The sequence below is a fragment of the Catenulispora sp. EB89 genome (genome assembly GCF_041261445.1).
Taxonomy (GTDB): domain Bacteria; phylum Actinomycetota; class Actinomycetes; order Streptomycetales; family Catenulisporaceae; genus Catenulispora.
Map to the genome: position 1 here is coordinate 173,015 of NZ_JBGCCU010000011.1, position 112,056 is coordinate 285,070.

The window sequence follows — 112,056 nt, forward strand, 5'->3', positions numbered from 1 at the left end:
AGGCCATCGCGTTCAAACTCGCCGACATGAAGACCTCCGTGGACGCCTCCCGCCTGCTGGTGTGGCGCGCGGCGTGGATGGCCCGCAACGGCAAGACCTTCGAATCGGCCGAAGGGTCCATGTCGAAGCTGTTCGCCTCCGAGACCTGCAAGAAAGTCACCGCCGAGGCCATCCAGATCCTCGGCGGCAACGGCTTCACCCGCGAGTACCCGGTGGAGCGGATGCACCGCGACTCGGCGATCTACACGATCTTCGAGGGGACGAGCGAGATCCAGCGGCTGGTGATCGCCCGGACGATATCGGGCGCGGCGATCCGGTAGCCGGACTGGCAGCGGATCCGGTATAGGTCCCGGCAGCGGTCCCGGCAGCCGATCCGCGGCCGGCGACCGCACACCGCCCCCATCTGGGCTCACTGAGCCAAAGGAGAGCGCTGCAAAGCCTCCGCGGCGGCCGTCGCCGACGGATCCAGATACACCGACGTCGTCCCGACATCGGAATGCCCCAGGATGTCCGCGACCGTCCCGACGTCGGCGCCGGCCTGCCGCAGCAGCACCGTGGCCGCGGTGTGCCGCAGACCGTGCGGCGTCACCGCGCGCCGCAGCTCCGCGGGCATCTGCTTCACCCGGCGCTCCACCATCCGCTGCACGTCCCGCGCCGTCATCCGGCGGCCGCGGATCGTCACCACCAGGGCGCGCGCCGCATCGGCGCGGTCGGCCTCGGGGTCGGAGGCCGGGGGAGCGGGGCGTTCGTGCTGCTGGTACTCCCCGAGCAGCGCCACCAGCGTCTGCGACAGCGGCACGTCGCGGCTGCGGCCGCCTTTGCCGCTGCGGATCCGCAGCACCGGCATCCCGGTCAGCTCGTGCTGCCGGACGTCGTCCAGGTTCGCCGCGCACAGCTCCGCCACCCGCGGCCCGGTCTCGGTCAGCAGCCGCAGGATCACCTCGTCGCGGAACGTCAGCCGCTGGTCGGCCCGCAGCTCCTTCGTCGAGGCCGCCAGCTGCGGCGTCTCCTGCAGCGCCTGCGCCTGCTCCACGGTCAGGCCCAGGCGCGCGCCGACGGCACGGGTGGGGACGCGCACGCGGGAGACGTTCGGCATCGGGTCGGCGCGGACGTAGCCCTGCTCGGCGGCCCAGCCGAACAGGCCGCGCACGGCCGCGGTCCAGCGGGCCCGGGCCTGCAGCCCGCGTCCCGGCGCCGGCTCGCCGCCGGGCCCGGCCTTGCGGCCGCGGGTGTAGCGGCGGTCGGGCGCGTTGGCGATGCGGACCAGGGCGTATTCGATGTCTTCGGCTTCGACGTCGTCGAGGGTCTTGTCCAGCCCCAGCAGCGTGGCGGCCTCGGTGAGGTCCCGGCAGTAGGCGTCGCGGGTCGCCGGGGACAGCGCCCCGGTGGCCACGCGCAGGTGCAGGGTGTCGCGGTAGCGGTGGACGGCTTCGGCGACGGAGATCGGGGTGAACGGTTTGGGGGCGGCCACTGAGCTATCGAATCAGATGCCGGGGACAGGAGTCCCGCGGCGGTCTGGAAGTCACCGGGGCGCGGGGATTTCGGCGGCGTATGAGCATGCTGCGATAACCGGATGAGTGTGCGGTGGGTCGGAGGTGTCCGGCTATTGGATCTGCATGCGCTGGGCCAGTTGGTCGGCGAGCTGGTCCAACTCCTCGGTGAACACCCCGGCGGCCCAGGTCACGTTCATCACGACCAGGCATTCGAACTCGCGCGGCCGGACGATGAACACGGCGTTCTTCAGGATGCCGAAGTCGGGGTCGTCGGCGTCTTTCGGGTCGGCCAGGACCTGGAACCGCAGCCGCGCGGCCGGGCCCAGCGGCAGCTCGCCGTAGACGACCTCCGGCGGGTCGGTGGCGCCGGCGATCGGGGAGGTGAACCAGTCCACGACGTCGGTCAGCTCCGGCAGGTGCGGCATCTGCGGGCCGGGGACGTAGTCGCGGACCTCGATCCGGCCGGACTCGCCGGTGCGCGGGTACGGCGCGAACGCGATGGCCACGGTCGCGCCGCGTTCGGCGGAGTCGGCGGTGGCTTGCACGAGGGTGTCGGCGAACGCGGCGATCTCCTCGGGGTAGGCCTCGCCGGCCATGCGGGAGTGCGCGACCGACTCGGCCCAGGCGCTCAGGTCGCCTTTCTCCCCGACTGGCAGGGCTATGCCGTCGTTGGGCAGCGGCAGGACGACGTGGCGTCCCGTCACGGTGGCGGTCATCGCACCCACCTCAGCGTCGAGGCGATGGATTCGAACAGGCCGTCGAGGGCTTCGGCGAGTTCGTACATCGGCGTGGAGAAGGACAGCAGCAGGTACGCCCCGGATCCGGGGACCTGGAACTGGACGTCCAGGTGCGCGATGGGCCGGTTGTTCCCGGCCTGCTGCGCCGGATCGGGCTCTTCACGCCATTTCCGCCGCAGGGCGGCGCCGGCGGGGAAGTCCGTCATCCGAACGTCCTCGCCTCCGGCGGCGTACGCGAGCGCGAGTTCGGTCAGCGGCGGCGGCTCGGTGGCGCCGCGCGGCGGGATGAACGTGACGACCAGGCTGGCCGGCAGCGGCATGTCGGCCAGCCGCATCAGCGACAGGTACAGCTCCAGGCCGCCGTTGGCCACGGCGCCGGCGGCCTGGGCACGCAGCGACTCACGCATCTGCTCTTTCAGGTGCGGGGCGTTGTCGACGCCGCGGAACGCCTTGTCGACGATGCGGCCGATGACCCGGTCCCAGGTGGCGGGGTCCAGGACGATCCGTTCCCAGCCCTCCGGCGTGGCGATGCGGTAGTCGCGTGGCGGCGGCGCCTCGGCGATCTCCTGCGCGGGTGTGGCGGCGTCCTGGCTCACGGGGGTGTCTCTTTTCCTTGTGCTCAGGGGAGTTTGCGGTCGCCCTGGTTGCGGCGCTGCTGGTCGCGGGCGGCTTTCTTCTGCTCCTTGGCCATCTCCGCGAGCTCGGCGAGCTTCTCGCGCTCGCTCTTGGTGGGATGGCTGTAGCGGGGCGCGTCGAACGCCGGGGTTTGCGGCCCCGGGACGCCGGGGTGGCGGTGCGCGGCCTGGGCCTTCTCCGGCTCGTCGTCGCGCGGTTCGCGTCCCAGCAGGTCGGTGTGGCAGGCCAGGACCGCCTCGACCAGGCCGGCACCGTGTTCGGTGCCGGCCAGCCGGTACAGCCCGTCGAATTTGAAGCCGGCCTTCTTCAGAGCCCGCTTCTGGAAGAACGACATGCCGTCGAGCACGCGCAGGACTTCTTCGGGCTGCAGTGGGGTGTCCATGGTCCGATCCTAGGAGTCAGCCGGCGCTCGCCGGGGTCTTCGGGGCCAGCGGGGCCCAGTTCCAGCCCTTGTCGGAGTCCAGGATGTTGTTGCTGTGGAACAGGTTGACGCCTATGAAGCCGGGTTCCCAGGGCTTGAAGTTCTCCGGGATCTGCATGTTGGTGAGTCCCAGGCCCAGGGGGAAGGTGGCGTTGGACCAGCCGGCCAGGCCGAATTTCCAGCCGGCGCCACTGGCCAGGTTCGGTCCCAGGCCGCTCATGCCGGGGAAGTGCCAGTCCAGGTTGCCGGCTTTGAGGTCCTTGAAGGCGTCGCCGACGTCCTTGAAGGGGCCGGTGCCCAGGCCTTCGCCGAAGTTCTTCAGGCCGATCTTGAAGATGGAGGTGGCGCCGTTCTTCAGCTGCAGGATGTCCTTGGCGCCCATGTCCAGGCCTTTGATGCCGTCCAGGGCTTCGGTGATGCCTTTGCCGCCGGCGCGGGCGGCGTTGAACAGCTCCAGACCGCGGGAGGCCTTGGCGGCGTTGCCGATGGCGCGGCCGGCGCCGCAGGAGAGCAGGCCGACGACGTCGATGGCGACGTCGAACCAGTTGCCTTTGCCGTCCAGGGCGGAGATGGTGTCGCAGACCAGCGCCACCGCCCCGGCCACCAAGGCGATCGCCCCCAGCACCTCGCCGACGATCGGCACCCACGACAGGCACAGCGCCAGGATCCCGGCGACCCCGGCGATGGCGCCGGCGATGTGGCCGATGTCGGCGACCAGGCCCGCCCAGTCGATGTCCCACCAGTGGTGGGTGGGGTTCTTCAGACCGTCGGTGTTGATGAAGTCGTTGATGGCGCCGGCGACGGCGCGGCCTTCGCTGTCGCGGATGTCGATGGCGTGCTGGATGTCGGCGCCGGCCTGGTTCAGCACGGCGTCGGCGGCGGCTTTGTCGTTGTGCGCCTTCTGCTCCGCCGGCGTCATGCCGTTCGCGCCGGGGGTGTTGACCGGGTCGGGGTTGACGTTGGGGGTCGGGGGAGCACCGGGGGTGGGGGAGGGCAGGGCGTTGGCCTGGGCGTTGGTGATCTGGCGCTGCGCGGACTGGGAGTCGGCGTCGGCGCTCTTGCCGCGGTTCAGGGCGTCCTGGGCCTTGACCTGCGCCAGTTCCAGGGTGGAGGCCCATTCGGTACCGGAGCGCCAGGACACCTCGTCGTGCGGGCCGGAGGGGCGCACGTTGCTGCCCAGGGCGTCGGCGGCTTCGTTGTAGCGGCCGAAGGCCTTCTGCAGCAGGTCGGCGGTCTGACCGACCTGGTCGGCGAAGGCACGGCCGGAGTCGGAGTCCCAGCCCTGGCCGTTGACCAGGTTGCGCAGGTTCGCAGCCTGCTGGTTGATGGCGTCGGCGGTGGCGCGGAACCGCTTGCCCAGGGCCGCGACCTGGTAGGGGTCACCGGGGACGAGGTCACCCTGGGTGACGACGGCGCCCTGCCAGTCAAAGCTGGTCCAGTCGCGGGACATTACTTCTTCGCCCCCTTGCCGGCCGCATCGGTGAGGACCTTGGCCAGGTCGCCGTCCAGTCCGTCCCAGTGCTCAGCGGCCTGCGTGGCGGTGGAGGCGAGCGTGTCCAGGCCCTTGGTGAGCTGGTCGCGCTTGGTGGACCAGTCCGAGGCGAAGTTGCTCAGGGCGCCGGCGACGTCACCGGATCCCATCTCGCCGGAGGCGGCGTTGGTGATGTCGGTGGAGTGGTTGAACTCGTCGCGCAGCCGGCCGAGCTGGCCCCCGATGTCGCGGAGTGTTCCGGTATTGATCTTTATGTGATCAGCCATGGTTGTGGCGTCCCTCCCGTGAAAAGCCCGTCAACCCGAGCGGCAGCGTAGCCAACGGGCGGCGGGGACGTCACGCCTTCGGGGGAAGACGGGAGGGCGGTGGGGGGTTTAGGGGCTGGTCGGTGTCTGATTGCTGAAGATCTGTGCCCAATTGGCTGGGGACCGGTCCCCGTTGTCTCCCGCCCGAATGCCAGGTGTGCATAGTGTGCTCATGGATCGCTTCGTGGGCCCGGCCCGCCTTGAGTGGTGGGCGAACGACTCGACGTGCCTCGGCGAGTACGACATCGACATCAGCGTCACGCTCGACGCAGCCGGCACCTGGCGGGCAACGGGTCGGCATGCCACCGCTCTCGACTCCGGCCAACTCGACGGCTGGGATTTTCTTGTGGGGATGGACCCCCACTTCGCTGTTGCTTTTCCCGGCGAGGATCGCGGCAGCCTTGTGGTCCGTGTCGACCAGGAGACGGATGGCACTCTGGTTCTCACGGAGGCATCGGGCTGGGACGGCTCTGTGAGCGTGACCTTCGATCTCTCGTAGTGGCCCGTCTCATCCAATTTTCGGCATGCAATGATGGCCGCGTGAAGTCGACCAGAAAGGGCCATGCCGCGTAGGCGGCCCAGTGTCCTCCGCGCCGAGCGGTGGCAATCGCCAAGAGGCGTGCCTGTCCGTCGGATCCGCGGTATCAGTGCGCAGACGCGAGTCGCCATCCGGCGTGTCGAGGCCGAGCGGGCGTGGCCCGACGCTGTTGCGATGGCGCTTGCTCGATATGAGTCGTGGCTTCGACAACCAGGTCGCTATCTCCGGAATCCTCCTGGGTTAGCGTGCCCGTGCTGTGATCCTCTTGAAGCTCGCGACGAGTTGGAGTTCGTCCTGTGCCGTCTTCCTCCTGGAGCGCGTGCAGATCTCATGCGGAGGCTGTCTCAAGCGGACCAGCAGTTCGAACGACGCACTCTGCCGGACCCGACAGTTCGGAGCGCCGAGCCCTGGCATCCTCCGGGAGCCTGGTGGCGCCAAAGGCTTCTTGAGCTGTGAATCAGGGACCGGTCCCCGCGCCTCGTGGGGCAGTGGCCAGCTTTACATAATGTACATTATCGGGCAATCGCGCGAGGGTGTTGAGAGGGGGTGTTGGAGGCCGTTCTGAGGTGCGATCTTCTTCACGCACGTTGCTTCCTGGAGAACTGGAGAAAACCGGCGAACTCCAGGAACTCGCTCTCTAGATCATCCGTGCGTCGCCGGGCCGGGCAATGGATCATCACGTGGATAGGTCGCGCCGTCATCACACGGCCCTGCGGGGTGACGCGGCTGGGTATCGGCTTCCGTCAGAGCCGTTCTGCGCGCGCCAGAATAGTCGTCGATCACGGCACGCCGCCCAGAACGCCTCCGACAACGCCACGAACCACCCCAAAGCCCTGTCGTGTAATGCTGATTACGCGTCCTGATGCACGGATTCGGCACCTACCGCTTGTAAATCAGGGAAACGCCGTCGCCGACCGGCAACATGACGACGTCGACGCGTTCGTCGCGGACCACCTTGTCGTTGAAGTCCTTCATCAGGCGTGTGGACTCCTCCTCCGGGTCGGCGTCGACGACGCGGCCGCTCCACAGGACGTTGTCCACGGCGATCACTCCCCCGCTGCGTAGCCGCGGCAGGAGTTCGCTGTAGTACGTCCAGTAGGACGGCTTGTCGGCGTCGATGAAGGCGAAGTCGATGTACTCCTCGTTCGGCAGGGTCTTGAGGGTTTCGGCGGCTGGGGCGATCCGCAGGTCGATGCGGTCCTCGACGCCGGCTTCTTTCCAGGCGGCGCGCCCGATGCTGGTCCACTCCTCGCTGACGTCGCAGCACAGCAGCCGGCCGCCGGGGGCGAGTCCGCGGGCGATGGCGATGGCGGAGAAGCCGGTGAACGTTCCGACTTCCACGGCGTGCCGGGCGTTGGTGAGCCGCACCAGGAGCGTGAGCAGTTGCGCTTCCTCGGCGCCGATCTGCATCCCGGACGGGGAGCCGAGCTCGGTGGTCCGGGCGACCAGCGCCTGCTGGACGGCGTCGAGCGCGGTGCTGTGGTTCACGACGTAGTCCTGGAGTGCGCTGTCCAGGCCGATCGAGCCTCGAGTCATGAAGGTGACGATACGCCGGTGATCGTCGCCGGGCGGCGCGGGAGGGCCGGGTGTGGGGCGTTCGGCGGACGGGGGCTGGTGGTGGGGGTACTCCCCCGGCGATGCTCGGTGGATGAGTGATTGCGTGTTCTGCGAGATCGTGGCCGGGCGCGTCCGGGCGTTCCGGGTGCTGGAGGACGAGTGCGCGGTGGCGTTCCTGGACATCAGGCCTGCGGCACCGGGGCACACGCTGGTGGTTCCGCGTGTGCACGCGCGCGATATCTGGGACATCTCGGATGATTCGCACGCCGGTGTCGCCTCCCTGACGCGTCGGGTGGCGCTGCTGTTGAAGGACGTGTTCGAACCCGACGGGGTGAACGTGCGGCTCAACTCGGGTGCGGCGGCGGGCCAGGACGTCTTCCACTTCCACGCGCACGTGATCCCCCGGCGGCACGACGACGGTCTGCGCCTGACCTGGAGCTCGCCGCTGGCTCCGGTCGCGGAGTTGGAGCAGGCGATGCGGCGGATCACCGAGCGGCGAGAGTAGGCGAGGCGGCGCGCGCCGGTGCTACCAGTTCCGCGAATGCGTCAGCTGCTCGTGGTCGGCGGCGGCGAAGCCGTAGGCGGCGGCGATGTTGTACACGTCCCCGCAGATCTCCTCGCGGGCGACGGTCTCGATCTCGCTGCCGGCGGCTTCGAATTCGGGTTCCAGGGCGTTGAACTCCTCCGTCGCGGCCTGGGTCAGCACGTACAGTGCGTCCAGGTCGGCGGGGCGGTCGGCTTCCAGGCGTTCGCACAGCCGGACCAGGACCGCTTTGCCTTTGTCGACGACGTGGTTCGGGAAGTAGTCGTCCTCGTAGAGTTCGGCCAGGAACTCGTAGTCGGCCATGGCGGGGTTGGTGATCGGCATCGTGGGCTCCGGTTCAGGGCGCGGCGAGTTGTTGTGAGGTGGCTGCGCTGATTCTGCATCCGGGCTCTGACAGGTCGGCGGGGGCGTGGGCGGGGGCGCCGCGGCGAGCCAGCCGTGGTCGATCACCTCAGACTCCTGCCGTGGCAGCCGTGGCTGTCGTGACCAGCGGTTCGGGGGCGGCGGCGGGTTCGGGGTGGGCGCGGACGGCGGGGATCGTCAGGACCGCGAGGTTGGCGCCGCCGACCAGGACGGCGGCGGTGGCCAGGGGCAGGGTCATGCCGGCGGCGGTGGCGATCGGGGCTGCGAGCGCCAGGCCCAGGGGGCGGGCGGCGAAGGAGATGAGGGTGTCGAAGGAGCCGACGCGCCCGAGGGCCTGGGGTGGGATGCGCTGCTGGATGGTGGTCTCCCACAGCGGGTCCAGGATGCCCAGGCCGAACATGCCGGCGGTGTAGGCGGCGAGCAGCAGCGGCAGGGGGGCGGTGACGGCGAGCGCCGCCAGCGGCAGTGCGTACGCCGACGCGCCGAGGGCGACGCCGATGAGGGGGCGTTTCAGGTGCAGCCGTCCGGCGGTCCAGACGCCGGCGAGCATGCCGGCGGTGCCCGATTGCAGGGTGATGACCCAGGCGGTGCCGCCGCCGAGGTGGTGGATGGCGATGACCGGTCCGAGGGTGAGCAGGACGCCGGCGGTCATGTTCCAGATGCCATGGCCCAGGACGTTGGCGATGAACCAGGGGTGGCGGCGGGTCTCGGTCCAGCCGGCGCGCAGGTCCTGCCAGAACGGCGTGCGCCGGGGGTGTTCGTCGGCGGATATGGAGGGGGGTGCGGTGGCGGTGGCAGCGCGGCCACGCTGTCGCGGGACGCCGAGCCCGCCAAGCCTGCCAAGGCTGCCGAGTCCGCCGAGCGTCAGCGCGGATCCGATGAACAGCCCCGCGGTCAGCAGCGAGGACCACCCGGCGCCGATCCCGAGCATCAGCGTCCCTGCGACGCCGGGCCCCGCGAACTGCGCCAACCCCTGCCACACCGACATCCGTGCGTTGAGCCGCTGCCGCTGCGCTCCGCTGAACGTCGCCGACACCAGTGTCCGCACCGCCGGTGTCCCGAACGCCACCGCGGCGCCGGTGACGGCGGCGAGCGCGGCGAGCACCGGCACGTCCACTCCCCCGGCCAGCAGTGTCGCGCCGATGCCGGCTTGGGCGGCGGCGCGCGTGAGGTCGGCGGCGAGGATGACGCGGCGGGCCGGGAAGCGGTCGGCGAACACGCCGGCGGCGGGCAGCAGGAGCAGCATGGGGACGAATTCGGCGGCCAGGATCACCCCGAGGTCGCCGGCGGCGCTGCCGGCGTGGACGACGGCCAGCGTGAGGGTGGTGGGGATCAGGGAGGTGGCCAGGGCGGCGGCGGTGCGGCCGAGCAGGAGTCTGCGGATGCCGACGGTGCCCGGTGGTTGGTTGTGAGTGCGGCGGGTTCGGCGAGGGGCGCTCATGGCCGCCACAGTATTTCGCCACCGAATGATTCGTCAACGAAATACTTCCTGCCGAACCTTCCGCTGGCTCACCGCCGTCGGGCGCCCCATACTGGCGTGATGGAGGACTCCGTCGACCGTCACCTGGCCCGCTGGCGCGGCAAGGCCCCCTACGACGAGACGGTCGAGGCGGTCATCACCCGGATCCAGAACCTCACCAAGCACGTCGCCACCAGCAAGCGCCGCATGCACGACGAAGTCGGCCTCCAAGACTTCGAGTACCAGACGCTGCACCGCCTCGCGGCCCGCGACGACCGCCGTGCCACCGCCGGGGAGCTGGCCTCCGAGCTGCTCCTGTCCCCCGCCGGCATGACCGGCCGCCTGGACGCCCTGGAGCAGGCCGGGCTCGTGCGCCGCATCCGCGGCACCGCCGACCGCCGCCGCGTCGACGTCGAGCTGACACCGGCCGGCCACGCCAAGTGGATGGCCGGGATGCAGCTGCAGGCCGTCGTCGAAAGCGACATCGTCAACGCCCTCGACGCCGACGAACGCGAGCTGGCCAGCGCTCTGCTGAAGAAGATGCTGCTGCGCGCCGAGGAGATCGCCGCCGGCCAGACAGCCCCCGGCGCTGGCACCGTCGGCACCGTCGGCACCGTCGGCACCCCCGCCGCTCCCGCAGCCGTCGCCTCCCCCGCCGCAGACGCGCAAGCATAAACAGCCGATAACGGGTTAACGGGAAGCAGAACCCCGACCCGCCCGGCGTCACAGGCCCCTGTTTCACCCGGCCCGACGGCGCGCGCCGAGGCGCCCTTCGACGCTGCCGCCTGCACCCCGAGGCGTGGCTGAACACCGGCGAAACCGCAGGATCACCGCGGCACGCGCGTCAGCGTCCCGGGATTTTCACCGAAACCCATCCGTTAGGGCAGATCCGCGCCATCCCCGCGCGCCATCCGCCACGGCGTCGCGGCCTGGTGCGCCGGCTTTGGTTCGCCTTACTTCAGAAGGGAGCCCTTACGGCACCGGCATGCGCGAGGACAAGGAGGACCCGGCGATGACGATCACCCCGGACCGCACCGCTGAGGAACAAGCCGACGACGCCCCCACCACAGCGGATGCCCCGCTGTCCCTCAGTACCGCCGCGGCCCGCAATCTGGCCACCACGACCAAGTCGCAGCCGCAGATGCGCGGCATCACCTCCCGCTGGCTGCTGCGGCGGCTGCCGTGGGAGGAGGTGTCCGGCGGCACGTACCGGGTGAACCGGCGGCTGAGCCTGTCGGTGGGGCGCGGCCGGGTGGCGTTCGTGCAGAGCGGCGCCGACGACATCCGCATCGTTCCGGAGACGCTGCGGGAGATCCCGGTGATGCGCGGCTTCGCCGACGACGGCCTGCTGGCCGAGCTGGCCGGGCTGTTCACGCCGCGGGACTTCCGCGCCGGCGACGTCATCGCCGAGGCCGGGCATCCCGTCGACGAGGTGTTCATCCTGGCGCACGGCCGGGTGGAGCGCAGCACCATCGGCGCCTACGGGGAGCAGACGCTGCTGGGTGTCCTCACCGACGGCGCGCACCTGGGAGACGAGGTGCTGCTGCAGGAGGATCCGCTGTGGAGCGCCACGGTGAAGGCCACGACCGGCGGCACGCTGATGGCGATGCAGCTGGCCGACTTCCGCCGGGTCCGCGACGGCAACGCCTACCTGCGCGAGCACATCGAGGAGTTCGTGACCCGCACCGGCCGCGCGGTGAACTCCAAGGGCGAGGCCGTCGTGGAGATCACCGCCGGGCACGAGGGCGAGGTCGAACTCGCCGGCACCTACGTGGACTACGAGCTGTCCCCGCGGGAGTACCAGCTCTCGCTGACGCAGACGATACTGCGGGTCCACTCCCGCGTCGCCGACCTCTACAACGACCCGATGGACCAGGTGAAGGAACAGCTGCGGCTGACCATCGAGGAGATCCGGGAGCGGCAGGAGTGGGAACTGCTGAACAACCGCGAGTTCGGGCTCCTGCACAACGCCGAGTACGACCAGCGGATCAGCACCTGGTCCGGGCCTCCGACGCCGGACGACATGGACGACCTGCTGGCGATGCGCCGCAGCACCAACATGTTCCTGGCACACCCCAAGGCGATCGCGGCGTTTGGCCGCGAATGCACCAAGCGGGGCCTGTACCCGGACCCGGTGATGGTCGACGGGCACGCGGTGCCGGCCTGGCGCGGCGTACCGATCTTCCCCTGCGGCAAGATCGGCGTGGAGAACGGGCACACGTCCTCGATCGTGGCGATGCGCCTGGGCGAGGCCCAGCAGGGCGTGGTGGGGCTGCGGCAGACCGGCATCCCGGACGAGTACGAGCCGGGACTGAACGTGCGGTTCATGGGGATCACCGACATGGCGATCATCCGGTACCTGGTCACGGCGTACTACTCGGTGGCGGTGCTGGTGCCGGACGCCATCGGGATCCTGGAGAACGTCGACGTCGCGACGCCGCGGAGCTGAAGGGGTGACGGGGACGATGGCAAGGATCGGCCTGGTGCCGGCCTCCGGGCTGGGCATGGCGGCGGCGCGGCTGTCGCAGACGGGGCGGCCGGCCCGGGTGACCGAGGCGCTGTACTGCCCGCCGGCGGTGCGCGACGACCCGGCCCTGGCCGCGACGGTGCAGCAGCACCTGGACGAGTGGGCCGCCGGGGTGGGACTGGCCCCGGGGCCGGCGGCCGGGCTCGGGCGGCTGGTGGTGCTGGCGCACCCGGACACGAACGACGTGGGTCGGCTGGCGGTGGCCGGGCGGCTGCTGGCGGTCGGGAGACTGCTGGCCGGCGGGGCGCTCGGGGGCCGGGATGAGGATCTGCTGCGGCGCGCGCCGACGGGAGCGGAGGACTCAGACTCCCCTTCGGGCTCCCCCGCTGCGGCGGCTGACGCTATGGCACAGGTCGTCACCGAGGTTTCGGCGGCTGCACTGGCCCAGGCCCTGGACGACGCCATCGCCGAGGTCTACGACGGCTGCGACATGCCGGATGCGGCACTGCCGTCCCGTCCCGATCCGGCGCGCGCCGGCGTCGCGGATCCGGCGTTGGTTTCGGCGCTGGCCGGGCTCAGCGCCCTGCCGTCCTCGCCGTACCAGGTGGACCGGGTCCGCAGCGAGTGCGAATCGTTGTCCGCCGCCTCCCCCGCCGCCGCCGCCTCCCCCGCCGCCGGCGGTGCGCCGCGGCCGCCGTGGGAGTACCTGTCGCTGGGCCACGTCAACGCCTACAGCCCGGCGCTGGCGGCGCTGGACGCGGTCGACGGGTTCGAGGTGTCGCCGGCGGCGGCCGCCGATCCGGAGCTGCGGCGCGCGCAGCGGCTGGCGGCGTTGGCGGCGGCGCTGCTGCACGACATCGCCGAGCCGTCGCCGACGGGCCTGACAGCCGCGATCGCCGACACCGACGGTCTGGGCCCGGGGGCGGCGAGCCGTCGTGCGGCCGAGGTCCACGACGAGGCGATGCGGGCGTTCATGCACCACGCCTCGCAGCTGGCCGCCGGCGCCGATCCTGCGACGCGCCGGTACCTGTCCGCGTTGTGGACGTGGCTCGGCGGGCACCGTACCTGGCACGCCGTGACCTGACGTCCTCACCCGGCCCCCGGGCCGTTCGTGGCTGCGTCGGCGCGCGCCGAGGCAGCAGCCGGCAGTCGGCCGATGCGGGCCGGTGCGGGGGCGATTCTTGAGCTTTCTGTCTGCTGTAGCTGTATCCGTCCCTGTCCCTACGACGTAGCTGACCTCGCAGTGCCTCTACGAAGGGTGGTTTCGCCATGGGTTCGCAGTCCGCTGTCACCAGCCGCTATCAGGAGTCTGTCGCCGACTATTGGGACCGGGAGAAGAACCCGGTGAACATCCGCTTAGGCGAGGTGGACGGCATCTACCACCACCACTACGGTATCGGGGATGTCGACTGGTCGGTGCTGCAGGCCCCGGCCGACGACCGCGAGGGGCGCATCATCGCCGAGATGCACCGGCTGGAGACGGCGCAGGCCGAGTTCCTGCTGGACCAGCTGGGGCCGGTCAGCGCCGAGCAGCGGCTGCTGGACGCCGGGTCGGGCCGGGGCGGGACGTCGCTGATGGCGTCGCTGCGGTTCGGGTGCCGGGTGGACGGGTTGTCGATCTCCGGCAAGCAGGTGGACTTCGCGAACAACCGCGCGGAGCAGATGGGCCTGGCCGGGAAGGTGAACTACCACCTGCGGAACATGCTGGACAACGGGTTCGACGACGGCACGTTCCAGGGGATCTGGAACAACGAGTCCACGATGTACGTCGATCTGGACACGCTGTTCGCCGAGCATGCGCGGTCGCTGGCGCCGGGCGGCCGGTACGTCACCATCACCGGCTGCTTCAACGACGCCTACGGGGCGCTGCCGTCGCGGTCGGTGAGCCAGATCAACGCGCACTACATCTGCGACATCCACCCGCGCTCGGGGTACTTCGCGGCGATGGTCGCCAACGGGCTGGTGCCGATCAGCGTGGTGGATCTGACGGCGGCGACGATCCCGTACTGGGAGCTGCGGCAGCAGTCGAACGTGACCACCGGGATCGAGGAGGCGTTCCTGACCGCGTACAAGGAGGGCAGCTTCCACTACCTGATGATCGCCGCCGACAAGGTCTGATCCCGTCTGATCCCGACTGGTCTGATCCGCCGATCCTCGAGCACGCGGGGAGTTACGCCATGACCCTGATCGCCGACACCGGGTTGGTTTCCGGCGGTGTGCTGCCGGGCCTGGCCGCGCTGGCCGGGCCGCCTCCGGCGCGGCCGCCGTGGGAGGCCGGGCTGCCCGGCGCCGGCGGTGTGCCCGGCGCCGAGGGCGTCTCGGAGCACTGGCACCGGGACGACGTGGACCCGGGGCCGGAGAGCCTGCTGCGTCCGCCGCAGCATCCCGAGCGGCTGGCGCCCGCGCCGATTCCGCTGCGGCCCTGGGGCGACGGCTCGCACTCCCCGCTGTACTGCCCGGCGACGGCCCGCATCGACGAGGCCCTGGCCACCGACGTCAACAACCGTCTGGTGGCCTGGGCCGAGCGGATCGGGCTGCACGCCGGGCACCTGGAGGAGTTCGCCAAGACCGGCTTCGGCCGGCTGATCACCCTGGCGCACCCGGAGTGCGACGACCCGGACCTGCTGCTGGTCTCCGCGCAGATGAACGCCGCCTGGTGGGCCTCCGACGACTACTACGCCGACGAGACCGACCTCGGCGCGGTGGCCGAAGCACTGCCGGGGCGCCTGGCACTGGTGTCCTCGGCCCTGGACCCGCCGCCGCCGGCCGGGGAGTTCAGCGCCCCGCTGCGCGAGGCGGTGGTGTCCGACCCGGTGCTGGTGTCGCTGCGCTCGGCGCTGGCACACGTCACCCGCCACGCCTCGGCGGCGCAGGTGATGCGGGTCCGGCACACCACGCACCAGATGTACGTGTCCTGGAACGCCTACAACGCCTGGCGGCACGCAGGCCTCACGCCGGAGGCGTGGCGGTACCTGGCCGCGCGCCAGCACGACAGCTTCTACACCTCGATGATCCTCATCGACGTCGTCGGCGGCTACGAACTGCCCGCCGAGCTGTTCGCCAACCCGCTGTTCCACCGCGCCCTGACCCAGGCCGGCACCGCCGCGGTACTGGTGAACGACCTGGCCTCGGCCGAACGCGAAGCCGGCGAGGACCCGGACTGCAACCTGGTACTGCTGCTGGCCGCCGAACGCGACATCTCCATCGCCGAGGCCACCGAAGAAGTGGTGGCGCTGCACAACGACATCGTCCGCGGCTTCGAGGCGAGCCGTGCGGCACTGGCGGCGCTGCCGTCGCCGGAGCTGCAGCGGTTCGTGCTCGGGGCGCGGGCTTGGCTGGGCGGGTGTCTGGAGTGGCACGACAGTTCTTCGCGGTACAAGTAGGCGGTACGAGCGACGAGCGATACGAGCGGTACAAGCGGTCTGTGAAGCCCGCCGGGAGGTTCGGGAACGAGGAGGACCCCACTGGCAGGGACGGTGTCCGGTCGGCGCGCGCCGACCGGACACCCCTGTTTTTTGCTGGGCCCAGAGTTGCCACCAGAGTCGCTATGCGGCGGGCCACTGGTCGATGACATACAGCCGGATCAGTGCGGCGTGCGACAGGGCGCTGCTGGTGTCGGTGACGTCGCCGTTGACCGTGTAGTCCAGCAGCACGACGTCGCCCTCGCCGGTCGCGGCGCGTAGTTCGTCGACGAGGTCGGCGACGTTGTGCTCCAGTACCCAACGGTAGGCGGGCAGGAAGATGCGGCGCCGCGCCTGCTCATACGGCAGCAGTTCCTCGCCGTCGAGGCCGCCGAGTCCGGCGCGGTGGCCCAGTACGGGCCCGTATTTGCGGACGGTCCGCTTCAGCCCGGTCATCGACACCACGTCCAGCTTCCGGGCGTCGACGTCGTGGTCCTGGAACACTTTCAGCGCCTGCCAGATCCCCTCCACCGACTGTGCGACGGTGCCGCCGCTGAGCGGCACCGGGATGTCGCCGTGCGGGTAGAACGGGCTCATCCGGACCCACGGCTGCGGCCCTTTCGACGTGACGTCGATGATGCGGGCGCCCGGGTGGGCCGTGGCCAGGGATGTGGCGGAGCGGCGGCGGCTGGCGACATGGATCGGCATGCGTCCCAGCCTCGCCGACGCCACTGACAGCCGCGGTCCCCCGCCGCTGTCTTGCCGCGCCCGCCCCTAAAGCTCCGCGGCCGGACCCGGCACGTACGGCTTGCGCCGCACCACCAGCAGCGCCACGTCGTCGTCCAGGCGCGCGCCGGCGTGGGCGGCCAGGCCGGTGAGGATCTGCCGGGTCAGCTCCGCCGGGCTCGTGGCGGGGCGTCCGGTGAGGAAGCCGGGCAGGTCGAAGAAGGTGCCGTTGCGGTCGCGGGCTTCGGTGGTGCCGTCGGTGTACAGCAGCAGGGTGTCGCCGGGGGCGAAGCGGGCCCATGCCGGTGCCGAGGCGCTGCCGGGCGGGGACGCCAGGTCGAACAGGCCCAGGGGCGGGCCGGGTTCGGCCGGGGCGAGGGCGGCGACGTGGCCGTCGCGCATCAGCAGCGGCGGCGGGTGGCCGCAGTTCACCACTTCCACGGTGGGCCGCTCGGGGTCCACCGACAGCAGGACGGCGGTGACGAACTCCTCGGTGCCGGCGGGGCGGCGGGCCAGCATGGCGTGCATGCGGTCGGCGACCCGGGACAGGTCCGGTTCGGTGTAGGCGGCTTCGCGGAACACGCCGAGCACGTCGGCGGCGGCTTCGACGGCGGGCAGGCCTTTGCCGCGGACGTCGCCGATGAGCAGCCGGTCGCCGAAGCGGGTGGACAGCGCCTCGTACAGGTCGCCGCCGATGCGGGCTTCGGCCGCCGCGGCGCGGTAGGCGACAGCGGTGCGGACCTGCGCCAGCTCCGGCGGCACTTCCCGCAGGACGACGTGCTGCGCGGTCTCGGCGACGCTGCGCACGTTCGCCAGCATCCGCGACTGCCGGCCGACCAGGCCCAGGCTGACGCAGCTGACCACGGTCACCGCGACGATCGCGCCGCACGCGGCGACCTCCACCTCCCCGGCGACGTGCAGCGAGTACCCGTACAACACCGCGGAGACGACGGTGGCGGTGACGGCGGCGGCGATGGTCTGCCACAGCGAGCGGGTCAGCAGCGCCGACAGCGCCGGGGCGACCGACAGCGTGGAGGAGAAGGTGACGTCTTTGGGGGTGGCGATGTCGGCCATGACGATGATGGCGATCAGCAGGTACGGCAGCAGCCGCTGCGGCCACGTGGAGTGCGAGGGGGTGACCGTCACCGGGATGGCGTCGGCGGCCGGGTCGCCGGGCAGGCTGCCCGGTGCCACGGCGATGTCACGCCGGGCAGGCGGGCGGCGGAGCCAAACCATCGTCACGTGTCCAAGGTGGGTCGGCGGCACGGCGTCGGGCGCGGGTGCCGCGGTGGGGTCGGCGGTCGGATTCGTCGGATCGGGTCAGGTCGGGGGCGCGGTTGGGGGTGCGGTCGGGAGCGGTGTCGGGAGTGGGGCAGGCGGTTCGGTCAGGGCCGCTGTCGGGGCTGCGGTCGGTGCGATCAGCGGATCACGGCCCGGGCCGGCGCGGCCTGCTGAGCTGCGCCGAACGCGCGACCCGGGCGGTCCGGGCGGCGCAGGCGGTCCGGGCTTCCCGGGCGGCCGTGCCGGTGTCATCCGGCGGCCTCACAGGTCGAGGTCCACCACCACCGGCGCGTGGTCCGAGGCTCCCTTGCCTTTGCGTTCCTCCCGGTCGACGAAGGAGTCGGTGACTTTCCCGACGAACGCCGGGTTGCCGAACACCAGGTCGATGCGCATGCCGTTGTTCTTCGGGAACGCCAGCTGCCGGTAGTCCCAGTACGTGTACGGCTTGTCGTACTTCAACGCCCGCGGCAGCACCTCGGCTAGGCCTTGGGCCTGCAGGTCGGCGAGCTTGGCGCGCTCGGCGGGGGTAACGTGCGTGGATTCGGTGAACAGCGACATGTCCCACACGTCGGCATCGGTCGGGGCGATGTTGAAGTCGCCCAGGACCGCGTAGGGCTGCTCGGCGCGCGCCGGTTCGGCCACGGCGGCGGTGAGGGAGTCCAGCCAGGCGAGTTTGTAGTCGAAATGCGGGTGGCCGAGCTCGCGGCCGTTGGGCACGTAGACGCTGGTGACGCGGACGCCGCCGCAGGTCGCGGTCAGGGCGCGCGGCTCCAGGCCGCCTTCGAACTCCGGCAGGCCCGGCCAGCCGCGCTGCACGTCGCTGATCTCGGCCTTCGACAGGATCGCCACGCCGTTCCAGCGGCCGGTGCCCCAGGTCGCGGCGTGGTAGCCGAGGTCGGCGACCTGCGCGGTGGGGAACGCCTCGTCGGTGCTTTTCAACTCCTGCAGACACAGCACGTCCGGTTTGGCCGTACCCAGCCAGCCGGTCAGACGGTCCACCCGAGCCGTCACCGAGTTCACGTTCCACGTCGCCACCCGCAGCACCATGCCGGACAGCTTATGGGTCACAGCCCGAACTTCGCGCTCCGCACTGCCGCGACGGCATGTTCGGGGCCGTCCATCTCCACCACCGAGTGCGCCTGCCGCCCCGACATGAACATCACCAGCTCGCCGGGCTCACCGGTGACGGTGACCACCGGCGCGCCCTTGTGCGCGACCGCGGTCTGCCCGTCGGGCCGGCGCAGCACCAGCCCGGCCGGCGCCCGCCGCCCGGACAGCCGCGCCATGCCGGCGGCGCGTTTCCACAGCACTTCGGTGAGGTCCGCCTCGATCCGGCGCGGCTCCCATCCGGGCTTGGCGCGGCGCACGTCTTCACAGTGCACGAAGAACTCCACGACGTTCGCGGCCTCGTCGACCGGCGCCAGCCCGAACAGCGAGCGCCGCGAAGGTCCTTCGGCGACCATCTGGAGCAGCTCGGTCCAGGGCCGCGCGGCGAACTCGGCCTGGACCCGGGCCAGGCGCGGCGCGAGAGCTTTGACCATGATGCCGCCGGCGGCGTCGACCCGCCGCTCCCGCACCACGACGTGCGCCGCCAGGTCCCGCGTGGTCCAGCCTTCGCACAGCGTGGGGGCCTCGGGGCCGGCTTCGGTGAGGGCTTGGGCGAGGTGGGCGCGTTCGGCGCGTGCGTGGGTTGCCATGAGGCCAGGGTAGGCGGCTTTGGCGCTTGGGCGGAGGGCTGCGGGCAGGCCGCACGGTGCCGGCCGGTGACGGGGGACCTGCAGTGTCGTGATCCGCTGTGGTAGAACGAATCAGAACTCGGACACAGGCGGGGGACGATCAGCCCGGCATCGCCACCGCCGCGCAGTGTGCCCGCTGGCTCGAGAAACACGCCGCGCCGGTACGGCATCAGATCGAACACCGCTGGGCCCTGGGCAACGGCTTCGTCACCCGCAGTAGCGTCGAATCCCCTGCCGAACTGGCCGAAGCCACCGCGGTGCTGCTTGCCGCCCCCGCCGCCCCCGCCACCAGCGAAACCGTCGCGCTGTTCGCGGCGCTCTACCACGCGGGCAAACTGCGGGCCAACCGTGCCTTCGACGCGCTGCGCATGTTCCTGGACGCCTCGCCGCTGTTGGAAGCCGCCGGCGCGCGTCGCGACGATCCGGCGGTGATCGCGCTGCGGTCGCTGGCGGCGTTCGGCAGCCGTGCCATGACCACTGATTACGCGATCCGGCTGCTGGATGTGGCGTGGAGCGCGCCGGAGCGGACTCGTGAAGTGGTGGACGTGTGTGTGCAGGGCATATCGGATGCCGTGCCGTTCGCGGGTCAGGGCGTGTTGTTGACCGAACGTGCGTCGGAGGCCGTCGCCGCCTATCAGGCCGAGCGTGATCACATTTTCCGCTATCGCCTGGCGTGCGGGCTTCATCTGTGTCATCGCCCCGACGAGGCGCTGGTCGCGATCGATGAGGCCCTGAGCCTGCTGCCGGCGATCGGTGGCCGGGTCAGTCACGAGCTGCTTCAGCAGCAGTACCTCACCAAACGCGAGGCCATCTTGGAAGGCCGGCTGCGTGCGCAGTGGTCGGCTGAGCAGCGAAGCCGGTGGGAGGATCAGGAGCGGGCCAACGCCGCGATCCAGAGCACGTTGCAGTCCTCGACGGTGCGGGCGGTGGAACTGGTCGCGATCTTCACCGCCGCCATCGCCTTCGCTGTCGGTTCGTTGCAGGTCACGCTCAACGGCAATCTCCATTTGCGGGACCGGATCTGGCTGGTCGTCGCGCTCGGTGTCGGTCTTGCGGTGTTCGCGCTGCTCACCATCGGCGGCACGTGGTTTCTCACGAGTCGGCCGTCTGGTTCGTCACACCGTGATCTCTCACGCCGTGCTCACGGCCCTGATGTCGGCCAGTAGCCGACGAGATTCCGCAAAGGGTGGCGCGGCTGTAGCGCTTTGGCGGGTATTACGATGCAAAATAGTTGCATGGGTACCAAGACCACTGTCGCATCCGTGTTCAGGCCCCTGTTGAGCGTCGTGTTCGCGGCGACGCCGCCGCCGGTGCGGTTCGAGTTCTGGGATGGCAGTTCGTTGGCTCCGCGCGATGGGCGCGTTGTCGGTTCTGTCGTCGTGCGGTCGAAGGACGCGCTGGGTCATCTGGTGTGGGCGCCGGGTGAGCTGGGGTTGGTGCGGGCTTTCGTGTCCGGGGAGTTGGATTTCACCGGGGACCTGTTCACGGTGTTGCGTTCGCTTCAGCAGTCGACGCCGCATGATGCGGCCCTGGGTGCGGAGGCCGCGGCCAAGGCGTTGAGTGTGGCGGCGCGGGTGGGTGCTTTGCGTCGGCGGCCGGAGCCGCCGGAGCAGGAGGCGCACCCGCACGGCCGGCTGCACAGCAAACGCCGTGACTCCGAGGCGATCACCCACCACTACGACGTCGGCAACGAGTTCTACGAGCTGGTGCTCGGGGAGTCGATGACGTACTCGTGCGCGCGGTTCGTCTCCCCTTCCGATGACGGCCGGCAGCCTCCGGACGCCTCGATGGCGCTGGTCGACGCCCAGGCCGCCAAGCACGACCTGATCTGCCGCAAGCTGGGCCTGGACCGGGGCCCGGGCATGCGGCTGCTGGATGTGGGCTGCGGCTGGGGTTCGATGGCGATCCACGCCGCCACGCACTACGACGCCCGCGTCGTGGGCATCACCATCAGCTCCGCGCAGGCCGATCTGGCGCGCAAGCGGGTCGCGGCGGCCGGGGTCAGCGACCAGGTGGAGATCCGGTTGCAGGACTACCGCGACCTGGGCGGCGAGCAGTTCGACGCCATCTCCTCCGTCGGCATGTTCGAGCACGTCGGCGGGGAGCGGACCGCGCAGTACTTCGACACGCTGCGCTCGCTGCTGGGCCCGGGCGGGCGGCTGCTGAACCACGCGATCTCCAGTCCCGGCGGTTCCCGGATCAGTGCCCGCAGCTTCATCGGCCGGTACGTGTTCCCCGACGGGGAGCTGCTGGACGTCGGCGTCACCGGCGCGGCGATGCAGCAGGCCGGGTTCGAGCTGCGGGATGTGGAGGCGCTGCGGGAGCACTACGCGCTGACGCTGCGGGCGTGGGTGGCGAACCTGCAGAGCGACTGGGATCGGGCGGTGGACCTGGTCGGTGTGGGGCGGGCCCGGGTGTGGCTGCTGTACATGACGGCCTCGGCGCTGGGTTTCGAGGACGGCGGCATCGGGATCCACCAGGTGCTCGGCGTGGTCCCGGACGACACCGGGGCGGCGCGGATGCCGGCGTCGCGGCGCGGCTGGATGTGAGCGGACGCCGCTGGCGGGTACCGGTGGGCACCGGTGGCTACAGTGGCGTGCCATGACGGAACCGACGGACACTGCGGCTACTGCGGACACGGATCTGGCGGGCATCGCCACAGGGATCATCGACGCGAACGTGTACGTGACCATCGCCTGCGTCGACGAACACGGCTCCCCGTGGGCGAGCCCGGTGTTCTACGCCACCGCCGACGCCGTCGACTTCTACTGGATGTCCTCGCCGCTCACCCGCCATTCGCGGGCGTTGGCCGTCCGGCCGGAGGTCAGCCTGCTGATCTTCGACTCGACGGCCGCGCCGCTGACCGGCGACGCCCTGGTCATGACCGCCGACGCGGCGCAGATCGCCGACGGCGACGAGGCCGCGCTGGCGCGCGCCTTGGCGGTCTTCCCCGGGCCTGCTGGGCGTGGCGGCCGGCCGGTGCGGGTGGAGCAGGTCAGCGGGGATTCGCCGTACCGGATGTATCGGGCCAGGGCGCGGGAGTGGTTCGTGCAGTGCCCGTGGGGCGACGGCGGGTGTGCGGCGCACGGGTTGACGTACGACCACCGGATCGCCGTGGACCTGGCCGCGTCGTGACGCCGTGATCGCAACGCCGCGGACCATGGTGCCGTGGACCGTAGCGCCGTGGACCGTAGCGCCGTGCGGAAACGTTTGAGGGAGCCCGCGCCCGCGTGGCTCCCTCAAACGTTCGTGCCCGGATCCTGCTTACTCGGCCGGCGGCGTGTCGCCGGGCTGGATGTGCGGGATCGGGTCGGTCGGCTCCACACCCATCTTGCCGGAGCGGAAGTCCAGCAGCGCCTGCCGGATCTCGTCCTCGGTGTTCATCACGAACGGGCCGTAGTGCACGACCGGCTCGCGGATCGGCTCGCCGCCCAGGGCGATCACGTCCATGGTCGGGTGGCGGGAGTCCTGCTGGGAGTCGGCGGCGATGACGACGGAGTCGCCGGGGCCGAACACGGCGGCCTGCGCGGAGTGCACGGGGCGGTTCTCGGCGCCGACGGTGCCGCGGCCGTTGAGGACGTACACCAGGGCGTTGAAGTCCTTGCGCCACGGCAGCTCCACGCGCGCGCCGGGGGTGATGGACAGGTGCGCCAGGGTGATCGGGGTGTGGGTGACGCCGGGGCCTTCGACGCCCTCGATGCCGCCGGCGATGACCCGGACCAGCGCGCCGCCGTCCGGGGAGGAGGCCAGGCCGACCTGGCCGCTGCGGATGTCCTGGTAGCGCGGCGGGGACCACTTCTTGGCCGCGGGCAGGTTCACCCACAGCTGGATGCCGTGGAACCAGCCGCCGGACTGCACCAGCTTCTCCGGCGGGGTCTCGATGTGCAGCAGGCCCGAGCCCGCGGTCATCCACTGGGTGTCGCCGTCGGTGATGACGCCGCCGCCGCCGTGGCTGTCCTGGTGGATGAACGTGCCGTCGATGATGTAGGTGACGGTCTCGAAGCCGCGGTGCGGATGCCACGGCGTGCCCTTCGGCTCCCCGGCGGCGTACTCCACCTCGCCCATCTGATCCATCATGATGAACGGGTCCAGGTACTCGGTGCGGATGCCGGCGAACGCCCGGTTCACCGGGAAGCCCTCGCCCTCGAAGCCGCTGGGGGCGGTGGCCACCGCCAGCACGGGACGGGGCACGGCGTCGATCGCGGGGGCGGCGATGCGGGGCAGCGCCAGCGGGTTCTCTACGGTCACAGCAGGCACGGCAGCCTCCAGGTGTTCGGTCGGGGCGGAGTCGCGGTCACTGGTCTCCAACGTAGTTGAAAGTTAAATATTCCAGCCACGGGGAGCGTGCGCCCTACCTGCGAAAGCCTAGTCCGGAGGGGGCGGATCGCATGTCGCTCGGGGGGCGGGGCGGAGAAGCCGGGCGCGAGAGCCAGACAAAGCGGAAACGTTGAAAAACAGGAATTCAGGACAGGAAATTGTCCATGTGAGCCCCCAGCCCCTTGGCTGAGGCCTCCCGCACCAGGTGAGTCGGGCGCCGGCCGCGAGGCGCGTGTGCGCTACCGGTCCGGCGCTCCGCTGCCGTGCACGGCCTGGATCGTGGCCTGGATCCCGGCCAGGATCAGATCCACGCCGGCGGCGAACTGCTCGCGGTCGTCGTGCTCGCGCAGCTGCGTCCTGGCCCGGTGCATCGACGGGTATCTGGCCGGATCCAGCTGGGCCCAGCGCTGCGCCACCGAGGCCAGGAACTGCTCGCGGTCCATGTTGCTGGCCGCCAGCGCCCGGGCGTTCGCCGCGTTCTGGCCCGCGACGCCCCAGATGTAGTTCATCAGCGCGCCCGCGCAGTCCGACAGCTTGTCCTCGGGCACGCCGAGCGCCTGCAGCTGCGTGCTGACGCACTCGTAGACGTCCAGCAGCGCCGGGCGCCACGGCTCGCGCGTGAGCTGCGCGCCGACCCAGGGATGGGCCTGGACCGCGTCGAACAGGCCGAGGGCGAGCGCGCGCAGGGTGTCCTGCGGCCCGGCGGCGGCGGCGGGGGTCGGGGCCGCGGCTGGGTCCAGGGCCGGGGCGGACACGGCGGCCACGACCGCGGCGATGACGTCGTCGGTGGCGGCGGCCAGCAGATCGTCCCGGTCGGCGACGTGGTGGTAGATCGCGCCGTACCCGGTGGACAGCCGCAGCGTCAGCGCGCGCAGCGTGAGTGCGTCCTCGCCGTCGGCGTCCAGGATCTCCGTCGCCGCCTGCACGATCACATCCCTGGTCAGCGCATCGGTACGGCGCGGGGCACGGCGGGTCCTGGTCGGCATGACCGCCATTCTGCCACCTTTGGATCGCCGCTCCAAACCTGTGCTAGCGTCGTGAACGTCTTCTTTGGAGCGCCAATCCAAACAGCGCTCCAAACGCCTTCGGAGGGAAACCCATGACCCCCGTCACCATCATCGGAGCCGGACTAGGCGGCCTCCTGCTCGCCCGCGTCCTCCACACCCACGGCATACCCGCCACCATCCACGAAGCCGACCCCACCCCCACCACACGCACCCAAGGCGGCCTCCTCGACATCCACCCCTGGAACGGCCAACCGGCGCTCGCCGCAGCCGGCCTGATCGAGGAGTTCCAGCGTCTCGTCCTCCCCGGCCGCGAGACCTACCGCGTCCTGGACCACCACGGCACCGTCCTGCTCGACCTCCCCGACCGCGGCACCGGCGAACGCCCCGAAGTCTCCCGCGCCGAACTGCGCCAGACACTCCTGCAATCACTGCCCGACCACACCGTCCACTGGGGACACAAAGCCGCCGCCGCCCGAACCCTGCCCGACGGACGCCACGAAGTACGGTTCACCGACGGCACCACCATCACCACCAGCCTGCTCATCGGCGCCGACGGAGCATGGTCACGCATCCGACCCCTGCTGTCCCCGGCCACCCCGCACTACGTCGGCTACACCTCGATCGAGTACTTCCTCCACGACGCCGACCACCGCCACCCCGCCACCGCCCAAGCCGTCGGCACCGGATCGATGTTCGCCCTCGCACCCGGCCAGGGACTGCTCGCGCACCGCGAACGCGCCGGCACCCTGCACGCGTACGTGCAGCTCAAAGTGCCCCAGGACTGGATGGCAGACAGCGACGCCGACACCGCCGATACCGCCGACCTTGCCGACCCGGCAGGTCCCGAAGCGATCACGGCGCGCGTCGCCGCCGCGTTCGACGGCTGGGCCCCGCAGCTCACCGCCCTGATCACCGACGCCGACACCCCGCCGGTCGTCCGACGCCTGCACGCCCTGCCCGCCGACCACCGCTGGACACGCGTCCCCGGCGTCACCCTCATCGGCGACGCCGCGCACCTGGCAGCCCCCAACGGCGAAGGCGCCAACACCGCCATGCAGGACGCCGCCGACCTCGGCCAGGCCATCGCCGAGCACCCCGACGACGTGGAAGCCGCGCTGGCCCAGTACGAACACGCCATGTTCGAACGCGCCGCCGCGCACGCCGCCGACGAAGACACCTACGAACTCATGCTCGGCGACGCCGCACCCCACAGCTGGATCGCGATGATGACCGGCGCCGAGGGATGACCAGGAATAGCCACGGATGACCTGTGCCACGTGTGGCCGAGGCCGGCCGGGCGCGTGAGCGTACGCTGCGGGAAAGTCGGGTGCATCAATGCACTGCCAGCCCCTAGCATGCGCAGGTGGATCTTTCCCAGCTGGGCGTGCCGACCGGCCCGATGACCCGCATCCACGGCGGGTTCGCCAACCGCATGTACCGCCTCGACACCGACCAGGGGTCGTTCGCGGTGAAGGAACTGAACCTCGTCGACCGCCGCTGGACGTACCACGTCGAGGACGTGTTCCGGTTCGAGCAGGCAGCCTTCGACGCCGGGATCCCCATGCCGGAGCCGATCGCGGCCAGCCACGACACGCTCGTTCACCGCTGGGTCGAAGGGGAAACCGTCCCGGAAGAACCGGTGTCGGCGGAGTTCGCCTTCGAGATCGGGGAGATCCTGGCACGCCTCCACACGCTCGACGTCGCATGGCCGCAGGGGCCGACCGAGGAACGGGAACCGACGTCCCACGACTGGGCCGAACTCGCCGCGCAGGCAATCGCGACCAGGCAGCCGTGGGCCGACGAACTCACGTCCCGCGTCGAGACGTTCCTGGCGATCGCCGACTTCGTCGAGACCTGCGAACGACCCGGTCCCGTCGTACTCACCCACAGGGACATCCAGCCATGGAACCTGCTCGCGCGGCACGGGCGGCCGGTGGTACTCGACTGGGAACTGGCCGGGATGCTCGACCTGTCCGGCGAGCTCGGCTCGACCGCACTGAGCCTGGCGAAAGGGCCCGGCTTCGACGCGATCAAGCCCGCTGTCTTCCGCGCGCTCCTCGACGGCTACGTCACGGGCGGCGGAACGCTGCCGCCGGCCGGTCCGAGCTGGTTCGCGTACATGATCGGCGGCTGGCTGGGACACACGCGGTGGAACATCCTGCGATGCCTCGCCGACGTCGAGGCCCGCACCGGCCCTGACCTCGCGCTGTCGCAGGAGTCTGCGCGCAACGGCGTGCGCGGCCTGCCCGACCTGTTCGGGCGGCTTGCGCAGCTTGAGGCACTGCTCCTGTGAGAGGTGATGAGGTGACGGGCATTCGACCGTTGACGCTGGCCTGGGTACAGCAGCATCTGCCGGACGGCGAACGGATCGTCGGATCCGACGTGCTGCACGGCGGCATCACCGCGCAGATGCGGAAGCTGACCATCGGCGCACGGGACGGGAGCACTCGTGAGCTGGTGCTGCGCTCGTACGTCGACCCGTTCTACGTCGAACACGCCGAGGACTCGCTGACCAGGGAGGCCAACGCTCTGACGGCGCTCGCCGCCAGCGGCGTGACAGCTCCCGGCCTGGTCGCCGTTGATCCGACCGCTGCGCACTGCGAGTATCCCTCGCTCCTGATGACCCATCTGTCGGGCCGGACGGTCCTCGACGATGACGGGGTGGAGGCGCGCGTGCCTCTGCTGGCGCGGCAGTTGGTGGCGATCCACGCGGTGCGGCCCGCCGAGCGGCCCCGGGCGTACGTGGCGCTGACGACCGCCGACACGGTCGTGACCCCGAAGGGTGCCGACGCGGCAGCATGGGCTGCGGCCATCGACGTGATCCGTGAGCCCGCGCCGGCTTATGAGGGGCGATTCCTGCACCGGGACTTCCAACCGGGCAACGTACTGTTCGACGTGGCGGCGGGCGCTGCCCGCATCACCGGCGTCGTCGACTGGGCCGGAACCTCCTGGGGCCCGGCAGACCTCGACGTCGCGCACTGCGCGGCCAACCTCGCGCTGCTGCACGGCCCCGACTGGGGCCTGCGATTCGCCGAAGCGTATGAGCAGGCTGGCGGGGCGCTCGCTGCGAGCAGGAGCGAACGGCTGTACTGGCTGGTACGGGACGCGCTGGCGCTTTCCGAAGAAGTGAGCGCGGTGTCGCAACCGTGGCGTGAGGCCGGCAGGACGGACCTGAGCCCACGAGCCGTCGAGGAGCGACTGAACACCTACGTCATCGCCCTGATCGACACATTGGGCTGACACAATCGGCATTCTACGGCCTCTTCCAGAGGCAGATATGGTCGGAATCATGGAATGGAAATACCAGACGGCCGAAAAACTCCTGACCGCGTTGCACGCCGGCGAAGTGACCTCCGTCGAACTGACCGAAGACGCAATCGCCCGCATCGAGCAGGACGACAAAACGATCAACGCAATCTGCGTACCCGACTTCGACCACGCACGCGCCGCCGCCCAAGACGCCGACCAGGCGCGCGCTCGCGGCGAAGACCGGCCGCTGCTCGGCATTCCAGTGACCGTCAAAGAGTCCTACAACATTGCCGGACTGCCCACGACATGGGGCATGCCGCAACACCGGAAATATATTCCAGCCGAGGACGCGGTACAGGTCTCGCGGCTCAAGGCTGCCGGCGCGGTGGTGCTCGGGAAGACCAACGTCCCGCTGGGGCTGCAAGATATCCAGACCTTCAACGACATTTACGGGACCACCAACAACCCGTGGGATCATCAGCGCACGTCCGGCGGATCCTCGGGCGGATCGGCCGCGGCGTTGGCGTCCGGATTCGGCGCCCTGTCCATCGGCTCCGACCTCGCCGGCTCGCTGCGCACCCCCGCGCACTTCTGCGGCGTCTACGCACACAAGCCGACCCTCGGGCTGGCGGCGAACCGCGGCATGATCCCGCCTCCCGCACCGGCACTACCGACCGAAACCGACCTCTCCGTCGTCGGGCCCATGGCACGCAGCGCCCGCGACCTCACCCTCCTGCTCGACGTCATGGCCGGACCGGATCCGCTGACGTTCGGCGTCGCGCACCACCTGGCGCTGTCGGCCGCACGGCACCAGGAGCTCGGCGACTTCCGCGTCCTGATCGTCGACGACCACCCGATCATCCCGACCGGCTCCGCGGTGCACGCCGGTCTGAACCGGGTGGCCGGCGCGCTCCTCGACGGCGGCGCTCGCGTCGAACGACACAGCCCACTACTGCCCGACCCGACCGAATCCGCAGTGCTCTACATGCAGCTGCTGTTCTCGGGCTCCGCCGCACGCCTCCCCGCCGAAAGATACGAGCAACTGCGAACCTTCGCCGCCGCACTGGACGCCGACGACCAGAGCCTCGACGCGACACGGCTGCGCGCGATGGCGTTCAGCCACCGCGACTGGATCGAGGCCAACAACCGTCGCGAACTGCACCGCCACCGCTGGCGGGAGCTGTTCGCCGAGTTCGACGCCGTGGTCTGCCCGATCACACCCACACCCGCGTTCCCCCACGACCACAACCCCGACGCGCTGGCACGCCGCGTCGACATCGACGGCGCGGAGTACCCGTATTTCGACCAGCTCGTCTGGGCCGGGACGGCCACCATGCCCGGCCTACCTGCAACTGCCATCCCGACGGGGCTGTCCGCCGAAGGGCTGCCGGTCGGAGTGCAGCTCATCGGCCCGATGTTCGAAGACCGGACACCGCTGCGGCTCGCTGAGCTGCTTGAGGAGAGGATCGGCGGCTTTCAAACGCCGCGGTAGGGCGGTCCCACCGGCCGGCCGCTACCGAACCAGCTACCGCACCACCTACCGAGGCAGCGCCGGCAAAGCCCCGACATACAACCAACCATCGAAGAACTCACTCAAATCCCGCCCCACCACCGACGAAACCACCTCCACGAACTCCGCCGTCGACACCGTCGAATGCCGGAACCGCGCCGTCCACTCCCGCAGCGCCCCGAAGAACGCCTCGTCGCCGACCGTCACCCGCAGCGCGTGCAACGTCAGCGCGCCGCGCTTGTACACCCGGTCGTCGAACAAGTCGGCGGGGCCCGGGTCGGCCAGCACCAGGTCCTGCGGCAGCCGCGCCAGACGGCCGTGCCACATCCGGGCGTGCTCCGCCGCCGAACGGCCGCCGGAGCCCTCCGACCACAGCCACTCCGCGTAGCAGGCGAAGCCCTCGTGCAGCCAGATGTCGCGCCAATCGCCCAACGTCAGGCTGTTCCCGAACCACTGGTGCGCCAGCTCGTGCGGGATCAGGCGCTCGCCGTCGCCATCGCCGTCGCCCTCCATGTGGTTGCTGCCGAACATCGACACGCCCTGGGCCTCCACCGGGATCTCCAGGCGGTCCTCCGTCACCACCACCGTGTACGCCCCGAACGGATACGGGCCGAACAGCCGGCCGAACAGCGCGATCATCGCGTCCTGCGCCGCCAACGCCTCCACCGCCGCCGCCATCCGCCGCGCCGGGGCCACCACCAGCAGCGGCACGCCGCCGGCCGTGCCCGGTAAGTCCGCGCGCTGATACTGGCCGATCTGCACCGTCGCCAGATACGTCGCCATCGGCACGTCCTGCACGAACGTCCACGTCGACGACGACCCGCTGTGCGCCACACCCGCCAGCCGGCCGTTCGCCACCACCCGGTACTGCGACGCCGTCGTCACCTGGATCCGGTACGTCGCCTTGTCATCCGGCCGGTCGTTGCACGGAAACCACGACGGGGCCCCCGTCGGCTGCGACGCCACCAACACCCCGTCCGCCAACTGCTCCCAGCCCAGCCCCCCGTACCGGGACGACGTCGGACGCGGCGCACCCCGGTACACCACCTCCACCACCACCTGCTCCCCGGCCGCCACCGGCGCCGGAAGCACCACCTTCAACTTCTCCTTGCGGTGCTCGAACCGCAGCCGCCGACCGTCCTGCAGTATGACCCGGTCCACCCGCAGCTCCGCGAAATCGAACACCAGCGACGACAGCGACGCCGTCGCCCACACCGTCACCACCGCCACCCCCGTCAACCGGTTCGACCCCACCCGGTAATCGAGCGTCAGCTCGTAGTGCTCGACCACGTAGCCTTCGTTGCCGCGCCGCGGGAAATACGGCGCCGCAGCCGCCGACCGCGCGCCAGCGTCGGCGCGTGCGCGCGCACCAGTACCCGCCGCCGCACCAGAACCAGAACCAGTACCAGCCACCAGATCCCCGCTCATGCCCGACCCGGCCACGGCGCGATCGGATTCCCCTGCCACCGCGTATGCGCCGGCACCGACTCACCCCGCATCACCAACGACGCCGGACCCACCGTCGCCTGCGCCCCGATCTCCGCCGCCGGCAGAATCACCCCCTGCGGACCCAACGTCGCCCCCGCGTCCAACCGCACCACATCCATACTCATCACCCGGTCATGGAACAGATGCGTCTGCACCACACAGCCCCGATTCACCGTCGAGGCATCGCCCAACACGATCAAATCCGCCTCCGGCAGCCAGTACGTCTCACACCACACGCCACGACCCACCCGCGACCCCATCGCCCGATGCCACACGTTCAACGGCGCCGTCCCCAACCACGTCTCCGCGAACCACGGAGCCGCCACCAACTCCACGAAGTTGTCCGCCAGCTCATTGCGCCACACGAACGAACTCCACAACGGCTGATCCGATACCCGGATCCGCCCGACCAAAGCCCACTTCGCCACCACCGCGATCACACCGGCCAACACCCCCGCGGCCAAAAACACCACACCGCCCAAAAGCACCGCCGCGGCGACACCCCAAGACCGCGCCACCTCCGTCACCACCGCCACCGACAACAACGCCACCCCGGCCGTCACCATCATCGGCACCAGACGACACAACTCGATCGCGGCGCGCGCGGCCATCAGACGGCGCGGCGGGTTGTACGTCAGCGAGTCGTCGACGTCCTGGCCCGGACGCCGCAACCGCTCCGGAGGCATCCCCAGATACGACTTGCCCCGCTTCGCCTTGTGCGGAGCCGCCGACAACACCCCGACCAGGCTCTCCTTCGGCAGCTTGCGGCCCGGCGCCACCATCCCGGAGTTGCCCACGAACACCCGCTTGCCGATCCGCGCGTGCCCCACGCGCAACCAGCCGCCGGCCATCTCGTACGGCGCGATCATCGTGTCGTCGGCCAGGAACGCGCCGTCGTTGACGGTCGTCATCGCCGGGACTGCCAACACCGTCGACATCTCCACGCCGCGCCCGACCCGCATCCCCAGCACCCGCAGCCACGACGGCGTCAGGATGCTCGCATACAGCGGATACAGCCACACCCGCGCCATCGCCATCAGCTGCAACGTCGCCCAGGTCTGCCACGCGCGACGGCTGTGCAGGGGATGGTCGCCGGCGCTCATGCCCACGCTCAGCGCCCGCACGCACGCCAACGTCAGCAGCGCGTAGCAGATCACGAACACCGGCGTCGCAGGCACCAGACCCACCAGCGCCCAGCCGAAGCCCTGCCACACCGTCGACGTGTCCTGCACGAACGCCGCCACGATCAGCAGCGCCGGAAGCGCCGCGATCAGCGGGAACAGCGCCAGCCCGACCGCCGTCGACCCGTACACCCAGGTCCACAGCCGCGAACGCCGCGCCACACCCGGAGGACGCTCAGCCTTGCGCAACCGCACCGCCGGCGACCCCGCCCACTCCTGACCGGCCGGCACCACACCGGCCACCGACGAACCCGGCGCGATCCGCGCCCGCTCACCGATCCGCGCACCCGGCAACAGCAACGACCGCGCACCCACCGAAGCGTTCGCGCCGATCCGCAGCTCACCCACGCGAACCCGGGCCCCGTCCACCCAGAAACCGGTCAGGTCGACCTCCGGCTCCACCGACGAGCCCTGATCCATCCGCAGCATGCCGGTCACCGGCGGCGGCGAATGCAGATCCACGTCCGGGCCAAGCCGGGCCCCCAACGCCCGCGCGTACAGCGTGTTCCACGGCCCGGTCACCGTCGTCAACACCCCGATACGCCACGCCAACTGCTCCGCCGCCCACAACCGCAGATGCACCGACCCGCCGCGCGGATAGTCACCCGGCCGCACGCCCCGCACCAGCAGCCGCACGCCTCCCGCCGCCAACGCGATTCGGCCGGGAGGAGAGACGAACAGCACGAACCCGGCCGCCACCAGCCACCACGACACGCGCGGCGCCCACGGCACGTCGACCAGATTCCCCAGCCCCGCCAACAACGTCAGCCAGCGCACCGCGCCCAGCGTCGCCAACGGCACCATCACCGCCACCTGCACCGCCTGCGCGCCGCGGCTCACCGGCGCCACCTCCGGCACCGACTCCGCGACCTCGCCGTCCACGGCTTCCGGAGCCAGCGCCATCAACCGGGCCGCCAGCTCGCCCAACGTCGGATTGTCGTACACGTCGCGGACCGTCACGGTCGGATACCGCGACCGCAGAATCGACACGAACCGCGCCGCCACCAGCGAACTGCCGCCCACATCGAAGAAATCGACCTCGGGGCGCACCGGGCGCTCACCGAGCAGCGTCGCCCAGCGTTCGGCGAGCCAGTCCTCGGCGACGGTCAGTTCTGCCGCCTCCACCGGCTCCTCGACGCCCGGCAACGGCCACGGCAGCGCGTTGCGATCCACCTTGCCCGACGTGCGCACCGGCAGATCGTCGACCACCGCGATCCGCGGCACCAGCGCCGCCGGCAGTTGCTCGGCCAGCGCGGCGCGCGCGGTCGCCGGGTCGAAGCCCGCGGCGTTGGGCACCACGTAGCCGACCAGGATCTCCGCGCCGCCGGCGGTCTTCTTCACCGCAGCCGCAGCACCGGCCACCCCGGGCAGCGCCTGCAACGCCGCGTCGACTTCGCCCAGCTCGATCCTGCGGCCGCCGAGCTTGACCTGCTCATCGGCGCGGCCCAGGAACACCAGGCCCTCCGGATCGGCGCGGACCAGGTCACCGCTGCGATAGGCGCGATCCCAGTCCATCGACTTGAGCGGCGCGTACTTCTCGGCGTCCTTCTCCGGGTCCAGATACCGCGCCAGGCCCACGCCGCCGATCACCAGCTGGCCCGAGCCGCCCATCGGCACCGGCTCCTCCAGCTCGTCGACGACCACCAGCTCCCAACCGTCCAGCGGCAGCCCGATGCGCACCGGGCTCTGCCCGGTCAGCTGCGCGGCGGTCGCCACCACCGTCGCCTCGGTCGGGCCGTAGGTGTTCCACACCTCCCGGCCCGCCACCGCCAAGCGCTCGGCCAGCTCCGGCGGGCACGCCTCGCCGCCGAAGATCAACAGCCTGACGTCGGACAGCGCCTCCACCGGCCACAGCGAGGCCAGCGTCGGGACCGTCGAGACCACGGTGATGCCGTTCTCCACCAGCCACGGACCCAGGTCCACACCGCTGCGCACCAGCGCCCGCGGCGCCGGGACCAGGCAGGCGCCGTTGCGCCAGGCCAGCCACATCTCCTCACAGGAGGCGTCGAAGGCCACGGAAAGGCCCGCCAGCACACGGTCCGAGGTGCCGATCGGCGCGCCGCGCAGGAACAGGCCGGCCTCGGCGTCGACGAACGCCGCCGCGTTGCGGTGGGTGACGGCGACGCCCTTGGGCTTGCCGGTCGAGCCGGAGGTGAAGATGATCCAGGCGTCGTTGGCGAGGGTGGGCGGGGCTGGCTGATGAGCTGGCTGGGCCAACTGGGCCGGCTGTGCTGCGGGCTGGGCTTCGGCCTCCGGTGTGTTCTCCGCGGAGACTTGGTTCTGCACGGAAACCTGGTTCTGCACGGTGATGCGCAGCCCCTCGCCGATCACCGCCCGGACCTCGGCCTCGCCGAAGACCAGGCGCGCACGCTCGTCCGGGTCGTCGGCGTCCACCGGGACGTACGCGGCCCCGGCCGTCAGGACACCGAGAATCCCGATGTAGAGATCGACGGTCCCGGAAGGAACCCGCACCCCCACCCGATCCCCGGCCCCCACGCCGGCCCGGCCCAGCCGCGCGGCCATCGCCGCCGCCTCCACGAGCAGAGCGGAGTAGTCCAGCGCCCGGCGACCGTCGTCCAACGCCGTGGCGTCAGGATGCGCACGCGCCGTGGCGTGCAGAATGTCAATGAGCGTACGGGGCGCTGGCGCCGACGCCGACGCGTCGTACACCGCGGGGGCGTCCTGACCGGACACCGGCTGATCCATTCGGGTTTCCTCGCGTCGGCGGGACGGCGCGCGTGGTTCGCGGGCCTGGCCGATGTCAGGATATCAACAGAGATGATCACGCGAATTCCAGCGGCGCCCCGGGAATGACAGTCGGTGGGCGGGCGAACTGTGGTGCCAGCACAGCGAACCGAAGCGTCGGCGGCATGGCGCGGGCGTGGTGTGGGGATGGCCGACAGGTGTCTGGCTGGCTCGGGGCCGAGGAGAGCATATCGGTGGGTGGGGGTGTTCTGGCGCCGCCGGCCACTCCCCCAAGATCACGAAGAGCCGTTCTTTTAGATGAGTGCCGCCGAAGGCGGCTCCTTGCAAGGTCGTGTGGGCGTGAAGGTGAGCTGGATATGAGGAGAGGATTGGGGCCCGTTATCTATCTACATACTCTTGACTTCGTTACCGATCTCGGACGCCGTGGTGGGCAGGTTCGAGCGAGGCTGCCGGAGCTCCAGGAGTTGTTCACGGCCGGTGCGGTGCCATTGACCGTCCTGCCGACCGATGTCGACGAGGGTCGCCGTGGACTGCTCCAGTTGCAGATCACCGTGCGGTCGGTCCTCGGGTCCCTGGTGCTGAACAGCGGCGGCCTGGTCGTGGACGGCGACTGGGTCCGGGTGTTCGCGGGCCGCTCGGGACGCGGGAGCGACGGCTTGCCGAGCTTGGCGGCGATCAATGCGTTCCCGGAGGTCTACGACCCTGCGTGGCGGTTGGGCGGGGTCTTCGCGTTGAACAGCTACGACCCGGCAGCCTCAGGCCGTCCCGGTGAAGCGGGACAGATGACGTACTTCGCTCCGGACACGCTGGAGTGGGAGACGATGGCGATGGGCCACTCGGCATGGGTGTCCTGGCTGTTGTCGGGTCGGCTGGAGACGTTCTACGAAGGGCTGCGCTGGCAGGGCTGGCGCGAGGAAGCCTCGGCGCTGTCCTTCTCCCAGGGAATCAACGTGTTCCCTCCGCTGTGGTCGAAGGAAGGGCGGGCCGACCTTGCGGCCGCGAGCCGTCGGGCCGTGCCGATGCGCGAGGTTCTCGGCGTGGCTGTCGATACCGCCAGGCAACTGGGCACGGCCGATCCCGGGTTCCTCGGGCAGGCATAGGTTCTCCGCACCTGACCTTGGATCGCTCGCGGACGCTTCGCGCACAGCCAGGACATCGGACCCCGGGAGTCGCCGCAGACCGGTTCTGGTTGCGGAGTCAAGCTCCCCCGACGCAGGCACCCGCGCACTGTCCCAGAGTCTTGGGGCCTGTTATCCCCATCAAAAAGCCCGGCCCCGCCGACCCCGAGCCGGCAGAACCGGGCACCACCTCAACGCGTCACGAACGCGCTAGAGCCGAGCCTCACAGCTCCGCCATCGCCGGAATCAACTCCCGCCCGATCAGCTCCAGCCGTTCCGTCTCCGACACGTTCGGCACCGACACGTGCACCTCGCTGACGCCCAGCGCCGCGAAGTCGCGTATCTGCTCCAGCAGGGCCGGGATGTTCTCGCCCTTGTCGCCGATGTTCAGGGGCATCATCACCGTCTTCTCGATGGCGTCGTAGTCCGTTCCCTCGGTCTCGCAGTGGCCGCGCAGTACCTGCAGCTTGTGCTCCAGCTCCGGGCTCGCGAACAGGTTGCAGGCCTGTGCGTACTTCGCGACCAGGCGCAGCGTCTTCTTCTCGCCGCCGCCGCCGATCAGGATCGGCGGGGTGCGCAGCGGCTGCGGGGAGTTCAGGGTGCGGCCCAGGTGGTAGTGCTTGCCTTCGTAGGGGCCTTCGTTGTCGCTCCACATCTGGAGGGTGATCTGCAGCGCCTCCTCCAGGCGCTCGAAGCGCTCGGCGGTGCTGGGGAAGAACAGTCCGAGGCCTGCCGCCTCCTCGCCGTTCCAGGCGGCGCCGATGCCGAGCCAGGCGCGGCCCTTCGACAGCACGTCCAGGGTCGTCACGGCCTTCGCCAGCAGCCCCGGGTCCCGGTACGTCACCGCCGTCACCCACGCCAGCAGCTGCACCTTCTCGGTGCGCGCCGCCAGGAAGCCCAAGGTCGTGTAGGCCTCCAGCATGTCCATCTCGACGGGGCCGATGGGCCCGATCTGGAACAGGTGGTCCATCACGCTCACGCGCGCGAACCCGACCTCTTCGGCCGTGACGGCCACCCGGGTCAGGTCGTCGGCCAGCGTGGCGGGGCCGCCGGGGTACGTGAAGTTGGGGATGTGCAGCCCGAGATCCATGGTCTAGCTCCTCGCGGGGGGACATGGGTATGTCAGAAGCGGACCGGCCGGCGGCAATCCCGTCGGCCGTCCTCCCCGAAAACTACTCCCGCCGCGCCCCAGATGTCAGTCTCCGACATCAACTCGCCACGGCACCGCCGGACGCTGTCAGGACCTTGGCACGTGCACCGGCCCCGGCGACTCGTGCTCGCCGCGAGGAGCACCGCCATCCCAGGGCAGCACCACCGCCCACCCGGCGATGACGAACCCGAGTACCAGCACCACGGCGAACAACGCCACCACGCCGCCGGAGTTGGCGTTGATCCCGGCGATGCCCAGCGCCAGCAGGTAGCCGCCGACGATCAGCGCGGTCAAGCCCCACTTGGTGTTCATACCTTTACGGTAGGCGTGCCCTCCGATCCCGCCACTCCCCCGGCCCGATCGGAGGTCCCGGTTCCCCCGCTCGCTCCCACTAGCAGGCCCGTTCACTCACGTGTTCGCCGGCACCTCCGTCCCGGCCCCGCGCCGCCGCACAGCGACCTGCTCGGCGCGCGCCGCCGGCAGCGTCGCCTCCTTCCGCCCCTCGACGACGAACCCGGCATCGGCGATCATCGCCAGGTCGTCCGAACCCGCCGCGCCCTCGCTGGTCAGGTAGTCGCCGAGGAAGATCGCGTTGGCCAGGTGCAGCGCGAGCGGCTGCATCGTGCGCAGGTGGATCTCCCGGCCGCCGGCCAGCCGCACCTCGACGTCCGGGAACACGAAGCGGAACAACGCCAGGATCCACAGGCACCGCGCCGGCGTGAGGTCCCACCGCCCGCCGAGGGGAGTGCCCTCGAACGGGATGAGGAAGTTGACCGGCACCGAGTCCGGATCCAGCTCCCGCAGCGCGAAGGCGACGGACACCACGTCCTCGTCGCTCTCCCCCATCCCGAAGATGGCGCCCGAGCACGGCGACAGCCCGGCGGCGGTGGCGTCCCGCAGCGTGCTGACGCGGTCGGCGAAGGTGTGCGTGGTGCAGATGTCCGCGTACTTCTCCTCGGCGGTGTTCAGGTTGTGGCTGTAGGCGTCGGCTCCGGCGGCGGCCAGCCGCGCGGCCTGACCGTCCTTGAGCAGCCCGAGGCAGACGCAGACCTCGACGTCGGGCGTGCCGTCCTTGATGGCGGCCACGGTGTCGGCCACTCGTTCGACATCGCGATCCGAGGGCCCGCGTCCGGAGGCGACCAGGCACACGCGCTTGGCCCCGGCGCCGACGGCCTTCGCGGCCAGCTCCGTCGCCTCATCGGTCTTGATCCAGGAGTACTTCAGGATCTCCGCCTCGCTGCCCAGCCGCTGCGAGCAGTAGAAACAGTCCTCCGGACACAGCCCGGACTTCATGTTGACCAGGTAGTTGAGCTTCACTCGGCGCCCGAAGAAGGCCCGCCGCACGCGCCCGGCGGCCACGACGACGTCCAGCAGGTCCTCATCGGAGCTGTCCAGAAGCGCCAGCGCCTGCTCGCGCGTCGGTGGCCGGCGCTCCAGGGCCGCCGCGACCAGGTCGGAGAGCAGGTCGGAGAGCGGCTCGGGAAGCAGGGTGTCGAGGGGAAGGTGCACACCAGAGGGGTCGGTCATGGTTCCCCATCGTGGCGTGGCGCCTGCGGGCCGGGTGATCGGTGGCTAACACAGGATCACGCGGTAGACGTTGTGGGGTTCCTTCTGGTGCGGCGGGCGCGCATGGCATGCTGCTCGAAATGAACACCTCTGATTCGAGCCACCTGATCGGTATACGGCTGGGCACGGCGCTGGCCGCCTGCCTCGCTGCGGTGACGCTGACAGCCGGGTGCAGCAGTTCGACGTCCTCCGGGGCCAAGAACGCCGCCGGTTCGGCGACGACCACGTCGGCGGCGTCAGCGGTCTCCCCCACGGCCTCCTCCTCGTCGGGCTCCGTGGACGGCGGCGCGAGCCCGTCGACGGCCGCTCCCGGCACCGCCTCCGGGTCGCCGAAGCCGACCTCCGTCGGGGCCGGCGGGCCGCGCGACTGTTCGACCGACATGCTGCACTTCTCGATCGACCCGGTCCGCGAGCCGATCAACCACGTGCTGATCTCGGCGACCAACACCGCCCAGGTCCCGTGCCACCTGAACAAGTACCCGCTGCTCAGCACCTTCCAGGCCGACAAGTCGACGATCGGCGTGGCCCAGATGGACAAGCCGGCCGCCGCGATCCTGCTGGCCCCGGGCGCCATCGCGTACGCGGGGGTGATGACCAACGCCGCGGACGGTTCGGGCACGAACCGCAAGACCATCCCGGCGCTGTTCCTGCAGTTGCAGCCCGGCGACGCCGGCGCCGGCGGGACCGGCCGGCCGGTGTCGGTGGCGATGCCGCCGAGCGCGCAGTACATCGACAGCTCCGCGTACGTCTCCTATTGGGAGAGCGACATGCAGAGCGCGCTCTACTAGCGGCCGGCGACCGCAGAGGACCCCTGAGGATCATCAGCGACCTCTCGACGGGCGGGCGCATCGGGCGCCTGTTACGGTCGGGAGGGTTGCGACGCCCGAGCCGCGAGGAGACCCGCCCGATGACCGACCTTTCCCCCGCCGACGCCGCCCAGCCGGTGGTCAGTCCCCTGACCTCGGCGGCGATGTTCCTGGTGCTGACCGTCGAGGACGGCGGCGAGGACGCGGTCCGGGAGGTCGTCCCGGATCTGAGCGCGTACGCGCGCGCCGTGGGCTTCGGGCATCCGGAGGCGGAGCTGGCGTGCGTCACCGGGTTCGGCTCGGCGGTGTGGGACCGGCTGTTCGGCGGGGCCCGGCCAGCCGAGCTGCATCCGTTCGTCGCGCTGGACGGCCCGCAGCACGAGGCGCCGTCCACGCCCGGCGACATCCTGCTGCACCTGCGGGGCCAGCACCTGGACGTCTGCTACGACTTCGCGGCGAACATCCTGACGCGCCTGGGCGGTGCGGTGAAGGTCGTGGACGAGGTGCACGGCTTCCGCTACTACGACCGGCGCGACCTGCTGGGCTTCGTCGACGGCACGGAGAACCCGGAGGGCTCGGAGGCTGTCGACGCGGCGCTGGTGGACGCCGAGCGGGATCCGGAGTTCGTCGGCGGCAGCTACGTGATCGTGCAGAAATACCTGCACGACATGTCCGCGTGGAACACGCTGTCGGACCAGGAGCAGGCGCTGGTGATCGGCCGCACGAAGGCCGGCAACGTGCAGCTGCCGGACGCGGCGCTGCCGAAGACCTCGCACGTGGCGCTCAACACGATCGTCGGCGCGGACGGCCGGGAGCAGGACATCCTGCGGGCGAACATGCCGTTCGGCTCGTTCCGGGAGGGCGAGGTCGGCACGTACTTCATCGGGTACTGCGCGACGCCGACCACCACCGAGCAGATGCTGCGGAACATGTTCCTCGGCGACGGCGAGGGCAACCGGGACCGGATCCTGGACTTCTCCACGGCAGTGACCGGCGGGCTGTTCTTCGTGCCGCCGACCTCGTTCCTGGACGACCCGCCGCCGGCCCCGGGCCAGGACGCGCCTGCCGCAGACGCCGCACCCGCCGAATCACCGCGCCCCACTGATTCATCCCGTCCCACCGCATCACCCCGTCCCGCAGATGGATCGCTGGGCATCGGAAGCCTTAGGAGCTGACTGACATGAACAACCTGCACCGCGACCTCGCCCCGGTCAGCGACGCCGCCTGGGAGCAGATCGAGGAGGAGGCGCGCCGCACGGTGCTGCGGTACCTGGCCTTCCGGCGCGTCGTGGACGTCTCGGGCCCGGACGGCCTGGAACTCGGCGCGGTCGGCAACGGCCACACCTCGGCGATCGTCGCCCCGCACGACGGCGTCCAGGCCCGGCTGCGCAGCGCCCAGCCGCTGGTGGAGGTGCGGATCCCGTTCGAGCTGGACCGTTCCGCCATCGACGACGTGGAGCGCGGCGCGCAGGACAGCGACTGGCAGCCGGTGAAGGACGCGGCGAAGATCGCGGCGTTCACCGAGGACCGTGCGATCGCCGACGGCTACGCGGCGGCCGGCATCACCGGGCTGCGGCCGTTCGCCAGCAACGCGGCGATGGCGCTGCCCGAGGACCCGGTCGACTTCCCGACGACCGTGGCGCGGATGGCCACGCAGCTGAAGCTGGCCGGCGTCGAAGGGCCCTACCACCTGGTGCTGGGCGCGGACGCCTACCAGGCGCTGTCGGACGCGGTGGACCACGGGTACCCGGTCGCCGAGCACGTGGCGCGGCTGATCGACGGCGAGGTGATCTGGGCGCCGGCGATCACCGGCGGCGTGCTGCTGTCCAGCCGCGGCGGGGACTACCGGCTGCAGCTGGGGCAGGATTTGTCGATCGGGTACGAGTCGCACACCGCGGAGAAGGTGCGGCTGTACTTCACGCAGTCGTTCACGTTCCTGCCCTACACGGCTGAGGCGGCGGTGCCGCTGAGCGCGAAGCTTGTGGAGGCCGCAGAGGGGAAGGCGGGCAAGGAGACGAAGCCCGCCAAGCGGCGGTAGGCGACTTGGCGGGCGCTGCTGCGGCACTGTTGCGGTGCTGCTATGGCACTGCTTCGGCGTCGGGCAGCGCTAGGCGGTCGCGGTGACGACCACGTAGCCCTTCGGCTCGCGCCAGATCCCATCCGGCAGGGCGCGGAATCTGGCGCGAGCCGCTTTGTCGAGGTCGTCGATGATGGTCCGGTGCAGGTCGGGGTCGTCCGGCACGCCTTGCAGCGTCAGGATCGAGGCCAGGTAGGCCACGACCGGCTCGGGGCCGGGCAGGAGCAGGGCGTTTTCGCGCCGCAGGACATGGACGGTGTCCGGGTCGAAGGCTTCGGCGACGAGGCCGGGGAGGTTGCCGCCGTGGACGTGCTCGTCGGGTGAGCGCGGCGGGGTGATGCCGTGGCCGGCCAGGATCTCGCGCAGCAGGGCCATGAAGTGCGGGTAGGGCTTCTCGCGGTTGACGACGGCGGCGAAGCGTCCGCCGTCCCGGAGGACGCGGCGGGCTTCGCGGATGGCTTCCACGGGCTCGTCGACGTGGTAGAGCATGTGACGGGCGGTGACGACGTCGAAGGCGGCGTCCGGGTAGGGCAGCTGCCGGGCGTCGCCACGAGCGGCGCGCACGCCGGGGATGCGCGCACAGGTGGCGACGGATTCGGCGGAGAAGTCGAGCGCGGCCAGCGGAGCGGTGTGTCCGGCGGCGGACAGCCGGGCCAGGAAGGTGCCGGTACCGGGGCCCACGTCGAGGAGGGTGTCCTCGGCGGTGATCGCCGCTGCGGTGAGGACGTCGGCTTCGACGTCGTGGGCTGCTTCGCTGTAGCGGCGGTGGGTCTGGATCCTGACGTCCAGGGGGCTCAGGTCGCGGTAGGCGCGGTCCACGGCTGTAGTCATGCGAGCCATTGTGGCGCCTGATGCGGCGGCGGGGCTTTCTCGGCGGCCGCGACCGCCGCCGAGAACGGCCCCGTGCGCCGCCGTCCGCGTCCGCTCAGGCGTGCACCCGCACCACGACCGAGACCGGCATGGAGCGCACCGGATCGGGCCGTACCCAGGAGCCGGAGTGCGGGGAGTCGATCACCAGGCCGTTGCCGACGTAGATGCCGACGTGGTGCTGCGTCGGGTAGAAGACCACGAGATCGCCCGGTTCTACCTTGCTCAACGGGATCTGCGTTCCGGCGCGCGCCTGGGCACGCACGGTGCGCGGGATCTTCACGCCGGCCACCGCCCAGACGTGCTGGGTGAAGCCGGAGCAGTCGAAGCCGCCGGCGCGGGTGGTGCCGCCCCAGCGGTAGGGGACGCCGAGGAGGGACAGCGCCTCGTGGACCGCGGCGGCCGCCTTCTTGTTCTTCGCCGGGGGCAGGTGGGCCAGCAGGGAGGAGTTGGAGTGCCGGTCCGGGGCCGGGCGGCGCGTGGCCGGGCGGGACTGCGCCGCGCTCTGATGCCGGGCGGGGGCCTTGGTCTTGGTCTTAGTCTTGGCCTTGGCGGCGCGGCGCGCGGGACGTGCCGGCTGCGAGTGCCGGGCCTCGGGCTGCGGCCCTGACGGATCAGCCTCCGCGGGGGCCGGTCGCACCGGAGCACCGGTGCCGTTCAGCGCGTCGGGCAGCGGCGCGGGATCCGGCGCCGAGGGCACATCGAGCGCCGCGGTCTGGACCGCGGGCCGCACCACGGTGCCCCCGAGGTGGTCGACAGCGGCAGCCAGCAGCGCGCTCGCGGCCAGCAGTGCGGAAACGCACCGTGCGGAGGCACGGTGCCCGGGTTTATGACATTGCATCCCGTTCACTTCCCTCGGTCTGGAGCAGGACAGATTCCTGCGATGATCCGAAGGTCGTCCTACCGTCGGGAATCAGGCTCCATGCCAGGTCACCCCCGGACGGCGCAGCGGTGAGCGGCGCGACCTGGCCGGGGCGCGGAAGGAAGGGTGACCAAAGTCGAGGGCTGTCAAACAGAACAAGGATACGAATCGGTGCTGTCGGCGCGGCTCCCGCTCGCCGACGAGCCGGCGCGCCCGCGCCACGCCGAAAATGCCGCGAGACGCACCGGAGCCCCGGCTCGCCCGCAACCGCGGCTCCCACGCCGGGAGGTGCCCCGACACGCAACAACGCCGCCCCGCCGCACGGCCCCGTGACCGTCGGAGAGGCGGCGTGTCTCGCTGCCCTGGTTCAGGCCGACCTTCCGGTCGGCCCGTCCCCCGCGCCTCGCCGACCGGCCCCGAGTCCGGCGGTGAGGCATCCCCCTGCGCTGCTGTCCTACTGCTTGCTGCCCTGCCGCCGACCAACTCGCCGGCCGCCGCGAGCCGAGCGGCCAGCCTTGTCACCGGCGGTAAGGCATCCCCCTGTCCTGCTCCCGTCCCGACCCGCCACGGACCGACCCCCCGGCCCCCGCCGGCCGAGCGGCCGGCCCCGCCTCGCCGACCGGCCCCGTGACCGACGGCGAGGCAGTCCCCCAGCCCCCACCCCCTCGCCGGCACCGGTGGCGTCGCCGCCGGCTCCGGCCCGACCGCCCCGCCGGCCCCCGCCGCGGGGCAGTCGCCCCTTCCGTCACGCCGGCCGGCCCCGTGACCGTCGGTGTGGCGGAAACTCGTGTGCTTGTTCGGATGCGGGGCCCCTCGCTCCCCGCGTCACCGAGTCATCGGTGCTCTCGGCGGATGCTCACGCCGGCTCGCAGCCGGCTGCTCTGGCCCAGTCCGAAGGTCCGGTAGGGCGCCTCGTTGTCGACGTCGTCGTCCTGGAAGTAGTCCGTGTTCACCATGGGCAATATCGGACCACGCAGCAGGCGGGACCCCTCCCCGGCGATCCGAAGTACGCTGCTGCTCGGGCTTCATTCACGCCCTGAGATCGCCACTGTCCGACCGAACAGCCGCCGCCGCCCAGCCATCCGGGCCGGGCCGCGCCGAGGAAATGGGCCACGATGCAGATACGGGACTTCATCCCGCAGGTCCTGCCGCAGAACCTGCCGAGCCTGGCCGGCGGGGTGCCGCCCGCGCCGGCCGGCACGATCTTCGTGAAGGCGGGCCCCAGCGGCTTCGCGGTCCCGCCGCGCAAGTTCACGCTGCACTTCGGGCGCGCCGAGCTCGACGTGCATGTGGTCATCGGCGGCGACGACGAGTTCGTCAGCCGCCTGGCCGGCGTCTTCACCTGCGACGGCGACGAGTGGTGGCTGCGCAACGAGGGCCGCCGGCCGATCCTGATGCCGGGTACCGAGCCGGTCCTGCGGCACCACGAGGTCTCCGTCGGCCCCGGCTACACCCCGCTGACCATCGAGACCCCGAACCGCCGCACCCACCTGCTGGAGGTGCACATCGTCGGCAACCCCAGCCAGCAGCACCGCGACGTCGGCCAGGCCCGCACCCTGACCTCCGACGTCACCGACCTGTCACCGGTCGAGCGCATGATGCTGATCGCCCTGGGCCAGCGCTACCTGCGCCGCGAGCCCTACCCGGCCCCGGTGACCTGGAAGCAGGCGGCCGACGACCTGAACGAGGCCCAGCCCAACCCGGTCCACCCCTGGACGGCCAAGGCCGTCGAGCGCCGCATCGCCGAACTGCGCGCCCGGTTGTCGACGGGCGCCGGGGCGATCCGCGGCGTCGTGAAGGAGCCCGGCATGGTCGAGCCGCTCGGCAACACGCTGAACGACAACCTGATCCGGGCCCTGCTGCGCAACGCGACGCTGGTGCCGGAGGACCTGTACGTGCTCGGCGAGAACGTCTGAGGGCGGACGGGGGCGCCACTCGGGCGAGAACGTCCAGGCGCCTCCACACTCCCCATGTCACTCACACGTGCGCGGCGTACCCGTCCGCCTTGAGCCCGTCCACGACCTGCTTCACCTCGTGCGCCCGGTCCCGGGGACACACCAGCAGCGCGTCCTCGGTGTCCACGACCACGACGTCGCGCAGCCCCACCACCGCGACCACCCGGCCGGTCGTGGACACCACCACCGAGTCCTCGACCCCGCGCAGCGTCGCGAACGCGTCGTCGGTCAGCACCACGTTCCCGTCGGCGTCGCCGTCCAGCGACTCCCCGAGCGAGTGGAAGTCCCCGATGTCGCTCCACGGGAAGTCGGCCGGGACGGTCACCACCTTCCCGGCCGCCGCGGCACCCTCCATCACCCCGTAGTCCACCGAGATCCGCTCCAGCCCGTCCCAGACGGCGCCGAAGACGGTCTCGTGGTCCGGCCCGTCCCAGGCCTCGATGATGGCGGCGACCCCCGCGTACAGCTGCGGACGCTGCCGCACCAGCTCCCCCAGGAAAGCTCGGGCTTGGAACACGAACATGCCCGCGTTCCACAGGTACTCGCCGGAAGCCAGATATGCCGCGGCGACATCCGCCGACGGCTTCTCCCGGAACTCCGCGATCCGATGCACCCCCGGCGAGATCTCCTCGGCGCGGTGCAGATACCCGAACCCGGTCTCCGGCCGCGTCGGCCGGATCCCGACGGTCACCAGCGCCCCGGTCCCCGCAGCGTCGGCGGCCAGCCGGATCAGCTCCTCGAACCGTTCCTGCCGTCCTATCAGATGGTCCGCGGAGTACACCGCCACCACCGCCGTCGGATCCCGGCGCGCGATCACCGCCGCCGCCAGCGCGATGGCCGCCAGCGAGTCCCGGGGCGCCGGCTCGACCAGGATGTTCTCCTCGGGCACCTGCGGCAGCTGGCGCGCCACGGCCGCGGCGTGCGCGACGCCGGTCACCACGTACACCTGGTTCGGATGCGACAGCGCGTCGACGCGGGCCGCCGTGGCCTGCAGCAGTGTTTGGTCGGTACCGCCGAGGCGGTGTAGAAACTTCGGGTTGGCGGCCCGCGACAGGGGCCACAAACGGGTTCCGCTACCACCGGCCAGGATCATCGAGTACACGCGGTGACACCTTCCTGGAGAGGGACGGACCGAGTCCTCACCCGGTCCTTTCCCTTATCTGCCGATCGCCGCACCCGACACGGCCCGCGCCACCGTCGGCGTGGCTGGATCAGGTTGCTGAGACCGCTCGGCCCGCCGCCGCGCGCGCCCGGTGTCTCAGCCCTCGAACGCGTACCGTCCGTCCGCGTCCCGTCGCAGCTCAGCGGTGCCGGTGACGGCGTCGACGTTCAGCGGCCCGTAGATGTGCGGGAACGGCGCGTCGGCCCCGGCACCGGGTCGTACCGCAGCGGCGCGGTCAGCTTCTCCGGGTCGATGACCAGCACCAGGAGGTCCTCGGCGTCGGCGTAGAAGGCGTTCGCCACGCCGGCGACCTGCGCGGCCGTGGAGGCGTGGATGAAGCCCTGCTCCTCGACCGTCTTGCCGCGGGTGGAGACGTGGTATTCCCCCGCCGCGACGGCGTCGGCCCAGTCGGTCCGGAAGGCGATGTGGTAGATCGTCATGCCCCAGTCTCGCCCGCGGACCCGGTCCCGTCACAAATCCCTCCTTCGCAGTCCCAGCATCGCCACACCGACCGCCGCCAGCGGCCACACGGCCAGCCACACCCAGGACTGCGCGACCGTCGGCGGTTGCAGTGGCCGGAAACCGTTGTCCGGCATCTGGCCGATCAGCGTGCCCCACGCGTGGTACGGCATCGCGTTGCTGACGTCGGCCTGGAACCCCCGGCCCTGGGTCCGCAGCAGGTTCGGCAGTCCCGCGAGGAACGCGACCGCCGCCAGACAGGCCCCGGCCGGGTGCCGGACCACCGCCCCGAACGCCAGCCCGATCACCGCCGCGACCGGCAGTGCGAACACCGCGGCCAGCAGGGTCCGGATCAGCGTCGGGGTCGGCAGCCCGGCGTGTACACCCGAACCCGACAGCTCGACGTACCCGATGCCGTAGGTCACGGCGGTGACCACCGCGCCGACGATGCCCGCCGCCACGACGAGCGCCGCCGCCTTCGCGGCCACGACCCGTTTTCGGTCCGGGACCGCGACGAGCGTGGCCCGGATCAGGCCGCTGCCGTACTCGCCGGTCATCGCCACGGCGCCGACGCAGGCCGCGCCGAGCATCAGCGCGCTCCACACGCCGGAGTTGAACTCGATGTTGGCGGGGTCGAAAGTGGCCTTGCCCAGCGGCGTCAGGAACACGTGCCCGGCCAGGAACACGGTGCTGGACGCGGCGACGAACAACGCGCCGAGCACCATGACGGCCGTGGAACGCAGCGACCACAGCTTGATCCACTCGGCGGCGGCCACGTCTCGCAGAAGCGCCCGGCGGAACCGGATGTCGGTGTGGATTTCGGTGACGGTGTTCATACGTCCCTCCGGTTCAGTACGACGGCGACGACTGCCGCCGAAACGAGCGGCCACAGTACGAAGGCGGCCAGGGCTCCGGTGAAGGTCTCGCCGCCGACGACCTTCCCGTGCCCGAGGAAGCCCAGGCGGGCCCAGGCGTAGCAGGGCAGCGCGTTGCCGACGTCGATCGCCCAACGCGTGGTCGGGCTCTTGAACAGCTGCGGCACCATGAGGAAGAACACGCACACCGCGACCATCGACGCCGCGACGTTGCGGATCAGCGTGCCGAACGCCATCCCGACCAGCGCGCACAGCGGCATCAGCACGACCGTCGAGACGAACAGCGCGGGCACGCCGGGATCGCTCGGGGCGAAGGAGAGGCGATGGCCGGCCAGGACCGCGCGGTCGAAGGCGTAGACCTCGGCGGTCACCGCCACTCCGAGCCCTGACATCACCGCCGTCAGCACCGCCACCTTGGCCGCGACCACGCGCAGCCGGTCGGGGACTGCGGTGAAGGTGGTGCGGATCAGGCCGCTGGCGTGCTCGGAGACCACGATCAGGGCGCCGAGCGCACCGGCCGCCACCATGATCGGGAGCCATTCGACGCCGGAGCCGAACAGGCCGCTGTCGGTGAAGCCGGTGCGCTGCGCCGGGGAGAAGGCCAGGTATCGGCGGTAGGTGTCGTGCGCGCCCTGCCAACCGCGGTAGCCGTACCAGGCGGTCAGGCCGAGCACCACCAGCGGTGTCGAGCGCAGCGACCAGAACTTGATCCACTCGGCGGCGACCAGGTCCCGCAGGCGCGCGGACCGAAGTGCCGTCGGTGTCGATGCCCTGGTCGGGGCCAACCCCGCGGCGTTCACCGCGCGCTCCCGGCCCGGTACTCGACGCTGGCCGAGGTCAGCGCCATGAACGCGTCCTCCAACGTGCCGGTGGAGCGCGCCGAGAACTCCGCCAGGGTCTCGTCGGCGATGAGCCGGCCGTTGCCGATCACCACCACGCGCTCGGCGGTGTGCTCCATCTCGCTCATCATGTGGCTGCTGACGAACACCGTCCGGCCCTCGGCCGCCAGCCCCCGGAACAGCCCGCGCACCCAGCGCACGCCCTCCGGGTCCAGGCCGTTCAACGGTTCGTCGAAGATCAGCACCGGGGGATCCCCGAGCAGCGCCGCCGCGATGCCCAGCCGCTGTTTCATGCCCAGGGAGAACCCGCCGACCCGGCGCCGCGCGGCCTTGGCCAGGCCCACCTCCTCCAGCACCTCCCCGACCCGTCGGGGCGGCAGGCCGTTGCTGCGGGCCAGGGCCCGCAGATGCGCCGAGGCGCTGCGGCCCTTGTGCACGTCGTCGGCCGACAGCAGGGCACCGACGTGCCGCAGCCCGGTGCCGAACTCGCGGAAGCGGCGGCCGGCGACCGTGGCCGTGCCGGAGGTCGGCGTGTTCAGGCCGAGCAGCAGGCGCAGCGTCGTGGTCTTGCCGGCGCCGTTCGGGCCCAGGAACCCGGTGACCACGCCGGGCCGCACGGTGAACGTCAGGTCCTCGACGGCTGTCACGCCGCCGAACCTCTTGGTGAGTTGGTTGACTTCGATCATGACCACTACGGTGCCGCTCTCCCCCGGCGCGCCGGATCGGGCTGGCGACCGGTCTTGGCGCCGGCGGACCGGCCGCGCGAACTAGTTCTGGCGACCGATGTGTCGCAGGGCCGGTGATCGCTAGCCTGGCCGGTGTGAACGCTCCTGTGTGGCTGGTGAACCGGCTCCGACGTCTGGCCCGGCGGCGCACGCCGACCGGGTGGTTCGACGCGTTCGCGGTGGGCGGGATGCTGCTGCTGGCCTGGCTGGTGTTCGACACGATGCCGGCCGGCCCGCATCCGCTGGTGGTCGGCCCCGGCACCGTGGACTTCCAGGGCGCGCAGCGGCTGGAGCTCGCCGTGGTGTCGGCCGCGCCGGTGGTGATGTGCCGGCGCCGTCCGGTGACCGCGCTGGCCGGGCTGCTGGTGGGGGCGGCGTGGCTGACGGCGCTCGGCGAGGGCAGCACGATGTCGCTGGTCGGGGCCGGCGCGCTGGTGTCGGTGGTGGCCGCCAGCCGGCCGCGGTGGATCGGGCTGGCCGCGACGATCACGACGTTCGCGGCCTGGACGGTGCTGGAGTTCGCCGCCACGCCCGGCGGCCCGACCCCGTACGGCCGGCTCAGCAACGCCGTCCTGCTGCTGGCCGTGGCGTTCATCGGCGGCGTGCTGATCCGCGAGCGGCGCGAGCACGGCCGGGCGCTGCGCGAGCAGGTCGCGGCCAGCGCGGTGACCGCCGAGCGGCTGCGGATAGCCCGCGAGCTGCACGACATGGTCGCGCACAGCATCGGGATCGTCGCGATCCAGGCCGGGGCGGCCAAGCGCTGCATCAGCACGCAGCCGGTGCTGGCCGCCGAGGCGCTGGAGGTCATCGAGACCACCAGCCGGGAGACCCTGACCGGGCTGCGGCACATGCTGGTCGCGCTGCGCAGGGCCGAGAACGACCGGGACAGCGGCGCGCCGATGCCGGGGCTGGACAGCCTGCCGGCGCTGGCCGACAACGCGGCCAGGGCCGGGGTCGCGGTACGGGTGCGGTTCGACGGCGAGCGCCGGGAGCTGCCGGCGGAGGTGGACCTGTCGGCGTACCGGATCGTGCAGGAGTCGGTGACGAACGTGGTGCGGCACGCGGACACGGGGCAGTGCTCGGTGGCGATCGCGTTCCGGCCTCGGGAGGTGGTGATAGAAGTGCTCGACGACGGTCGTGGCGGCCTCGCCGACGCCCCGCGCGCGGGCGGCGGGTTCGGGCTGGCCGGGATGCGGGAGCGGGTGTCGCTGTTGCACGGGTCTTTCGACGCCGGTCCGCGCCCCGAGGGCGGGTTCCGGGTGGCAGCGCGGATCCCGGCATGAGCGGCATGAACGGCATGAACGGCATAGGCAGCGCGAACGCGACGAGCGGCACGCCGCCGATCCGGGTCCTGCTGGCCGACGACCAGCCGCTGATCCGGGCCGGGCTGGTGATGGTGATCACCGACGCCCCGGACATCGAGGTGGCCGGGCAGGCCGGCACCGGCGCCGAGGCCCTGCGACAGGTCCACGACCTGCACCCGGACGTGGTGGTGATGGACATCCGGATGCCGGGGCTGGACGGGATCGAGGCCACCCGCCGGATCAAGGCCGAGGCACCGGCGACCAAGGTGCTGATGCTGACCACGTTCGACGACGACGAGAACGTGTACGGCTCGCTGCGGGCCGGGGCGAGCGGGTTCCTGCTCAAGGACATGGCGCTGGACGACATCCTGGCCGCGGTGCGCGTCGTCGCGGCCGGGGACGCGCTGATCGCGCCGAGCGTCACGCGCCGGCTCATCGCCGACTTCACCGATCAGGGCTCCGCCGCCGACCGGGCGCAGCGCGCCGAGCGGGACCAGCGGGACATCGCGGGCGGCGACGCACGGGGCAATGGCAACGGCAACGGCGGCGCACGCGGCAAGCTGGCGGGCGTCACAGAGCGCGAACACGAAGTCCTGACCCTGGTCGCGCGCGGCCTGGCCAACAGCGAGATCGCCGCCGAGCTGGTGATCAGCCTGGCCACGGCGAAGACCCACGTGGCGAACCTGCTGACCAAACTGGACGCCCGGGACCGGATCCAGCTGGTGATCCTCGCCTACGAGGCCGGGATCATGAGCTGAGTGTGGCCGGGGACAGAACTCTTAGGCGCCCTGCACAAACATGCCGCAACGGCTTGTCGCGCGAGCGGACACCTGAAAGCATTCCGCGCATGGAGATCAGTGAGTCACCGCTGGCCGAGGCCGGCCGGCGTTTCTTCAGCCCGGAGAACGCCAAGAAGTGGATCGAGCTGCTGCGCCCGGGCTTCCACCTGCGCGAGCAGAACGAGGGCGAGCCGCTGGTGGGCTACCTCGGCGGGGAGCCCCTGCTGCCGGCGGACGTGCCGTGGCCGGAGTGGGAGGGGCACGGGCCGCTGTCGTTCATCGCGGCGGTCGACTGCGGTGAGATCCCGGTGCAGGAGCTGGACATCCCCGTGCCGAGCGACGGGATGCTGTTGTTCTTCTACTTCAACGGCGTCGGCGACGACGCGGTGCAGTACCTGGACCCGGACACCATCACCGGCGGCACGCGCGTCGTCTACGTCCCCGAAGGCACCGAGAACGTGGCCCAGCGGCCCGCGCCGGAGGGCCTGGAGGCGTTCCCGCGCATCATGCTGACCGGGGAACTGATAGCGACCGCCCCGGACAACGAGAACGCGGCGCTGGTCGCGGCGTTCGGCGAGGCGGGCGACGACCCGGCCGCCGACGACGACTACACCGAGTACCCGACGGTCGGCGACGCCGACGGCGACGGCTTCTACGACGCCCTCACCTCGTTCCGCCGCGACCACTCCCCGCACCACCGGGTCGGCGGCTACGCCCTGCCCAAGGCCGGCTCGGTCACCAAGGAGGCCTCGCACGCCGTGGCCCCCGGCGACGACGACGCGGCCAAGGCGCAGCGCCGCGAGCTGCTCGACGAGCTGGTGATGCTTCTGCAGGTCGACAGCGACGGCCGCGCCGCGATGGAGTGGGGCGACACCGGGCGGCTGTACTGGCTCATCAGGCGCGAGGACCTGGCCGCCGGCGACTTCGCCAAGGCCACCTTCACCTGGCAAAGCGAGTAATGGCTGAAGGCGGACCTTCGCAGCCCCCGGAGTCCTCCCCGTCGGCCACCTCGGACGACTCGACAGACTCGCCTGCCTGGGCCGCGTGGGCCGCCTCCCAACTGCCGAGACTGATCGACCAGGCCTGCGGCGGTCCGTCACCGAGAACCTACGCTTCCTGATCACCGCGATCACCCAGGACCCGGCCGAACCGCTGGACCTGGCGGCGCCGTCCGAAACCGGACGGCGCCGCGCGCACCAAGGCGCACCGCTGCCGGAGGCACACCAGCGGCGCGCACGGCCACCGCGACTCCCTTCGGCGATGGCATCGTCAGTGGCGACCGACATCATGGGGCTCAGCTCCGACCCGGGTCGAGGGAGATCGGTAGAGAAAGCAGGGCGAAAGCAGTGGGTGCCAAGACCGAAATACTCGCCTTCGCAGAGGGCGACATCGTCGAGGCGCTGCGCCGGGGCGAGACCTCCGATCCGGTCGCCGCCGAAGGGCTCGTGCGGCGCCTTGCGCCGGGCTGGCAGGTCGAGCCCACCGGAGGCGAGGCTCTCGCCGAGGCGACCTATCCGCCGGCAGACACTGTCTATGTACTCAGCGTTCCCGGCCTGGACCTCATCTGCGTGCTGGACTTCCTGCGCTGTAACGGCCCTGCGTTGCCTGAGCGCGTCCTCGCTGAAGGCGCTGACCGCGCGATTGGAGCGAAGGAGCCCTCCTGCGCGCCATCGAAATCGATGGCGTGAACGGCGTCGTGGAGAACGTCGGGGAAGCGCTGCCGTTCGAAGCACCGTTCTGGACCGACCAACATCCGCACGAACCCGAGAAGCACATCGTCGATGCGGGACCGAGCCCTTTCCCCATGCCGTTCCACCCGCTCGGCTTCGCCATAGTTCGCCATAGAAGGCCGGCGCGCGGCCGATGACGCGATACGTTGGCCGTAGGTCTTTGCGGCTTCAACGTGACTGACCCCGACGCCCCGAGCCCGGCCGAACGGCAGGCTCAGCTGCGGGAGGCCAACGAAACCGGGCCAAGCGCTAGTCCCCCGCCTCCCGCACCAGCCGCTCGTGCAGCGCCGCCAGCGCGTCATAGACGCCCACCACGTCCGCTAGATCCCGTGCCTCCGGAATCGACGCCGCTGCCGCAACCTTGATCATGTCCGCCTGCTCCATCAGCACCGCGTACTGCTCCGCCCGCGGCGCCTGCGCCATGATCTCCTTCAGCGCCTGCAACTCGCGGATCATCACCGAGGGCATCCCCCGGCTGTTCTGCCGCACCTTCTCGAACCCGCGCCGCACCAGACGGTCGTACGAGGCCTGCGTCCGGATCAGCCGCACATGCCCCGCCCGGTCCCGGTGCACCACCTGGGGATGCCAGCGCAGCGCCACCTGACGCAGGCAGTCGCCGATCCAGTCGATGCAGCTCAGCGCCGTGAACGGGTCGTTCACCGCGGTCGACAGGGCCCGCACTGCGATCTCCACCAGCTGGTCGATCCCGAACGAGATGTCCTGCGACAGCGAGCGGTGCGGGCCGGACAGGTGCGCCATCCGCAGCGCCTCCTTGACGCGCGGGGCGGCCTCTGGCGGCGTGACCGTTGCCAGCAGCCGGCCCGCGACGATGAAGTGCCCCGGCCGGTACAGCAGGTGGATCACCGCGTCGGCCTCGGTCGCGATGCGGACCAGCTTGGAGTGCGAGACGTACTGCAGGTATCCGCTCTCCGAGGCCGTGACCACGCCGTGCTCGGCGTCCATCGCCGCCAGGATCTCCTGCGGGGAGGGCCCCAGCCGCGGGCCTCCTGGCGGCGGTGCGGCCTCCTCGTCGATGGCCTTCACCACGTCGGCGGCGATGGAGGCGATGACGTACGGCAGCTGGATCTGCACCGCGATGTGGTGGATGAAGTAGATCAGGACGCCGACGTCCAGCAGGGACAGCGCCAGCACGGTGCTGATCGAGGCGTGCGGGACGAAGTCGCCGTGTTTGCCCGGCCCGATCGAGATCAGCACCAGGATCGCGTAGGTGAACGTCCCGACGAACGTGCCCAGCGTCCACTGCGTGCCCCGGTCCCGCAGGAAGTTCCGCAGCATCCGCGGCCCGAGCTGGGTGGAGGCCAGCGTCAGCGCCACCAGGATCACCGAGAACACCACGCCGACCACGGTGATGTAGGCGGCGGCCAGCGCGGTCAGGATCTGCCGGGAGGCGTCGGCGGTCCCGCTGATCACCCACGACGGCAGCTTCACCGACCCGTTGTAGGCCGCCCGGTCCAGCAGGTAGCCGGCCCAGAACAGCAGCACCGCCGCCCCGACTTCCAGCGTCGGCACCCACCACAAGCTGGTGCGCAGCGCCTCCCGGCGCCAGCCGGGCCGCAGCTGGACGTGCGTCATGCTGGGGATGTCCCCGGGGCGCGGATCCGGACGCGCGCAATAGGCCGTCCGGGTGGCCGATCGCGCACCGGTTCCGGCATGCGACCGGCGCGCCGCAGGCCTAGGGTGGCGGACGATCCCGCATGCGCGCTGCCGACCGGTGGAAGGTGGTCACCGTGAACCCCTCCGAAGACGCCGACAAGCTGCCCGAACCGCCCCTGGAACCGTCGGTCGGCGCCACCCCGGACGCCCCGCCGAGCTCGCGCCCCTACCACCACCCCTCCGCCGGCTGGGGCGCGGCCAAGAGCGTCACGCACGTGCTCCTGGCGCAGGGCGAACTCCGCGAGGGCACCCGCGCCATCCTGAAGATGAACCACGAGAACGGCGGCTTCGACTGCCCCGGATGCGCCTGGCCGGACTCCCTCAAGGGCATCCACCTGGACATCTGCGAGAACGGCATCAAGCACGTCACCTGGGAGATGACCCGCAAGCGCGCCGGCCGCGAGTTCTTCGCCGCGCACACCGTCTCCGAGCTCGAACAGTGGACCGACTTCGCCCTCGAGGACCAGGGCCGCCTAACCGAGCCCATGGTCTACGACGCCGAGACCGACCACTATGTGCCGATCGGCTGGGAGGACGCCTTCGAGCTGATCGGCAGCACCCTGCGCGCCCTGGACGACCCGAACCAGGCCGCCTTCTACACCTCCGGCCGCCTCGGCAACGAGGCCACGTTCCTGTACCAGCTGCTGGCCCGCGAGCTGGGCACCAACAACCTCCCGGACTGCTCCAACATGTGCCACGAGGCCAGCGGCCGGGCCCTGACCGCGGCGCTCGGCACCGGCAAGGGCACCTGCGACCTCAAGGACTGGGAGAGCACCGACGCGCTGTTCGTCCTGGGCGTCAACGCCGCCTCCAACGCCCCGCGCATGCTGACCTCGCTGGCCGAGGCCTACCGCCGCGGCGCGCAGATCGTGCACATCAACCCGCTGGTCGAGGCGGCGGCGACGCGCACGATCGTGCCGCACGAGTTCGTGCAGATGGCGCTGAACAAGGCCACGAAGACCAGCACCCTGAACATCCAGCCGCGCATCGGCGGCGACATGGCCCTGATCCGGGGCATGGCCAAGGCCGTGCTGGAGTGGTCGGAGGCCGACCCGAAGGCGCTGGACGAGGAGTTCATCGCCCGGCACACGCAGGACTTCGAGGTGTACCGCACCCTGGTCCAGGACACCTCCTGGGACGAGATCGAGCGGCAGTCGGCGGTCAGCCGCCAGGACATCCGCAAGGCCGCGCAGGTGTACCGGACGGCCGACCGGAGCGTCATCAGCTGGTGCCTGGGCATCACGCAGCACGAACACGGCGTCGACACCATCCGCGAGATCGTCAACCTCCTGCTGCTGCGCGGCAACATCGGCCGCGAGGGCGCCGGGCCGTCGCCGGTGCGCGGACACAGCAACGTCCAGGGCAACCGCACCTGCGGCATCGACCACCGGCCCAAGCCGGAGTTCCTGGACCGGCTGGCGGAGGTGTGCCAGATCGACCCGCCCCGGGAGTTCGGCAAGGACACGGTCACCACGATCGAGGCCATGCACCGCGGCGAGGTGAAGGTGTTCTGCGGCATGGGAGGCAACTTCGCCCTCGCCGCCCCGGACACCCGCTACACCTACGACGCGCTGCGCGAGTGCGAGCTGACCTTCCACGTCAGCACCAAGCTGAACCGCAGCCACCTGGTGCACGGCCGGAAGGCGCTGATCCTGCCGTGCCTGGGCCGCACCGAGAAGGACCACCAGCGCGGCGGCGTGCAGCACCTTTCGGTCGAGGACTCGATGAGCATGGTGCACCTGTCGGTCGGGATGAAGAAGCCGGCGTCGCCGTACCTGCTGTCGGAGCCGGCGATCATCGCCGGGATCGCCAAGGCCGCGCTGCCGAGGACGAAGACGCCGTGGGAGTGGTACGTCGAGGACTACGACCGCATCCGCGACACCATGGCGAAGGTGCTGGACGGCTTCGAGGACTTCAACCGCCGCGTGCGGCTCCCGCTCGGCTTCCGGATCAAGCAGCCGGCGCGCGAGCTGGTGTTCCTGACACCGTCGGGCAAGGCCGAGTTCTCCGCCGCACCGCTGCCCGACGCGGTCCCGGCCCCCGGCACCCTTTCACTGGGCACGATGCGTTCACACGACCAGTGGAACACGACCATCTACAGCGACGACGACCGCTACCGCGGGATCAAGAACCTGCGGACGCTGGTGTTCATGAACAAGGACGACATGCGGGAGCGGGGCGTCGCGCAGTTCGAGCCGGTGGACATCACGGCGACGTCAAAGGACGGCTCGAAGCGCACGCTGCGCGGATTCCTGGCCGTCGAGTACGCGATTCCACGGGGGTGCGCGGCCGGGTACATGCCGGAGATGAACGTGCTGGTCGGCATCAAGGACTACAGCGCGCAGAGCGACCAGCCGCTGATGAAGAACCTGAAGGTGCGCATCGAGCGCTCGAGGCAGGAGGCCGCGGAGTCTTCGAACACGGTGACGGCGCGCGCGCCGGAGGCCACGGTCACGGCACAATAGGGAGGGTACGGCGACCAGGCTGTGAGGCTGGTCGCCGTACGCGTGCTGTACGACATCCCCCTGTGTGCCGAGGCCGACTGACATCAGACGTCGAGGAACGCCGCGATACGGGTGCTGAGGTCCTTGAGCGATTCGCCGGGGTCAACATGGAGGTGGACTGTCAACTCCCAGTCCGGTGACTGCTCAACCGGTTCTGGGAAGCGCAGGGTCCAGTCCAGTTGGATCGCCTTGCCGACATGACGTGCCCGGACTTCAAGGTCACCTCGTGACGAGGTCCAGACCCGTTCGCCGCTCCACCCCCGGAAGTCGTTGTCGAGCGTCTGGACGAAGGCGTCGAGCCCGTCGCCGTTGAGTGTCTCGATCCCCATCGACGCCGACAACCCGTGGGCATCGACTCGGACGCCGAAAACGACCAGAGCATCGTTGTGGGGACGGCGGCATTCGTGGAGCGTGACGACATCGCCGGCGCACCGGTGCGGGATCGCCACCTCGTCGAAGGTCTCAGTCTCACGGTTCACGGAGACATGGTCTCAAGCCCGCCGACTCCGGCTCGGCCTGGACCACCCGCGGCTGTGCGGCCGCGCCCGGACTGGGGGAGCTAACCTTGTCGGGGCCGGTGACCAGGGTTCCTCCAGCTGGGGAACCGCGGCCTATCGTAGGGGGGAAACAGAGGCATGCGCCCGTTTCTGCAGGCGCTACCGGCGCTGCTCGGCGTGTTGTTCGGCGCGGCGGCCACGTACCTCAGCACGACTGCGACGGAGCGCTCGCGGTGGCGGCGGGCGCAATCAGTGCGCTGGGACGAGCGGCGGATCGCCGCCTACACCGACTACGCGCATTCGTTGAAGCACCTCATCACCGTCATCGTGCGGATCGCGGCCTTCAACGGCGTGCACCCCGAGGATGATCCGCTCGATCCCGCCGAGGGGCTGCCGCTGCTGGCGGCGGCCGGGGAGGACCGGACGGTGAAGTGGGAGGCGGTCCTCATGCTCGGAGGCCCCGACGTGATCAAGGCGGCCCGGTCCTGGCATCAGATGGCCTCGGAGCTTCAAGCTCTCGCCCTCGGCCGGTCCTCCAGCATGACCTGGATCGAGACCATCGAGGCCACGAGCCAGGCCCGGCGTGGGTTCTACGAGGCCGTTCGGCGCGAGTTGGAGATACCGATCTCGGGACCCACCGATGTGTTCGAGTGGCAGATGACCAAGTACTTGGAGAGCACAACCACTCCCGCCCCGCCGCTCGCCGCCGACCCCGACTGAGGCCTCGGCCGATACCCGGGCTGAGCCCCGTCTGAGCCCGCCACCGACCCCGCTGACCACACGAATGGATTCGACCGCAGGTCATCGGCGTCCACCGGCGCGACAGTGGCCAGGTGGACATCTCCGAACTGACGCCCGAAACCCTGGTCACGCTGCGCGCCTCGCGTCCTTATCCGGCGGTCACCATGGTGATGCCGGTCGATCCGAAGGCGCCCTTCAGCGAGAAGGACCGCATCCTGCTGCGCGGGCTGTGCACCGAGGCGCAGCGGCAGCTGGCTGAGGACCAGGACGTCGAGCGGGATGTGCGGCTCGCGCTGCGGGATGGCAAGATCTCGCCGGATGCCATCGCCGAGCTCGTTGATCCCGGTGTGCCCGCCGGTGAGCTGGTCGTCTACCTCAGTGCGGCGGAGCCGACGCAGGTCTGGCAGGTGCCGACGGACGCCGAGGTGCGGCCGCGGGTGGAGTTCGCCGACCGGTACCTGACGCGGTATCTGGCCGCGGCCGAACAGCGGTCGTGGCCGTACCTGGTGCTGGTGCTGGACCAGGAGATGTGCCGGCTGTTCCGGGGCGCGGCCTCGCGGCTGCGGGAGGTGAAGGAGCACGGCTTTCCCGACGCGCCGGCGATCCCGTCGCCGGAGGACGCGGTGCCGGGGCCGATCCCGCGCGCGCAGCCGTACGAGGCGCACGAGGAGTACGTCAAGCAGTACTTGCGCACCGTCGACAAGAACCTCGGCCGGGCGCTGAAGGCGCACAACGGGCTGCCGCTGTTCGTCATCGGCGGCGACAAGATCCTCGCGGCCTTCCTGGAGCTCACCATCTACCGTGACCTGGTCGCCGGGACCCTGCCGCTGACCGGTATGGACAAGGAAACCCCGGCTGACCTGGCCAAGCGGATCGCGCCGACGATCGAGGCGTACCGCGGCGAGCAGGTCGAGCGCGCGGTGGGCGAGCTGGGCGACGCGCGGTCGCAGAACAAGTACGTCGGCGGCCCGGCGGAGGTCTGGACGGCCGTGGCCGACAAGCGCGTCTACCGCCTGCTGGTCGAGGAGGGCCTGCTGATCGCCGGCAAGGTCGGCGGCGACGGCCGCGAGCTGACGACCGTGCCCTTCCCGGAGCCGGTCACGCTGCCGCAGCCGAAGGAGGACTTCGAGCCGCCGGAGCCCGGAGTGGCCACCGACATCGTCGAGCTGCTGGTCGAGAACGCGGTGGAGGGCGGCGCGCTGGTGGTGTTCGTGCCGGACGAGACGTTGGCTGACGCGGCCGGGGTGGCGGCGGTGCTGCGGTACTGAGGGTGGCGGCGGTGCTGGGGTACTGAGGGCAGCCGGGAGCTGGCTCAGCACATCGACTTCAGCACCTCGGCTCGGAGGTACTCGGAGGTACACCGACACAGAGGTACCTCGACACCGAGGTACACCGACACCGAAGTACATCGACACCGAGATACCTCGACGCGGAGGTATCTCGGTGTCGAGGTACCTCGATTCGAGGTACTTACTTCCCGAGCGCCTCCAGCATGTCCGCGGCGATCTGCGCCGAAGACTGCGGGTTCTGCCCCGTGTGCAGGTTCCGGTCGGTCTCGGTGTGCGGCTGGTACGCCGGCCCCTCGACGAAGTCGGCGCCGCGCTCGACCAGCTCGTCCTCCAGCAGGTAGCGCATGTTGTCGGCGAGGCCGCCCTGGCGCTCCTCCTCGTCGGTGAAGCCGGTGAGGCGGTAGCCGGCGATCGTCGGGGTGCCGTCGTCGCGGCGGGCGGCGAGCAGGGCGGCCGCGCCGTGGCAGACCGTGCCGACCGGTATGCCCGCCGCCAGTGCCTCGGTGAGCAGGCGGCCGGAGACCTCGTCGGTGGCCAGGTCCTCCATCGGGGCGTGGCCGCCGGGGACGTAGACCGCCTCGTAGCCGTCGAGTTCGACGTCGTCCAGGACCAGCGGGGTGCGCAGGTCCGGGAGGTGGTCCAGCTCGGCGCCGTCCTGGGCGTTCAGGCTGCGCGGGTCCGGCTGCGGGACCAGGCCGGCCGGGGTGGTGAACTTGACGTCGAAGCCGGCCTCGGTGAACGCCTTGTACGGCACGAGCAGTTCCTCGGCCCAGAAGCCGGTGGTGCGCAGGGTGGCGTCCTTCATCGTCAACTGGTGCGCGGCGCTGACGATGAACAGGACCCGGGGGCGGCCTGCGGCCGGAGGTTGTTCAGACATGTGTCCAGACTCGCAGGCGGGGCGCCGCAGGCAACCGCACGGCGCCCGTCCGCGTGAGTCGAAGCCGACCGCGCTACCGCTTCGTGAAGGCCTCGAACGTGTTGCTGAACTGCCACGTGTTCTGCGCGACGCCTGAGCAGCCGTCACTGCCGGCGGTCCCGACGCAGCCGCCGTTGTCGCGCTCCAGCGCCCAGAACGAGAGCTCCGCGAGCCCCTTCTTCGCGGCCCACTTCTCGATGGCGACGGCGTCGGCGGGGGTGGTGACCTCCGGCGGCCCGAAGTCGTCGATGCCGATCATCTCGGTGACGCCGAGGTGGTGGTAGAGCTCGGAGTCGGACTCGTGCGGGTACACCGCGCGCAGCTGCTGCACCACCGCGGCGGCGGCCGTGGCCGTGTCGGCGGCCATCTCGTGCGGCTGGTTGTCGTAGTAGTCGAACGTCATGATGTTGACGATGTCGATGCGCGCGTGGTTCGCGACCGCGTTCTGGATCACGTTCACGCCGGTGGGCACGTTCAGCCCGGTCATGTTCGTGCCGACCGTGTAGACGAACTGCACGCGCCGCCCGGTCCGCTCGGCCCAGTCCTCGACGATCTTGATCGCCTTGTTCCGCCGGTCCACGCCGGCCGCGTTGGACTCGGAGAAGTCCTCGACGTCGAAGTCCAGCCGCGTGACGCCATAGGTGGTGACCACGGACTCGTAGTCCTGCGCGATCTTGTTCACGTCGGTGCAGCTGTCGGCGATCTCCTCCTGGCCGTGGTCGGCGGCGTACCCGCCGAAGGAGGGCACGACGTCGCCGCCGGCCGCCCGGATCTTCGCGATGTCCGCGCCGTAGTGCGACCAGGCGATCGGCGCGGCCGGGTTCCCGTTCCAGTCGATGTCGCAGGAGCCCGGCGCCGGGGTCTGGATGAACGCCAGTGTCAGGTACTTGTTGCCGGAGGCGGCGGCCAGCGCGGCCGGGCTGTCGGTGGTGTAGCCCTCGAAGTAGGGCGCGAAGATGTGCTTCGGCAGCTGCCGGCAGTCGGCGGACGCCGTGGCGCCGGACAGCGACGCGGCGGCCGCCAGCGCGGCCACGGCGGCCACCAGGGTGGTTCGGGTTCGGGTGCGCTTCACGGGCCCTCCCGGCTCGACTTTTCGTCAGTAAGGATTACTAACTGATGCGCGACAGTAGGGGGACGGCAGCCGCAGGTCAAGACCCTGGTTCAAGATCGGGTTCAGGGTTGGCGCGGCCCGACGTTCAACCTCAGGTCGAGGGTTCGGCGTTCAAGCTCAGGCGCAGCTTCAGGACATCCGGCCCGCCGTTGGTCATATGGTGGGACGGCGCGCCAGCGCATCGACCCCGGGAGGCCACCGCGATGGAGACCCTGGACCTGCACGGCGTCTTCCGCGACGACCGCGCCATCTACCGCACCGTCCAGCAGGCCCTGTTCCGCTGCTCCGCGACCGGCGTCGACGTCCTGGAGATCATCCCGGGCCGCGGCGCGGGCACGCTGAAGCGGCGGGTGATGGCGTTCCTCGGACAGCAGCAACTCCGGCGGCTCTATGCGCGGGTCGAGGAGGACCCGAACAACGCGGGGCGGATTCTGGTGCACTTCCGGTAACTGCGGTTGTTACACGACAACCCGAACCGTTCCGCGATCAAAAGTCGTCTGACCTGATGTGACGGACTCCCGGGACCACGCCTACTGGAACCACAACGTCGCGCACCACGACCGCATCGTGCGCGCCATGCCGCCGTACTGCCGCACGGCGCTGGACGTCGGCTGCGGCGACGGCCTGCTCGCGCAGAAGATGGCCGCGCGCGCCACGTGGGTCGTGGCCCTGGACGCGTCGCCGGAGATGGCCGAGCAGGCCCGCCGCCGCACCGCCGGCCTGGACGTCGAGGTCGTCGAGGCCGACTTCCTGGCCGCGGTCCGCGACGGCGTGCTCCCCCGCCACTCCTTCAGCTTCGTCACCTCCGTCGCCGCGCTGCACCACATGGACCCCGGGCCCGCGCTCCAAGCCATGGCCTCGCTCCTGGAGCCCGGCGGCCGGCTGGCGGTGGCCGGCCTGGCGATGAGCCGGTCGGCGCTGGACTGGCTGATCGCGGCAGCGCAGATCCCGCTGATGCACACCATCCGCCTCGCGCACGGCGGCACGTCGGGCCCGGACGGCATGCCGGTGAGCTTCGACGCCATCCCGTCCTGGGCGGAGTCGAAGAAGACGGCGCTGGAGGCGCTGCCCGGGGCCCGCTGGCACCGGACGTTGCAGATGCGGTACTTGATCGAGTGGACGGCACCGGGGCGGGCGCCGATGGGGCTGCGGCCGACGCCTGCGGCCAGGCCGACAAACGATCACCAGCCGCTGGTCTGAGGCGCACGGGGAAAGCGCTGTGACCGCGTGTACAGCAGCCGGCGAGCGCGCCAGGTCAGCCCGGCCCGACGGTGCCGGTCTGGGTCAGCCGCCCCTCGGTGATCTGACCATTGCTGACCAGGTAGAAGCCGTCGTAGACCTTGGCCGAGCCGTCGTCCTGCAAGGCTTCGAGGTGTATGTCGACCGTGTTGCCCTGTTCGCCGGTGATGGTCAGCACGTCGTGGGCCGTACCGGCGAAACCTGCTGCGAACGCGCTGTACGTGAAGCCGAGGTTGTCGCCTCCCAAGTTCCATGCGGTGGCGTAGTCCTGTGCGTTGATCGCTGCGTAGAACGCCGAGACCACCGCCGCCGGGTCCTGGGCCGTCGGCGTCGGTGTCGGTGTCGGCGTGACCACAGGAACAGCGGGAGTCGGCGTGGCCGAGGGAGTCACCGTGACGGTGCTCGTCGAGGGAGGTGCCTGCGTTGAGGTCGGAGAGGTTGAGGTCGGGGAGGGTGAATTGCTCGGCGGAGTCGCCGGACTGGCCGTCGCCGAAGCACACCCTCCGGCAGCGCACCCCACCGCCACCACCAGTGCGATGGCCCGGGCTCGCATAGCGTCGCCACCTCTTGTCGTCTCCCTCCATCCTCCGCCCGCGAGCGGCTGTGCGCACCCCGACGTAGTTACTTGTTAGTGAGTAGTAACATGCCTGCATGGCACCCCCATCACCGCCGAAGATGACCGCCGATGAGCGCCGCGCGCAGATCCTCGGCATCGCCGCCGAGGAGTTCGCGCTCGGTGGGTTGCACGGCACTTCGACCGAGACCATCGCGCGTCGGGCCGGGATCACGCAGGCCTATGTGTTCCGGTTGTTCGGGTCGAAGAAGAACCTCTTCATCCAGGTGGTGCGATCAGCGTTCGAACAGCTCACCGGGGCCATGCGCGAGGCGGCCGGGGACCGCGGCGGGCTGGAGGCGCTGTCGGCGATGGGTGAGACGTACAACGGGCTGCTCGCCGACCGGACCGCGCTCCTGCTCCAGTTGCAGGGCTTCGCGGCCGCGAGCGAGCCGGAGGTGCGGGACGCCGTGCGCGAGAGCTTCGGCGGGATGTGGCGGCTGGTCGCCGACACCACGGGGCTGGATCCGGTGACGGTCAAGACGTTCCTGGCGTTCGGCATGCTGCTCAACAACGGTGCGGCGCTGGAGGTGCGCGAGGTCGAGGAGCCGTGGGCGCTCGGGGTGCGGACCCGGATCCAGCCGGGACTGTTCACGCACATCACCAGCGAGACCAACCGATGACCGCCGCCGCACCGATAGCAGCCGGCCCGCCGACCCCGGGCTCCGGCTCCGGCTCCGGCTCCGGCTCCGGCTCCGGCTCCGGCTCCGGCTCCGGCTCCGGCTCCGGCGAACCATCCCCCGCCACCCCGCTTCCGCGCGCGCTGCTGCTGATCGGCGTGGTCATGGCCGTCGTCGGCAGCGTCGGCGGCCCGCTGATCACCAGCGTCGCGACCACGCTGCACGTCTCGCTCGCGGCGGCACAGTGGACGCTCACCGTCTCTCTCCTCACCGGCGCCGTGGCCACCCCGGTCCTGGGCCGCCTCGGCTCCGGCGCGCGCCGCCGCCCCGTCGTGCTGGCGACGCTCGGCGTGATCGTGGCCGGCAGTGTCCTGACGGTGCTGCCGCTCCCCCTCGGGCCGCTGCTGGTCGGACGCGCGGCGCAGGGGTGCGGGCTGGCCCTGGGTCCGCTGATGATGGCCTCGGCGCGCGAGCACCTCGACCAGGCCAGGGCCGCCTCGACCATCGCGATGATCTCGGTCGCCTCCACGGCCGGGGTCGGCTTCGGCTATCCGCTGGCGGGCTACCTCACCGACGTCGGCGGCATCCGCCTCGCCTACGCCGCCGCGCTCGGCCTGTCGGTCGTGGCGCTGCTCGTCGCGGTCCGCTTCTTCCCCGCCTCGCGGCAGCCTGTCGCCCCGGCGCCGGACGCGACGGCCAGCGGCCTGCTCACCGCCGGCGTCCTGGTGCTGCTGCTGGTCCTCGGCGAGGCGAGTCTGTGGCAGGACCATCTGCCGCTGGCGGTCGGGGGCGTCGTCGCGGCGTTGCTGCTGCTCGCCGCTTGGACGCTGCGCGAGCGCGCGCTCAGCACGCCGCTGGTGGACCTGCGCCTGCTGCGGCATCGCGCGGTGGCCGGGGCGAACGCGGCGATGCTCGTGGCCGGCGTCGGATGTACCTGCTGCTGTCGTGCATCACGCGCTACGTGCAGACGCCGCGCGTCGCAGGGTACGGCTTCGGCCTGAGCACGTTCACCGCGGGCCTGTTCCTCGTCCCGTTCTCGGTCGTCGGCTTCGTCGCCGGCCGCCTGAGCCCGCAGCTGCGCAAGCATCTGTCGGCGCCGGCGCTGGTCACCGCCGCGACCGCGGTCGTGATCGCCGCGTTCGCGCTGTTCGCGGTGGCCCGCGGCACGATCGCCGGCCCGCTGGTATCGATGACGCTGCTCGGTCTCGGCGTCGGCGCGTTCTCGGCGGCCATGCCCGCGGTAATCCTGGAGGTGACCCCGGCGCAGGAGACGGCGAGCGCCATGGGCGTCAACCAGGTGGTCCGCAGCATCGGCTTCTCGCTCGGCAGCACCCTGAGCGCCCTGCTGCTGGCCGCGCACACCCCGACCGGTGCGCTGTTCCCCGCCGACGGCGGCTTCACCACGACGGCATGGATCGGCGCCGCCATCACCGCGCTCGCGCTGGGCATCAGCTTCACGCTGCGCCCGCGAGCCGCGGCGACGACGGCGCCGTAGGTCAGTTCGTCCGACAAGCGGAGGCTAAGCAGACTGCTTAAGCAGTCGCCTCCGCAACCCCCTGCGTCGGTCCGCCGTCCGGAACCTCGACAGCGTCAGCCGCCGCAACCGCCTCCGGCGCGACGCCACGCTTCAGCCCGACAAAGGCCACGATCGCGGCCGCCGCCATGATCCCGGCCATCGCGTAGAAGATCGTCGCGGTCGACTGCGCGAAGGCCACCTTGTAGAAGTGCGGGATCTGCGACAGGTCCGGCGCGCCGTTGCCCGACGAGCCACTGCCCGAAGACCCGCTGGAAGATCCGCTGTTCTGCATCTGCGCCAGCCCGGCCGCCAGGTGGTCGGCGACGCCGCGTGGCGTGCCCTGCGCGACCAGCTGGTTACTGACGTTGGTCCGCATTCGCGACACCAACGTCGTCCCCAGCACCGCCAGCCCCAGGCTCGCCGCGTAGTTCCGGATCGTCTGGGTGATACCGGTGGCCTCGCCGTAGGAGTAGCGCCCGGCCTGGTTCACCGCGTCGGTGCTGGCCGGGGAGAGCATGAAGCCCATGCCGGCGCCGGCCAGGACGATGAACCACTGCTGCTTGCCGAAGTCCAGCGTGGTGACCTTCTGGGCCCACAGGAAGAAGCCCACGGCGGCCAGCACACAGCCCATGGTGACCGGCCGCTTGGCGCCGACCCGGTCGAGCATGCGGCCGCCGATCTGGGTGGCGATGGCGAAGCCGATGAAGAAGTAGAGCAGGAACACGCCGGCGTCCTTGGCCTGCTTGCCGAGCGAGATCTGCGCGTACTCGCTGGAGAACAGGAACAGCGGGACGAACACCAGCATCGAGATGCCCAGGACCAGGTTCTCGACCAGGAAGGTCCGGTTGCGGAAGATGTCCATGTCGATCAGCGGCGAGTCGGTCTTGCGCTGGACCCGGTAGAACACCAGCAGCAGAGCCAGGCCGGCGGCGATGCAGATCCCGATCGCCGGGTTGCTCCACCCCCACAGCGGGGCCTGCTGGAAGCCGAAGACGCCCAGCACGATGCCGCCGGTGATCAGCGCCAGCCCGCGGTAGTCCATCTTGGCCGGGCGGAAGTCGGTGACCGGCTTGGACAGCGCGATCAGCAGGATCGCCACGGCCGCGACCGGCAGGTTGACCCAGAAGATCGCGCGCCAGGTCCACTGCGTCAGGAAGCCGCCCATGATCGGGCCGATCGCGGTCAGCGCGCCGGAGATGCCGAAGAAGGTGGCCAGGGCCTTGCCGCGCTCGCGCACCTCGTAGGTCTGCACGACGATGGCCAGCGCCGCCGGGAACATGATCGCGCCGCCCAGCCCCTGCAGCGCGCGGAAGGTGATGAGCCAGGCCTCGGCCAGCGAGCCCTTGGGCGTGGCGCCGCACATCGCCGAGGCGGCGGCGAAGATGATGACGCCGAGCGTCACCATGCGGCGGTGGCCCAGCGTGTCGGCCAGCCGGCCGCCGAACGCGAACAGCGAGGCCAGGGCCAGCAGGTAGGCGTTGACCGCCCACTGCACGCCGGTCGCGGAGAGCCCGAGCTTGGTCTGGATCTCCGGCACCGCGATGGACACGATCGTCTGGTCGATGAACGTCATGGCGACCGCGAAGATCATCGCTGCCAGGACCAGATTCTTCGATCTGCCGTGGACTGGTACGGCTTCGGACATAATCCCCTCCCCTGTGAACCACTGATGACATGCCCGAACATCGATTTCCGCCACTGATATGTCCCCCGGGCGGGCAACCGCGACGCCATCATGGTGCACAGCCGCCGGTCACGCCAAGAGCGCGTCCCGCCGGGACAGCAGGAAGGTCCGCTCGCTGGCGTTGCCGGCCCGCTCCGCGGCGAGCTCGTACTCGGCGACGGCCTCCGCGGCGCGGCCGGCCCGGCGCAGCAGGTCGGCGCGGACCGCGTGGTAGGGCCCGTATTCGGCCAGCGGCTCGGCGAGGTCGTCGACTACGTCCAGAGCTGCGGCGACGCTGTCGGCCTCGGCCAGCGCGACGGCCCGGTTGAGGGCGACGACCGGGGTCGGTTCGACGGCCAGGAGGGTGCCGTAGAGAGCGAGGATCTGGCCCCAGTCGGTGTGTTCGGCGTCGGGGGCGTCGCTGTGCACTGCGTTGATCGCGGCCTGGAGCTGGTAGGGGCCGGGCTGTCCGCGGCGCAGGCAGACCCGGACCAGGTCCTGGCCCTCGGCGATCAGGTCCCGGTTCCAGAGCGCGCGATCCTGGTCGGCGAGCAGCACCAGTTCGCCGTCGGGGCCGACCCGCGCCGGGCGGCGGGCCTCGGTGAGCAGGAGCAGCGCGAGCAGGCCGACGGCCTCGGGCTCGTCCGGCATCAGCTCGGTGAGCAGCCGGGCCAGGCGGATCGCCTCGGCGCACAGGTCGGCGCGGACCAGGTTCTCGCCGGAGGTGGCCGAGTGGCCCTCGGTGAAGATCAGGTAGACGACCGAGAGGACGGCGCGCAGCCGGTCCGGCAGCTCGGCCTCCGACGGGATCCGGTACGGGATGTGCGCGGCGCGGATCTTGCCTTTGGCGCGGACCAGGCGCTGGGACATGGTCTGCTCGCTGACCAGGAAGGCGCGGGCGATCTCGGCGGTGGTCAGGCCGCCGAGCAGGCGCAGGGTCAGGGCCACCCGGGCCGGGGCGGACAGGGCCGGGTGGCAGCAGGTGAAGATGAGGCGAAGGCGGTCGTCGCGCACCGGGTCCTCCGGTTCGGCGTCGGTTTCGCGGTGGGTTTCGAGATCGGTGGTGCCGGCGGCGGCGTCGAGGCCGGCGGCGTGCAGGAGCGCCGCCTGGGCGTAGTGGTCGGCGCGGCGGGCCTCGCGGCGCAGGCGGTCGATGGCGCGGTTGCGGGCGGTGGTGATGATCCAGCCGGCCGGGGACGCGGGCAGGCCGTCTTCCGGCCAGCGTTGCAGTGCGGTGGTGAAGGCCTCCTGGACCGCTTCCTCGGCGAGGTCGATGTCGCCGAGGGAGCGGACCAGGACGGCCACCGCGCGGCCGTACTCGGCGCGGAAGACGGCTTCGATGCCGGCCTTGTCGGTGTTGTTCACGCTGTCTGTGCCATCCGTGCTGTTCACGTTGTCCGTGCCCCGTGTCACGTCAACCCAGGAACGGCCGGACTTCGACCGGCAGCCCGACCGCACGCGTCAGCTTCGCGGCCCAGCCCAGCGCTTCGTCGAGGTCGGGAGCGTCGATGATCTTGATGCCGCCGAGGTGCTCCTTGCTGTCGACGAACGGCCCGTCGGTGATCATGACCTCGCCGGCCCCGGGCCGGAGCACGGTCGCCGTGCTCGCCGGATGCAGTCCCCCGTCGAACACCCAGGAGCCGACCGCCCGCAGCTCGACGTTCAGCGCTTCGAGATCGCGGTTGATCTCGGCCAGGCGTTCGGCGGAGGGCAGCGGGCCGTCGGGCTGGAAGATGGAGAGCAGGTAGCGGGTCATGGTCGCCTCCTCAGGCTTCGTGGGCCGGCTCGTGGGCCGGCTCGTAGTTCGCGATGATCACACCGGTCCCGGTGCGGACCGAGTCCACGAGCCGCAGCTTGCCGAACTCGGCGCCGTCGAACAGGCGCAGGCCGGTGCCCAGCACCAGCGGATGGATCAGCAGGACGTAGCGGTCCACCAGGCCCGCGGCGGCCAGGGTGCGGACCAGCTGACCGCTGCCGAGGATCGCGATGGCACCGTCGACGGTGTCGCGCAGCTTCGCGACCGCCTTCGGGACGTCGCCGGCGCCGGGCACCAGGGTCGAGTTCACCCACGGCAGGGGTTCGGTGAGCGTGCTGGACACCACGTACTTCTGCACCTTGTTCAGCTTCTCGGTGAACGGGTTGCCGTCGGTCTGCTTCGGCCAGTGCGCGGCCAGGGCCTCGTAGGTGCGGCGCCCGAACAGCATCACTCCCGGCCGCGCCATGCCCTTGGCCATCTCCGCACCCATGATCTGGTCAGCGTAGGGGGCGGCCCAGCCTCCGTGCGGGAAGCCGCCGCGCGGGTCTTCGTCGGCGCGGCCCGGGGCCTGCATGACGCCGTCGAGGGTGAGGCTCTCGGTGACCACGATCTCGGCCATGACGTTCTCCTTCGTGCTTCGGGTGGATCGTTCTCACCCTCTACACGAACGGGGATGCCGGAAACAGACACGGTGCCGTGAAAAGATCGCGGCCCGATTAGGCTGGCGCCATGATCCGCCCCGCCGCCCCCGCCGACGTCCCGACCATCCGCGCGCTGATCGCCGCCCTCGCCGACTACGAGCGCGAGCCGGAGGCCGCCAAGGCCACCGAGGAGCAGCTGTACGCGGCCCTGTTCGCCGAGCACCCGGCGGTGTTCGCGCTGATCGCCGAGGACGACGCCGGTACGGCGGTCGGCTTCGCGATGTACTTCCTGAACTTCTCCACCTGGAACGGCACCCACGGCATCTACCTGGAGGACCTGTTCGTGCGTCCCGAGGCGCGCGGCGGCGGGTACGGGAGCGCGCTGCTGCGCGAGCTGGCGCGGATCGCGGTGGAACGCGGGTACAGCCGCGTGGAGTGGAGCGTGTTGGACTGGAACGAGCCGTCGATCGGGTTCTACAAGGCGCTCGGGGCGGTCGCCATGGACGAGTGGACCACGATGCGGTTGACCGGGGACGCGCTGGTGGCTTTCGGGTCCTGAGCGCTAGACCCGCAAGTCTTTGGCCATGATCGCGCACACCGTCTCGTAGCGCCGGATCGTGCCGTCGGGCGCCTCCTCGTCCCAGGAGTCGGGGCGGACGTCGAACACGACGTAGCCCAGCCGCTCGTAGAGCGCCCGCGCCCGCGGATTCTCCTGCTCGACGCCGAGTTCGGCACGGACCAGGCCACGCCGGCGGATGCGGTCCTCGGCGGCCTCGATCAGGGCGGTACCGAGGCCGCAGGACTGGAGCGCGGGCATCGTCGCGAGCTGATGGATCGAGCCGGCGCCGGGGGCGAGCTCGTAGTCGATACCGCCGATCGCCAGCGGGAGGTCGGACTTGGCGGCACACACCGCGAGGTAGTCGGCGACGCCCGCCGCCGCACGATCCAGCTCGTTCTCCACGACGAGCAGATGCAGCGCGGAGCCGGACCAAGCAATGTGCGGGAGGTCCGTGTGGGTCAGATCCCGGACATGGATGGGGATGTCAATTTCGGCAGACATCTGGGCAGTTCATCACACCCACCCCCGCCCCCGCGCCTCCATTCCCGCCTGGAACCGCGTCGTGGCGTCCAGGCTCCGCATCAAGGCCTGCACCCGCCGCTGCGTGGTCCGGAAGCTCCAGCCCAGCGCGCGGGCGATGGCCTCGTCGGTCTGGCCGGAGGCCAGCAGCAGGAGCAAGGTGCGGGTGGCCTCGTCGGGGCCGGCGCCGGTGGTACCCGGTATCGGGAGCGCCAGGCGCCATTCGGCCTCGAACAGCGCGATCAGCGCGTCAAGGAGCGACGACGGGTGGATCACGTACGCCGTCGTCAGCGCCTCCTCCGGGTCCCGGATCGGGATCAGGGCCTGGCGGTCGTCGCTGATCACCATCTTGATCGGCAGGGTCGGGCGGGTGCGGGCGTGCTCGCCGAAGGTCTGCGACGGCTTGATGTCCTCGGTGAGACGGCCGGGCCAGGCCAGGGCGGCGCGGGTGTAGATGACGCGGTAGTTCAGGCCGGAGCGGGCCCGGCGGGCGGCGTTGTCGTGGTTGGTGCCGGGGGCGTCGAGGTAGGGCGGGCGGTCGAAGCCGCGGATCTGGTGGCGGGCCTCGGTCTGCAGGTGGTCGAAGCGGCGGCTGATCTCCTCGTGGCCGCGGACCACCTCCACCGACAGGGAGGGGTCGGTGTAGCGGGCCGCCTCGCGGTAGCTGTCCATGAGCTCGTTCATCAAGGACCTGACGCGCACCAGTTCCTGCTCCGCGCGTCCCACCAGGGAGCCGATGGCGATGTCCGGGGCTGAGGCGAACCACACCGCCGCGCGGCCCGGGGCGCGACTGGCCAGTCCCTCGGCGGTCAATCGGTCCAGGGCGCCGCGGACTTTGGCCGGCGGCAGGCCGGTCAGCTCCGCCAGGCGCGCCGCCCCGGACTCCGGATGCTCAACGAGCGCTGAGTAGACGGTGCCGCACGGTTCCGGGAGGCCTACTGATTCCAGCACGTCAGCCCCCTTGTCCGCGGCTCTGGCGTAATCACGCCAGGTGGCGAGAATACGCCCCGCTGGCCTTCTTGTGCCATGCCCCCGCGCGCTGCCAGTTTGTTCCCACCGTTCATTGACTGAAGCGTGTACTGAAGCGTGTGAGGAACCGAATGCACAATCCCCGTTCACCCCGGCCCACCGCCGCAAGAAGTCGAATACGCCTGATCACGGCCCTGATCGCGGGCACCACGCTGGCCGCCGGCACCCTCGGCACCATCGGCACGGCGAGCGCCGACTCGTCCGCCCCGACCGTGCCGGGGCGAACCCCCGCCGCCTTCGGCCCGCAGGGCTCCGTCACCTCCGCCGGGGCCTCAGCGTTCGGCGAAACCTGGAAGGCCTCGGACCATCCGGCGCCGGCCGGGAGCTCGGCCACCGCCGGCGGCCACGCCGTGAGCAGCATGATCAGCTCCAGCACGCCGATCCCGGCCGCGCTCGTCGCCGCCGCCAAGACCGACGCCGCCGCGACCGGGCCCAAGCGGCTGGCCCTGGCGAACACCTCGGGCCTGCCGTCGAACTACGGCATCTCCTCCTCGCTGGAGAGCTGGATGAACTCCGGCGGCGTGGACGCCCTCGGCGCCTACAGCGACCTGCAGACCCGCTACGGCAAGCTCCCCGGCCAGGGCGAGATCATCACCAACGTCTGCGTCGGCGACCTCACCGACGCCTCGATGGCCGCCGCCGGCGACGGCTACGTCAAGCAGTTCGGCCCGACCACCGTCGTCTCCGGCGGCCAGCGCTACCTGGATCTGCCGTCCATGCCGCTGATCCCCACCTACGTCAGCGACACCGCCGGGCACCTGGACCCGCTGGGCTCCACCGAGAACCAGGACCCGACCAACGGCGAGATCATGTTGGACTTCAGCGTGATGGCCCCGCTGCCGCACCAGAACCAGCGTCCGGAGAACACCGGCAGCGGCTACACCGACCTGCTCGGCGTGGCGCCCGGCGCGAAGTACCGCCTGGTGGTGCCCGCCAGCCCGACCCCGGACCAGATCCGGGTGGCGCTGCTGGCCGCCGCGCGCCAGAGCCCGCGGCCGAACGTGATCAACGCCAGCCTCGGCTTCGGCACCGACAGCCAGGGCTTCCCCGGCCGTTACCTGGAGGACGACCCGGCGATCCAGGCCACGATCACGCAGATCGTGCACCAGTACGGCATCACGGTCTCCATCGCCGCCAACGACGGCACCCGCCTGTTCACCCCGACCGCGGTCGGCCCGGACGGCGGCAGCACCCCCACCGACGTGGCGCACTCGGCGCATCAGGCCACGACCATCGACGACGACTCGATGTCCACCACGCCGAGCGAGGTGCCGGACAGCGGCGCCATCGCGGCCGGCGGCAGCACCACCGACGACACGCTGGCGGCCGGCACCGCGGGCCCGGCGACGGTGGCCGAGACCCGGATCACCGGCAGCGGCGACTTCTCCTCCGGCTTCGGCTCGCGCATCGACCTGTCGGCGCCCAGCGACAACATCCCGGCGTTCTCGCACGCCGTGGGCCAGTCGGCGCAGAGCGTCGACGTGAGCCTGACCGGCGGCACCTCCGCCTCGGCCCCGGAGATCGCGGCCGCCGCGGCCGTGGTCGACGGCACCGCGAAGCTGACCGGCCGGACCCTGACGCCGCAGCAGATCAGGGATCTGCTGGTGGACACCGCGCGCAAGGTGGCCACGCCGGCCCAGATCGACCGGACCCTGAACGTCGGCCCGCAGGTGGACCTCACCGCGGCGGTCGAGCGGCTGCTGCCGGGCTCGCACCGGGATGACGCCGGCTCCGCCGCGAGCGCCCCCGGCAACGGCACCACCGACGTCGCGGGCAGCAGCACGGATGCCGCCGGCGCCGTCGACGCCAAGCACGGCGCCACCCAGATCGTCCGGCTCGGCGTCCAGCACCACGTGCTGCTGGGCCAGGAGGGCGGCGAGTTCCTGGAGAGCACCGACCCCGGCTCGATCGACCTGGCCGGACCGGCCGACATCCGCGGCCAGAACACCGGCGAGGGCCTGGTCGGCCCGCTCACGTTCGCCGCGGACGTGGTGAACGCCGGGCAGGGCGCGCGCTACCGTCTGACCGTCGGATCCCAGCACTTCGACTCCGACACCCCGGCCATCCGGATCACCCCGACCCAGCTGCTGACCGCCGCCGGGCTGCCCGTGGTCTCCACGACGCCGCGCACCGTCTCGGTCCGCTTCGACGTGCTCTCCCACGGCCGGACGACCGCGACGATCTCGCAGTCGCTGACGCTCAGCGCCACCGACGGCACCTTCCTGGAAGCGCCCGCGCCGACCGCCCCGGCGACCGTCGCGGCGGGCCAGGACGTGACAGTGCACTACGACCTGACCGGCGTGCGCAACGTCAAGAACCCGACGCTGGCGGTCTCGACCGTCGGCCACTGGAGCCCGGTGCTCGCGCCGCTCTACAACAACGCGTGGACCACGCCGCTCACCGGCACCTCCGGCGACGTGAAGATCCCCGCCTCGGTGTTCGCCTCCGGCGGCGGCATCTACGGCGTCACGCTCATCCAGGACTACTCGAACGCGAACTACCCGATCTACGGCGAGTCCGCGCCGATCCGGGTCGCGGGCTTCACCGCCGACCGCCGTCCGGACGCGCCGACGCTGACCGCCGGCGGCCGCCACGGCGCCGCTGACGCGTCCCAGGCCACTGACGGATCCGACGCCAAGGCCGTCTTCGGCCACCAGGCGGAGGTCTCCCGCAAGGCCCCGACGTTCAGCCTGCGGTACTCGGTGGACTCGGTGCCCGGCGCGGCCGGGGCGATGCTGGAGATCTCCTCCGGCGCGCCGACGCTGTGGAACTCGCTCAACACCTTCACCGCGATGAACGGCACCGCCCGGGACGGCGACGGCTTCGACGCCGGCTCGCTGGTCTACCAGCGGCTCCCCGGACGCTCCGGGACCGTGACGCTGGACGCGCTCAAGCTCGGCCTGGCCACGTCCTCGCAGTACAACGTGCGCGTGGTGCCGATCGGCTGGGACGGCAAGGCGGCCGGGCAGGCGTCGCCGTCCTCGAACCTGACCGTGGATGACGGGCTGCCGCCGGCCGGCGGGCAGGTCGTGGACTTCGCGGCCAAGGGCGCGGACTCGGTCGCCCTGGTGACCGACACCTCCGACGCCGGCGAGTCGGTGCGGCACTACAACCCGGCGACCGGGACGTACGGATCGGTCATCACCTCGGACACCACCCAGGCCGGGCCCTACGCCATCATCGGCGTGGACGACTCGGCGCACCGCGTGGTCCTGATGCACATCCTGGGCCAGGACTCGTACCAGCTCGAAGTGCGCAACCTGGCCGACGGCTCGCTGGTCGGCACACCGCAGGTCGTGCAGAACACGCCGGGGCTGGTCATGGGCGGCCGGGTAGACTCCACGCTGCACCAGGCCTGGGTGCTGCAGTGGGCGAAGTCGGACTACCACGACGAGCTGCTGAGCGTGAACGTCGGCACCGGCGCGGCGGGCACCCCGATCGAGCCCGACGCCGCGGTCAAGGCGACCCGCGCGTACTACAACGGCATCGACGTCGACGCGAGCACCGGCACCGTCCAGCTCGCGCACCTCGCCAACAGCGCCCTGTGCTTCGGCGGCGCGGCGAACGCGGTGATCAACGTCAGCGAGGCCACCGGAGCAGTCACCGCCGGCACCGGCTTCACCCCGAAGTGCGGCACCAGCTTCGCCTCGGCGCAGGACGGTTCGAAGGCCACGCTGCTGAACTACGCCAGCTTCAGCGTCAACTTCCTGAGCCACACCACGCTGAACCAGGTCGACGAGAAGACCCTCGCCACCACCGGCGGCGGCACGCTGCGCCAGCAGATGGCCGGCCCGGTGGCCGTGGACAGCGCGCACCACGTGGCGCTGATCGCCTACGCCAGCCCGCAGCCGCTGTCGATCTTCGGACACCCGGGCGGGGTCCTGACCGACAGCAACTCGCGCAGCCAGATCGACGTGGTGGACACCGACACGGGCAAGGTGCTGAAGACCCTGTCCTCGTTCGAGTTCACGCACGGCTTCGGCGGCCCGCTGGCGTTCACCGCCGAGCCGAACGTCCAGATCGATCCGGCGACGCGGACCGGGTTCACCTACGGGCCGGGATGGAGCCAGATCGAGCAGTTCAGCTACTGATCGGGCGCTGATCGGGCGCTGATCGGGCGCTGATCGGGCGCTGATCGAATGGCGCAGATCGGGCGCTAATCGAATACCGGTAACCCACCGCCGCCTCGTCGGACTGCTCTCCGGAGCAGCTCGGCGGGGCGGCGTCTGCTTTGCCGCCCGCGATCAGACCTTCAGCACGATCTTGCCCTGGGTGCGCCCGGACTCGATGAGCTCGTGCGCCTTGGCGGCGTCGTCCAGCGGCACCTCGTGTTCGACGTACGGCCGGAGCTTCCCGGCGTCCACGAGCGCCGCGAGGTGTTCCAGGCCCGGGTAGTCGGGCTCGACAGTCACGCCCGCGAAGCGGCGGCCGGCCTCGATCGTCGCGGCGCGCAGCTCCATGTCGGTGCGGTCCACAATCGTCACCAGCAGGCCCCCGGGCCGCAGCACCTCGATGGACTGCCGTCCGACCGGCCCGCCGACGGTGTCCAGCACGACGTCCACGTCGCGCACGGCCCGGGTGACGTCGACCGCGCGGTAGTCCACGACCTCGTCGGCGCCGAGGCCGAGCACGAAGTCGCGCTTGGCGGCGCTGGCGGTGGCGAGCACGTACGCGCCGCGGGCCTTGGCGATCTGCACCGCCAGGTGCCCGACCCCGCCGCCGCCGGCGTGGATCAGGACCCGGTCGCCGGCGGCGACGGCGGCGGTGTCGGCGAGCGCCTGCCAGGCGGTGAGGCCGGCCAGCGGGAGCGCGGCGGCGTGGACGTGGTCGAGGGCGGCGGGCTTGCGGGCCAGCTGGCGGGAGGGGACGGCGACGTACTCGGCGTAGCCGTTGCCGGCGCGCGGGAAGAACGGCATGCCGTAGACCTCGTCGCCGACCGCGAAGCGGGTCACGCCGGGGACGGCTTCTTCCACGACGCCTGAGACGTCCCAGCCCAGGACGAACGGCGGCTGCCCGAGCATCGGGAAGGCTCCGGAGCGGACCATGGCGTCGACGGGGTTGACGCCGGAGGCGTGCACCCGCACCAGGACCTCGGAGGGCAGCGGGGTGGGCTTGGGCAGGTCGACGGTGTGCAGGACGCTCGGGTCGCCGAAGGAGTCCTGGGTGACAGCGCGCATGGGAAGTCCTTCCACGCTTTCTGTAGTGGTCGATACAGAAGGACCGTACCACATTCTCTAGCGATCGCTATAGAATGGGTCCGTGAGCACAGCGACGAGTACGGCGAACACCGCGACCACGGCAACCGCCAAGGGCCGCCCCCGCGGCTTCGACCGCGACCAGGCACTGGAAGCGGCGCTGATGGAGTTCTGGCGGCACGGGTACGAGGCCACGTCCATCTCCACCCTCACCAAGGCGATGGGGATCAACCCGCCGAGCCTCTACGCGGCCTTCGGCGACAAGCGGAAGCTGTTCAGCGCCGCGGTACAGCGCTACGCGGAGACGCACGGCGACTACGGCACCCGGGCGCTCGGGCAGCCGACCGCGCGCGGGGTGGTGGAAACGATGCTGCGACTGGCGGCCACGGAGTACACCGCCGCCGACCACCCCCCGGGCTGCCTGGTGATCGACGCCGCGACCAACACCTCCGACGCCTCCCAGGACGTCGCCGAGGAACTGCGCGGCTACCGCGAGGACACCAAGCAGGCCATCGCCGACCGCATCACCGCCGACGTGGCGGCCGGCGCGCTGCCGCCGACAACCGACGCGCCAGCGCTGGCAACGTTCTACGCGGCGGTGATTCAGGGCATGTCGACGCAGGCTCGGGACGGCGCCAGCGAGGCGGACTTGCAGCGGGTGGCGGATGTGGCGCTGGCGGCTTGGCCTGCTTGAGGGCTATGCCTCCGGCTTGACTGCTTGAGGACTAGACCGCGCGCGCCGCGGCCCGGATAACATCCAGCACGAAGTCAGGGTGCGACAGCATCGGCACGTGGCTGCTGACCACCTCGTGCGTCGAGGCGCCCATGCGCTTGGCGACGAAGCGTTCCAGGTCGGGATTCACGGTCTGGTCCTCGGCGGCCACGATGTACCAGGTCGGCTTGGTCCGCCACGCCGTCCCCGGCACCTTCTCGGTGAACAACTCGGCCGGCGGGGCCGCGTGCGTCGCCCACACCACCTTCTGCTCCGCCTCCGGCAGGTCGCCGGCGAAGCAGCGCACGCCGTCGGGCTTCATCCAGACCCGGCCGTCGGCGACCTCGACGTGCTGGAAGACCTCGGTGGTCGCGAAGCCGTCCTGGAGACTCTGCGACGTCTCGTCCTCATCGGGTGCCAGGGCCGCGATGTAGACCAGTCCCACGACCCGGTCGTCCACCCCGGCGGCGGTGATGACCGAGCCGCCGTAGGAGTGGCCTACCAGGATCGCCGGGCTCGACACCCGGCCGAGGGTCTTCTTGACCAGGTCGACGTCGTCGGCCAGCGAGCCCAGGGTGTTCTGCGCGGCGATGACCTCGTACCCCTCGGCCTGGAGCACGGGGATCACCTTGCTGAAGCTGGACCCGTCGGCCCAGATCCCGTGGACGAACACGATGCTCGGCTTCGGCTTGTCAGGCATGGTCAGCTCCTTCGGATCGGGGGGCCCGGAACACTGCGGAACGTAGCAGCTCGGGCACTCCTTGATGCTTGCAGCGCGCGGCGGGGCGGGCACTCACCTGTTCACGTGAGGCGGCCATTCGTGCGAGCGGCGCGGCTGGTGTTCGGCCGCCGCTCGCACGTTGCGGCGGCTCGTGCGCGGCCATTGTTCGTGCGAAGCCGCGCCCGGATCCGCCGAGTTCCCCTCCCCCGTCCCAGAACCCTGCTACCTTCGTTCTTGAAAACAGTTATCATCACCAACAACGGAGCACCAGCATCATGAAGATCGCGTTCGTGGGCAAGGGCGGCAGTGGCAAGACCACGTTGTCCGCGCTCTTCGCCCGACAGTTGGCCGCTGATGGGGCCGAGGTCGTCGCTGTGGATGCCGACATCAATCAGCACCTTGGCGTGGCGTTGGGCCTGAGTGAGCGCGAGGCGGCTGCGGTGCCGTCGCTTGGTGCGCGGTTGGCGGAGGCCAAGGAGTTCCTGCGGGGGGACAATCCGCGGATCGGGTCCGGGGCCGAGATGGTGAAGACCACGCCAGCCGGGCGGGGGTCGCGGTTGTTGCGGGTGGGTGGCGATGATCCGTTCCATGGCGAGTGGAGTGTAGCCGTCGCGGCGAATCTGCGGTTGGTGGCCAGTGGGCCGTTCGGGGAGGACGACCTGGGTGTCGCCTGCTACCACTCCAAGACCGGGGCCGTCGAGCTCTATCTGAACCACCTGGTCGACGTGGCCGGGGAGTATGTGGTCGTCGACATGACCGCCGGGGCCGACTGCTTCGCCTCGGGCCTGTTCACGCGCTTCGATCTCACGTTCCTGGTCGCCGAGCCGACGATGCGCGGGGTCTCCGTCTATCGCCAGTACCGGGACTACGCCGACGGGTACGACGTCGCGCTGGCCGTCGTCGGCAACAAGGTCACCGGGCCGGGGGATGTGGATTTCCTGCGCGAGCACGTCGGCGCCGACCTGCTCGCCTGCTTCGGCGCCTCCGGCTACGTGCGCGCCGCCGAGCAGGGACGGTTCGCGCCGCTGGACGCGCTGGAGTCCGAGCACCGCGACGTGCTGCGGACGCTGGCGAGCGCTGCGGAGGCCCGCACCAAGGACTGGACCCGGTTCCAGCAGCAGGCGATCGACTTCCACCTGCGCAACGCCCGTGCCTGGGCCGACAAGGCCACCGGCACCGATCTGTCCGCGCAGGTCGACCCCGAGTTCGTGCACGGCCCGCACGCGTTGTCGGCCGTGTCCGCGTGATACACCGACCGGACTAAGAGCACTGAGCGCTCAGCCCGCACCAAGAAAAGAACAGAAAGGTGGACCCCTGATGTCCCTGGACGTCTCCCCGCAGCTCCTCGCCCAGGCCGAGGCCGGCGACGTGGACCCGGCAGCGTTCCTCGACACCGTCCGCACCTCGCTCCCCTATGCCTACGCGATGGTCGCCGATCTCGCACAGGACCTGAAGTCCGGCACCGCCGAGTTCGCCGACAACCAGGTGCCGCCGCCGTCCGAGGCCGAGCGCGGCCAGTTGCTGCGCGCGCTGGCCAGCGACGCCATCCGCGGCAGCCTGGAGCGGCATTTCGAGATCAAGCTCGCGTTCCAGAACTGCCACCGCGTCGCCGCGTTCCGGCCCGGCGCCGAGAGCACGCGGACGTATACGAAGTTCACCTCGCAGCGCGCGCAGCTGCTGAACCAGTCCCCGGAGTTCCGGGACTGCTGAGGACCGCTGAGGACCGCTGAGGACCGCTGAGGACCGCTGAGGACCGCCAGCCAAACAAAAGACACGAGCGCGGCACCAAAAAAACCGCTGGTCCCGGCCCAGAAACTCCCGGGTCGGGACCAGCGGCCTATTCAGCCCACGCGGCCCACGAGGCCGCCGGGGCTACTACCCCTCAGCCACCGCGAACACGTGCATCGCCGTGGTGTTGCTGCTGACGCCCGAGGCCACGTTCGGGAACGTGATCGAGGCCAGCGTCTTCGTCGCGTCCACCGGCACGGTCGTGGAGAACACGAACATCTGGATCGACTGCGAGCTGCCGGAATCGCTGTTCCGGTAGGGCATCGTCGCGATCGCGGCGTCCGTGGTGTCCGCGCCACTGGCCCAGTCGTTGAACGTCAGCGTCTGGGTGGTGGAGGTGCCGTCGGTGTAGGTCAGGGTGATCGGCCCGGAGGACCCGCCGTTGGTGGACGAGCCGAGCAGCCCGAGCTTGGTGGCCCCGGCCTTTCCGGTCACCAGCATGGTCTGCCCGTCGGGCAGGATGTTGTCCGCGCTGCACGCCGCGACGTTCGGCCAGGTGTAGGTCACGCCGTTCGACGTCACCGTGCCACCGGGCTTGACGCCGTTGGCGGCCAGGGCCTCAGCGGAGTAGCTGTAGCCGTCGCCGTCGAAGTTGGCGCACTTCTGGTTCGCGTCCGGCGAGGTGCCGGTGTTGCTGTAGTAGTCGGCCGGGTTGGCGGTCGGGGTCATCGGCAGCACCTGGCCGTCGGAGACCTGACCGGCGGCGTTGACCACGCTCACCGAGGCGTTCGTGCCGGCGAAGACGTGGAACATGCCGTTGGTGCCGCTCGGGGTCGGCACGGTGAAGGTGACCGCCGTGTCGCTCCAGGAGTCAACGGTGAACGTCGCGCTGTTGCCCGGCGCTCCCCAGTTGATGCCGTGGTCGCTGAAGACCACGTAGCCGGTGCCCTGCGTGGCCCCGAAGCCAGAGCCGTGCACGGTCACCTGCTGGCCGGCCGCGGCCGGGGACGGGGCGACCGAGGTGGCCACCGCGCCGGTCGGCGCGGCGGTCGAGGTGCCGACCGCGAACACGTGCAGCCGGCCCTGGTCGGTCCCGTTGGGCAGGACGACCGAGGTCAGCGTCTTGGTCGGGTCGACCGGGAACACCGTGGAGAACACGTGCGTCGCGGTGGTGTCCTTGCCGTTCGCGCAGCTGGAGCAGTCGCGGTAGGGCAGGGTCGCGGCGTCGCCGTTGCCGAAGGACGGCTTGGCCTGGCCCGCGCCGAGCGTCCAGTCGGACAGCCCGAGCCAGTACTGGGTGGTGGTGCCGTCGGAGTAGTCCAGCGTCATCACGCCCTGACTCGGTCCGCCGTCGGCCGAGCCCAGCAGACCGAGCTGCTGCGTCCCGGCGGCCGCGGACACGGTCACCTTCTGGCCGGCCGCCACGGTGTTGTCCGGGAAGCCCGGGGCCGGCAGCGGCCAGGTGTAGGTGACGCCGCCGATGGTCACCGGCTTGCCGGGGTTCAGCCCGGCCGCGGCCAGCGCCTGCTGGGAGTAGCTGTTGCCGTCGCCGTCGTAGTTCGTGACGGTGATCTGGGTGTCGTCGGCGATGCCGTTGTTGTCGAAGGTGGACAGCAGGCTGCCGGGCGCTGCCACCAGGACGGTCAGTTTCAGCGGAGGCAGAGCCTTGCCGTTGTCGGTCAGCTGGATCGGGACTGTGTAGAACGTCTGCGCCGTCGTGGCCGGGGCCTTGACGGTCAGCGTCAGCGAGCCGTGCCCGTTCGACGAGACGTGCAGGTCCCGGGCCGACTGCTTCAGGCTCAGGCCGGAGCCGGCCGGGGCCGTCGAGCTCACCGCGATGTCCTGGTGCTGCCCGAGGACGTCCTGGGCGGACACCGTCACCTTGGCGCTGCCGCCGGGGGCGACCTGGAGCTGCTGGTCGGACAGGTAGCCGATGGCCGGCTGCTGCCCGGCGCCGAACGACGGCGGGACGTCCTTCTTGCTCGCGCCCCAGCTCTTGTTCGGGGTGGAGCCGACCTTGACGTCGAGCGTCGCGCCGGTGGTGAACGCCGAGGCCGGCAGGTACGGCGAGTGCCACTGCTGGCCGTTGAGGCGCATGCTCTGGACGTAGAAGTTCTTCACCGAGTCCGCGCCGGGCGCGTTGACGGTGATGGACTTGCCGTTGCCCAGGTGGATGACTTCCAGCGGGAACTCAGGGCTGTTCAGCGCCATGTCCGCGGCGCCGGCGGCCTCCGGGTACATGCCGAGGATCGAGAAGACGCCCTGCGCCGAAGTGGTGCCCAGGTCGTCGTTGCCGCCCAGGCTGGTCTTCGGGTCGTCGGTGAAGATCTGGGTGCGGACGTCGTTCACGATCTTCTGCGCCTTCCACGGCGCGCCGGCCCAGTCGTACAGCCACGGCACACCCATGTCGGGCTCGTTGCCGAGGAACGCGTACGGCGAGGGCGGACCCTGGTCGAGCTGGGTGAAGAAGGTGTCCAGCTGCTTCTGCACCGCCGCGGCGCCGCCCATGGCCGACACCAGGCCGGAGAGGTTCCAGCCGATCTGCCAGCGGTACTGCGAGGCGTCGCCTTCCACGTAGTTGTCGGACGAGGTCAGCGTGGTCGGCAGGTAGGAGCCGCTCATCGTGCGCGGCTCCAGCAGGCCGGTGGCCGGGCTGAACAGGTTCTGCCAGTCCTGCGACCGGGTCTGCAGCGCGGCGGCGTCGGTCTTGTCGCCGAGTGCGCCGGCCAGCTGGCCCAGGGCGAAGTCGGCGGCGCCGTACTCCTCGGTCGTCGACACCGGGCCGTAGAAGTTGCAGCAGGTGTTGGCGGCGTCGGAGGGGACGTAGCCGTACTTCTCGAAGTCCGCCAGGTCGGGGCGGATGTTGTTCGGGGTGTTCGCCTCGGCCAACGCGTACTTCAGCGCGGAGGCGGTGTCGAAGTCCCGGGCGCCGAAGGCGTAGTAGTCGGCGAGCTCGCCGTCGGCCGGGTCGCCGACCATGACGTAGCTCTCGCCGTTGTTCATCGCCCACTTCGGCATCATGCCGTTGTTCTGCGCGGCGTCGTTGACGATCGACTGCGCGGCGTTGCTGGCCATCGCCGGGTCGACAATCGCCTCCAGCTGCGCCTGCGTCCGGTAGATGTCCCAGCCGGAGTAGTTCGCGACCTGGACGTGCCCGGGCTGCACGGTGTGCACCTGGTTGTCGAACCCGACGTACTGCCCGTTGGTGTCGGAGAACGTGTTCGGGTGCAGCAGCGCGTGGTACATGCCGGTGTAGAACACCTGCTGGCGCGCCGCGGTGCCGCCGCCGATCTGGATCTTGCCCAGCTCGTCGTTCCACGCCTTGACGCCGGCGTTGTGCACGGTGTCGAAGGCGAAGCCGGTCTGCTCGGCCGCCAGGTTCGCCTGCGCGTTGGCCCCGGAGGTGAACGATATGCCGACCTTGGCCTGGACCACCTGGTTGGCGGTGGTGTCGAAGGTCAGGTACAGGCCGTCGGGGCCCGCGGCCGCCGCCTTGGCCGCCAGCTTCTGCGGGGTCGCCGGCAGCTTGCCGTGGATGGTCGGCGCGGGCAGCGCGCCCGGCTTGGCCTTCGGCGTGGCGGCCTTCGTGCCACCGGGAGCCGGGCTGGGGCTCGGCGACGCGCTGGAGCTCGGGCTCGGGCTCGCCGAGGGAGCGCCCGGGCTGGCCGCCGAACTCGGGGCCTGGGTGTTCGTGCCCTGGGTGTTCGTGCTCTGCGACTTCTGCGTCGTCTTGGCCGCGGCCGGCGCCGAACCCGGCGTGACCGTGGTGCCGGTCCAGGTGCCGTGCGCGGCGATCGGCTGGTCGAAGACGATGTCGAAGTTCAGCGTGTAGGTGTTGCTCGCACCGCAGAAGTGGCCGCTGGTGACCGAGCCCTGGACCTCGTTGGGCCCGACGACCGTGGCGCTGGTGGCCGAGTCGCCGTTCTGCGAGCCGGTCAGTTTGAACAGCAGGTTGGACTGCGCGCCGGCCGGGAACGTGAAGCGCCCGATGCCCGAGCGCGCGGTCTCGGTGAGCTCGGTCTTCACCGACGACGCCCCGGCGCCGGTGCTGACCGAGTAGTAGTCGGCCGAGGCGGACTCGGCGGAGTGGCTGAACGGCGCCGAGGCGTTCGACGGGTCGCTCGGCAGCGCGCCGACCGTCGGCAGGATCGGCACGTCCCCGAACGCCCCGCAGCCCGGACCCGACATGTGCGTCAGGCTGAAGCCGGAGATGTTCGAGTCGTTGTAGTAGTAGCCGCCGCCCTCGGGGCGGTCGGGGGTGGTGTCCGGGCCCCACTGCATCATGCCGAAGGGCACGTCCGGACCCGGGAAGTCGTCGGCCTGGCCGCCGGCCCCGCCGTCGCCGGTGGCCAGGAACGGGTTCACCGCCGCCGCGGGGTTCGCGACCGGGGTGACCCCGCCGGCTCCGCCGGACGCGGCGAACGCCGTCCCGGCCGCTCCGGACAAGGCTGCTGTAACGCTTAAGGCCCCTGTCAAAACGGCGGCTCCAGCCGCCCTCGCCATCTTTCGTCGGACACTTGCACGGCGCGCCATGGGCACCGTCCCTCCACGAGTGGTCAGTTCTCGAACGGGTTCGAAGGTGACGGCGGTAACGTTAGCAAGGCTTCTGAGTTGCGACTATGGGTCCTGTGGGACACGTTTTCCTGTTAACGTTCCCATGCTGGTCAGGCCGATCAGAGGCCTCAAAACAAAGTGGTCGGAGCCGATGACGGCTCCGACCACACGTACTTCCGCGGGTTCACTACATCGCTGTATCTGACCTCTTCAGCGACCTTTTGAGCATCAGCCCCGGTATGTCTCCAAGAGTCGCAGCCAGACCTCGCCGATGGTCGGGTAGGCGGGCACGACGTGCCACAGCCGGCGTACCGGGATCTCGGCCGCCACCGCCATCGCCGCTGAGTGCACGAGCTCTGCGACCCCGGGCCCGACGAACGTGACCCCGACCAGCACCTCCCGGTCCAGGTCAACAACAGCGCGCGCCTGCCCCCGGTAGCCGTCGGCGTAGAGCGCGGCCCCGGCGACCTGGCCCATGTCGTAGTCGACGGCGCGCACCCGCAGCCCCTGGTCCTCGGCCTGCCGCAGGGTGATGCCGACGGCGGCGGCCTCCGGGTCGGAGAACACGACCTGGGTCACGGCGTGCAGGTCCGCGGTCGCGACGCTGCGGCCCCAGGGCTCGGTGTCCAGGACGCGGCCGAAGGCCCGGTCGCAGATCGCGCCGCCGAAGATCCGGCCCTGGTACTTGCCCTGGTGCGTGAGCAACGCGCGGTGGTTGCTGTCGCCGGCGGCGTAGAGCCACGCGCCGTCGACGCCGCGCACCAGGCCGGTGTCGTCGACCTCCAGCCAGCCGCCGGGCTTGAGGCCGACGGTGTCCAGGCCGAGGTCGCCGGTCGTAGGGCGGCGGCCGGTGGCGAACAGGACCTCGTCGGCGGTGAGGGTGCCGCCACCGGCCAGGGTGAGCTCGACCGTGCCGTCGTCGCGGCGGTGCACGGCGGTGGCGGACTCGCCGAAGCGCACGTCCACTCCGTCAGCACGCAGATTCTCCGTGACGAGCTCGCCGACGAACGGCTCCATCGCGCCCAGCAGCCGGTCGTCGCGGATCAGCATCGTGACCTCGCTGCCCAGCGCCCGCCACGCGGTCGCCATCTCCACGGCCACCACGCCGCCGCCGATCACGGCCAGCCGTCCCGGCACGTGCTTGGCGCTGGTCGCCTCGCGGCTGGTCCAGACGCCAGCCCCGGCCACACCGGGCAGGTCCGGGACGGAGGCCTGGGTCCCGGTGCACAGCGCCACGGCGTGCCGCGCGGTCAGGACACGCTCGGTGCCCTCGGGGGTGCGGACCACGACCCGCTTCTCGCCGTCGAGCCGGGCGTGCCCGCGCACCAGGCAGAGGCCCGCTTTGGCGAGCCAGTCGACCTGGCCGTCGTCCTTCCAGTTCGAGGCGAACTCGTCACGCCGGGCCAAGACCGCCGCGACGTCCAGGTCGCCGGTGACCGCCTGCCGCGCGCCGGCCACATGGCGGGCGTCGGCCACCGCGGCGACCGGCCGCAGCAGCGCCTTGCTGGGCATGCAGGCCCAGTACGAGCACTCGCCGCCGACGAGTTCGTGCTCGACGACGGCCACGCTCAGCCCGCCGGCGTGCGCCCGGTCGGCCAGGTTCTCCCCGGTCGGGCCGCCGCCCACGACGATGACGTCGAACACGTCGCCGTCGGCCGGGTCGATGGTGTCGACCTCGCCGTCGTCGCCGACGGAGGGCGCCGCGCCGTGCGGGAAAACCGGGGCGCCTTCGGCCACCATGTCCTCGGCGGCCTGCACGATGTTCTCGTCCGGGGCTTCCATGTCACTCCTCACACTGCGGGCTGCGAGCTGATTGTTGTGTCAATGATCTCAGTGCCAGATCTCAGTGCTGGACGAGACCGCCCACCGGCACCGGGGCGACGTGGCCGGTCGCCGGTGTGCTCAGCGCGAGCGCCAGACCCACGTCCACCAGCCCGGACCGGCTCAGCGATGCCACGTCGGCGAAGGGGGTCCACACCGACTCGGGCGTCACGCCGTTCGGCTCCGGCCGCAGCTCGCCGCCGGTGATCCGGACCCGGTAGAAGATGCCGACGTTCTGGTGCGGGACCGGGCCGGGCACCCGCAGCTCGGCCACCGGGATGGTCCGGGAGTCCACGCCGAGCAGGCGCTCGACCACCGCCTCGTAGCCGGTCTCCTCGGCGACCTCGCGGATCACGGTGTCGAACGGGTCCTCGGTGTGCTCGACCCCGCCGCCGGGGAGCGTCCACGTGCTCTGGCCGTCCGGGGACAGGCAGCGTGCGAGCAGGATTCGGTCGTCGTCGAGGCAGACGGCGTAGGCGGCCAGGCGGAAGCTCATTCGTGCCACGGTATACGGCCCCGCATACGAAGGCCCGGCTCGGTGCGCTCACCGAGCGACCGAACCGGACCACGCGCACGACGGCGTCAGCTGCTCTTCGCAGCCGAACCCTTCTCACTGCCGGCCTCGCGGGCCGCGGCCTCACCGGCGGCCCGCGCCGGCGAGGGCGGACCCGGCTTCGGGACCGGGCCCGGCTTGGGCGGACCGGGCTTCGGGGCCGGGGTCGGGGTGGGCTGCGGCGCCCCGGCCGTGGCCGCTCCCGCCGTCGCTCCCGTCGTCGCCGCACCCGCCGCCGCTCCCGCTCCCGGCTTCGCCTGCGCCTCCTCCTCGGCGAACGCCTCGCGCAGCTGCGCCTCCTGCTCGGCCGACAGGTTCGTCTTGATCAGCTCGGCGCCGGCCCGCTCGAACGTCGGCAGCACCCGGTCCTCGACCTCGTCGGTGGACAGCACGAACAGCGCCGAGGTCCCCGGCGTGACCTTCGCCTTCACCTGCTCGATGAAGTCCTTGTCGATGCCGACGTTGGCCATCGAGCCGCCGAGCGCGCCGGCCGCCGCGCCGACCGCCAGGCCCAGCAGGGGGACGAAGAACAACAGCCCGAACAGGAAGCCCCAGAAGGCGCCGCCGAGCGCCCCGCGCCCGGTCATGTCGGCCAGCTGGGACGTGCGCGGCCGCTTGGCCTCGGCCGGCCAGCTGACCACGGCCCCGTCGAGCACCTTGAGCAGGGCTTGTTTCTGCAGCCCCTCCAGTTCGGCCAGCACCTTCTCGGCGCCGTCGGGGTCGTCGAACTTCCACACGGTCAGGGTCGCCACGGGTCCTCCTTCGGAAATGGCATCCCGACCAGTCTGCGTCGGTGATCGCGGACCCGCCTGTCGGCGCCGGACGCGGCGGCGGGCCGTCCCGCGTGGGGACGGCCCGCCGTGCGGTGTCTCGACGCGCCTACTTGGCCAGCCGTCCCAGCAGCGCCGAGGCCGCGGCGATGCCGGCCACGGCCGCGCCGGCCAGCACCGCGAAGTCCAGCGGCAGGTGCGAGGGCGTGCCGATCAGCAGCCCGCGCAGCGCGTCCACCTCATAGCTCAGCGGGTTGCCCTTGCTGATCGTCCGCAGCCAGCCCGGCATGAGCGAGACCGGGTAGAGCGCGTTCGAGCCGAAGAACAGCGGCATGGTGATGGCCTGCCCGATGCCCATCAGCCGGTCGCGGGTCAGCACGATCCCGGCGATGCAGATGGACAGGCAGGAGAAGAACGCCGAGGCGAGCACCACGGCCGCGGCCACGCCGAGCAGCTTCAGCGGGTTCCAGGTCAGCGACACCCCGAGCAGCGCGGCCAGCACCACCACCACGACCGCCTGGATCACCGACTTCACCCCGGCGGCGAACGCCTTGCCGGCCACCAGCGCGGCCCGCGGCGTCGGGGTGACCAGCAGTTTGGTCAGCACCCCGGAGTCCCGCTCCCAGATGATCATGATGCCGTAGAAGATCGCGATGAACATCGCGGACTGCGCGATGATGCCCGGCGCCAGGTAGTCCAGGTACGGCAGGCCGCCGGTGGGGATCGCGTGCAGCCGGGTGAAGGTCTCGCCGAAGATCAGCAGCCACAGCGCCGGCTGGACCGCACGGGTGTAGAGCTCGGTGCGGTCGTGGCGCAGCTTCTGGATCTCCACCGCGCACATCGCCGCCATGCGCGTGGGCAGCACGCGCCAGCCGGTGCGGACCTCCGCGGGCTGGTAGAGCAGGCGGGGCCGGGCCGGTGTGACGGCTGCGTCGGCACCGGCGCCGGCAGGCACGGCACCGGCGGGCACGGCGTCAGCCGACACGGGAGGCGGTGTTACGGGAACGGCGGACATCGCGGAAACTCCCTCCGTCTTGGTCGCCCAGCAGTTCGCTGTCGGCGATGTGGCGGAACACGTCCTCGAGCGTCGGCTCGCCGTCGCGGCCCGCGTCGCGCCAGGCCTGGGCCAGGTCCTGCTTCAGGCTCTCCGGCGTGCCGGTGGCCCGGATCCGGCCCTGGTGCATCAGGGCCAGGCGGTCGCAGTACTGGTCGGCCTCGTCCATGTAGTGCGTCGTGACCAGCACCGTCATCCCGGTCGCGGCCCGCACGTCGTCGATGCGCTCCCAGACGCTGGTCCGCGCGATCGGGTCCAGGCCGATCGTCGGCTCGTCCAGGATCAGCAGCCGCGGCGCGCTCACCAGCGCCTGAGCCAGCTCCAGCCGCCGCACCATGCCGCCGGAGTAGGTGCCCGCCATCCGGTCGGCGACATCGGCGAGCCCGACGATGTCCAGCGCCTCGGCGACCCGCTCGGCCCGCTCCCGGCGCGCGATGTCGAAGACCCGCGCGAACAGCGCGACGTTCTCCCGGCCGGTCAGACCGCTGTCGGCGGACAGCTGCTGCGGGACGTAGCCGAGCAGCCGGCGCACCCCCATCCGGTCGCGGGCCACGTCGTGCCCGAACACGCTGATCATCCCCGGCGGCACCTTGAGCAGGGTGGTCATGGCGCGGATCGCGGTGGTCTTGCCGGCGCCGTTCGGGCCGAGCAGGCCGAACACCTTCCCGGCCGGGACGGTCAGGTCGATGCCGTCCACGGCCCGGGTCTGGCCGAAGGCGTAGACCAGACCGGTGACGGCGATCGCCGGGATGTCGGCGGAGTCGGCGGAGTCGGCGGTCATATGCCTTCCTCGCCGATCTCGGCAAGCTCGTGACTCTCGGCGGACCCGTTCTCGGCCTCCTCGTGCAGCGACGCGGAAAGCGCGCGCAACGCCGGCAGCGCCGCGTCGAGGGCTTCCCGGTGGGCGTCGGACAGCCGGTCGATGTGCGAGCGGACCAGCACAGAGCGGCGGTCCTGCCACTCCTGCAGCCGGTGCTCGGCCTCGGGGGTGATGCGCAGCAGCGTGGCCCGGCCGTCGGCGGGATCGGCGGAGCGCTCCAGCATGCCGAGCTCCACCAACCCCTTGACCAGCGTGGACACCGAGTTCCCGGCCAGCCCGAGTTCCTTCGCCGCCTCGGACACCCGCAGTCCCGGCTGCCCGCGCACCAACCGCAGCAGCTCGACCTCGGCGCCGCGCAGGCGCGGCGTCCGCAGGCCCGCGCGCAGCCGGCGGCGGATCAGCCGGTTGAGCCCGGCCAGGACGTTCTCCAGCTCCGATGGTTCGGTGGCACCGTTCATGATTCCATTTTAGCTCTGATACAGAGCTAAATGAAGGGCCACTTATCTCTTACCGGTCCAGCAGCCCCAGGTCGCGCAGACTCTCGGCGGACTCCACGATCGAGGTCTCGACCGGCCGCGGACGCCAGCCCAGCTCCTCGCGCGCCCGCTCGTTGTGGATCACCGGCCGCGGCAGCTCCGGGCCGTCGGCCTCGGCGGTCGGGGCGAGTGCCGCGAGATCGCCGAGGCGGTCGCGCAGGATCGCGGCAAGTTCCACGAAGCTGCGCGTCGGGCCGTCGGCCACCGCCAGGTACCGTTTGCCGGCGGCCTGCGGTGCGGCCATCGCGCGCAGGTGCAGGTCTGCGACGTCGCGCACGTCGACGACGCCGAACCTCATGCGCGGCGCGACCGTCATCGTGCCGTCCAGCAGGGCCTTGATGAAGGCCATCGACGAGCCCAGGACCGGGCTGAGCGTGGGCCCGAAGATCGCCGTCGGGTTGACGGTGACCAGTTCGGTGTCGCCGTCGGCCATCAGGTCCCAGGCCGCGCGCTCGGCGATCGCCTTCGACCGCGGATAGGCCGCGAGACCCGGCATGTCTGGGTCGGTCCAGTCGGCCTCGGTGTACTCGGCTCCGGGCTTGGGCGTGTAGCCGACGGCCGCGAACGACGAGGTCAGCACCACGCGCCGGACCCCGGCGTCGCGGGCCGCGCGCAGGACCCGCAGCGTGCCCTCGCGGGCCGGGACGATCAGCTCGTCGGGGTCGTCGGGCTGCGTCACCGGGATCGGGGAGGCGACGTGGTGGACCTCCTCGACGCCGGCCACCGCCTCCTTCCAGCCCGCGTCGGCCAGCAGCTCGGCCGCGACCACCTCCAGGCCGGCGTCGTCGGCGCCGCCTCGGCGGACCGCTTCGCGCAGGCCGGCCTCGCGGCTCAGCGAACGCACCGTGGCGCGCACGTCCCGGCCGTCGCGCAACAACGCGGCGACCACCTGACTCCCCAGGTAGCCGGACCCGCCGGTCACCAGAACACGATTCATCGCACTCATCGCACTGCCTCCAGACTTTTCTTCACGGCCACCAGTCGCTCGGTGGACGCGGCTTCGGCGACGGCGTCACCCCGGTCGCGGGCGTCCCACAACTCGGCCTTCTCGCGCAGGTAGCCCAGCCGCGCGTGCTGCGCGGCGATCTCGGCCTCGACCCGCTCGGCGTGGCGCAGCAGCAGGTCGCGCTGCTCGGCGGCGCGGGTCCGGCCGGCGCGGCGGTTGGCCAGGTAGGCGCGCATGTCGTCGATGCCCATGCCGACCGCGCGCAGACAGGACAGGACCTCGATGGTGTCCACGTCGCCCTCGCCGTAGCGGCGGTGGCCGCTGCTGCCGTCCCGGTCGATCGGGCCCACCAGGCCGACTTCCTCGTAGTAGCGGAGGGTCGGCTCGGTCAGGCCGCTTTGCCGGGATACCTCCTGGATGGTGAAAGCCGTCATGAAGGCAGCTGACCATACTTCAAGCGCTTGAAGTCAACCGATGGCCGGGAGGCTCGGCCATCGGTTGACTTCCACGGTGGCAATCAGTGCTGCTTCAGGTCCCGGTCAGCTGGCGGTCAGCAGCAAGCCGCCGTCGACCGTGATCACCGTCCCGGTCACGAACCCGTTCTCCATCAGGTACAGGTGCGTCGCGGCGATCTGCTCCGCCTCCCCGATCGCGCCGGTCAGCGTCCGCTGTGCCATCGACGCGAACAGCGCCTGGCGCTGCGCCTCCGGCACCGCCTCCCACATCGGCGTGCGGACCGCGCCGGCGCGGACCACGTTCACGCGGATCGGCGCCAGTTCCACCGCCAGGCCGCGGGCCAGGCCCTCGGTGGCGCCGACGCCGGCCGCGGCGAGCGCGAAGCCCGGCACCGGACGGACGCCGACCGTGCCGGTGGTCAGCGAGATCGAGCCGTGCGGGCTCATGCGCGGCGCCGCGTGCTTGACCGCCGCGACCGCGCCCCAGAAGCGCACGTCGAGCTTGCGGCGGGCCTCGTCGAGCGACTGGTCGACCAGCGGGCGCGGGGCCACGGAGTCACCCGCGGTGTAGACGAGGTGGTCCAGCTCGCCGACGTGCTCGAACAGCGCCGCGATGGCGTCCTCGTCGGTGGTGTCGACGACCACCGCCTCGGCGCTTTCCGGCAGCGTGGCGAGCGCCGTGTCCAGGCGGTCTTTGCTGCTCGACGCGATGGTCACGCTCGCGCCGGCGTGCGCCGCGGCCTGTGCCGTGGCCAGTCCCATGCCCGAACTGCCTCCGATGACGACGACCTTCTGCCCGGTCAGTGTCATGATCCGTCCTCCGTTGAACGCGGCTGAATGCCGCTGGATGCGGCCGCCGATCGGGCGGCCGAGTGATGTCTCACTGAGACATCACCATAGCGCGTGATGTCTCACTGTGTCATCACTGCTAGAATCGCGGCATGCCGCGCTGGGAGCCGAGTGCCGAGGACCGCCTCCGCGAGTCCGCGCTCGCGCTGTTCCTGGAGCGCGGGTACGAGAACGTCACGGTCAGCGACATCACCGACCACGCGGGCCTGACCCGCCGCACGTTCTCCCGCTACTTCGCCGACAAGCGCGACGTGCTGTTCGTCGGCTCCGAGCGGCTGCCGGCGGTCATCTCGCAGGCGGTCCGCGACGCCGATCCGGCGCTCGGTCCGGCCGAGGCGCTGATCGCCGGACTGGCCGACACCGCCGCGCTGCTGGCCAAGCAGGTCCCCCGCTCCCCCGAGCGCCGCCGCGTCGTGGCCGGCAGCACCGAGCTGCGGGAGCGCGAGCTCGGCAAGTTCGTCGCCGTCACCGACGCCCTCGCCGAGACGCTGCGGGCCCGCGGCGCGACCGAGGTCGGCGCGCGCATGCTGGCCGAGGTCGGCGTCGCGGTGTTCCGGGCCGCGTTCGCGCGCTGGACCGAGGAGCCGGACGGGGCCGATTTCCCGGTCTACATCATGGAGGCCGCGTCCGAGCTGATCGGTGCATTGCGGCCGATCGCCGATCAGCCGATCAGCCCAGGTGAACGGCGTTGACCAGGACGACGTAGACGACCGTTCCGCCGACGATGCTCAGCAGAGCGCTGCGACGCCACAGGTGCACGCCGACCGTGACGGCGAGCGCGACCAGCGGCGCCACCAGCCGCGCGGGATGCGTCACGGGCAGGTCGCGCAGGCAGTAGCACAGCAGGATCACCATGACGCCGGCCGGCATCCGCGCGCTCAAGTCGCGCACGACAGCGCTGGAGCGCAGCGCGTTCAGCGCGGCGAAGGGCAGCGCGCGCAAGGCCCAGGTCACCGCGGCGGCGACGCCGGCCGCGGCGAAGAGGTAGCCGGTGTCAGGCATCCGCACTCCCCCGGGACGCGGTGCCGGCGAGCAGGCGGCGCGCCGTCAGCCCGGCGGTGAACAGCACGAACGCGGCCAGCAGGAACTGTTCGGGGAACAGCCATCGGGCGATCAGCGCGCTGAGTACTGCCAGCACCGGTGTCGGGAGGTCCTTTTGCCGGTCGCGCAGCGCGTCGAGTGCCAGGACCGTGAACAGCGCGGTCATGGCGAAGTCCAGGCCGTTGAGGCTGCTGGGGATCAGGGTGCTGAGCAGCGCCCCGACGGTGGCGCCGAGGACCCAGTAGAGCTGCAGGAGCACCTGGAGCCACACGATCCGGCGGCCGTGCCAGTCGCGGGCGTTGTCGGCGGTGCTCAGGGCGTAGGCCTCGTCGGTCATGGCGAAGGTGCTGTAGGCCTTGGCCAGGCGGCCGTTCACGCGGTGCAGCGGGAAGGACAGGGAGTAGAAGACGTGGCGGACGTTGACCAGGAACGCGGTGAGCGCCACGGTCGCCAGCGGGACCGCCGCCACGGCCAGCGGGACCAGGAGGAATTCGAGCGAGCCGGCGTAGACGGTGCTGGTGAACAGGACGGCGCACCACCACGGGAGGCCCGCGTGCGTGACGACCACGCCGAACGCCAGGCCGAGCGGCACCAGCCCGAGCCCGACCGACGCCGAGTCGCGGAGGGCGGCGGCGATGTCGGCGCGGCGGGGGCTCGGGGCGGTGGCCGGTGGCGGTATCAGTGCCGGTATCAGCTCCGGTGCCGGTATCGGCCCCGGTATCGCCGGGGCGTCGACCGCTGCGGCAGCAACAGTTCCCATGGCGAAATTCTAGAAAGAATCGCGCCTAATATGGTTTCCGATTATGGCTCTAGAATGCTCCTGTGAGCAACGAACTGGCACTCGACGCCATCGATCGTGAAATTCTGTTCCAGCTCCGCACGGACGGTCGCCTGACCAACGTCGAACTCGCCAAGCGCGTCGGCCTGACCCCGCCGCCGTGCCTGCGCCGGGTCAAGCGCCTGGAGGACGCCGGGGTCATCAGCGGCTACCGGGCGGTCATCGACCCCGTGGCGCTGGGGCGCGCGCTGGAGGTGCTGGTGGACGTCGAGGTGAGTGCGACCGACCGGAAGACCTTCGAAGAGTTCGAACGCATCGTGAGCTCCTACGAGGAGGTCACCGAACTGCGGCGGCTGTTCGGGAGACCCGACTACTTCATCCGCGTCGCGGTCGCCGACCACGCCGCGTACGAGGAGTTCCTGACCACGAAGCTCAGCGGGCTGCCGGGGGTACTGCGGCTGACCTCGCATCTAACGATGAAGGAGATCAAAACCGGCGCATGAGCGGGTTCTACCGCGCCGGCGAGTCGATCCGCTGCAGAATCCGCTCCGCGTCCTGCCCGAGCCGGCGCAGGCGCTCGGGCGACAGGTTGTCGATCACCGCGTGCCGCACGAAGGCCACGTGCGCCGGTGCCGACTCCTCCATCTTCTGCCGACCGGCCGGCAGAAGGATCGCGTTCGTGAAGCGTCCGTCGGCCGGGTCCGGTTCGCGGCGGACGTAGCCGCGTGCCTCCAGGCGCTTGACCATATGCGACAGCCGCGACAGCGAGACGCTGGCCTCCTCGGCCAGGGTGCTCATGCGCATCGTCCAGTCCGGGGCCTCGCCGAGCATCGCCATCGTCATGTACTCGACCATGCTCAGGTCCGAGTCGCGCTGCAGCTGCCCCTCGATGGCCCACGGCAGCCGCGTCATCAGGCGCACCACCGACAGCCACGAGTCCAGCTCGCCGGAGGAGAGCCACCGGGCTTCGGGCTCGTCGGCACCTGGTGACTGTTCCGTGGCGGCCATTCCCATACTGTAGACCGCCACGACGGCGACGCACCGTCAGGCCGCCTCCACATCCAGGTGCTCGCGCAGGCCCGGGATCCACGCAGTCACGAGCGACCACGCCCCGGTGTCGACCCCGTCCTCGACGGCCCGCTCCGCCGCCCGCTCCCGCGACACCCCGGCCAGGCTGGCCGCGGCCGAGACGCTGATGCCGGGCCCCGGCCGCAGGCTCTGGAACCGGAGCAGACGCGCCGCCTCCTCGGACAACGCGCTGTACGACCACGAGAACACCGCGCGCAGATCGGTCCGGTGGTCGCCGCCGTCCAGGGCCTCGAACGTCGTGGCGGCCTTCCCGAGATCGACCGCGTACTCGGCGATCGGCAGCCGCGGATGCGTGGCGGCCCAGGCGCCGGCGAGGCTGATCGCCAACGGCAGGCCTTCGCAGCTCTCGATGACGCCGCGGACCGGCCCCGGCTCGGCGGCCAGGCGCGCCGGACCCAGCCGACGTTCCAGCAAAGCGTGCGCGTCCTGCGGGGACAGCAGGTCCAGCGGGATCGCCGTGGCGCCCTCGCACGCCACCAGCGAGGCCAGCGGATTCCTGCTGGTGACCAGCACCAGGCAGCCGGGGGCGCCGGGCAGCAGCGGCCGGATCTGCTCGGCGTCCCGGACGTTGTCCAGCACGATCAGCGCCCGCCGCTCGGCCAGCACGCCGCGGAACAGCGCGGCGCGCGCCGCGGGGTCCGAGGGGATCCGCTCTCGCGGCACGCCCAGCGCGACGAGGAACGCCCGCAGCGTCTGCCCGGTCTGGACCGCGGTCGCGCCGGCGCCGAACCCGGAGCCGTGCAGGTCGACGTACAGCTGGCCGTCCGGGAACGACCCGGCGACGCTCCGGGCCCAGTGCACGGCGAGCGCCGTCTTGCCGATCCCGGCCATCCCGGTGATCGCGGCGATCGCCGCCGGACTCGACGGATCGGCGTCCGCGACCCGCTCGGCCAGCGCGTCCAGGGTCCGGATCTGCGGGTCCCGGCCGACGATGTGCACCGAGCCGGGCAGCTGAGCCGGAGCCGGCGCCGACTCCCGCTCTGGCTCGCGCTCAGGCTCCCGTTCCGACCCCCGCTCAGTCTCCCGCTCCGACTCCGCCGACGACGGCCGCCGCAGCACGTCAGCGTCCTGCCGCAGGATCGCGGCCTCCAGCTCGCGCAGCGCCGAGCCGGGGTCCAGGCCGAGCTCCTCGCGCAATCCGCTGCTGGTCTCGCGGTACACGGCCAGCGCGTCGACCTGCCGCCCGGCCCGGTAGAGCGCTCGCATCAGCAGGCCTGCGGACTCCTCGTGCAGCCGGTTCTCGTGCCAGAGCTCCTGGGCGTCCTGGACCGCCTGGTTGACCCGGCCCAGGGTCAACAGGCAGTCGATGAGCAGTCGCCGAGCCCTGACCCGGAGGTCGTCCAGCCGTTGCGCCCAGCCGTGGAACGCCGCCAGATCCGCCACGTCCGCCAACGCCGGACCGCGCCACAGCGCGACCGCCTCCTGCGCGCGGGCCGTACGGCGGGCCGGGTCCTCCTCCCGCGCGGCCTCCTGGATCAGACGCCCGGCCGCTTCGGCGTCGGTCGCCTCGACGCCGAGCCGCAGCAGGTATCCCGGCGACACCGCCCGGATGGCGTCCGGATCGCCGAAAGCCCGCCGCAGGTAGGAAATGTGCGCCTGGAGCGTGTTGCGGACCGTGGTCGGCGCCTGCCCGTCCCACACGGCCGCGGCCAGCCGTTCGGTGCTGACCACCCGGCCGGGTTCCACCGCCAGCGCCGCCAGCACCGCCTTGCGGCGCAGCCCCGAGACCTCGCACGAACCCTCCGGACCGGCGATCTCGATGGGTCCCAGAATCCTTACCTGCATCTTCCGTCCATCCCCCCGTAGCAGTGAATCTGCCTTCTGCGATCCGAAACGCACGCGGACGTGATCGGGTTCGCCCGGCTGGTTCGGGTGACGGCCACCGAGCCGTGTGCGCTGCCTCACACCGATACCGGTTCCGGCCCGAACCTCATCGCATGATCCTGACTTGTCATGGGAATAACCGCGCCATGCCTTGTGGCCATCCCGGCGCGATGATCTCGGCCCGGGCACCTCCCGGTAACGATCGCATCAAGGTCTTGTCCATATACCGGGCTGGTTTGACCCTCCCCGGAATCCCGACCTACCTTCTAGACATGTCCTCGATCATCACGGCCCGCATGGCGTTCCTGGAACGCGCGCTGCTCGCGGTGACGAACCACTGCGTCGCGGACATCCTCTGTAGCCGCTAGCCGGACCCCAGCCGTTGATCGGCTTTCCGCCCGTGTTCCCGCGCGGGCCTGTGCTAAAGCGTTTTCTCGTCAGTGCGCGCCTCCCCGGCACGCACCGCTTTCCCACGTCTTCCCCCTCGTCCGAGAGGTCTTCCCATGCGGAGAATATCCGTCCTTTCGGCTGCCCTGGCGCTGGTCGCCGCAGGTGCGGCCGCGTGCTCGTCGTCGGCGGGCCACTCCTCGTCCGGCGCCGCGGGCTCGGCCGCCTTCGACCCCAAGACGTGCCAGGGCGGCACGCTGGAGGTCCTGAACCAGGGCAGCATCAGCAAGCTGGACCCGGCGCGCATCTACACCTCCGGCGGCGGCAACATCCCCTCGCTGCTGTTCCGCACGCTCACCACGCGCAACCGGGAGCCCGGGCAGGACGGCGCCAAGGCCGCCCCGGACCTGGCCACCGACCTCGGGACGCCGAGCGACGGCGCGCAGACGTGGACGTACCACCTGAAGGACAACATCTTCTTCGAGGACGGCACGCCGATCACCTCGGCCGACATCAAGTACGGCATCGAGCGCTCGTTCGCGCCGGAACTGCCCGGCGGCGCCCCGTACCTGCGCGACTGGCTGGTGAACGCGGCGAACTACCAGGGCCCCTACAAGGACCCGGACGGCATCGCGGCGATCCAGACGCCGGATGCGAAGACCATCATCTTCAAGCTGCGCAAGCCCGAGGGCGACTTCCCGCTGCTGGCCACCGCCACCCAGTTCGCCCCGGTGCCCAAGGCCAAGGACACCGGCGTCGACTACGAGAAGCACCCGATCTCCTCCGGCCCGTACATGGTCGCCAGCTACGACAAGGGCAAGTCCCTGGACCTGGTGCGCAACCCGCACTGGTCCTCCGCCAGCGACACCCTGCGCTACGCCTGCCCGGACAAGATCGACATCACCTCGGGCCTGAACCCGGCGGTGATCAACCAGCGCATCGCCACCGGCACCGGCCAGGACGCGAACGCGGTCACCACCGACACCACCATCGGCCCGGACCAGCTGGCGCAGCTGAACAGCAACCCGGCGCTGGCCAAGCGGGTGGCGCACGGCGAGTTCCCGGCGACCTACTACATCGCCTTCAACCCCAAGGTGAAGCCGTTCGACGACATCCGCGTGCGCGAGGCGATCTCCTACGCCGTCAACCGCACCACCGCGGTCAACTCCGCCGGCGGCACCGCCGTGGCCGGCGCCTCGACCACCTTCCTGCCGCCGCAGAAGGCGCTGGGCTACCAGCCCTACGACTACTTCCCGGCCGGCGCCACCGGCGACCCGGCCAAGGCCAAGCAGCTGCTGGCGCAGGCCGGCTACCCCAACGGCCTGACGGTCACGCTGTTCCACCAGGCCGACGACGCCAACAACTTCGGCCCCAAGCTGGCCGCCTCGATCCAGGACGCGCTCAAGGCCGCCGGCATCACGGTGAACCTGAACCCGGTCGACGACAACAGCTACTCGGACGTGACCAACAAGCCCAGCACCGAGCCCGGCATGTCGCTGCAGTACTGGGGCGCCGACTGGCCCTCCGGCGCGCCGTTCCTGATCCCGATCTTCGACGGCCGGCAGATCGTCACCAGCGGCGGCAACTTCAACCTGGCGCAGCTGAACGACCCAAGCGTGAACGCCGAGATCGACGCGATCAACGCCATCACCGACCCGCAGCAGGCCCAGGCCCGCTGGGGCGCGCTGGACGCCAAGCTCGGGCAGCAGGCGCTGACCGTGCCGCTGATGTACGAGAAGGACGTCGCGCTGTTCGGCAAGAACGTGAAGAACGCCGTCCCCGACGGCTGGCGCGGCCAGTACGACCTTGCCCGCGTGTCGGTCAAGTAAGGCCCCTGCGTTGACCACCACCATCGAGGCGGCGGCGGGCTCCGGCCCGTCGTCGCCCCCGCCGCTCCCGTCCCCGCCGCGTCCGCGCGGCGCGCTGTGGCGGCGCCTGCGCAAGGACAAGGCCGCCGCGGCCGGCATGGTCATCATCACGGTGATGGTGCTGGTCGCGGTGTTCGCCCCGGTCCTGACCGCCCTGGAGGGCCAGGACACCACCTCCCAGCACCCGGAGCTGGTCGACTCGGCCACCGGCGGCACTCCCCTGGGCTCCTTCGGCGGCATCAGCGCGAGCCACTGGCTCGGTGTGGAGCCGCAGACCGGCCGCGACCTGTTCGCCCGACTCGTCTACGGCGCCCGGATCTCGCTCGGCGTCGCGATCGGCGCCACCGCGCTGCAGGTGCTCATCGGCTTGTCGGTGGGCATCGCCGCCGGGCTCGGCGGCCGGGTCACCGACGGCATCCTGAGCCGGCTGACCGACCTGTCGCTGGCCTTCCCCTCGGTGCTGTTCGCGATCGGGCTGATGGCGATCGTCCCGGCCTCGATCCCGCGGCCGCTGATCCTGGCCGTGGTCATCGCGCTGCTCGGCTGGGGCAGCACGGCGCGGCTGGCGCGCGGCCAGGCGCTGTCGCTGCGCACCCGCGACTACGTGGCCGCCGCCAAGCTCTCCGGCGCGCCGCCGCTGCGCGTGGCCCGCCGGGAGATCCTGCCCGGGCTGGTGACCCCGATCCTGACCTACGCCGCGCTGCTGGTGCCGAGCAACATGGTCGCCGAGGCCGGGCTGTCGTTCCTGGGCGTCGGCGTGCGGCCGCCGACGCCGTCGTGGGGCCAGATGCTCTCCGGCGGCACCACCTGGTTCCGGCCCGACGTGATGTACGTGCTCGTCCCCGGCGGCGCGCTGTTCCTGACGCTGCTGGCGTTCACGCTCCTGGCCGACGGCGTCCGCCGGGTCCTGGACCCGCGCAACACGGAGGTGGCGGCGTGATCGGCTACCTCATCCGCCGGGTCGTCGGCGCGGCGATCGTGCTGCTGGCGTTGTCGGCGATCGTCTACGCGCTCTTCTACGCCGGCCCCTCCGACCCGGCACTGCTGGCCTGCGGCAAGGGCTGCACGCCGGACCGGCTGGCGGTCGTGAAGTCCTCGATGGGGCTGGACAAGCCGCTGGTCGACCAGTACTTCTCGTTCCTGTACGGGATCTTCTTCGGGCACGACTACTCCTCCGGGCCCAGCGTCCAGCACTGCCCGGCGCCGTGCCTGGGCTACTCCTTCGAGACCGACCAGCCGGTGACCACGATCCTGGGCAGCGCACTGCCGGTGTCGGCGTCGCTGGCCATCGGCGCCATGACGCTGTCGCTGCTGCTGGGCATCGGCGCCGGCCTGGTGACGGTGCTCAGCCGTCAGCGCTGGCTGGACCGCGCGCTGAACGCGGTCGTCCTGGTCGGGTACGCCACGCCGGTGTTCCTGGTCGCGTTGGTGCTGCTCATCGTGTTCTGCGCCGACCTGCAGTGGCTGCCGTTCCCGACGTACGTGCCGCTGACGCAGGACCCGGCCGGCTGGGCGCAGAACCTGCTGCTGCCCTGGATCGCTCTGGCGCTGATCCTGGCCGCCGCCTACGCGCGGATGACCCGGGCGCAGACGCTGGAGACGCTGAGCGAGGACCACGTCCGCACGGCGCGCGCCTACGGCCTGCCCGAGCACCGGGTCATCACCCGGCACGTGCTGCGCGGCGCGCTCACCCCGCTGGTCACCATGGCCGCGATCGACCTGGCCGCGGTGATGACCTCGGCGGTGCTCACCGAGACCATGTTCGGGCTGCCGGGCATCGGGCAGGCGCTGGTCAGCGCGGTCGGGAGCACCGACCTGCCGGTGATCGTCGGCGTGACGCTCACCGCCGGGGCGGTGTACGTCGTGGCCAACGCCCTGGCCGACGTCCTGTACGCGGCGATCGACCCCCGAGTGGAGCTGACATGACCGCGACGGAACCTGATTCGACGGAGCCGGTGTCGACGGAGCCGGTGTTGGAGGTCAAGGGCCTGACGATCGACTTCCCGGTCCGGGGCGGCGAGGTCGTGCACGCGGTCAAGGACCTGAGCTTCTCAGTCCGGGCGGGCTCGGCGCTGGGCATCGTCGGCCAGTCCGGCTCGGGCAAGAGCGCCACCGCGCTGTCCCTGCTGGGGCTGCACCGCGGCACCTCAGCCCGGGTGTCCGGGCAGGTCCTGGTCGACGGCGTGGACCTGGTCTCGGCCACCGACACCGAGGTGCGCAAGCTGCGCGCCTCGAAGATCGCGATGGTGTTCCAGGACCCCCTGACCGCGCTGGACCCGTTCCACACCATCGGCGACCAGATCTCCGAGGTGTACCGGCTGCACACCGGCGCGTCCCGGGCCGCGGCGCGGGCGCGCACGATCGAGGTGCTGGAGCAGGTGCGGATCCCGGACGCCGGGCGGCGCCTGCGGGCGCACCCGCACGAGTTCTCCGGCGGGATGCGGCAGCGTGCGCTGATCGCGATGGCGCTGGCCTGCCGGCCGGCGGTGCTGGTCGCGGACGAGCCGACGACGGCGCTGGACGTGACGGTGCAGGCGCAGATCCTGGACCTGCTGGCCGAGGTGCAGAGCGAGACCGGGATGGCGCTGGTGCTGATCAGCCACGACCTCGGGGTGGTCGCCGGGACCGCCGACGAGGTGGTGGTGATGCATCGGGGGGTCGCGGTGGAGAGCGGGTCTGCGGAGCAGGTTTTGCTCGATCCGCAGCATGCTTATACGCAGGGGTTGTTGGCGGCGATGCCTCGGCTGGATTCGCCGCTGCCGGAGCGGGGGCCGGTGCGGGAGCGGGAGCGGGAGCAGGAGCGGGTTGCCTTGGCGGACGGCGATCGCGTCGACGGCGACGCTGGTGCTGGTGCTGGTGCTGGTTCCGGTGCTAGTGCTAGTGCTAGTGCTAGTGCTGCCGATCGCGTCGACGCCGAGCCGGACGTCCTGGTGCGCATCGAAGGCGTCGCCAAGCACTACCGGCGCGGCGGCGCACTGCTCGGCCGCCGTACCGAGCCCCTGCGCGCGGTGGACGGCGTCAGCCTGGAGCTGCGGGCCGGCGAAACCCTCGGCCTGGTCGGCGAGAGCGGCAGCGGCAAGACCACCTTGGCGCGCATGCTCGTACGCCTGCTGGAGCCGTCGGCCGGAAGCGTGGTGTTCAGCGGCACCGACATCTCGGCGATCCCCGAGCGTCAACTCCGGCCGCTGCGCCGCGACCTGCAGATGGTCTTCCAGGACCCGCTGTCCTCGCTGAACCCGCGCCGCTCGGTCGGCGAAACCATCGCCGACCCGCTGCGCATAGCGGGAGGTTCCTCGGACGCCGAGATCCGCACCGCCGTCCGCGAGCTCATGACGAACGTCGGCCTGGACCCCGAGTCCTACGAGCGCTTCCCGCACGAGTTCTCCGGCGGCATGCGCCAACGCGTCGGCATCGCCCGCGCCCTGGCCCTGCGCCCGAAGCTGCTGGTCTGCGACGAACCGGTGGCCTCCCTGGACGTCTCAACCCAGGCGGTGATCCTCGACCTGCTGCGCGACGTCCAGCGCGAGTACGGCCTCACCGTGGTGTTCGTCGCCCACGACCTGGCCGTGGTCCGCCAGATCGCGGACCGCGTGGCGGTGATGCGGCACGGCCGCATCGTCGAACTCGCGGACGCCGCGACCCTGTTCGACGCCCCACAGCACGAGTACACGCGCACGCTACTGGACGCGGTGCCGATCCTGGACCCGGCGGCGGCCCGGGCACAGCGCGCGCGGCGACGGGAGGCTTTGGCGGCGGCGTGAGGAGGACGCCCACCCAAACTCCCCGGAATTTCGCCGATCAGGCGGGCCCAGCCAGAACCGGCAATGCTGGAGGGAACCAGCGCCGCGGAAGGAAGGGAAGGTGGTCCGCGTGGCGACCTTCATGGATGTACACAAGGGGTTCGTCGGGGTGACCGGTGACCAGTTGCAGGAGGCGCATGCGGCCGACCTCGCCATTGAGGCGAGTGAGGGCGTGCACTTCGAGAAGGCCTGGCTCGATCCCGAGTCCGGGATGGTCTTCTGCCTGTCCACCGGGCCGAGCAAGGAAGCTGTGATGCGGGTTCACGAGCGTGCCGGCCATCCGGCCGACGAGGTCTACGAGGTGCCGATCACGGCGTGAGGGCGGCTAGCTAACTCTCCCCACCCTCAGCACCCTCAGCACCTTCAGTGGCGGCGGCCGCTTCGCTGCGCGCGACCGGCCGCCGCAGCCGCCATCCCGCGTACGCCACAGCGCCCAAAGGGATCGGCAGCACGTACGTCAGCGCCCTGGCGAGCAGCACCGCCGCCGTGACCCGCGCGGCGCCGGCGGGGTCCAGGCCGATGGCCAGGTAGGCCGTCAGTCCCAGCTCGATCACGCCGACGCCGCCCGGCGTCACCGGCACCGCCGAGAGCACCCGTGCGAGGGCGAAGCCCGCCAGGCAGCGGCTCCACGGGACCTGCGACTGCGGTACGCCGCAGGCCAGCAGGCAGGTCTGGAACACCAGCAGCCAGCCCAGGTCGTTGCCGATGCTGGCCAGGGTCAGCCGCCGGCTGCGGGCCCGGAGCAGCTCCACCGAGTCGTCGCGGAAGCGCACCACCGCGGCGGCGATCGTGGTCGGAGCCGTGCGGTGCGCCAGGCGGAAGGCGCGGTCGGCCCAACGTTGGGCGCCACGGCCGACCGCGTGGGCCGCGCGTTCGTCGCGCAGCGAGCGGCGGACCAGCGCCACGCCGGCGATAAAGGCACCGGCGCAGATCGCCGCGCCCAGGCACAGTGTCGCGACGGCGCCGTTGCCCGAGGTCAGCCGTCCGGTGCCGGCCAGCACCAGCACCACCACGGCCGGCGTCGCCAGCTTGGCCAGGGTGCTCCAGACACCGGTGACGCCGGTGTAGACCGCGAACGAGCGCCGGCTCAGCCCCCAGCTGGACAGCATCCGCCAGCTCACCCCGACCGACACCGCGCCACCGGCCGGCACCGTGTTCGCCACCGCCGTCGAAGCCAGGTTCACCGCGGCCGCACGCCGCAACGGCAGGCCGGGAATCGCGGCGGCGATGAAGACCCAGTTCGCGAGCAGGTTCACCGCGGCGGCGGCCAGCACCACGACCGCCCAGCCGGAGGTCAGCGCCCGGAAGGTACCCAGCACGCCGTGATACGGCGCGAGCTTGGGCAGCCCGTAGCCGAAAGCGGCGACGCACACGGCCGCCGGCACCAGCACCGCGGCCGCACGCCGTCCCCGAGCACCAGCCCTCCCCATGACAGCCACGTCAGCCCCCTCCGGCCTCTGACAAGAGCACTCACAAGAACACCGACAAGAGCATTAACAAGAGCCCTGACAAGAACACTCTGATATCGAAGGAGGTTAACGGAACGGGCATAACTATGCGGGGGCATTGCTCCGGCCGCACCGAAAAGACACGAATGTGCCGAGCGACGACAGTGGACATCTGCCATGCGCTCTGCCAGCGCGACGAACTGTCGGCGGGCAGTCGGCGGCCCCGACCGTCACCATTGCCCGCGCTACCGGACCTGGCGTTTTCTCTTCGGTTCGGACATGTTCCGCAGGGCTCGAGTGATAGCTTGTCCCTGCTCAGCCACGGAATATCGCCCTCGGTCCGTCCAGATGGGATCGCCCGTGCATTTTCGTCTGACCCCGCGCATGAGCGAACCCGCGGCAGCCGTGGCGGAAACGCTGGTGAAAACGCTCGCGGTCTACCTGATCCCGCAGGCGTGGATCGCGACTCTGGCGGCCGAGGCCGCGGCGGCGGCCGCGGGTGGCACCCTGCGCGGCAGCGAGGAACGCAGGAACCGCCAAGAGCTCGAGAAGGTGGCGGACGGCATCGCCCGGACTTCCGTCACGGTCCTCCAGCTCGCCGGTCCGAACGAGGACCTGACCGGGGCCGTCTACGCGGTGCGCGACACGCTCGACGCCGTGCCGGTGGGGCCGGAGCTGATCTCCGAAACGGGGTTCTCGGCCGATCGTCTTTACCACTACTACCTGGAAAAGGACCCGGGCAGAACAACCAAGGCGATGCTCGGCGAGACCGACTGGGCCTACCATCGGATGCTTCGCGAAGTCAGCGTCAGGATGATCGGAGTGCTTCAGCGTTCTGATGCGGCACAGAGCATCCTGATCGGCACCCTGGCCGATCAGGTCCGCCACATCACCGAGGCCCTGGACTACCCGCTGACCCTGCATCGGGGCATTAAGCAGATCGACGACGCCCACAGCTTCCTCCTCTACCGGGACTACGCCGGCCGCCGGCTCGCCTCGCGGCAGCTCCGGCTGAACACCAGAACGGTGGCCATTCCCGTGCAGGCCACCTACGTCGAACCCCGGGCGCTGGTCAACGGCGTCGCCGCGCCCTTGACCGAGGTCCTCGGGACGAACCGGCGAGTCCTGATCACCGGTGGCCCGGGCTCCGGCAAGACGATGCTCCTGCAGCACCTGTTCCACCGAACCCTGGCCCACGAGCGCCTCGACGGCACGCCGAGCTGGAACTCGATCGTCCCGATCTACGTCGATCTGAAGGACCGGGCCGGCCTGCCGCCGTTGGGAGACGTCCCGAAGGAGCTCTACAGCCCGCTGGTCCACATACCCGGCTGGTGGGCCCAGGACCGTGCGTACGACGGTAAGGCCGTGATCCTCCTCGACGGCGTCGAGTCGGCTCTGGCCAACACCGGGCGCGGACCCGAGAACCTCGCGGACCTCGAAGACTGGCTGACCACCTCGGCCACGAAATCGGCGTTCGTCATCGCGGCGCGCCATGGCACGGTCCAGCAGGATTGGCTCTCAGCGCACGGATTCACCGTCGCCGAACTCCAGCCGCTGCACATCGACGACCTCCATCGGCTGGTGGCTCAGTGGCACGGCGCGGTGGCGGACCAGTTCGTGACGGTGGACGAGCGCCAAGCCGTGCTGGACAGAGGCGAGCAGCTGATCACCGGTCTCGGCAAAGTCTCAGTCCTGGCCGAGATGATGTGCACTCCGCTGATCGCGACGCTGGTCTGCGAGGAGTTCCTCGAGTCCGACCTGGACTTGCCCCAGGACTGGATCGACCTCGTCGACAGCGTCCTGAGGAAGATGGCCGCACGGGACGCGGGCAACACACCCGCACCGGCCGGCCAGAGCCCGAAGCTCGCGATCGATGTCCACCGGTGGATCGCGGAATGGTGCCTGCACAACAGCGCCTCCATGGACCCGGCTCTGCTTTCCGAAACCATGGCCAGTTTCACCAAGACCGACCCGCCACCCGGCGCCGCCGCCTTCCTCGACCAGGTGTTCGCGCACTACTCGATTCTGCGTCATACCGACGACGGCATGTCGTTCGTGAGCGACGCCGTCCGCGATCACCTGGCAGCCCGCGCGCTCGTGGACAAGAAGTACGTCGGGTTCTTCAGGGACGAGGCTCAGACACCGCGGCACGCGAAGGTCGCGGTCGCCGGCGCCGGGCGGTTGAATCAGGACTCCGCCTCGCAGCTCATCACCACACTGCTGAACGAGGTCGACGAAGGCGGCCCGGGGGCGGCGGCGCTGGCGGCCGTGGCGTGCTGCGCGGCCCAAGCCTCGCGCACCATCAAGCCCGCCGTCCTCAAGCGCGCCGTCGAGACCGCGCGTCGGTTGATACCTCCGGCGAACGGCGACTGCGCCGGGCTCCTCGACGTCGCGACACATGTGCTCGACACGTTGACCAGCGTCCACCTCGACGACGAGGTCTGCGCCGACGAGGTCGTGGCGTGCGCCGTCGCCGTCGCCCGACACATCGGCGATCCCGCTCTGTTGGCGCTGAAAGTGATCGCGGCCAAAGCGAGTCCGGAAGGCCAGGAGCTGTTGTGGGGTGCCTGGACCTCCTTCGGGCGGCAGCCCTATGCGCGACTGGTGCTCTCCCAACTCCACGCTCCCCCGGGCCCGCTGGCCATCCACGATTCGGACGAAGCCGAGGCATTACGCTATCTGCCCGACGTCACGACCATCGAGCTCACCGAGCCGCTCCCAGCGGTTCTGTTCAACGGCCGTACCGATCTCACCATCCGCGTGGCACGGCTGGATCTGATCCTCGACCCGCAACCGCGCGACCCCGCCATCACCATCGAGCTGGTCGGAGAGAACGAAGGTCATCATGGGGTTTCTTGATCCCGCCGCGATCATGGTCGGCGATCAGTTCGCGCGCACACTCGCGGAGATGTTGCTGCTGGGACGTCGGCATGGCCCGAACGCAAAAATCTCCGAAGTGGTCGCCGAGCAGGTGCCCGACGTGATGGACCGCCGACGGGTGACCCGCCAACTCGAGACCGCCGCGGAGACAGTCGCCGCCCGGCTGGTCTCCGACCCCGTGGAGTTCCGAGGCCTGGCAGACGCGGAGCGTTTGGAGGCGATGACCGCCGTCGCGGAGAGCTGGGCCGCAGCGGAGCTCACCGTGCAGGACGTCATCGAGGCGGACATGGACCCGGTGTCCGTCGCCGATCTCATCAGGCGCCGCTCCGGCAGGGACGAACGGCACCGGCTGAGCGGGCCCGCCCAGTCGTTCTACGACTTCCTTCTGCGGGAAACCACGGCTGTCCTGATCGCCGTCGTCACCGGACTCCCGACGTTCCCCTCACATGCGCTCACGACCTTGCTTCGGCGCGAGGGAGAGCTTTCGGAGATCGTGGACGGCGCCGTTTCCCGCCTTTCGGATGGGACCGTACAGACCGCCGAGCCCGAGGCGTCGTACCGATCCACCGTCGCCGACGTACTGGACCGGGTCGAGCTCTTCGGTTTCGACGTCGCCGCGACGGTTCAGCACCAGCGCCTGACCGACACCTTCGCCCAGCCCACGGTCCAGATCCAGCGCACCGACCTGCCCCTGGACTGGGCCGTGTGCGACAACCGGCTGCTGTTCCTGCACGGGCCGGCCGGATCGGGCAAGACCAGCATCCTCAAGTGGCTCGCCGTCTCCAGCGCCCGGCGGGCGCACAGTGGCCTGCTCACACCCCTCAACGACCTGTTGCCCCTCTACGTCCAGGCACGAGGCCTGCGCAACGAGGCCGACTTCCCGGCCGACATCCACGCCCTCACCCGGCTCGCGCTTCCCGCCGCGACCACCCACGCTACGGAATCGGCGATCAGACGGCGCGCCGCCGAGGGCGGCCTGCTCATCCTCATCGACGGAATCGACGAGACGTCCCCCGAAGTACAAAAGCGAACCCTGTCGTGGCTTGAGCACATCATCGGCTCATATCCCGCGTGTCAGTATGTGGTGACCTCGCGCCATGGTGGACGGTGGGCCCCGTTCCTGGAGTCACGGTCGTTCGCGATCGCCGAGGTTCTACCGCTCGATCGCAGCGCGACGACACAGCTCGTGCGGCAATGGTTCGGTCTTCTCGGTGGTGGCGAACCGACCAGCGAGACGAACCGCCTCCTGGACATCATCGAAGCGGACAGCCGACTCCGCGACATCGCCTCGACTCCACTCATGTGCACGCTGGCCTGCCTGCTGTTCAGAGAACAGGGTGAACTGGCCTTTCACGGGTTCGAGATCTACCGCGCGTTCATCGAGATGTTCGTCGAACGCCGCGACGTCCAGCGCGCGATCAGCGGCTCCCGCGGCCTTCCGCGCCACGAGACACTGCTGCTGCTCGGCCGGCTCGCGCTCCAGATGGTCCTGGCCGACGTGACCGAACTCAGCAAGGAACAGGCGGTCCACTACCTCGACGAGGAGCGGATGGCCCTGCCGCGGGCCCTCCTGTCCTCCGAGGTGACGTACGACTACCTGGTCCAACGCAGCGGCATGCTCATCGAACCGGCTCCCGACCGGGTCCAGTTCGTCCACCGCTCCTTCATGGAGTACCTGTGCGCGGAGAGCTTCCTCGATCACCACAGTGTCGACGAGCTCGTACGCAACGCGCACAAGCCGACATGGCGCGGGATCGTTCCGATGACGACAGCGCTCTCGCACGGCCGCCAGACGGAGGAGATCGTCCACGGGCTCCTCGAGCGCTACCGGAGAGAACCGCTGCGCCGGACCGTCCTGGACCCGGTCCTGCAAGCCTGCATGGTCGGCGTCTCCCGGCTCGACCCGGAGATCCGCCACGAAGTCGACCTCGTCCGGCGCCGAAATCCGCTCACCGCGAAAGGATCCCAGCAACTCACCTTGCGGCTGGCGGACGAGAACGACCTACGCAGACTCCACGAGTGGCTGTATTCGGAGTCGGTGGAGCCTTTCGGCCATCCGGCCGTCGTCAGCGACATCGGTCCGGACGACACGATCACCCTGACCAGCTCGGCCGCCCTGAGCATCGGGGAAGTCGTCCAGGTGATCTTCCGCTGGTTGCGGCTGAACAGCAGCCGTATCAGCAGCACGGTCGAGGTCGTCATGGGCGACGGCGTCAAAGTCACGATCGGCCCGGCCGACCCGGACTCCGACGCCGCGGCCGAGTCGCACAGGCGCCACTCCGGTGATTGGGGCACTGACTAGACATAGGCCGCGCATAGATGCGGCCTACGTCTACAGGCACCTACAGGCACACTCGGCGGCCAGGCCTTACGCCCCGCCCACCCGAGCGTTGTGCACCCGAAGCCGCACCGCCACCGCCCCCAGCAGCGGCACCGCGACGCCCAGCGCCTCGGCGCGCGCCACCAGGTCGCCGAAGATCTGCTCGGCCTCGACCGGGAGGCCGACGGACAGGTCGCGGAACAGCGAAGAGGTGTCGTCGCTGCCCTGCTCGGTGAGCATGCCGCGGTAGACGTCCAGTTCCTTGTCCGAGACCGGGTATCCGGCCGCCGCCGCGACCGAGGCGCCCTCGGTCAGGACCGCGTCGGCCAGTGCCGTGCCGCCGGGGACGGCCGCGACCTCGCCGACGGTGCCGTTGCCGAGGACGCAGACCGCGCCGAGGGCGGAGATGAACGTCCACTTCGACCACATGCCCGACAGGATCCGCTCGGACAGCGCGGTGTCGAAGCCGGCGTCGGACAGCTCGGCGTGGACGGCCTGGATGCGGTCGTCGAGGCTTCCGTCGCGGCGGCCGTAGGCCAGGCGGTGCATCGGGGCCAGGCGCAGGATGTCGCCGTCGGCGTCGAGCGTGGTCATGACGTAGGCGATGCCGCCGAGCACCGCGTCCTCGCCGAACCGCTCGACCAGCACGTCGATCTGTCGCATCCCGTTGAGCACCGGCAGGATCAGGGTGTCCGGGCCGACGGCGGGCGCCAGGTCGGCCACGGCGCCGAGCAGGCCGGACTCCTTCACGGTGAGCAGCACCAGGTCGTAGGGGCCCTCGACGGTGTCGGCGGTGACCAGCTTCGGCTCCAGCACGGTCTGCTCGCCGAGCCCGACGATCCGCAGGCCGCGCTCGCGCAGCGTCCGCGCCCGGGCCTCGCGGACCAGGAACGTCACGTCGCGCCCGGCCTGGGCCAGCCGCCCGCCGAAGTACCCGCCGGTGGCCCCGGCTCCGACGACGAGAATCCGCATTTCGCACCCCTCCTGGGAAACAACAGTGGTCCTCAGCGGGCAACCACGGCGGGGCGGTGATCATTCCCATCCGTTCGGAGCAACGAATGCGGCGGCCGGCCCGGCGGATGGCGAGTCTGGAGGGCATGAAGTCACTCGTCAGTCCCCGAACCCTCGCGCGCCTGGCCGCCGCCTGCGTCGTCGCCGCTTCACTCGCGCCGGCCACGGCCGCCGCGTCGACCCACGACCTCTGCGACGGCCACAAGTGGTCGCTGTTCGGCTGCCGCCACGACCTGGGGCACCACCGGGTCCACCAGCCCGGGGCGCCGCTGCCGGGATCAGGCCTCGCGGTCGGTGCGGCGGCGCGCGGCGCGGACGGTACCGATGCCGGCGAGTAGTGCGGTCAGCGCGGTGACCGCCCCGAGGGCTGCTGACATGGGGACTCCGGTGTCGGGGAGGCTGTGGGCCTTCTTGCCGGCCTTGTGGAAGGGCAGCGTCGGGTAGCGCTTCTTGGGCGTCGCGTGCTTGGGCGTCGCGTGCTTGGGCGTCGCGTGCTTGGGCGCGGCGGGTGTCGTCGCAGAGTGCTGAGGCGCGGCTGCGGGCACGGCGACCGGGGCCGACGCCGGAACCACGGCCGCCGGAGCAACCGGGGCCTCGACCAGGCCGCGCTGCTGTGGCGCCGACGCCAGTGCCGTCCCCAGCTCCGAGTGCATCGGGAAGCCGACAGTCCCGGCCTCCAGGTCGAAGCGGATCGGCCCCTGCGCGAACGCCGGGAACCCGATCAGGGTGCCGGAGGTCGTGGTCGAAGGCGCGTCGGCCACGGTGACGCCGGTCCCGGCCCCGGTGCCGTAAGCAGCCGTCCAGCCGGCCTCCGGGACGCCGACGAGCAGCGAGCGCCCCGCCGGCCAGGTGCCCGCCGGACCGCCGGGGACGTTCAGCGCGAACTCCGGCGTGCCGGTGTCGAACATCGCCGGGCCGCAGGTCTTCGCCAGCGCGGCGCCCTCGACGCAGGTCTGCACGGCGCGCGGGTTCCACGACGGCGGCGCGGCCGGCAGCAGCGCCGAGCGCACGTGCCGGTGGCTGCCCGCCGGGGTCCTCGGCAGCCGCGCCAGGCCGTAGCCGGCGGCCGGGACGTTCAGCTGGATCTCGCCGCTGACCTGCGACGGGTCGTAGCTCACCGC

The 112,056-nt window shown here is 71.0% G+C and carries 105 protein-coding genes and 1 pseudogene (2 of these 106 only partly in view); 48 read left to right on the top strand and 58 right to left on the bottom strand.

Annotated features, from left to right (window positions below; genetic code table 11):
* A protein-coding gene (locus ABH920_RS24175) for an acyl-CoA dehydrogenase family protein (RefSeq protein WP_370351382.1) crosses the window boundary here: on the top strand, positions 1-320 show its end. The gene continues 895 nt to the left of window position 1, outside the view; only the last 320 of its 1,215 coding nucleotides appear in the window; its start codon lies beyond the left edge, outside the window; the stop codon is at positions 318-320.
* Positions 321-409: 89 nt separating this feature from the next.
* Here the strand turns inward: ABH920_RS24175 and ABH920_RS24180 are convergent, their stop codons facing one another.
* From ABH920_RS24180 to ABH920_RS24205, 6 genes are all read right to left on the bottom strand, one after another.
* Complete coding sequence (locus ABH920_RS24180) at positions 410-1,471, bottom strand: tyrosine-type recombinase/integrase (protein WP_370351383.1); 1,062 nt, start codon at positions 1,469-1,471, stop codon at positions 410-412.
* Positions 1,472-1,603: 132 nt separating this feature from the next.
* Entirely contained in the window at positions 1,604-2,209 is a 606-nt protein-coding gene (locus tag ABH920_RS24185) for a hypothetical protein (RefSeq protein WP_370351384.1), read from the bottom strand.
* A complete protein-coding gene (locus ABH920_RS24190; RefSeq protein ID WP_370351385.1) occupies positions 2,206-2,826 on the bottom strand; it encodes a hypothetical protein in 621 nt (206 codons plus the stop codon). Before ABH920_RS24190 ends, ABH920_RS24185 begins: the two co-directional genes overlap by 4 nt.
* A gap of 23 nt (positions 2,827-2,849) precedes the next feature.
* On the bottom strand, positions 2,850-3,248 hold the full coding sequence (locus ABH920_RS24195; RefSeq protein ID WP_370351386.1) for a hypothetical protein: 399 nt from the start codon (positions 3,246-3,248) through the stop codon (positions 2,850-2,852).
* 16 nt (positions 3,249-3,264) lie between these two features.
* A complete protein-coding gene (locus tag ABH920_RS24200) occupies positions 3,265-4,737 on the bottom strand; it encodes a putative T7SS-secreted protein (protein WP_370351387.1) in 1,473 nt (490 codons plus the stop codon).
* Complete coding sequence (locus ABH920_RS24205; RefSeq protein ID WP_370351388.1) at positions 4,737-5,045, bottom strand: hypothetical protein; 309 nt, start codon at positions 5,043-5,045, stop codon at positions 4,737-4,739. The genes ABH920_RS24200 and ABH920_RS24205 overlap by 1 nt, the downstream gene beginning before the upstream one ends.
* Before the next feature lie 211 nt (positions 5,046-5,256).
* Between ABH920_RS24205 and ABH920_RS24210 the strand changes: the two genes are divergently transcribed.
* A complete protein-coding gene (locus tag ABH920_RS24210) occupies positions 5,257-5,583 on the top strand; it encodes a hypothetical protein (RefSeq protein ID WP_370351389.1) in 327 nt (108 codons plus the stop codon).
* A gap of 918 nt (positions 5,584-6,501) precedes the next feature.
* Here the strand turns inward: ABH920_RS24210 and ABH920_RS24215 are convergent.
* On the bottom strand, positions 6,502-7,158 hold the full coding sequence (locus ABH920_RS24215; protein WP_370351390.1) for an O-methyltransferase: 657 nt from the start codon (positions 7,156-7,158) through the stop codon (positions 6,502-6,504).
* 112 nt (positions 7,159-7,270) lie between these two features.
* Here ABH920_RS24215 and ABH920_RS24220 point away from each other — a divergent pair, with 112 nt between their 5' ends.
* Positions 7,271-7,684, top strand: coding sequence for an HIT family protein (locus ABH920_RS24220; protein ID WP_370351391.1), 414 nt, complete (start codon positions 7,271-7,273; stop codon positions 7,682-7,684).
* Between the two features lie 21 nt (positions 7,685-7,705).
* Here the strand turns inward: ABH920_RS24220 and ABH920_RS24225 are convergent, their stop codons facing one another.
* Together ABH920_RS24225 and ABH920_RS24230 are read right to left on the bottom strand one after the other, a co-directional pair.
* Complete coding sequence (locus ABH920_RS24225; RefSeq protein ID WP_370351392.1) at positions 7,706-8,047, bottom strand: DUF5713 family protein; 342 nt, start codon at positions 8,045-8,047, stop codon at positions 7,706-7,708.
* A 127-nt stretch (positions 8,048-8,174) separates the two neighbouring features.
* Complete coding sequence (locus ABH920_RS24230; RefSeq protein ID WP_370351393.1) at positions 8,175-9,527, bottom strand: MFS transporter; 1,353 nt, start codon at positions 9,525-9,527, stop codon at positions 8,175-8,177.
* 99 nt (positions 9,528-9,626) lie between these two features.
* Here ABH920_RS24230 and ABH920_RS24235 point away from each other — a divergent pair, with 99 nt between their 5' ends.
* The 5 genes from ABH920_RS24235 (at position 9,627) to ABH920_RS24255 (ending at position 15,395) form a co-directional block, all read left to right on the top strand.
* Positions 9,627-10,220: a MarR family winged helix-turn-helix transcriptional regulator gene (locus ABH920_RS24235; RefSeq protein ID WP_370351394.1), complete on the top strand. Its 594-nt coding sequence runs from the start codon at positions 9,627-9,629 to the stop codon at positions 10,218-10,220.
* Between the two features lie 310 nt (positions 10,221-10,530).
* The gene (locus ABH920_RS24240) at positions 10,531-11,994 is read left to right on the top strand and encodes a family 2B encapsulin nanocompartment shell protein (RefSeq protein ID WP_370351395.1); all 1,464 of its coding nucleotides are present in this window, start codon (positions 10,531-10,533) and stop codon (positions 11,992-11,994) included.
* Between the two features lie 16 nt (positions 11,995-12,010).
* Positions 12,011-13,096 carry a hypothetical protein gene (locus ABH920_RS24245; protein ID WP_370351396.1) on the top strand — a complete coding sequence of 362 codons (1,086 nt, stop codon included), beginning with the start codon at positions 12,011-12,013 and terminating at the stop codon, positions 13,094-13,096.
* Positions 13,097-13,281: 185 nt separating this feature from the next.
* Positions 13,282-14,130: a geranyl diphosphate 2-C-methyltransferase gene (locus tag ABH920_RS24250; protein WP_370351397.1), complete on the top strand. Its 849-nt coding sequence runs from the start codon at positions 13,282-13,284 to the stop codon at positions 14,128-14,130.
* A 59-nt stretch (positions 14,131-14,189) separates the two neighbouring features.
* A complete protein-coding gene (locus tag ABH920_RS24255) occupies positions 14,190-15,395 on the top strand; it encodes a family 2 encapsulin nanocompartment cargo protein terpene cyclase (RefSeq protein WP_370351398.1) in 1,206 nt (401 codons plus the stop codon).
* 162 nt (positions 15,396-15,557) lie between these two features.
* On the opposite strand, the gene ABH920_RS24260 is transcribed toward ABH920_RS24255, so the two are convergent.
* From ABH920_RS24260 to ABH920_RS24275, 4 genes are all read right to left on the bottom strand, one after another.
* Positions 15,558-16,121, bottom strand: coding sequence for a hypothetical protein (locus ABH920_RS24260; protein WP_370351399.1), 564 nt, complete (start codon positions 16,119-16,121; stop codon positions 15,558-15,560).
* 66 nt (positions 16,122-16,187) lie between these two features.
* Positions 16,188-17,375, bottom strand: a complete 1,188-nt coding sequence (locus ABH920_RS24265; protein ID WP_370351496.1) for a PP2C family protein-serine/threonine phosphatase — start codon at positions 17,373-17,375, stop codon at positions 16,188-16,190.
* 306 nt (positions 17,376-17,681) lie between these two features.
* Positions 17,682-18,461, bottom strand: coding sequence for an exodeoxyribonuclease III (locus ABH920_RS24270; RefSeq protein WP_370351497.1), 780 nt, complete (start codon positions 18,459-18,461; stop codon positions 17,682-17,684).
* Positions 18,462-18,484: 23 nt separating this feature from the next.
* Complete coding sequence (locus ABH920_RS24275) at positions 18,485-19,117, bottom strand: TIGR03085 family metal-binding protein (protein WP_370351400.1); 633 nt, start codon at positions 19,115-19,117, stop codon at positions 18,485-18,487.
* Positions 19,118-19,215: 98 nt separating this feature from the next.
* Between ABH920_RS24275 and ABH920_RS24280 the strand changes: the two genes are divergently transcribed.
* The 3 genes from ABH920_RS24280 to ABH920_RS24290 all read left to right on the top strand — a co-directional run bounded on the left by ABH920_RS24280 (position 19,216) and on the right by ABH920_RS24290 (position 22,291).
* Positions 19,216-20,322: a hypothetical protein gene (locus ABH920_RS24280; RefSeq protein ID WP_370351401.1), complete on the top strand. Its 1,107-nt coding sequence runs from the start codon at positions 19,216-19,218 to the stop codon at positions 20,320-20,322.
* Between the two features lie 69 nt (positions 20,323-20,391).
* Positions 20,392-21,705: a class I SAM-dependent methyltransferase gene (locus ABH920_RS24285; RefSeq protein ID WP_370351402.1), complete on the top strand. Its 1,314-nt coding sequence runs from the start codon at positions 20,392-20,394 to the stop codon at positions 21,703-21,705.
* A gap of 52 nt (positions 21,706-21,757) precedes the next feature.
* Entirely contained in the window at positions 21,758-22,291 is a 534-nt protein-coding gene (locus ABH920_RS24290; RefSeq protein WP_370351403.1) for a pyridoxamine 5'-phosphate oxidase family protein, read from the top strand.
* Between the two features lie 129 nt (positions 22,292-22,420).
* Here the strand turns inward: ABH920_RS24290 and ABH920_RS24295 are convergent, their stop codons facing one another.
* Positions 22,421-23,413, bottom strand: coding sequence for a pirin family protein (locus tag ABH920_RS24295; protein ID WP_370351404.1), 993 nt, complete (start codon positions 23,411-23,413; stop codon positions 22,421-22,423).
* A gap of 299 nt (positions 23,414-23,712) precedes the next feature.
* Positions 23,713-24,468 (bottom strand): TetR/AcrR family transcriptional regulator C-terminal domain-containing protein, encoded by a 756-nt coding sequence (locus ABH920_RS24300; RefSeq protein WP_370351405.1) that lies wholly within the window; start codon positions 24,466-24,468, stop codon positions 23,713-23,715.
* Between the two features lie 104 nt (positions 24,469-24,572).
* Here ABH920_RS24300 and ABH920_RS24305 point away from each other — a divergent pair, with 104 nt between their 5' ends.
* The 4 genes from ABH920_RS24305 (at position 24,573) to ABH920_RS24320 (ending at position 29,221) form a co-directional block, all read left to right on the top strand.
* Entirely contained in the window at positions 24,573-25,727 is a 1,155-nt protein-coding gene (locus tag ABH920_RS24305) for an FAD-dependent oxidoreductase (RefSeq protein WP_370351406.1), read from the top strand.
* Between the two features lie 116 nt (positions 25,728-25,843).
* Entirely contained in the window at positions 25,844-26,773 is a 930-nt protein-coding gene (locus tag ABH920_RS24310) for a phosphotransferase family protein (protein WP_370351407.1), read from the top strand.
* An 11-nt stretch (positions 26,774-26,784) separates the two neighbouring features.
* Positions 26,785-27,720 (top strand): phosphotransferase family protein, encoded by a 936-nt coding sequence (locus ABH920_RS24315; protein ID WP_370351408.1) that lies wholly within the window; start codon positions 26,785-26,787, stop codon positions 27,718-27,720.
* Positions 27,721-27,769: 49 nt separating this feature from the next.
* Complete coding sequence (locus ABH920_RS24320) at positions 27,770-29,221, top strand: amidase (protein ID WP_370351409.1); 1,452 nt, start codon at positions 27,770-27,772, stop codon at positions 29,219-29,221.
* 45 nt (positions 29,222-29,266) lie between these two features.
* Here the strand turns inward: ABH920_RS24320 and ABH920_RS24325 are convergent, their stop codons facing one another.
* Together ABH920_RS24325 and ABH920_RS24330 are read right to left on the bottom strand one after the other, a co-directional pair.
* Positions 29,267-30,667, bottom strand: a complete 1,401-nt coding sequence (locus ABH920_RS24325; RefSeq protein WP_370351498.1) for a M1 family metallopeptidase — start codon at positions 30,665-30,667, stop codon at positions 29,267-29,269.
* Complete coding sequence (locus ABH920_RS24330) at positions 30,664-34,614, bottom strand: Pls/PosA family non-ribosomal peptide synthetase (RefSeq protein WP_370351410.1); 3,951 nt, start codon at positions 34,612-34,614, stop codon at positions 30,664-30,666. Before ABH920_RS24330 ends, ABH920_RS24325 begins: the two co-directional genes overlap by 4 nt.
* Positions 34,615-35,060: 446 nt before the next feature.
* On the opposite strand from ABH920_RS24330, the gene ABH920_RS24335 reads away from it, so the two are divergent.
* Positions 35,061-35,714: a DUF2625 family protein gene (locus ABH920_RS24335; protein ID WP_370351499.1), complete on the top strand. Its 654-nt coding sequence runs from the start codon at positions 35,061-35,063 to the stop codon at positions 35,712-35,714.
* 241 nt (positions 35,715-35,955) lie between these two features.
* On the opposite strand, the gene ABH920_RS24340 is transcribed toward ABH920_RS24335, so the two are convergent.
* From ABH920_RS24340 to bioB, 3 genes are all read right to left on the bottom strand, one after another.
* Positions 35,956-36,822: an LLM class F420-dependent oxidoreductase gene (locus ABH920_RS24340; protein ID WP_370351411.1), complete on the bottom strand. Its 867-nt coding sequence runs from the start codon at positions 36,820-36,822 to the stop codon at positions 35,956-35,958.
* A gap of 147 nt (positions 36,823-36,969) precedes the next feature.
* Positions 36,970-37,194 carry a hypothetical protein gene (locus tag ABH920_RS24345; RefSeq protein ID WP_370351412.1) on the bottom strand — a complete coding sequence of 75 codons (225 nt, stop codon included), beginning with the start codon at positions 37,192-37,194 and terminating at the stop codon, positions 36,970-36,972.
* Positions 37,195-37,290: 96 nt separating this feature from the next.
* Positions 37,291-38,409 carry a biotin synthase BioB gene (bioB, locus tag ABH920_RS24350; protein WP_370351413.1) on the bottom strand — a complete coding sequence of 373 codons (1,119 nt, stop codon included), beginning with the start codon at positions 38,407-38,409 and terminating at the stop codon, positions 37,291-37,293.
* 119 nt (positions 38,410-38,528) lie between these two features.
* Here bioB and ABH920_RS24355 point away from each other — a divergent pair, with 119 nt between their 5' ends.
* The 3 genes from ABH920_RS24355 to ABH920_RS24365 all read left to right on the top strand — a co-directional run bounded on the left by ABH920_RS24355 (position 38,529) and on the right by ABH920_RS24365 (position 41,292).
* Complete coding sequence (locus tag ABH920_RS24355; protein WP_370351414.1) at positions 38,529-39,236, top strand: DUF4232 domain-containing protein; 708 nt, start codon at positions 38,529-38,531, stop codon at positions 39,234-39,236.
* A gap of 119 nt (positions 39,237-39,355) precedes the next feature.
* On the top strand, positions 39,356-40,429 hold the full coding sequence (locus tag ABH920_RS24360; protein ID WP_370351415.1) for a Dyp-type peroxidase: 1,074 nt from the start codon (positions 39,356-39,358) through the stop codon (positions 40,427-40,429).
* 5 nt (positions 40,430-40,434) lie between these two features.
* On the top strand, positions 40,435-41,292 hold the full coding sequence (locus ABH920_RS24365) for a family 1 encapsulin nanocompartment shell protein (protein ID WP_370351416.1): 858 nt from the start codon (positions 40,435-40,437) through the stop codon (positions 41,290-41,292).
* Between the two features lie 69 nt (positions 41,293-41,361).
* On the opposite strand, the gene ABH920_RS24370 is transcribed toward ABH920_RS24365, so the two are convergent.
* The 3 genes from ABH920_RS24370 to ABH920_RS24380 form a co-directional block, all read right to left on the bottom strand.
* Positions 41,362-42,162: a class I SAM-dependent methyltransferase gene (locus tag ABH920_RS24370; protein WP_370351417.1), complete on the bottom strand. Its 801-nt coding sequence runs from the start codon at positions 42,160-42,162 to the stop codon at positions 41,362-41,364.
* Between the two features lie 94 nt (positions 42,163-42,256).
* Positions 42,257-43,039 (bottom strand): C40 family peptidase, encoded by a 783-nt coding sequence (locus ABH920_RS24375; RefSeq protein WP_370351418.1) that lies wholly within the window; start codon positions 43,037-43,039, stop codon positions 42,257-42,259.
* Positions 43,040-43,893: 854 nt separating this feature from the next.
* Positions 43,894-44,016: a hypothetical protein gene (locus ABH920_RS24380; protein WP_370351419.1), complete on the bottom strand. Its 123-nt coding sequence runs from the start codon at positions 44,014-44,016 to the stop codon at positions 43,894-43,896.
* A gap of 159 nt (positions 44,017-44,175) precedes the next feature.
* Between ABH920_RS24380 and ABH920_RS24385 the strand changes: the two genes are divergently transcribed.
* Positions 44,176-44,976 (top strand): FHA domain-containing protein, encoded by an 801-nt coding sequence (locus ABH920_RS24385; protein ID WP_370351420.1) that lies wholly within the window; start codon positions 44,176-44,178, stop codon positions 44,974-44,976.
* Between the two features lie 61 nt (positions 44,977-45,037).
* Here the strand turns inward: ABH920_RS24385 and ABH920_RS24390 are convergent, their stop codons facing one another.
* From ABH920_RS24390 to ABH920_RS24410, 5 genes are all read right to left on the bottom strand, one after another.
* Positions 45,038-46,108 carry a mannose-1-phosphate guanylyltransferase gene (locus tag ABH920_RS24390; RefSeq protein WP_370351500.1) on the bottom strand — a complete coding sequence of 357 codons (1,071 nt, stop codon included), beginning with the start codon at positions 46,106-46,108 and terminating at the stop codon, positions 45,038-45,040.
* Between the two features lie 236 nt (positions 46,109-46,344).
* The gene (locus tag ABH920_RS24395) at positions 46,345-46,617 is read right to left on the bottom strand and encodes a DUF952 domain-containing protein (protein ID WP_370351421.1); all 273 of its coding nucleotides are present in this window, start codon (positions 46,615-46,617) and stop codon (positions 46,345-46,347) included.
* A 30-nt stretch (positions 46,618-46,647) separates the two neighbouring features.
* Positions 46,648-47,472, bottom strand: a complete 825-nt coding sequence (locus ABH920_RS24400; RefSeq protein ID WP_370351422.1) for a hypothetical protein — start codon at positions 47,470-47,472, stop codon at positions 46,648-46,650.
* Positions 47,469-48,311: a hypothetical protein gene (locus ABH920_RS24405; protein WP_370351423.1), complete on the bottom strand. Its 843-nt coding sequence runs from the start codon at positions 48,309-48,311 to the stop codon at positions 47,469-47,471. The genes ABH920_RS24400 and ABH920_RS24405 overlap by 4 nt, the downstream gene beginning before the upstream one ends.
* A complete protein-coding gene (locus tag ABH920_RS24410; RefSeq protein WP_370351424.1) occupies positions 48,308-49,036 on the bottom strand; it encodes an ABC transporter ATP-binding protein in 729 nt (242 codons plus the stop codon). The genes ABH920_RS24405 and ABH920_RS24410 overlap by 4 nt, the downstream gene beginning before the upstream one ends.
* A gap of 134 nt (positions 49,037-49,170) precedes the next feature.
* Between ABH920_RS24410 and ABH920_RS24415 the strand changes: the two genes are divergently transcribed.
* From ABH920_RS24415 to ABH920_RS24435, 5 genes are all read left to right on the top strand, one after another.
* Positions 49,171-50,358, top strand: a complete 1,188-nt coding sequence (locus ABH920_RS24415) for a sensor histidine kinase (protein WP_370351425.1) — start codon at positions 49,171-49,173, stop codon at positions 50,356-50,358.
* Between the two features lie 5 nt (positions 50,359-50,363).
* Complete coding sequence (locus tag ABH920_RS24420; RefSeq protein ID WP_370351501.1) at positions 50,364-51,137, top strand: response regulator; 774 nt, start codon at positions 50,364-50,366, stop codon at positions 51,135-51,137.
* Positions 51,138-51,226: 89 nt separating this feature from the next.
* A complete protein-coding gene (locus tag ABH920_RS24425; protein WP_370351426.1) occupies positions 51,227-52,117 on the top strand; it encodes a YwqG family protein in 891 nt (296 codons plus the stop codon).
* Positions 52,118-52,504: 387 nt separating this feature from the next.
* Positions 52,505-52,846 carry a hypothetical protein gene (locus ABH920_RS24430; RefSeq protein WP_370351427.1) on the top strand — a complete coding sequence of 114 codons (342 nt, stop codon included), beginning with the start codon at positions 52,505-52,507 and terminating at the stop codon, positions 52,844-52,846.
* Positions 52,843-53,025: a hypothetical protein gene (locus tag ABH920_RS24435; RefSeq protein ID WP_370351428.1), complete on the top strand. Its 183-nt coding sequence runs from the start codon at positions 52,843-52,845 to the stop codon at positions 53,023-53,025. Before ABH920_RS24430 ends, ABH920_RS24435 begins: the two co-directional genes overlap by 4 nt.
* A 112-nt stretch (positions 53,026-53,137) precedes the next feature.
* Here ABH920_RS24435 and ABH920_RS24440 read toward each other — a convergent pair whose 3' ends face one another.
* Positions 53,138-54,481: a DUF2254 domain-containing protein gene (locus ABH920_RS24440; RefSeq protein ID WP_370351429.1), complete on the bottom strand. Its 1,344-nt coding sequence runs from the start codon at positions 54,479-54,481 to the stop codon at positions 53,138-53,140.
* A gap of 155 nt (positions 54,482-54,636) precedes the next feature.
* Between ABH920_RS24440 and ABH920_RS24445 the strand changes: the two genes are divergently transcribed.
* Entirely contained in the window at positions 54,637-57,027 is a 2,391-nt protein-coding gene (locus tag ABH920_RS24445) for an FdhF/YdeP family oxidoreductase (protein ID WP_370351430.1), read from the top strand.
* A gap of 83 nt (positions 57,028-57,110) precedes the next feature.
* Here the strand turns inward: ABH920_RS24445 and ABH920_RS24450 are convergent, their stop codons facing one another.
* Entirely contained in the window at positions 57,111-57,545 is a 435-nt protein-coding gene (locus ABH920_RS24450) for a DUF6228 family protein (RefSeq protein WP_370351431.1), read from the bottom strand.
* Positions 57,546-57,701: 156 nt separating this feature from the next.
* Here ABH920_RS24450 and ABH920_RS24455 point away from each other — a divergent pair, with 156 nt between their 5' ends.
* Entirely contained in the window at positions 57,702-58,283 is a 582-nt protein-coding gene (locus ABH920_RS24455) for a hypothetical protein (RefSeq protein WP_370351432.1), read from the top strand.
* A 113-nt stretch (positions 58,284-58,396) separates the two neighbouring features.
* The gene (locus ABH920_RS24460) at positions 58,397-59,572 is read left to right on the top strand and encodes a hypothetical protein (protein WP_370351433.1); all 1,176 of its coding nucleotides are present in this window, start codon (positions 58,397-58,399) and stop codon (positions 59,570-59,572) included.
* A gap of 202 nt (positions 59,573-59,774) precedes the next feature.
* Here the strand turns inward: ABH920_RS24460 and ABH920_RS24465 are convergent, their stop codons facing one another.
* The gene (locus tag ABH920_RS24465) at positions 59,775-60,470 is read right to left on the bottom strand and encodes a type 1 glutamine amidotransferase domain-containing protein (protein ID WP_370351434.1); all 696 of its coding nucleotides are present in this window, start codon (positions 60,468-60,470) and stop codon (positions 59,775-59,777) included.
* Positions 60,471-60,543: 73 nt separating this feature from the next.
* The gene (locus tag ABH920_RS24470) at positions 60,544-61,581 is read right to left on the bottom strand and encodes a glycosyl hydrolase family 18 protein (protein ID WP_370351435.1); all 1,038 of its coding nucleotides are present in this window, start codon (positions 61,579-61,581) and stop codon (positions 60,544-60,546) included.
* Positions 61,582-61,823: 242 nt separating this feature from the next.
* On the opposite strand from ABH920_RS24470, the gene ABH920_RS24475 reads away from it, so the two are divergent.
* Positions 61,824-62,069 carry a Smr/MutS family protein gene (locus ABH920_RS24475; RefSeq protein WP_370351436.1) on the top strand — a complete coding sequence of 82 codons (246 nt, stop codon included), beginning with the start codon at positions 61,824-61,826 and terminating at the stop codon, positions 62,067-62,069.
* Positions 62,070-62,127: 58 nt separating this feature from the next.
* Positions 62,128-62,820, top strand: a complete 693-nt coding sequence (locus ABH920_RS24480; protein ID WP_370351437.1) for a class I SAM-dependent methyltransferase — start codon at positions 62,128-62,130, stop codon at positions 62,818-62,820.
* Between the two features lie 55 nt (positions 62,821-62,875).
* On the opposite strand, the gene ABH920_RS24485 is transcribed toward ABH920_RS24480, so the two are convergent.
* On the bottom strand, positions 62,876-63,214 hold the full coding sequence (locus ABH920_RS24485) for a hypothetical protein (RefSeq protein WP_370351438.1): 339 nt from the start codon (positions 63,212-63,214) through the stop codon (positions 62,876-62,878).
* 320 nt (positions 63,215-63,534) lie between these two features.
* Here ABH920_RS24485 and ABH920_RS24490 point away from each other — a divergent pair, with 320 nt between their 5' ends.
* Both ABH920_RS24490 and ABH920_RS24495 read left to right on the top strand, forming a co-directional pair.
* Positions 63,535-64,095, top strand: coding sequence for a TetR/AcrR family transcriptional regulator (locus ABH920_RS24490; RefSeq protein WP_370351502.1), 561 nt, complete (start codon positions 63,535-63,537; stop codon positions 64,093-64,095).
* A 161-nt stretch (positions 64,096-64,256) separates the two neighbouring features.
* Positions 64,257-65,587 (top strand): annotated as a pseudogene (locus tag ABH920_RS24495) (MFS transporter).
* 37 nt (positions 65,588-65,624) lie between these two features.
* On the opposite strand, the gene ABH920_RS24500 reads toward ABH920_RS24495, so the two are convergent.
* From ABH920_RS24500 to ABH920_RS24515, 4 genes are all read right to left on the bottom strand, one after another.
* Positions 65,625-67,253: an MFS transporter gene (locus ABH920_RS24500; RefSeq protein ID WP_370351439.1), complete on the bottom strand. Its 1,629-nt coding sequence runs from the start codon at positions 67,251-67,253 to the stop codon at positions 65,625-65,627.
* Positions 67,254-67,361: 108 nt separating this feature from the next.
* Positions 67,362-68,663: an RNA polymerase sigma factor gene (locus ABH920_RS24505; RefSeq protein WP_370351440.1), complete on the bottom strand. Its 1,302-nt coding sequence runs from the start codon at positions 68,661-68,663 to the stop codon at positions 67,362-67,364.
* Positions 68,664-68,685: 22 nt separating this feature from the next.
* The gene (locus ABH920_RS24510; protein WP_370351441.1) at positions 68,686-69,027 is read right to left on the bottom strand and encodes a YciI family protein; all 342 of its coding nucleotides are present in this window, start codon (positions 69,025-69,027) and stop codon (positions 68,686-68,688) included.
* 10 nt (positions 69,028-69,037) lie between these two features.
* A complete protein-coding gene (locus tag ABH920_RS24515; RefSeq protein WP_370351442.1) occupies positions 69,038-69,646 on the bottom strand; it encodes a dihydrofolate reductase family protein in 609 nt (202 codons plus the stop codon).
* A 110-nt stretch (positions 69,647-69,756) separates the two neighbouring features.
* On the opposite strand from ABH920_RS24515, the gene ABH920_RS24520 reads away from it, so the two are divergent.
* On the top strand, positions 69,757-70,227 hold the full coding sequence (locus ABH920_RS24520) for an N-acetyltransferase family protein (protein WP_370351443.1): 471 nt from the start codon (positions 69,757-69,759) through the stop codon (positions 70,225-70,227).
* Positions 70,228-70,230: 3 nt separating this feature from the next.
* Here ABH920_RS24520 and ABH920_RS24525 read toward each other — a convergent pair whose 3' ends face one another.
* Positions 70,231-70,728 (bottom strand): GNAT family N-acetyltransferase, encoded by a 498-nt coding sequence (locus ABH920_RS24525; RefSeq protein WP_370351444.1) that lies wholly within the window; start codon positions 70,726-70,728, stop codon positions 70,231-70,233.
* A gap of 12 nt (positions 70,729-70,740) precedes the next feature.
* Positions 70,741-71,697: a helix-turn-helix domain-containing protein gene (locus tag ABH920_RS24530; RefSeq protein WP_370351445.1), complete on the bottom strand. Its 957-nt coding sequence runs from the start codon at positions 71,695-71,697 to the stop codon at positions 70,741-70,743.
* A 149-nt stretch (positions 71,698-71,846) separates the two neighbouring features.
* Here ABH920_RS24530 and ABH920_RS24535 point away from each other — a divergent pair, with 149 nt between their 5' ends.
* Positions 71,847-75,866, top strand: coding sequence for a peptidase S8 (locus ABH920_RS24535; RefSeq protein ID WP_370351446.1), 4,020 nt, complete (start codon positions 71,847-71,849; stop codon positions 75,864-75,866).
* A 153-nt stretch (positions 75,867-76,019) separates the two neighbouring features.
* Here ABH920_RS24535 and ABH920_RS24540 read toward each other — a convergent pair whose 3' ends face one another.
* Entirely contained in the window at positions 76,020-76,952 is a 933-nt protein-coding gene (locus ABH920_RS24540) for an NADP-dependent oxidoreductase (protein ID WP_370351447.1), read from the bottom strand.
* 82 nt (positions 76,953-77,034) lie between these two features.
* Here ABH920_RS24540 and ABH920_RS24545 point away from each other — a divergent pair, with 82 nt between their 5' ends.
* A complete protein-coding gene (locus tag ABH920_RS24545) occupies positions 77,035-77,664 on the top strand; it encodes a TetR/AcrR family transcriptional regulator (protein WP_370351448.1) in 630 nt (209 codons plus the stop codon).
* Between the two features lie 31 nt (positions 77,665-77,695).
* Here the strand turns inward: ABH920_RS24545 and ABH920_RS24550 are convergent, their stop codons facing one another.
* On the bottom strand, positions 77,696-78,382 hold the full coding sequence (locus ABH920_RS24550) for an alpha/beta fold hydrolase (RefSeq protein WP_370351449.1): 687 nt from the start codon (positions 78,380-78,382) through the stop codon (positions 77,696-77,698).
* Positions 78,383-78,678: 296 nt separating this feature from the next.
* Here ABH920_RS24550 and ABH920_RS24555 point away from each other — a divergent pair, with 296 nt between their 5' ends.
* Both ABH920_RS24555 and ABH920_RS24560 read left to right on the top strand, forming a co-directional pair.
* Entirely contained in the window at positions 78,679-79,650 is a 972-nt protein-coding gene (locus tag ABH920_RS24555; RefSeq protein ID WP_370351450.1) for an ATP-binding protein, read from the top strand.
* Between the two features lie 70 nt (positions 79,651-79,720).
* Positions 79,721-80,113 (top strand): SCO5389 family protein, encoded by a 393-nt coding sequence (locus tag ABH920_RS24560; protein WP_370351451.1) that lies wholly within the window; start codon positions 79,721-79,723, stop codon positions 80,111-80,113.
* Between the two features lie 165 nt (positions 80,114-80,278).
* On the opposite strand, the gene ABH920_RS24565 is transcribed toward ABH920_RS24560, so the two are convergent.
* The 10 genes from ABH920_RS24565 to ABH920_RS24610 all read right to left on the bottom strand — a co-directional run bounded on the left by ABH920_RS24565 (position 80,279) and on the right by ABH920_RS24610 (position 92,450).
* Entirely contained in the window at positions 80,279-84,577 is a 4,299-nt protein-coding gene (locus ABH920_RS24565; RefSeq protein WP_370351452.1) for a GH92 family glycosyl hydrolase, read from the bottom strand.
* 336 nt (positions 84,578-84,913) lie between these two features.
* Entirely contained in the window at positions 84,914-86,467 is a 1,554-nt protein-coding gene (locus ABH920_RS24570; protein WP_370351453.1) for an FAD-dependent oxidoreductase, read from the bottom strand.
* A 61-nt stretch (positions 86,468-86,528) separates the two neighbouring features.
* Positions 86,529-87,002, bottom strand: a complete 474-nt coding sequence (locus ABH920_RS24575; protein ID WP_370351454.1) for an NUDIX hydrolase — start codon at positions 87,000-87,002, stop codon at positions 86,529-86,531.
* Positions 87,003-87,088: 86 nt separating this feature from the next.
* Positions 87,089-87,811 carry a DUF1269 domain-containing protein gene (locus ABH920_RS24580; RefSeq protein ID WP_370351455.1) on the bottom strand — a complete coding sequence of 241 codons (723 nt, stop codon included), beginning with the start codon at positions 87,809-87,811 and terminating at the stop codon, positions 87,089-87,091.
* Positions 87,812-87,938: 127 nt separating this feature from the next.
* Positions 87,939-88,844: an ABC transporter permease gene (locus tag ABH920_RS24585; protein WP_370351456.1), complete on the bottom strand. Its 906-nt coding sequence runs from the start codon at positions 88,842-88,844 to the stop codon at positions 87,939-87,941.
* Positions 88,804-89,664 (bottom strand): ATP-binding cassette domain-containing protein, encoded by an 861-nt coding sequence (locus ABH920_RS24590; RefSeq protein WP_370351457.1) that lies wholly within the window; start codon positions 89,662-89,664, stop codon positions 88,804-88,806. Before ABH920_RS24590 ends, ABH920_RS24585 begins: the two co-directional genes overlap by 41 nt.
* The gene (locus ABH920_RS24595; protein ID WP_370351458.1) at positions 89,661-90,161 is read right to left on the bottom strand and encodes a MarR family winged helix-turn-helix transcriptional regulator; all 501 of its coding nucleotides are present in this window, start codon (positions 90,159-90,161) and stop codon (positions 89,661-89,663) included. Before ABH920_RS24595 ends, ABH920_RS24590 begins: the two co-directional genes overlap by 4 nt.
* A gap of 49 nt (positions 90,162-90,210) precedes the next feature.
* Complete coding sequence (locus ABH920_RS24600) at positions 90,211-91,176, bottom strand: SDR family oxidoreductase (protein WP_370351459.1); 966 nt, start codon at positions 91,174-91,176, stop codon at positions 90,211-90,213.
* Between the two features lie 5 nt (positions 91,177-91,181).
* Positions 91,182-91,619, bottom strand: a complete 438-nt coding sequence (locus ABH920_RS24605; RefSeq protein WP_370351460.1) for a MerR family transcriptional regulator — start codon at positions 91,617-91,619, stop codon at positions 91,182-91,184.
* Between the two features lie 105 nt (positions 91,620-91,724).
* The gene (locus ABH920_RS24610) at positions 91,725-92,450 is read right to left on the bottom strand and encodes an SDR family oxidoreductase (RefSeq protein ID WP_370351461.1); all 726 of its coding nucleotides are present in this window, start codon (positions 92,448-92,450) and stop codon (positions 91,725-91,727) included.
* Positions 92,451-92,581: 131 nt separating this feature from the next.
* On the opposite strand from ABH920_RS24610, the gene ABH920_RS24615 reads away from it, so the two are divergent.
* Positions 92,582-93,181 (top strand): TetR family transcriptional regulator, encoded by a 600-nt coding sequence (locus ABH920_RS24615; protein ID WP_370351462.1) that lies wholly within the window; start codon positions 92,582-92,584, stop codon positions 93,179-93,181.
* On the opposite strand, the gene ABH920_RS24620 is transcribed toward ABH920_RS24615, so the two are convergent.
* Both ABH920_RS24620 and ABH920_RS24625 read right to left on the bottom strand, forming a co-directional pair.
* The gene (locus ABH920_RS24620) at positions 93,159-93,491 is read right to left on the bottom strand and encodes a branched-chain amino acid transporter permease (RefSeq protein WP_370351463.1); all 333 of its coding nucleotides are present in this window, start codon (positions 93,489-93,491) and stop codon (positions 93,159-93,161) included. The two genes, ABH920_RS24615 and ABH920_RS24620, sit on opposite strands and share 23 nt — an antisense overlap.
* Positions 93,484-94,290, bottom strand: coding sequence for an AzlC family ABC transporter permease (locus ABH920_RS24625; protein WP_370351464.1), 807 nt, complete (start codon positions 94,288-94,290; stop codon positions 93,484-93,486). The genes ABH920_RS24620 and ABH920_RS24625 overlap by 8 nt, the downstream gene beginning before the upstream one ends.
* Positions 94,291-94,352: 62 nt before the next feature.
* Between ABH920_RS24625 and ABH920_RS24630 the strand changes: the two genes are divergently transcribed.
* A complete protein-coding gene (locus tag ABH920_RS24630) occupies positions 94,353-94,811 on the top strand; it encodes an Lrp/AsnC family transcriptional regulator (RefSeq protein WP_370351465.1) in 459 nt (152 codons plus the stop codon).
* A gap of 7 nt (positions 94,812-94,818) precedes the next feature.
* Here the strand turns inward: ABH920_RS24630 and ABH920_RS24635 are convergent, their stop codons facing one another.
* Both ABH920_RS24635 and ABH920_RS24640 read right to left on the bottom strand, forming a co-directional pair.
* Complete coding sequence (locus ABH920_RS24635; RefSeq protein WP_370351466.1) at positions 94,819-95,316, bottom strand: MarR family winged helix-turn-helix transcriptional regulator; 498 nt, start codon at positions 95,314-95,316, stop codon at positions 94,819-94,821.
* A gap of 36 nt (positions 95,317-95,352) precedes the next feature.
* Positions 95,353-97,182, bottom strand: coding sequence for a BTAD domain-containing putative transcriptional regulator (locus tag ABH920_RS24640; RefSeq protein WP_370351467.1), 1,830 nt, complete (start codon positions 97,180-97,182; stop codon positions 95,353-95,355).
* 311 nt (positions 97,183-97,493) lie between these two features.
* On the opposite strand from ABH920_RS24640, the gene ABH920_RS24645 reads away from it, so the two are divergent.
* The 6 genes from ABH920_RS24645 (at position 97,494) to ABH920_RS24670 (ending at position 103,595) form a co-directional block, all read left to right on the top strand.
* A complete protein-coding gene (locus ABH920_RS24645) occupies positions 97,494-97,589 on the top strand; it encodes an Ms4533A family Cys-rich leader peptide (RefSeq protein WP_323747997.1) in 96 nt (31 codons plus the stop codon).
* 135 nt (positions 97,590-97,724) lie between these two features.
* The gene (locus ABH920_RS24650) at positions 97,725-99,437 is read left to right on the top strand and encodes an ABC transporter substrate-binding protein (RefSeq protein ID WP_370351468.1); all 1,713 of its coding nucleotides are present in this window, start codon (positions 97,725-97,727) and stop codon (positions 99,435-99,437) included.
* Positions 99,438-99,447: 10 nt separating this feature from the next.
* Positions 99,448-100,416, top strand: a complete 969-nt coding sequence (locus ABH920_RS24655; protein ID WP_370351469.1) for an ABC transporter permease — start codon at positions 99,448-99,450, stop codon at positions 100,414-100,416.
* Positions 100,413-101,402 carry an ABC transporter permease gene (locus ABH920_RS24660; protein WP_370351470.1) on the top strand — a complete coding sequence of 330 codons (990 nt, stop codon included), beginning with the start codon at positions 100,413-100,415 and terminating at the stop codon, positions 101,400-101,402. Before ABH920_RS24655 ends, ABH920_RS24660 begins: the two co-directional genes overlap by 4 nt.
* On the top strand, positions 101,399-103,237 hold the full coding sequence (locus ABH920_RS24665) for an ABC transporter ATP-binding protein (protein ID WP_370351471.1): 1,839 nt from the start codon (positions 101,399-101,401) through the stop codon (positions 103,235-103,237). The genes ABH920_RS24660 and ABH920_RS24665 overlap by 4 nt, the downstream gene beginning before the upstream one ends.
* Positions 103,238-103,346: 109 nt before the next feature.
* Positions 103,347-103,595: an SCO4226 family nickel-binding protein gene (locus ABH920_RS24670; protein ID WP_370351503.1), complete on the top strand. Its 249-nt coding sequence runs from the start codon at positions 103,347-103,349 to the stop codon at positions 103,593-103,595.
* A 10-nt stretch (positions 103,596-103,605) separates the two neighbouring features.
* On the opposite strand, the gene ABH920_RS24675 is transcribed toward ABH920_RS24670, so the two are convergent.
* The gene (locus ABH920_RS24675) at positions 103,606-104,706 is read right to left on the bottom strand and encodes a YbhN family protein (protein ID WP_370351504.1); all 1,101 of its coding nucleotides are present in this window, start codon (positions 104,704-104,706) and stop codon (positions 103,606-103,608) included.
* A 402-nt stretch (positions 104,707-105,108) separates the two neighbouring features.
* Here ABH920_RS24675 and ABH920_RS24680 point away from each other — a divergent pair, with 402 nt between their 5' ends.
* Both ABH920_RS24680 and ABH920_RS24685 read left to right on the top strand, forming a co-directional pair.
* On the top strand, positions 105,109-107,583 hold the full coding sequence (locus ABH920_RS24680) for an NACHT domain-containing NTPase (RefSeq protein WP_370351472.1): 2,475 nt from the start codon (positions 105,109-105,111) through the stop codon (positions 107,581-107,583).
* Positions 107,570-109,906 (top strand): NACHT domain-containing NTPase, encoded by a 2,337-nt coding sequence (locus tag ABH920_RS24685; RefSeq protein WP_370351473.1) that lies wholly within the window; start codon positions 107,570-107,572, stop codon positions 109,904-109,906. Before ABH920_RS24680 ends, ABH920_RS24685 begins: the two co-directional genes overlap by 14 nt.
* A 66-nt stretch (positions 109,907-109,972) precedes the next feature.
* Here the strand turns inward: ABH920_RS24685 and ABH920_RS24690 are convergent, their stop codons facing one another.
* Entirely contained in the window at positions 109,973-110,896 is a 924-nt protein-coding gene (locus tag ABH920_RS24690) for a ketopantoate reductase family protein (protein ID WP_370351474.1), read from the bottom strand.
* Positions 110,897-111,021: 125 nt separating this feature from the next.
* Here ABH920_RS24690 and ABH920_RS24695 point away from each other — a divergent pair, with 125 nt between their 5' ends.
* Positions 111,022-111,273, top strand: coding sequence for a hypothetical protein (locus tag ABH920_RS24695; RefSeq protein ID WP_370351475.1), 252 nt, complete (start codon positions 111,022-111,024; stop codon positions 111,271-111,273).
* On the opposite strand, the gene ABH920_RS24700 is transcribed toward ABH920_RS24695, so the two are convergent.
* Positions 111,214-112,056: the 3' portion of a hypothetical protein gene (locus ABH920_RS24700; RefSeq protein WP_370351476.1), read on the bottom strand. The gene runs 588 nt beyond the window's last position; only the last 843 of its 1,431 coding nucleotides appear in the window; its start codon lies off the right edge, out of view; it ends in the stop codon at positions 111,214-111,216. The genes ABH920_RS24695 and ABH920_RS24700 overlap by 60 nt on opposite strands.

Excerpts from the sequence above, each read along its gene's own strand:
- ABH920_RS24185 (WP_370351384.1), bottom strand. The coding sequence starts at position 2,209 with ATGACCGCCACCGTGACGGGACGCCACGTCGTCCTGCCGCTGCCCAAC.
- ABH920_RS24195 (WP_370351386.1), bottom strand. The coding sequence starts at position 3,248 with ATGGACACCCCACTGCAGCCCGAAGAAGTCCTGCGCGTGCTCGACGGC.
- ABH920_RS24200 (WP_370351387.1), bottom strand. The coding sequence starts at position 4,737 with ATGTCCCGCGACTGGACCAGCTTTGACTGGCAGGGCGCCGTCGTCACC.
- ABH920_RS24205 (WP_370351388.1), bottom strand. The coding sequence starts at position 5,045 with ATGGCTGATCACATAAAGATCAATACCGGAACACTCCGCGACATCGGG.
- ABH920_RS24210 (WP_370351389.1), top strand. The coding sequence starts at position 5,257 with ATGGATCGCTTCGTGGGCCCGGCCCGCCTTGAGTGGTGGGCGAACGAC.
- ABH920_RS24215 (WP_370351390.1), bottom strand. The coding sequence starts at position 7,158 with ATGACTCGAGGCTCGATCGGCCTGGACAGCGCACTCCAGGACTACGTC.
- ABH920_RS24220 (WP_370351391.1), top strand. The coding sequence starts at position 7,271 with ATGAGTGATTGCGTGTTCTGCGAGATCGTGGCCGGGCGCGTCCGGGCG.
- ABH920_RS24225 (WP_370351392.1), bottom strand. The coding sequence starts at position 8,047 with ATGCCGATCACCAACCCCGCCATGGCCGACTACGAGTTCCTGGCCGAA.
- ABH920_RS24230 (WP_370351393.1), bottom strand. The coding sequence starts at position 9,527 with ATGAGCGCCCCTCGCCGAACCCGCCGCACTCACAACCAACCACCGGGC.
- ABH920_RS24235 (WP_370351394.1), top strand. The coding sequence starts at position 9,627 with ATGGAGGACTCCGTCGACCGTCACCTGGCCCGCTGGCGCGGCAAGGCC.
- ABH920_RS24240 (WP_370351395.1), top strand. The coding sequence starts at position 10,531 with ATGCGCGAGGACAAGGAGGACCCGGCGATGACGATCACCCCGGACCGC.
- ABH920_RS24245 (WP_370351396.1), top strand. The coding sequence starts at position 12,011 with ATGGCAAGGATCGGCCTGGTGCCGGCCTCCGGGCTGGGCATGGCGGCG.
- ABH920_RS24250 (WP_370351397.1), top strand. The coding sequence starts at position 13,282 with ATGGGTTCGCAGTCCGCTGTCACCAGCCGCTATCAGGAGTCTGTCGCC.
- ABH920_RS24255 (WP_370351398.1), top strand. The coding sequence starts at position 14,190 with ATGACCCTGATCGCCGACACCGGGTTGGTTTCCGGCGGTGTGCTGCCG.
- ABH920_RS24260 (WP_370351399.1), bottom strand. The coding sequence starts at position 16,121 with ATGCCGATCCATGTCGCCAGCCGCCGCCGCTCCGCCACATCCCTGGCC.
- ABH920_RS24265 (WP_370351496.1), bottom strand. The coding sequence starts at position 17,375 with ATGGTTTGGCTCCGCCGCCCGCCTGCCCGGCGTGACATCGCCGTGGCA.
- ABH920_RS24275 (WP_370351400.1), bottom strand. The coding sequence starts at position 19,117 with ATGGCAACCCACGCACGCGCCGAACGCGCCCACCTCGCCCAAGCCCTC.
- ABH920_RS24285 (WP_370351402.1), top strand. The coding sequence starts at position 20,392 with ATGGGTACCAAGACCACTGTCGCATCCGTGTTCAGGCCCCTGTTGAGC.
- ABH920_RS24290 (WP_370351403.1), top strand. The coding sequence starts at position 21,758 with ATGACGGAACCGACGGACACTGCGGCTACTGCGGACACGGATCTGGCG.
- ABH920_RS24300 (WP_370351405.1), bottom strand. The coding sequence starts at position 24,468 with ATGGCGGTCATGCCGACCAGGACCCGCCGTGCCCCGCGCCGTACCGAT.
- ABH920_RS24305 (WP_370351406.1), top strand. The coding sequence starts at position 24,573 with ATGACCCCCGTCACCATCATCGGAGCCGGACTAGGCGGCCTCCTGCTC.
- ABH920_RS24320 (WP_370351409.1), top strand. The coding sequence starts at position 27,770 with ATGGAATGGAAATACCAGACGGCCGAAAAACTCCTGACCGCGTTGCAC.
- ABH920_RS24325 (WP_370351498.1), bottom strand. The coding sequence starts at position 30,667 with ATGAGCGGGGATCTGGTGGCTGGTACTGGTTCTGGTTCTGGTGCGGCG.
- ABH920_RS24330 (WP_370351410.1), bottom strand. The coding sequence starts at position 34,614 with ATGGATCAGCCGGTGTCCGGTCAGGACGCCCCCGCGGTGTACGACGCG.
- ABH920_RS24340 (WP_370351411.1), bottom strand. The coding sequence starts at position 36,822 with ATGGATCTCGGGCTGCACATCCCCAACTTCACGTACCCCGGCGGCCCC.
- ABH920_RS24345 (WP_370351412.1), bottom strand. The coding sequence starts at position 37,194 with ATGAACACCAAGTGGGGCTTGACCGCGCTGATCGTCGGCGGCTACCTG.
- bioB (WP_370351413.1), bottom strand. The coding sequence starts at position 38,409 with ATGACCGACCCCTCTGGTGTGCACCTTCCCCTCGACACCCTGCTTCCC.
- ABH920_RS24355 (WP_370351414.1), top strand. The coding sequence starts at position 38,529 with ATGAACACCTCTGATTCGAGCCACCTGATCGGTATACGGCTGGGCACG.
- ABH920_RS24360 (WP_370351415.1), top strand. The coding sequence starts at position 39,356 with ATGACCGACCTTTCCCCCGCCGACGCCGCCCAGCCGGTGGTCAGTCCC.
- ABH920_RS24365 (WP_370351416.1), top strand. The coding sequence starts at position 40,435 with ATGAACAACCTGCACCGCGACCTCGCCCCGGTCAGCGACGCCGCCTGG.
- ABH920_RS24370 (WP_370351417.1), bottom strand. The coding sequence starts at position 42,162 with ATGACTACAGCCGTGGACCGCGCCTACCGCGACCTGAGCCCCCTGGAC.
- ABH920_RS24375 (WP_370351418.1), bottom strand. The coding sequence starts at position 43,039 with ATGCAATGTCATAAACCCGGGCACCGTGCCTCCGCACGGTGCGTTTCC.
- ABH920_RS24380 (WP_370351419.1), bottom strand. The coding sequence starts at position 44,016 with ATGGTGAACACGGACTACTTCCAGGACGACGACGTCGACAACGAGGCG.
- ABH920_RS24385 (WP_370351420.1), top strand. The coding sequence starts at position 44,176 with ATGCAGATACGGGACTTCATCCCGCAGGTCCTGCCGCAGAACCTGCCG.
- ABH920_RS24390 (WP_370351500.1), bottom strand. The coding sequence starts at position 46,108 with ATGATCCTGGCCGGTGGTAGCGGAACCCGTTTGTGGCCCCTGTCGCGG.
- ABH920_RS24395 (WP_370351421.1), bottom strand. The coding sequence starts at position 46,617 with ATGACGATCTACCACATCGCCTTCCGGACCGACTGGGCCGACGCCGTC.
- ABH920_RS24400 (WP_370351422.1), bottom strand. The coding sequence starts at position 47,472 with ATGAACACCGTCACCGAAATCCACACCGACATCCGGTTCCGCCGGGCG.
- ABH920_RS24410 (WP_370351424.1), bottom strand. The coding sequence starts at position 49,036 with ATGATCGAAGTCAACCAACTCACCAAGAGGTTCGGCGGCGTGACAGCC.
- ABH920_RS24420 (WP_370351501.1), top strand. The coding sequence starts at position 50,364 with ATGAACGGCATGAACGGCATAGGCAGCGCGAACGCGACGAGCGGCACG.
- ABH920_RS24425 (WP_370351426.1), top strand. The coding sequence starts at position 51,227 with ATGGAGATCAGTGAGTCACCGCTGGCCGAGGCCGGCCGGCGTTTCTTC.
- ABH920_RS24440 (WP_370351429.1), bottom strand. The coding sequence starts at position 54,481 with ATGACGCACGTCCAGCTGCGGCCCGGCTGGCGCCGGGAGGCGCTGCGC.
- ABH920_RS24455 (WP_370351432.1), top strand. The coding sequence starts at position 57,702 with ATGCGCCCGTTTCTGCAGGCGCTACCGGCGCTGCTCGGCGTGTTGTTC.
- ABH920_RS24465 (WP_370351434.1), bottom strand. The coding sequence starts at position 60,470 with ATGTCTGAACAACCTCCGGCCGCAGGCCGCCCCCGGGTCCTGTTCATC.
- ABH920_RS24475 (WP_370351436.1), top strand. The coding sequence starts at position 61,824 with ATGGAGACCCTGGACCTGCACGGCGTCTTCCGCGACGACCGCGCCATC.
- ABH920_RS24490 (WP_370351502.1), top strand. The coding sequence starts at position 63,535 with ATGACCGCCGATGAGCGCCGCGCGCAGATCCTCGGCATCGCCGCCGAG.
- ABH920_RS24500 (WP_370351439.1), bottom strand. The coding sequence starts at position 67,253 with ATGTCCGAAGCCGTACCAGTCCACGGCAGATCGAAGAATCTGGTCCTG.
- ABH920_RS24510 (WP_370351441.1), bottom strand. The coding sequence starts at position 69,027 with ATGACCCGCTACCTGCTCTCCATCTTCCAGCCCGACGGCCCGCTGCCC.
- ABH920_RS24515 (WP_370351442.1), bottom strand. The coding sequence starts at position 69,646 with ATGGCCGAGATCGTGGTCACCGAGAGCCTCACCCTCGACGGCGTCATG.
- ABH920_RS24520 (WP_370351443.1), top strand. The coding sequence starts at position 69,757 with ATGATCCGCCCCGCCGCCCCCGCCGACGTCCCGACCATCCGCGCGCTG.
- ABH920_RS24525 (WP_370351444.1), bottom strand. The coding sequence starts at position 70,728 with ATGTCTGCCGAAATTGACATCCCCATCCATGTCCGGGATCTGACCCAC.
- ABH920_RS24535 (WP_370351446.1), top strand. The coding sequence starts at position 71,847 with ATGCACAATCCCCGTTCACCCCGGCCCACCGCCGCAAGAAGTCGAATA.
- ABH920_RS24540 (WP_370351447.1), bottom strand. The coding sequence starts at position 76,952 with ATGCGCGCTGTCACCCAGGACTCCTTCGGCGACCCGAGCGTCCTGCAC.
- ABH920_RS24550 (WP_370351449.1), bottom strand. The coding sequence starts at position 78,382 with ATGCCTGACAAGCCGAAGCCGAGCATCGTGTTCGTCCACGGGATCTGG.
- ABH920_RS24555 (WP_370351450.1), top strand. The coding sequence starts at position 78,679 with ATGAAGATCGCGTTCGTGGGCAAGGGCGGCAGTGGCAAGACCACGTTG.
- ABH920_RS24560 (WP_370351451.1), top strand. The coding sequence starts at position 79,721 with ATGTCCCTGGACGTCTCCCCGCAGCTCCTCGCCCAGGCCGAGGCCGGC.
- ABH920_RS24570 (WP_370351453.1), bottom strand. The coding sequence starts at position 86,467 with ATGGAAGCCCCGGACGAGAACATCGTGCAGGCCGCCGAGGACATGGTG.
- ABH920_RS24575 (WP_370351454.1), bottom strand. The coding sequence starts at position 87,002 with ATGAGCTTCCGCCTGGCCGCCTACGCCGTCTGCCTCGACGACGACCGA.
- ABH920_RS24585 (WP_370351456.1), bottom strand. The coding sequence starts at position 88,844 with ATGTCCGCCGTTCCCGTAACACCGCCTCCCGTGTCGGCTGACGCCGTG.
- ABH920_RS24590 (WP_370351457.1), bottom strand. The coding sequence starts at position 89,664 with ATGACCGCCGACTCCGCCGACTCCGCCGACATCCCGGCGATCGCCGTC.
- ABH920_RS24595 (WP_370351458.1), bottom strand. The coding sequence starts at position 90,161 with ATGAACGGTGCCACCGAACCATCGGAGCTGGAGAACGTCCTGGCCGGG.
- ABH920_RS24600 (WP_370351459.1), bottom strand. The coding sequence starts at position 91,176 with ATGAATCGTGTTCTGGTGACCGGCGGGTCCGGCTACCTGGGGAGTCAG.
- ABH920_RS24605 (WP_370351460.1), bottom strand. The coding sequence starts at position 91,619 with ATGACGGCTTTCACCATCCAGGAGGTATCCCGGCAAAGCGGCCTGACC.
- ABH920_RS24610 (WP_370351461.1), bottom strand. The coding sequence starts at position 92,450 with ATGACACTGACCGGGCAGAAGGTCGTCGTCATCGGAGGCAGTTCGGGC.
- ABH920_RS24615 (WP_370351462.1), top strand. The coding sequence starts at position 92,582 with ATGCCGCGCTGGGAGCCGAGTGCCGAGGACCGCCTCCGCGAGTCCGCG.
- ABH920_RS24620 (WP_370351463.1), bottom strand. The coding sequence starts at position 93,491 with ATGCCTGACACCGGCTACCTCTTCGCCGCGGCCGGCGTCGCCGCCGCG.
- ABH920_RS24625 (WP_370351464.1), bottom strand. The coding sequence starts at position 94,290 with ATGGGAACTGTTGCTGCCGCAGCGGTCGACGCCCCGGCGATACCGGGG.
- ABH920_RS24635 (WP_370351466.1), bottom strand. The coding sequence starts at position 95,316 with ATGGCCGCCACGGAACAGTCACCAGGTGCCGACGAGCCCGAAGCCCGG.
- ABH920_RS24640 (WP_370351467.1), bottom strand. The coding sequence starts at position 97,182 with ATGCAGGTAAGGATTCTGGGACCCATCGAGATCGCCGGTCCGGAGGGT.
- ABH920_RS24645 (WP_323747997.1), top strand. The coding sequence starts at position 97,494 with ATGTCCTCGATCATCACGGCCCGCATGGCGTTCCTGGAACGCGCGCTG.
- ABH920_RS24650 (WP_370351468.1), top strand. The coding sequence starts at position 97,725 with ATGCGGAGAATATCCGTCCTTTCGGCTGCCCTGGCGCTGGTCGCCGCA.
- ABH920_RS24665 (WP_370351471.1), top strand. The coding sequence starts at position 101,399 with ATGACCGCGACGGAACCTGATTCGACGGAGCCGGTGTCGACGGAGCCG.
- ABH920_RS24675 (WP_370351504.1), bottom strand. The coding sequence starts at position 104,706 with ATGGGGAGGGCTGGTGCTCGGGGACGGCGTGCGGCCGCGGTGCTGGTG.
- ABH920_RS24680 (WP_370351472.1), top strand. The coding sequence starts at position 105,109 with ATGAGCGAACCCGCGGCAGCCGTGGCGGAAACGCTGGTGAAAACGCTC.
- ABH920_RS24685 (WP_370351473.1), top strand. The coding sequence starts at position 107,570 with ATGGGGTTTCTTGATCCCGCCGCGATCATGGTCGGCGATCAGTTCGCG.
- ABH920_RS24690 (WP_370351474.1), bottom strand. The coding sequence starts at position 110,896 with ATGCGGATTCTCGTCGTCGGAGCCGGGGCCACCGGCGGGTACTTCGGC.
- ABH920_RS24695 (WP_370351475.1), top strand. The coding sequence starts at position 111,022 with ATGAAGTCACTCGTCAGTCCCCGAACCCTCGCGCGCCTGGCCGCCGCC.